Origin of the sequence: Hyphomonas sp. NPDC076881, from assembly GCF_050269995.1 — a bacterium.
GTDB lineage: Bacteria > Pseudomonadota > Alphaproteobacteria > Caulobacterales > Hyphomonadaceae > Hyphomonas.
The window spans coordinates 225548-334888 of the sequence record NZ_JBNNJJ010000001.1 but is presented as its reverse complement, the minus strand read 5'-3'; the positions used below and the strand labels follow the sequence as shown (position 1 = coordinate 334888).

The 109341-nt window shown below is 62.2% G+C and carries 113 protein-coding genes, 1 tRNA gene and 1 pseudogene (2 of these 115 only partly in view); 62 read left to right on the top strand and 53 right to left on the bottom strand.

Annotated features, from left to right (window positions below; all coding sequences use genetic code 11):
- Positions 1 to 755 carry the 5' portion of a DUF5694 domain-containing protein gene (locus ACQKI2_RS01615; RefSeq protein ID WP_427377982.1) on the bottom strand. The gene continues 136 nt to the left of window position 1, outside the view, so only the first 755 of its 891 coding nucleotides appear in the window; the start codon lies at positions 753 to 755; its stop codon lies off the left edge, out of view.
- Positions 756 to 915: 160 nt separating this feature from the next.
- Between ACQKI2_RS01615 and pyk the strand changes: the two genes are divergently transcribed.
- Positions 916 to 2340 (top strand): pyruvate kinase, encoded by a 1425-nt coding sequence (gene pyk / locus ACQKI2_RS01610; protein WP_427377981.1) that lies wholly within the window; start codon positions 916 to 918, stop codon positions 2338 to 2340.
- On the opposite strand, the gene ACQKI2_RS01605 is transcribed toward pyk, so the two are convergent.
- Both ACQKI2_RS01605 and ACQKI2_RS01600 read right to left on the bottom strand, forming a co-directional pair.
- Positions 2327 to 2818 carry a retropepsin-like aspartic protease family protein gene (locus tag ACQKI2_RS01605; protein WP_427377980.1) on the bottom strand — a complete coding sequence of 164 codons (492 nt, stop codon included), beginning with the start codon at positions 2816 to 2818 and terminating at the stop codon, positions 2327 to 2329. The genes pyk and ACQKI2_RS01605 overlap by 14 nt on opposite strands.
- A 56-nt stretch (positions 2819 to 2874) precedes the next feature.
- A complete protein-coding gene (locus ACQKI2_RS01600; protein ID WP_035602232.1) occupies positions 2875 to 3072 on the bottom strand; it encodes a DUF1289 domain-containing protein in 198 nt (65 codons plus the stop codon).
- A gap of 139 nt (positions 3073 to 3211) precedes the next feature.
- On the opposite strand from ACQKI2_RS01600, the gene ACQKI2_RS01595 reads away from it, so the two are divergent.
- The 4 genes from ACQKI2_RS01595 to ACQKI2_RS01580 all read left to right on the top strand — a co-directional run bounded on the left by ACQKI2_RS01595 (position 3212) and on the right by ACQKI2_RS01580 (position 7947).
- Entirely contained in the window at positions 3212 to 4213 is a 1002-nt protein-coding gene (locus tag ACQKI2_RS01595; protein WP_427377979.1) for a nicotinate-nucleotide--dimethylbenzimidazole phosphoribosyltransferase, read from the top strand.
- Between the two features lie 122 nt (positions 4214 to 4335).
- The gene (locus tag ACQKI2_RS01590; RefSeq protein ID WP_427377978.1) at positions 4336 to 5529 is read left to right on the top strand and encodes an acyl-CoA dehydrogenase family protein; all 1194 of its coding nucleotides are present in this window, start codon (positions 4336 to 4338) and stop codon (positions 5527 to 5529) included.
- A 29-nt stretch (positions 5530 to 5558) separates the two neighbouring features.
- Positions 5559 to 6713 carry an acyl-CoA dehydrogenase family protein gene (locus ACQKI2_RS01585; protein ID WP_427377977.1) on the top strand — a complete coding sequence of 385 codons (1155 nt, stop codon included), beginning with the start codon at positions 5559 to 5561 and terminating at the stop codon, positions 6711 to 6713.
- Positions 6714 to 6942: 229 nt separating this feature from the next.
- Positions 6943 to 7947, top strand: coding sequence for a glycosyltransferase (locus ACQKI2_RS01580; protein ID WP_427377976.1), 1005 nt, complete (start codon positions 6943 to 6945; stop codon positions 7945 to 7947).
- 4 nt (positions 7948 to 7951) lie between these two features.
- Here ACQKI2_RS01580 and rlmJ read toward each other — a convergent pair whose 3' ends face one another.
- Both rlmJ and ACQKI2_RS01570 read right to left on the bottom strand, forming a co-directional pair.
- Complete coding sequence (rlmJ, locus tag ACQKI2_RS01575; protein WP_427377975.1) at positions 7952 to 8737, bottom strand: 23S rRNA (adenine(2030)-N(6))-methyltransferase RlmJ; 786 nt, start codon at positions 8735 to 8737, stop codon at positions 7952 to 7954.
- Positions 8738 to 8780: 43 nt separating this feature from the next.
- Positions 8781 to 10517 carry a M28 family metallopeptidase gene (locus tag ACQKI2_RS01570; RefSeq protein ID WP_427377974.1) on the bottom strand — a complete coding sequence of 579 codons (1737 nt, stop codon included), beginning with the start codon at positions 10515 to 10517 and terminating at the stop codon, positions 8781 to 8783.
- Between the two features lie 259 nt (positions 10518 to 10776).
- On the opposite strand from ACQKI2_RS01570, the gene ACQKI2_RS01565 reads away from it, so the two are divergent.
- The 4 genes from ACQKI2_RS01565 (at position 10777) to clpX (ending at position 14835) form a co-directional block, all read left to right on the top strand.
- Positions 10777 to 11802: an alpha/beta fold hydrolase gene (locus ACQKI2_RS01565; RefSeq protein ID WP_427377973.1), complete on the top strand. Its 1026-nt coding sequence runs from the start codon at positions 10777 to 10779 to the stop codon at positions 11800 to 11802.
- A 9-nt stretch (positions 11803 to 11811) separates the two neighbouring features.
- Positions 11812 to 12705 carry an alpha/beta fold hydrolase gene (locus ACQKI2_RS01560; protein WP_427377972.1) on the top strand — a complete coding sequence of 298 codons (894 nt, stop codon included), beginning with the start codon at positions 11812 to 11814 and terminating at the stop codon, positions 12703 to 12705.
- 118 nt (positions 12706 to 12823) lie between these two features.
- Positions 12824 to 13447: an ATP-dependent Clp protease proteolytic subunit gene (locus ACQKI2_RS01555; protein ID WP_035602249.1), complete on the top strand. Its 624-nt coding sequence runs from the start codon at positions 12824 to 12826 to the stop codon at positions 13445 to 13447.
- Positions 13448 to 13572: 125 nt separating this feature from the next.
- On the top strand, positions 13573 to 14835 hold the full coding sequence (clpX, locus tag ACQKI2_RS01550; RefSeq protein WP_035602252.1) for an ATP-dependent Clp protease ATP-binding subunit ClpX: 1263 nt from the start codon (positions 13573 to 13575) through the stop codon (positions 14833 to 14835).
- Between the two features lie 65 nt (positions 14836 to 14900).
- Here the strand turns inward: clpX and ACQKI2_RS01545 are convergent, their stop codons facing one another.
- From ACQKI2_RS01545 to ACQKI2_RS01530, 4 genes are all read right to left on the bottom strand, one after another.
- On the bottom strand, positions 14901 to 15161 hold the full coding sequence (locus ACQKI2_RS01545) for a hypothetical protein (protein ID WP_427377971.1): 261 nt from the start codon (positions 15159 to 15161) through the stop codon (positions 14901 to 14903).
- A 55-nt stretch (positions 15162 to 15216) separates the two neighbouring features.
- Entirely contained in the window at positions 15217 to 16164 is a 948-nt protein-coding gene (locus ACQKI2_RS01540; RefSeq protein ID WP_427377970.1) for a metallophosphoesterase, read from the bottom strand.
- A gap of 89 nt (positions 16165 to 16253) precedes the next feature.
- Complete coding sequence (glnA, locus tag ACQKI2_RS01535) at positions 16254 to 17657, bottom strand: type I glutamate--ammonia ligase (protein ID WP_427377969.1); 1404 nt, start codon at positions 17655 to 17657, stop codon at positions 16254 to 16256.
- A gap of 81 nt (positions 17658 to 17738) precedes the next feature.
- Positions 17739 to 18077: a P-II family nitrogen regulator gene (locus tag ACQKI2_RS01530; RefSeq protein WP_011647079.1), complete on the bottom strand. Its 339-nt coding sequence runs from the start codon at positions 18075 to 18077 to the stop codon at positions 17739 to 17741.
- A 251-nt stretch (positions 18078 to 18328) separates the two neighbouring features.
- Between ACQKI2_RS01530 and ACQKI2_RS01525 the strand changes: the two genes are divergently transcribed.
- The 3 genes from ACQKI2_RS01525 to ACQKI2_RS01515 are packed head-to-tail and all read left to right on the top strand — an operon-like array spanning position 18329 to position 21125.
- Entirely contained in the window at positions 18329 to 19138 is an 810-nt protein-coding gene (locus ACQKI2_RS01525) for a Coq4 family protein (RefSeq protein ID WP_427377968.1), read from the top strand.
- Positions 19135 to 19674, top strand: coding sequence for a histidine phosphatase family protein (locus tag ACQKI2_RS01520; protein WP_427377967.1), 540 nt, complete (start codon positions 19135 to 19137; stop codon positions 19672 to 19674). Before ACQKI2_RS01525 ends, ACQKI2_RS01520 begins: the two co-directional genes overlap by 4 nt.
- 8 nt (positions 19675 to 19682) lie before the next feature.
- Positions 19683 to 21125 carry an NAD(P)H-hydrate dehydratase gene (locus tag ACQKI2_RS01515; protein ID WP_427377966.1) on the top strand — a complete coding sequence of 481 codons (1443 nt, stop codon included), beginning with the start codon at positions 19683 to 19685 and terminating at the stop codon, positions 21123 to 21125.
- A gap of 7 nt (positions 21126 to 21132) precedes the next feature.
- On the opposite strand, the gene ACQKI2_RS01510 is transcribed toward ACQKI2_RS01515, so the two are convergent.
- The 3 genes from ACQKI2_RS01510 to ACQKI2_RS01500 form a co-directional block, all read right to left on the bottom strand.
- On the bottom strand, positions 21133 to 21639 hold the full coding sequence (locus tag ACQKI2_RS01510; RefSeq protein WP_427377965.1) for a GNAT family N-acetyltransferase: 507 nt from the start codon (positions 21637 to 21639) through the stop codon (positions 21133 to 21135).
- Positions 21640 to 21736: 97 nt separating this feature from the next.
- Positions 21737 to 21821 (bottom strand) — tRNA-Leu (locus tag ACQKI2_RS01505).
- A gap of 146 nt (positions 21822 to 21967) precedes the next feature.
- Entirely contained in the window at positions 21968 to 23698 is a 1731-nt protein-coding gene (locus ACQKI2_RS01500) for a hypothetical protein (RefSeq protein WP_427377964.1), read from the bottom strand.
- Between the two features lie 375 nt (positions 23699 to 24073).
- Between ACQKI2_RS01500 and ACQKI2_RS01495 the strand changes: the two genes are divergently transcribed.
- On the top strand, positions 24074 to 25444 hold the full coding sequence (locus ACQKI2_RS01495; RefSeq protein WP_427377963.1) for a glycosyltransferase 87 family protein: 1371 nt from the start codon (positions 24074 to 24076) through the stop codon (positions 25442 to 25444).
- A gap of 91 nt (positions 25445 to 25535) precedes the next feature.
- Positions 25536 to 26825 (top strand): glycosyltransferase family 87 protein, encoded by a 1290-nt coding sequence (locus ACQKI2_RS01490; RefSeq protein WP_427377962.1) that lies wholly within the window; start codon positions 25536 to 25538, stop codon positions 26823 to 26825.
- On the opposite strand, the gene ACQKI2_RS01485 is transcribed toward ACQKI2_RS01490, so the two are convergent.
- The 7 genes from ACQKI2_RS01485 to ACQKI2_RS01455 all read right to left on the bottom strand — a co-directional run bounded on the left by ACQKI2_RS01485 (position 26826) and on the right by ACQKI2_RS01455 (position 33712).
- The gene (locus tag ACQKI2_RS01485) at positions 26826 to 27590 is read right to left on the bottom strand and encodes an SDR family NAD(P)-dependent oxidoreductase (protein ID WP_427377961.1); all 765 of its coding nucleotides are present in this window, start codon (positions 27588 to 27590) and stop codon (positions 26826 to 26828) included.
- A gap of 4 nt (positions 27591 to 27594) precedes the next feature.
- Complete coding sequence (locus ACQKI2_RS01480) at positions 27595 to 28893, bottom strand: class I adenylate-forming enzyme family protein (RefSeq protein ID WP_427377960.1); 1299 nt, start codon at positions 28891 to 28893, stop codon at positions 27595 to 27597.
- Positions 28890 to 29135 (bottom strand): acyl carrier protein, encoded by a 246-nt coding sequence (locus ACQKI2_RS01475; protein WP_035599293.1) that lies wholly within the window; start codon positions 29133 to 29135, stop codon positions 28890 to 28892. The genes ACQKI2_RS01480 and ACQKI2_RS01475 overlap by 4 nt, the downstream gene beginning before the upstream one ends.
- Positions 29132 to 30220 carry a hypothetical protein gene (locus tag ACQKI2_RS01470; RefSeq protein WP_427377959.1) on the bottom strand — a complete coding sequence of 363 codons (1089 nt, stop codon included), beginning with the start codon at positions 30218 to 30220 and terminating at the stop codon, positions 29132 to 29134. Before ACQKI2_RS01470 ends, ACQKI2_RS01475 begins: the two co-directional genes overlap by 4 nt.
- Before the next feature lies 1 nt (position 30221).
- Entirely contained in the window at positions 30222 to 31691 is a 1470-nt protein-coding gene (locus tag ACQKI2_RS01465) for an MBOAT family O-acyltransferase (protein WP_427377958.1), read from the bottom strand.
- 150 nt (positions 31692 to 31841) lie between these two features.
- Complete coding sequence (locus ACQKI2_RS01460) at positions 31842 to 32234, bottom strand: GtrA family protein (protein ID WP_427378039.1); 393 nt, start codon at positions 32232 to 32234, stop codon at positions 31842 to 31844.
- Between the two features lie 2 nt (positions 32235 to 32236).
- On the bottom strand, positions 32237 to 33712 hold the full coding sequence (locus tag ACQKI2_RS01455; protein WP_427377957.1) for a UbiA family prenyltransferase: 1476 nt from the start codon (positions 33710 to 33712) through the stop codon (positions 32237 to 32239).
- A gap of 533 nt (positions 33713 to 34245) precedes the next feature.
- Here ACQKI2_RS01455 and tig point away from each other — a divergent pair.
- Both tig and ACQKI2_RS01445 read left to right on the top strand, forming a co-directional pair.
- A complete protein-coding gene (tig, locus tag ACQKI2_RS01450; protein WP_427377956.1) occupies positions 34246 to 35583 on the top strand; it encodes a trigger factor in 1338 nt (445 codons plus the stop codon).
- A gap of 154 nt (positions 35584 to 35737) precedes the next feature.
- The gene (locus tag ACQKI2_RS01445; protein WP_427377955.1) at positions 35738 to 36901 is read left to right on the top strand and encodes a DUF2336 domain-containing protein; all 1164 of its coding nucleotides are present in this window, start codon (positions 35738 to 35740) and stop codon (positions 36899 to 36901) included.
- Here ACQKI2_RS01445 and ACQKI2_RS01440 read toward each other — a convergent pair.
- Positions 36898 to 37572: a hypothetical protein gene (locus ACQKI2_RS01440; RefSeq protein WP_427377954.1), complete on the bottom strand. Its 675-nt coding sequence runs from the start codon at positions 37570 to 37572 to the stop codon at positions 36898 to 36900. The genes ACQKI2_RS01445 and ACQKI2_RS01440 overlap by 4 nt on opposite strands.
- A 114-nt stretch (positions 37573 to 37686) precedes the next feature.
- On the opposite strand from ACQKI2_RS01440, the gene ACQKI2_RS01435 reads away from it, so the two are divergent.
- Positions 37687 to 38493: an NUDIX hydrolase gene (locus ACQKI2_RS01435; RefSeq protein WP_427377953.1), complete on the top strand. Its 807-nt coding sequence runs from the start codon at positions 37687 to 37689 to the stop codon at positions 38491 to 38493.
- Here the strand turns inward: ACQKI2_RS01435 and ACQKI2_RS01430 are convergent.
- Together ACQKI2_RS01430 and ACQKI2_RS01425 are read right to left on the bottom strand one after the other, a co-directional pair.
- On the bottom strand, positions 38490 to 39074 hold the full coding sequence (locus tag ACQKI2_RS01430) for an Hpt domain-containing protein (protein ID WP_427377952.1): 585 nt from the start codon (positions 39072 to 39074) through the stop codon (positions 38490 to 38492). The two genes, ACQKI2_RS01435 and ACQKI2_RS01430, sit on opposite strands and share 4 nt — an antisense overlap.
- 80 nt (positions 39075 to 39154) lie before the next feature.
- Positions 39155 to 39922: an NAD kinase gene (locus ACQKI2_RS01425; RefSeq protein WP_427377951.1), complete on the bottom strand. Its 768-nt coding sequence runs from the start codon at positions 39920 to 39922 to the stop codon at positions 39155 to 39157.
- Positions 39923 to 40121: 199 nt separating this feature from the next.
- On the opposite strand from ACQKI2_RS01425, the gene ACQKI2_RS01420 reads away from it, so the two are divergent.
- Both ACQKI2_RS01420 and hemA read left to right on the top strand, forming a co-directional pair.
- Entirely contained in the window at positions 40122 to 40913 is a 792-nt protein-coding gene (locus ACQKI2_RS01420) for a class II aldolase/adducin family protein (RefSeq protein ID WP_427377950.1), read from the top strand.
- A gap of 90 nt (positions 40914 to 41003) precedes the next feature.
- Complete coding sequence (hemA, locus tag ACQKI2_RS01415; protein WP_427377949.1) at positions 41004 to 42221, top strand: 5-aminolevulinate synthase; 1218 nt, start codon at positions 41004 to 41006, stop codon at positions 42219 to 42221.
- 106 nt (positions 42222 to 42327) lie between these two features.
- Here the strand turns inward: hemA and ACQKI2_RS01410 are convergent, their stop codons facing one another.
- Positions 42328 to 42726 (bottom strand): MucR family transcriptional regulator, encoded by a 399-nt coding sequence (locus ACQKI2_RS01410; RefSeq protein WP_427377948.1) that lies wholly within the window; start codon positions 42724 to 42726, stop codon positions 42328 to 42330.
- 221 nt (positions 42727 to 42947) lie between these two features.
- Here ACQKI2_RS01410 and glyA point away from each other — a divergent pair, with 221 nt between their 5' ends.
- The 7 genes from glyA to nusB are packed head-to-tail and all read left to right on the top strand — an operon-like array spanning position 42948 to position 48055.
- The gene (gene glyA / locus ACQKI2_RS01405) at positions 42948 to 44255 is read left to right on the top strand and encodes a serine hydroxymethyltransferase (RefSeq protein ID WP_427377947.1); all 1308 of its coding nucleotides are present in this window, start codon (positions 42948 to 42950) and stop codon (positions 44253 to 44255) included.
- A 6-nt stretch (positions 44256 to 44261) separates the two neighbouring features.
- The gene (nrdR, locus tag ACQKI2_RS01400) at positions 44262 to 44744 is read left to right on the top strand and encodes a transcriptional regulator NrdR (RefSeq protein ID WP_427377946.1); all 483 of its coding nucleotides are present in this window, start codon (positions 44262 to 44264) and stop codon (positions 44742 to 44744) included.
- Positions 44741 to 45394 carry a RibD family protein gene (locus tag ACQKI2_RS01395; RefSeq protein WP_427377945.1) on the top strand — a complete coding sequence of 218 codons (654 nt, stop codon included), beginning with the start codon at positions 44741 to 44743 and terminating at the stop codon, positions 45392 to 45394. The genes nrdR and ACQKI2_RS01395 overlap by 4 nt, the downstream gene beginning before the upstream one ends.
- A gap of 18 nt (positions 45395 to 45412) precedes the next feature.
- Positions 45413 to 46036 carry a riboflavin synthase gene (locus tag ACQKI2_RS01390; RefSeq protein ID WP_427377944.1) on the top strand — a complete coding sequence of 208 codons (624 nt, stop codon included), beginning with the start codon at positions 45413 to 45415 and terminating at the stop codon, positions 46034 to 46036.
- On the top strand, positions 46036 to 47163 hold the full coding sequence (ribB, locus tag ACQKI2_RS01385; RefSeq protein WP_427377943.1) for a 3,4-dihydroxy-2-butanone-4-phosphate synthase: 1128 nt from the start codon (positions 46036 to 46038) through the stop codon (positions 47161 to 47163). Before ACQKI2_RS01390 ends, ribB begins: the two co-directional genes overlap by 1 nt.
- A complete protein-coding gene (ribH, locus tag ACQKI2_RS01380; protein WP_035599332.1) occupies positions 47163 to 47591 on the top strand; it encodes a 6,7-dimethyl-8-ribityllumazine synthase in 429 nt (142 codons plus the stop codon). Before ribB ends, ribH begins: the two co-directional genes overlap by 1 nt.
- Complete coding sequence (gene nusB, locus ACQKI2_RS01375) at positions 47591 to 48055, top strand: transcription antitermination factor NusB (protein WP_427377942.1); 465 nt, start codon at positions 47591 to 47593, stop codon at positions 48053 to 48055. The genes ribH and nusB overlap by 1 nt, the downstream gene beginning before the upstream one ends.
- 241 nt (positions 48056 to 48296) lie before the next feature.
- On the opposite strand, the gene ACQKI2_RS01370 is transcribed toward nusB, so the two are convergent.
- Positions 48297 to 49460: an epoxide hydrolase family protein gene (locus ACQKI2_RS01370; RefSeq protein ID WP_427377941.1), complete on the bottom strand. Its 1164-nt coding sequence runs from the start codon at positions 49458 to 49460 to the stop codon at positions 48297 to 48299.
- A gap of 212 nt (positions 49461 to 49672) precedes the next feature.
- Positions 49673 to 50014 carry an iron-sulfur cluster insertion protein ErpA gene (gene erpA / locus ACQKI2_RS01365; RefSeq protein WP_427377940.1) on the bottom strand — a complete coding sequence of 114 codons (342 nt, stop codon included), beginning with the start codon at positions 50012 to 50014 and terminating at the stop codon, positions 49673 to 49675.
- 27 nt (positions 50015 to 50041) lie between these two features.
- On the opposite strand from erpA, the gene ACQKI2_RS01360 reads away from it, so the two are divergent.
- The 6 genes from ACQKI2_RS01360 to ACQKI2_RS01335 all read left to right on the top strand — a co-directional run bounded on the left by ACQKI2_RS01360 (position 50042) and on the right by ACQKI2_RS01335 (position 55740).
- Positions 50042 to 51214 (top strand): deoxyguanosinetriphosphate triphosphohydrolase, encoded by a 1173-nt coding sequence (locus ACQKI2_RS01360; RefSeq protein WP_427377939.1) that lies wholly within the window; start codon positions 50042 to 50044, stop codon positions 51212 to 51214.
- A 115-nt stretch (positions 51215 to 51329) separates the two neighbouring features.
- Positions 51330 to 52148, top strand: a complete 819-nt coding sequence (locus tag ACQKI2_RS01355; protein WP_427377938.1) for an SPOR domain-containing protein — start codon at positions 51330 to 51332, stop codon at positions 52146 to 52148.
- Positions 52149 to 52152: 4 nt separating this feature from the next.
- Positions 52153 to 53187 carry a beta-N-acetylhexosaminidase gene (gene nagZ, locus ACQKI2_RS01350; RefSeq protein ID WP_427377937.1) on the top strand — a complete coding sequence of 345 codons (1035 nt, stop codon included), beginning with the start codon at positions 52153 to 52155 and terminating at the stop codon, positions 53185 to 53187.
- A complete protein-coding gene (locus tag ACQKI2_RS01345) occupies positions 53184 to 54017 on the top strand; it encodes a segregation and condensation protein A (RefSeq protein WP_427377936.1) in 834 nt (277 codons plus the stop codon). Before nagZ ends, ACQKI2_RS01345 begins: the two co-directional genes overlap by 4 nt.
- Before the next feature lie 10 nt (positions 54018 to 54027).
- The gene (scpB, locus tag ACQKI2_RS01340; protein ID WP_427377935.1) at positions 54028 to 55011 is read left to right on the top strand and encodes an SMC-Scp complex subunit ScpB; all 984 of its coding nucleotides are present in this window, start codon (positions 54028 to 54030) and stop codon (positions 55009 to 55011) included.
- Positions 55012 to 55035: 24 nt separating this feature from the next.
- Positions 55036 to 55740 (top strand): 4'-phosphopantetheinyl transferase family protein, encoded by a 705-nt coding sequence (locus tag ACQKI2_RS01335; protein ID WP_427377934.1) that lies wholly within the window; start codon positions 55036 to 55038, stop codon positions 55738 to 55740.
- Between the two features lie 9 nt (positions 55741 to 55749).
- Here ACQKI2_RS01335 and ACQKI2_RS01330 read toward each other — a convergent pair whose 3' ends face one another.
- The 4 genes from ACQKI2_RS01330 to ACQKI2_RS01315 form a co-directional block, all read right to left on the bottom strand.
- Positions 55750 to 56358 (bottom strand): DUF1287 domain-containing protein, encoded by a 609-nt coding sequence (locus ACQKI2_RS01330; protein ID WP_427377933.1) that lies wholly within the window; start codon positions 56356 to 56358, stop codon positions 55750 to 55752.
- A 49-nt stretch (positions 56359 to 56407) separates the two neighbouring features.
- Positions 56408 to 57079 (bottom strand): nitroreductase, encoded by a 672-nt coding sequence (locus tag ACQKI2_RS01325; RefSeq protein ID WP_427377932.1) that lies wholly within the window; start codon positions 57077 to 57079, stop codon positions 56408 to 56410.
- Positions 57080 to 57141: 62 nt separating this feature from the next.
- On the bottom strand, positions 57142 to 58473 hold the full coding sequence (locus ACQKI2_RS01320) for a cytochrome P450 (protein ID WP_427377931.1): 1332 nt from the start codon (positions 58471 to 58473) through the stop codon (positions 57142 to 57144).
- 112 nt (positions 58474 to 58585) lie between these two features.
- Positions 58586 to 59047, bottom strand: coding sequence for a DUF2244 domain-containing protein (locus ACQKI2_RS01315; protein ID WP_427377930.1), 462 nt, complete (start codon positions 59045 to 59047; stop codon positions 58586 to 58588).
- A 72-nt stretch (positions 59048 to 59119) separates the two neighbouring features.
- Between ACQKI2_RS01315 and nth the strand changes: the two genes are divergently transcribed.
- The 3 genes from nth (at position 59120) to ACQKI2_RS01300 (ending at position 61985) form a co-directional block, all read left to right on the top strand.
- Positions 59120 to 59884, top strand: coding sequence for an endonuclease III (gene nth, locus ACQKI2_RS01310; protein ID WP_427377929.1), 765 nt, complete (start codon positions 59120 to 59122; stop codon positions 59882 to 59884).
- A 61-nt stretch (positions 59885 to 59945) separates the two neighbouring features.
- Entirely contained in the window at positions 59946 to 61619 is a 1674-nt protein-coding gene (locus tag ACQKI2_RS01305) for a S41 family peptidase (RefSeq protein WP_427377928.1), read from the top strand.
- A 12-nt stretch (positions 61620 to 61631) separates the two neighbouring features.
- Positions 61632 to 61985 (top strand): hypothetical protein, encoded by a 354-nt coding sequence (locus ACQKI2_RS01300; RefSeq protein WP_427377927.1) that lies wholly within the window; start codon positions 61632 to 61634, stop codon positions 61983 to 61985.
- Here the strand turns inward: ACQKI2_RS01300 and ACQKI2_RS01295 are convergent.
- Entirely contained in the window at positions 61982 to 62860 is an 879-nt protein-coding gene (locus ACQKI2_RS01295) for an ATP-grasp domain-containing protein (protein ID WP_427377926.1), read from the bottom strand. The two genes, ACQKI2_RS01300 and ACQKI2_RS01295, sit on opposite strands and share 4 nt — an antisense overlap.
- Before the next feature lie 146 nt (positions 62861 to 63006).
- Here ACQKI2_RS01295 and ACQKI2_RS01290 point away from each other — a divergent pair, with 146 nt between their 5' ends.
- Together ACQKI2_RS01290 and ACQKI2_RS01285 are read left to right on the top strand one after the other, a co-directional pair.
- Positions 63007 to 64005, top strand: a complete 999-nt coding sequence (locus tag ACQKI2_RS01290; RefSeq protein WP_427377925.1) for an adenosine kinase — start codon at positions 63007 to 63009, stop codon at positions 64003 to 64005.
- Between the two features lie 69 nt (positions 64006 to 64074).
- Positions 64075 to 64416, top strand: a complete 342-nt coding sequence (locus ACQKI2_RS01285) for a winged helix-turn-helix transcriptional regulator (RefSeq protein ID WP_427377924.1) — start codon at positions 64075 to 64077, stop codon at positions 64414 to 64416.
- A 6-nt stretch (positions 64417 to 64422) separates the two neighbouring features.
- Here the strand turns inward: ACQKI2_RS01285 and ACQKI2_RS01280 are convergent, their stop codons facing one another.
- The 3 genes from ACQKI2_RS01280 to hslV form a co-directional block, all read right to left on the bottom strand.
- Entirely contained in the window at positions 64423 to 65541 is a 1119-nt protein-coding gene (locus ACQKI2_RS01280) for a hypothetical protein (RefSeq protein ID WP_427377923.1), read from the bottom strand.
- An 86-nt stretch (positions 65542 to 65627) separates the two neighbouring features.
- Positions 65628 to 66932, bottom strand: coding sequence for an ATP-dependent protease ATPase subunit HslU (gene hslU, locus ACQKI2_RS01275; protein ID WP_427377922.1), 1305 nt, complete (start codon positions 66930 to 66932; stop codon positions 65628 to 65630).
- A 113-nt stretch (positions 66933 to 67045) separates the two neighbouring features.
- Positions 67046 to 67603 (bottom strand): ATP-dependent protease subunit HslV, encoded by a 558-nt coding sequence (hslV, locus tag ACQKI2_RS01270; protein WP_035599541.1) that lies wholly within the window; start codon positions 67601 to 67603, stop codon positions 67046 to 67048.
- Positions 67604 to 67734: 131 nt separating this feature from the next.
- On the opposite strand from hslV, the gene pstC reads away from it, so the two are divergent.
- Genes pstC through phoB form a run of 5 tightly spaced genes read left to right on the top strand, consistent with a single transcriptional unit; the run spans position 67735 to position 72966 of the window.
- Complete coding sequence (gene pstC, locus ACQKI2_RS01265) at positions 67735 to 69150, top strand: phosphate ABC transporter permease subunit PstC (protein WP_427377921.1); 1416 nt, start codon at positions 67735 to 67737, stop codon at positions 69148 to 69150.
- Positions 69143 to 70720 carry a phosphate ABC transporter permease PstA gene (gene pstA, locus ACQKI2_RS01260; protein WP_427377920.1) on the top strand — a complete coding sequence of 526 codons (1578 nt, stop codon included), beginning with the start codon at positions 69143 to 69145 and terminating at the stop codon, positions 70718 to 70720. Before pstC ends, pstA begins: the two co-directional genes overlap by 8 nt.
- Positions 70720 to 71547 (top strand): phosphate ABC transporter ATP-binding protein PstB, encoded by an 828-nt coding sequence (gene pstB, locus ACQKI2_RS01255; protein WP_427377919.1) that lies wholly within the window; start codon positions 70720 to 70722, stop codon positions 71545 to 71547. Before pstA ends, pstB begins: the two co-directional genes overlap by 1 nt.
- An 11-nt stretch (positions 71548 to 71558) precedes the next feature.
- Positions 71559 to 72245 (top strand): phosphate signaling complex protein PhoU, encoded by a 687-nt coding sequence (phoU, locus tag ACQKI2_RS01250; RefSeq protein ID WP_035599381.1) that lies wholly within the window; start codon positions 71559 to 71561, stop codon positions 72243 to 72245.
- 34 nt (positions 72246 to 72279) lie between these two features.
- Positions 72280 to 72966 carry a phosphate regulon transcriptional regulator PhoB gene (gene phoB / locus ACQKI2_RS01245; RefSeq protein ID WP_035599387.1) on the top strand — a complete coding sequence of 229 codons (687 nt, stop codon included), beginning with the start codon at positions 72280 to 72282 and terminating at the stop codon, positions 72964 to 72966.
- A gap of 77 nt (positions 72967 to 73043) precedes the next feature.
- Here the strand turns inward: phoB and ACQKI2_RS01240 are convergent, their stop codons facing one another.
- Positions 73044 to 75275, bottom strand: a complete 2232-nt coding sequence (locus ACQKI2_RS01240) for a TonB-dependent receptor family protein (protein WP_427377918.1) — start codon at positions 75273 to 75275, stop codon at positions 73044 to 73046.
- A 266-nt stretch (positions 75276 to 75541) separates the two neighbouring features.
- Here ACQKI2_RS01240 and hisD point away from each other — a divergent pair, with 266 nt between their 5' ends.
- Positions 75542 to 76840 carry a histidinol dehydrogenase gene (gene hisD / locus ACQKI2_RS01235; RefSeq protein WP_427377917.1) on the top strand — a complete coding sequence of 433 codons (1299 nt, stop codon included), beginning with the start codon at positions 75542 to 75544 and terminating at the stop codon, positions 76838 to 76840.
- Positions 76841 to 76843: 3 nt separating this feature from the next.
- A complete protein-coding gene (locus ACQKI2_RS01230; RefSeq protein WP_427377916.1) occupies positions 76844 to 77332 on the top strand; it encodes a UPF0262 family protein in 489 nt (162 codons plus the stop codon).
- Here ACQKI2_RS01230 and ACQKI2_RS01225 read toward each other — a convergent pair.
- On the bottom strand, positions 77299 to 78291 hold the full coding sequence (locus tag ACQKI2_RS01225) for an NAD-dependent epimerase/dehydratase family protein (RefSeq protein ID WP_427377915.1): 993 nt from the start codon (positions 78289 to 78291) through the stop codon (positions 77299 to 77301). The genes ACQKI2_RS01230 and ACQKI2_RS01225 overlap by 34 nt on opposite strands.
- 94 nt (positions 78292 to 78385) lie before the next feature.
- On the opposite strand from ACQKI2_RS01225, the gene ACQKI2_RS01220 reads away from it, so the two are divergent.
- Positions 78386 to 79294, top strand: coding sequence for a LysR family transcriptional regulator (locus tag ACQKI2_RS01220; protein WP_427377914.1), 909 nt, complete (start codon positions 78386 to 78388; stop codon positions 79292 to 79294).
- Between the two features lie 4 nt (positions 79295 to 79298).
- Here the strand turns inward: ACQKI2_RS01220 and ACQKI2_RS01215 are convergent, their stop codons facing one another.
- Positions 79299 to 80189 (bottom strand): LytTR family DNA-binding domain-containing protein, encoded by an 891-nt coding sequence (locus tag ACQKI2_RS01215; protein ID WP_427377913.1) that lies wholly within the window; start codon positions 80187 to 80189, stop codon positions 79299 to 79301.
- A gap of 112 nt (positions 80190 to 80301) precedes the next feature.
- Here ACQKI2_RS01215 and ACQKI2_RS01210 point away from each other — a divergent pair, with 112 nt between their 5' ends.
- The 4 genes from ACQKI2_RS01210 to ACQKI2_RS01195 all read left to right on the top strand — a co-directional run bounded on the left by ACQKI2_RS01210 (position 80302) and on the right by ACQKI2_RS01195 (position 83212).
- Positions 80302 to 81474: an acyltransferase family protein gene (locus ACQKI2_RS01210; RefSeq protein WP_427377912.1), complete on the top strand. Its 1173-nt coding sequence runs from the start codon at positions 80302 to 80304 to the stop codon at positions 81472 to 81474.
- 111 nt (positions 81475 to 81585) lie between these two features.
- Positions 81586 to 81804: a translation initiation factor IF-1 gene (gene infA, locus ACQKI2_RS01205; RefSeq protein WP_011646371.1), complete on the top strand. Its 219-nt coding sequence runs from the start codon at positions 81586 to 81588 to the stop codon at positions 81802 to 81804.
- 6 nt (positions 81805 to 81810) lie between these two features.
- Positions 81811 to 82386, top strand: coding sequence for a Maf family protein (locus ACQKI2_RS01200; protein ID WP_427377911.1), 576 nt, complete (start codon positions 81811 to 81813; stop codon positions 82384 to 82386).
- Positions 82387 to 82537: 151 nt separating this feature from the next.
- Positions 82538 to 83212, top strand: coding sequence for a hypothetical protein (locus ACQKI2_RS01195; RefSeq protein WP_427377910.1), 675 nt, complete (start codon positions 82538 to 82540; stop codon positions 83210 to 83212).
- Between the two features lie 73 nt (positions 83213 to 83285).
- Here ACQKI2_RS01195 and ACQKI2_RS01190 read toward each other — a convergent pair whose 3' ends face one another.
- From ACQKI2_RS01190 to ACQKI2_RS01180, 3 genes are read right to left on the bottom strand one after another with little or no spacing between them, the layout of a single operon-like run.
- A complete protein-coding gene (locus tag ACQKI2_RS01190; protein WP_427377909.1) occupies positions 83286 to 83633 on the bottom strand; it encodes a hypothetical protein in 348 nt (115 codons plus the stop codon).
- A 13-nt stretch (positions 83634 to 83646) separates the two neighbouring features.
- Positions 83647 to 84183, bottom strand: a complete 537-nt coding sequence (locus tag ACQKI2_RS01185) for an RNA polymerase sigma factor (RefSeq protein WP_427377908.1) — start codon at positions 84181 to 84183, stop codon at positions 83647 to 83649.
- 31 nt (positions 84184 to 84214) lie between these two features.
- Positions 84215 to 84595: a DUF6249 domain-containing protein gene (locus tag ACQKI2_RS01180; protein WP_427377907.1), complete on the bottom strand. Its 381-nt coding sequence runs from the start codon at positions 84593 to 84595 to the stop codon at positions 84215 to 84217.
- A 178-nt stretch (positions 84596 to 84773) separates the two neighbouring features.
- Here ACQKI2_RS01180 and ACQKI2_RS01175 point away from each other — a divergent pair, with 178 nt between their 5' ends.
- The 7 genes from ACQKI2_RS01175 (at position 84774) to ACQKI2_RS01145 (ending at position 91099) form a co-directional block, all read left to right on the top strand.
- The gene (locus ACQKI2_RS01175) at positions 84774 to 85487 is read left to right on the top strand and encodes a fused DSP-PTPase phosphatase/NAD kinase-like protein (RefSeq protein WP_427377906.1); all 714 of its coding nucleotides are present in this window, start codon (positions 84774 to 84776) and stop codon (positions 85485 to 85487) included.
- 64 nt (positions 85488 to 85551) lie between these two features.
- Positions 85552 to 85869 carry a hypothetical protein gene (locus tag ACQKI2_RS01170; RefSeq protein WP_427377905.1) on the top strand — a complete coding sequence of 106 codons (318 nt, stop codon included), beginning with the start codon at positions 85552 to 85554 and terminating at the stop codon, positions 85867 to 85869.
- Positions 85870 to 85991: 122 nt separating this feature from the next.
- On the top strand, positions 85992 to 86267 hold the full coding sequence (locus ACQKI2_RS01165; RefSeq protein ID WP_035599546.1) for a hypothetical protein: 276 nt from the start codon (positions 85992 to 85994) through the stop codon (positions 86265 to 86267).
- Between the two features lie 109 nt (positions 86268 to 86376).
- Positions 86377 to 86763: an MAPEG family protein gene (locus ACQKI2_RS01160; protein ID WP_427377904.1), complete on the top strand. Its 387-nt coding sequence runs from the start codon at positions 86377 to 86379 to the stop codon at positions 86761 to 86763.
- A 107-nt stretch (positions 86764 to 86870) separates the two neighbouring features.
- Positions 86871 to 88217, top strand: coding sequence for a TldD/PmbA family protein (locus tag ACQKI2_RS01155; protein WP_427377903.1), 1347 nt, complete (start codon positions 86871 to 86873; stop codon positions 88215 to 88217).
- Positions 88204 to 89322 (top strand): inositol monophosphatase family protein, encoded by a 1119-nt coding sequence (locus ACQKI2_RS01150; protein WP_427377902.1) that lies wholly within the window; start codon positions 88204 to 88206, stop codon positions 89320 to 89322. Before ACQKI2_RS01155 ends, ACQKI2_RS01150 begins: the two co-directional genes overlap by 14 nt.
- The gene (locus ACQKI2_RS01145) at positions 89303 to 91099 is read left to right on the top strand and encodes an ABC transporter ATP-binding protein (protein ID WP_427377901.1); all 1797 of its coding nucleotides are present in this window, start codon (positions 89303 to 89305) and stop codon (positions 91097 to 91099) included. Before ACQKI2_RS01150 ends, ACQKI2_RS01145 begins: the two co-directional genes overlap by 20 nt.
- Here ACQKI2_RS01145 and ACQKI2_RS01140 read toward each other — a convergent pair.
- From ACQKI2_RS01140 to ubiA, 3 genes are read right to left on the bottom strand one after another with little or no spacing between them, the layout of a single operon-like run.
- A complete protein-coding gene (locus ACQKI2_RS01140; protein ID WP_427377900.1) occupies positions 91096 to 91884 on the bottom strand; it encodes an enoyl-CoA hydratase/isomerase family protein in 789 nt (262 codons plus the stop codon). The genes ACQKI2_RS01145 and ACQKI2_RS01140 overlap by 4 nt on opposite strands.
- Positions 91885 to 91890: 6 nt before the next feature.
- Positions 91891 to 92556 carry a DsbA family oxidoreductase gene (locus ACQKI2_RS01135; protein ID WP_427377899.1) on the bottom strand — a complete coding sequence of 222 codons (666 nt, stop codon included), beginning with the start codon at positions 92554 to 92556 and terminating at the stop codon, positions 91891 to 91893.
- Between the two features lie 57 nt (positions 92557 to 92613).
- Positions 92614 to 93753 carry a 4-hydroxybenzoate octaprenyltransferase gene (ubiA, locus tag ACQKI2_RS01130; protein WP_427377898.1) on the bottom strand — a complete coding sequence of 380 codons (1140 nt, stop codon included), beginning with the start codon at positions 93751 to 93753 and terminating at the stop codon, positions 92614 to 92616.
- 117 nt (positions 93754 to 93870) lie between these two features.
- Between ubiA and ACQKI2_RS01125 the strand changes: the two genes are divergently transcribed.
- Entirely contained in the window at positions 93871 to 94641 is a 771-nt protein-coding gene (locus ACQKI2_RS01125; RefSeq protein WP_427377897.1) for a 16S rRNA (uracil(1498)-N(3))-methyltransferase, read from the top strand.
- Here the strand turns inward: ACQKI2_RS01125 and ACQKI2_RS01120 are convergent.
- The 4 genes and pseudogenes from ACQKI2_RS01120 to ACQKI2_RS01105 all read right to left on the bottom strand — a co-directional run.
- On the bottom strand, positions 94638 to 95168 hold the full coding sequence (locus ACQKI2_RS01120; RefSeq protein ID WP_427377896.1) for a dihydrofolate reductase family protein: 531 nt from the start codon (positions 95166 to 95168) through the stop codon (positions 94638 to 94640). The two genes, ACQKI2_RS01125 and ACQKI2_RS01120, sit on opposite strands and share 4 nt — an antisense overlap.
- A 69-nt stretch (positions 95169 to 95237) precedes the next feature.
- Entirely contained in the window at positions 95238 to 96461 is a 1224-nt protein-coding gene (locus ACQKI2_RS01115; RefSeq protein ID WP_427377895.1) for a DNA adenine methylase, read from the bottom strand.
- A complete protein-coding gene (locus ACQKI2_RS01110) occupies positions 96451 to 97251 on the bottom strand; it encodes a hypothetical protein (RefSeq protein WP_427377894.1) in 801 nt (266 codons plus the stop codon). Before ACQKI2_RS01110 ends, ACQKI2_RS01115 begins: the two co-directional genes overlap by 11 nt.
- Before the next feature lie 45 nt (positions 97252 to 97296).
- Positions 97297 to 97479 (bottom strand): annotated as a pseudogene (locus ACQKI2_RS01105) (DUF6891 domain-containing protein); the annotation flags it as partial.
- A 332-nt stretch (positions 97480 to 97811) separates the two neighbouring features.
- Here ACQKI2_RS01105 and ACQKI2_RS01100 point away from each other — a divergent pair.
- The 3 genes from ACQKI2_RS01100 (at position 97812) to ACQKI2_RS01090 (ending at position 102104) form a co-directional block, all read left to right on the top strand.
- The gene (locus tag ACQKI2_RS01100; protein WP_427377893.1) at positions 97812 to 99188 is read left to right on the top strand and encodes a glutamate--cysteine ligase; all 1377 of its coding nucleotides are present in this window, start codon (positions 97812 to 97814) and stop codon (positions 99186 to 99188) included.
- Positions 99189 to 99226: 38 nt separating this feature from the next.
- Positions 99227 to 99901 (top strand): SOS response-associated peptidase, encoded by a 675-nt coding sequence (locus ACQKI2_RS01095; protein WP_427377892.1) that lies wholly within the window; start codon positions 99227 to 99229, stop codon positions 99899 to 99901.
- Between the two features lie 178 nt (positions 99902 to 100079).
- The gene (locus ACQKI2_RS01090; protein WP_427378038.1) at positions 100080 to 102104 is read left to right on the top strand and encodes a peptide MFS transporter; all 2025 of its coding nucleotides are present in this window, start codon (positions 100080 to 100082) and stop codon (positions 102102 to 102104) included.
- A gap of 61 nt (positions 102105 to 102165) precedes the next feature.
- Here the strand turns inward: ACQKI2_RS01090 and ACQKI2_RS01085 are convergent, their stop codons facing one another.
- Both ACQKI2_RS01085 and ACQKI2_RS01080 read right to left on the bottom strand, forming a co-directional pair.
- Positions 102166 to 103452: a mechanosensitive ion channel family protein gene (locus tag ACQKI2_RS01085; RefSeq protein ID WP_427377891.1), complete on the bottom strand. Its 1287-nt coding sequence runs from the start codon at positions 103450 to 103452 to the stop codon at positions 102166 to 102168.
- Positions 103453 to 103555: 103 nt separating this feature from the next.
- On the bottom strand, positions 103556 to 104092 hold the full coding sequence (locus ACQKI2_RS01080; RefSeq protein ID WP_427377890.1) for a pseudouridine synthase: 537 nt from the start codon (positions 104090 to 104092) through the stop codon (positions 103556 to 103558).
- 202 nt (positions 104093 to 104294) lie between these two features.
- Here ACQKI2_RS01080 and panD point away from each other — a divergent pair, with 202 nt between their 5' ends.
- Complete coding sequence (panD, locus tag ACQKI2_RS01075; RefSeq protein WP_035599562.1) at positions 104295 to 104651, top strand: aspartate 1-decarboxylase; 357 nt, start codon at positions 104295 to 104297, stop codon at positions 104649 to 104651.
- A 13-nt stretch (positions 104652 to 104664) separates the two neighbouring features.
- On the opposite strand, the gene ACQKI2_RS01070 is transcribed toward panD, so the two are convergent.
- Positions 104665 to 105069: a MerR family transcriptional regulator gene (locus ACQKI2_RS01070; protein WP_427377889.1), complete on the bottom strand. Its 405-nt coding sequence runs from the start codon at positions 105067 to 105069 to the stop codon at positions 104665 to 104667.
- Positions 105070 to 105130: 61 nt separating this feature from the next.
- Here ACQKI2_RS01070 and ACQKI2_RS01065 point away from each other — a divergent pair, with 61 nt between their 5' ends.
- On the top strand, positions 105131 to 105925 hold the full coding sequence (locus ACQKI2_RS01065; RefSeq protein ID WP_427377888.1) for a MauE/DoxX family redox-associated membrane protein: 795 nt from the start codon (positions 105131 to 105133) through the stop codon (positions 105923 to 105925).
- Positions 105926 to 105934: 9 nt separating this feature from the next.
- On the opposite strand, the gene ACQKI2_RS01060 is transcribed toward ACQKI2_RS01065, so the two are convergent.
- From ACQKI2_RS01060 to lgt, 4 genes are all read right to left on the bottom strand, one after another.
- Positions 105935 to 106918 carry an LLM class flavin-dependent oxidoreductase gene (locus ACQKI2_RS01060; protein ID WP_427377887.1) on the bottom strand — a complete coding sequence of 328 codons (984 nt, stop codon included), beginning with the start codon at positions 106916 to 106918 and terminating at the stop codon, positions 105935 to 105937.
- Positions 106919 to 106987: 69 nt separating this feature from the next.
- Positions 106988 to 108034, bottom strand: coding sequence for a class I SAM-dependent methyltransferase (locus ACQKI2_RS01055; protein WP_427377886.1), 1047 nt, complete (start codon positions 108032 to 108034; stop codon positions 106988 to 106990).
- 25 nt (positions 108035 to 108059) lie between these two features.
- Complete coding sequence (locus tag ACQKI2_RS01050; protein ID WP_427377885.1) at positions 108060 to 108410, bottom strand: hypothetical protein; 351 nt, start codon at positions 108408 to 108410, stop codon at positions 108060 to 108062.
- Positions 108411 to 108480: 70 nt separating this feature from the next.
- Positions 108481 to 109341, bottom strand: partial view of a prolipoprotein diacylglyceryl transferase gene (gene lgt / locus ACQKI2_RS01045; RefSeq protein WP_427377884.1) — the 3' portion only. It continues 87 nt past the right edge of the window; 861 of the gene's 948 nt are visible here — the last part of the coding sequence; its start codon lies off the right edge, out of view; it ends in the stop codon at positions 108481 to 108483.

Genomic DNA, 109341 nt, shown 5'->3' with positions numbered 1-109341 from the left:
ATGCGGTCGCCCGGTTGGCTGCTCGCCGCGATGTTGGCAAAGATCATGGCGTTGCGGGCATACCAGCCATAGTTCAGCGCGGCGCCGGGCTGTTCCTCGGCATCGGCGAATTTCAGGAGGCCATAGTAGAAGTCCGAATGCATCCGCTGGGTGCGTTCGGCATCGTTTTCTTTGGCGAGCAATTCGTACATCGGAGTTGCCTCGCGATCACCTGCAATTGCCTCGACCTCTGCCTGAACCTGCGCGATCTTGCCGTTCACCAGATCCATTTGCCCGGTCTTTTCGGCAAAGCTCCGTATGCGATCAAATGGGAAGAATTCGATTTCCCCGTCCTGGGCGTCAACCGCATACACCCGGCCGATGCCTTGCTGGTGCGCGACGCGGTATCCGATCTGAACTATTTCGTTGCGGTCGGAGGTGAGGTCCGTCTCGGTAAAGCGTGCGAAGCCGGAATCGATCAGGCTGCCGCCGCGAGGGACTTTCTCGACGGCGATGGCTGTGGGCTGAAAGGCGCCGAGGCGTTCGGCAACGAGTTGCAGTTCGGTCTGGCGCCGTTCGGCCAGAACATCGTCAGCATCCACATTGACCAGATCGAGACCGGGATTGTCGAAGTGATAGGTGCCGAGCACCATCACCTGCACGGTGTCACCGGCAGGGGGCGGCGCGGCGGTTGCTTCGGGACTGGCGAGCGCGGGCGTTGCGCAGGCGGTCAAGGCAAAGGCGGCGGCGGCAGCGGCGAGGGACAATTTGATCATGCTTGAAAACTCCTTTCCTTGAGGATGCCATCATTTCTTCCAATGGATGCACGCTGACTGAAAAATGGTGCATTGATCTGCGATTGCTCGCGCTGGCAGCATGGCCCCGAGTCGCCTACAGAGATCATTCCGCAAGGGCAGAAGCCGGAGAGACACCAGAATGACCCCCCAGAAATTACAAGGCGAGAACGCCAAGATCATCGCCACGCTGGGGCCGGGCAGCCGCTCGCCGAAGGAGGTCCGCGCGCTGGCGCAGGCGGGCGTTGATGTTTTCCGGCTGAACTTCAGCCATGGTGAGCACGCAGCCCATCTGGAAGCGCTAAACGCTGTGCGCGCCGCAGAGGCCGCCGTCGGCTGGCCGCTGGCCACGCTGGCCGACCTTCAGGGGCCGAAAGTGCGGGTTGGCAAGTTTGAAGGCGGTTTTCTCAAGCTCGGTTTCCGGAAGGAATACCGCCTCGTCGTCGGCGAAACGGCCCCGGACGAGGAAACCATCCCCGTGCCTCATGCCGAAATTGTCGCCATCCTGGAGGAGGGCGACACGATCCTGGCCGATGACGGAAAGCTGATCTTCACGGTGGTCCAGGGCGGCGATCAGCCCCGCGTGCGCGCCGAGGTGCCCGGCAAGCTGGGCGACAAGAAGGGTTTCACCGTTCGCGGCAAGGCGCTGCCGGTGCGGGCCCTGACGGACAAGGACCGGGCTGACCTGATGTTCGCTCTGGAAATCGGCGTGGATATTGTTGCCCTCTCCTTCGTCCAGACGGTTGAGGACATTCAAGAGGTCAAGGACATCATCGCGGGCCGCGCGCCGCTGGTGGCGAAGCTGGAGAAGCCCGCTGCCATCACCCATCTCGACGCGATCGTCGAGGCGGCAGATGCCGTCATGGTCGCGCGCGGCGATCTGGGGGTGGAGTTTGCGCCAGAGGAAGTGCCGGTGATCCAGCGGCGGATCGTGCGCGCCGCCCGCGCCAGGGGGCGCCCGGTGATTGTCGCGACGCAGATGCTCGAATCGATGATCGAGAATTCCGCTCCCACCCGCGCGGAAGCCTCCGATGTGGCGACCGCCATCTATCAGGGCGCAGATGCCGTGATGCTGTCGGCAGAGACGGCCGTGGGCCGGCATCCTGCCACGGCGGTGGCGATCATGTCCCGCATCATCCGCGCGACGGAAGAGGCGGAGGATTACCGCCGCTCGCTCGACGAGTTCTGCGGCGAGGTTCAGGCGCCCAATGCGATCGATGTGGTGGCCCAGACGGCGCTGGCTATGGGGGCGGCGGAGGGGGCTGCCGCGCTGGCCCTGCGCACCGGTGCGTTCGAGCGGCTCGCGCGGTTTGCGCGGGTGCGGGGCAGCGTGCCGATTCTCTACGGCTCGCTGGACGATCAGCGCCTGCGGCAGGCCTGCCTGTTGTGGGGCGTGCACCCGCAGCGGCTGAATGCGGGCACCGAGAACTGGTACAGGGATCTGATGAAGGCGGTGGGCCTGGAAGGGCGTGTGGCCTATGCGCGCTGGGCGGGCGACGACCAGCGCTTTGCCTGGGAGATCGGTATCGGCCGCGGCGCGGACGGCAAGCCGATCACTGGCGTATGATCAGCTGGCCTTTGCGGAACTCGTAGGAGTTCAGCTCGCTGAGGAAGGTCATGCCCAGCAGCGACTGTTCGAGTTCGCTGCGCAGGATCACGGCGCTGACACGCTCCACTTCCACCCGGCCGATGCGGATGCTGTCGAGCGTGACAGGCGCGCCATAGGTCACGCCGCCGGCGGTGCGGATTTCCGAATCATAGTTGAGCGTTTCTGGCTGCAGGCCGAGGCGCTGCGCATCGCGGAAAGTCAGGGCAACAATGCTGGCCCCTGTATCCACCATGAATTTCACTTCGGTGCCCTGAACATCGGCGCGGGTCCAGTAATGGCCGTCGGCCTCCCGCTCAATGAAGGCGGCGCGGGTGTGGATCGAGGAGGCTGGCTCGGTGGCGGTGGCCACGACCGTCTTGGCTTCGCGCTGACGCTCCAGCGCGGCCTGATATTCGGCTTCGCGCAGCTTGGGCGCAAGATACAGGCTGATTACCATTGCGATCGCAACCGCAGTGGCTATCAGGGACAAGATCTTGCCTGCACTCATACCCGTCACCGCTTCCCGAGGGCTTTCAATCGTTCAATCCGTTCCGGCAGCTGGGCGATCACCGTGTCGCGCTGTTCATTGCTGAAACGTGTCCAGGCGCCGATCTCCGGCAGGGTCCGTCCGCAACCGAGGCAAAGCCCTGTCTGGCCATCAACAGCACAAACCTTGATGCACGGGCTCTTTATCGGCTCAATCTGTATCATTATACGAGTAACCCATACTGGTGGCGGGCTGCAGTGCAAGTTCTACAGGAGAGGATGAAATAATTCCTTGCCGGACGGCGTGTACGTTATCTGCCATAATTAAGATTGCCGGCTATTCCGGTAACAGGAGACCTTTCCCTTGAGCGAGCCCACCCGGAGCAAGTCACCCCTGGATGATGTCCGCGACCTGATCCTGAAACCGGTCGAGACCGACCCTGACGCCGGCCGGAAGGTCCATCAGGCGCTTCTCGGCATGGGCCGGGAAGGAGATTTCGGCCGCCTGGGGGAAGCCGCTGAATGGCTCGCCACCTGGCAGCGCCGCTTTCCGCCGCGGATCGAGAAGCCGACGCTGGCGATCTTTGCCGGATCTCACGGCCTGGTCGACTCCGGCGTGTCGCTGTCGTCCAATGACGATACCCGCGCCCATATCGAGGCACTGAAATCGGGCCGCGCGCCCCTTTCGGCGATCGCAGCGCAGGTGGGCGCCAATGTCCGCGTGTTTGAACTCGCCCTCGACAAGCCCACGCCCAGCATCGCCGAAACCGCCGCGATGACCGAGCGGGAATGTGCCGCAACCATAGCCTTCGGCTTTGAAGCGGTTGAAGATAATCCCGATCTTCTGGCCATTGCCGTTTCCGGCGCCGGCGTGGGCACGGTGGCGGCGGCTGTAGCCTGCGCGCTTTATGGCGGATCGCCCGAATATTGGGTGCGCCCCAGCGCCCAGACCCCGCCGGGCCTGTCCCGGAAGCGGGTGGATCTTGTCAGCGCCGCACTGAAAGTGCATCGCGGCCACCTGTCAGACCCCCTCGAATCCCTGCGCTGCCTCGGCGGGCGGGAGATTGCCGCCTGTGTCGGCGCCATCATCGCGGCCCGGCATCAGGGTATTCCGGTGCTGCTGGACGGTTTTGCGACAACGATCGCGGCCGGCATCATCCATGCCGTCTCCCCGCAGGCCGTCAGCCATTGCCTTGCCTCTCACATTACCCAGCGCCCGGCGCATGAGGCCGCGCTGGAACGCATCGGTCTCAAACCGCTCGTGCAGCTTGAGTTCCAGACCGGCAGCGGCCTGGGCTCGGCAACGGCTGTCGGGCTTCTCAAAACTGCCTGCGCGCCTTTCATCGCCAAACCCGCCGAAGGGTGACGCAGGGAAACGTGCGGCATTCTTTACGTTTACGTGCGCGTCACCTTGTCAGCGAATAGGAATGGCTGACATACAGAAATGAAGTGCCGGGACCAAACAGGCAGATCCAGGAGCGAACGTCCATGAACCTCGAATTTTCACCCGAAGAGATCGCCTTCCGTGATGAAGTGCGCTCGTTTATCCGCGACAACTACCCCACAGAGCTCGTCGGGCTCGGGAACCGGGAAGATCTGACGCGCGAGCAATTCCTTGCCTGGCACAAGATCCTCGGCAAGAAGGGCTGGTCTGCGCCTGCCTGGCCGAAGAAGTATGGCGGCACCGGCTGGACCTCCACCCAGCGCTATATCTGGTCGGAAGAGAATGCGCGCGTCGATGCGATGATGCCCCTTCCTTTCGGCGTCTCGATGGTCGGCCCGGTGATCTACACCTTCGGCAATGAAGAGCAGAAGGCCAAACACCTTCCCGGCATTCTCGCCGGGGATGTCTGGTGGGCTCAGGGCTATTCCGAGCCGGGCGCAGGGTCTGACCTTGCGAGCCTGAAAACCACCGCTGTCCGCGACGGCGACCATTACGTGCTCAATGGCCAGAAAACCTGGACGACCCTCGCTCAGCATGCTGACTGGGGCTTCTTCCTCTGCCGCACCGACCCGACGGCAAAAGCCCAGGAAGGCATCTCCTTCATCCTCGTCGATATGAAGACGCCCGGCATCGAAGTGCGCCCGATCAAGCTGATCGACGGCACGCATGAAGTGAACGAAACCTGGCTGACTGATGTTCGGGTTCCGGTCGAGAATCTCGTCGGCAAGGAAAACGAAGGCTGGACCTATGCGAAGTTCCTGCTGGCGCACGAGCGCTCCGGTATTGCGGGTGTTGCCCGCTCCAAGCGCGGCGTTGAGCGGCTGCGTTCCATCGCCTCGCAGGAAACGCTCGACGGCACGCCGCTGATCAAGACGGACGAATTTGCCCGCAAGATCAGCCAGCTTGAAATCGACCTCACCGCTCTGGAATTCACCGAGCTGCGCACGCTGGCGTCTGAAGCGGCCGGCAAGGGCCCTGGTCCGGAAAGCTCGATCCTCAAGATCAAGGGCACCGAAATCCAGCAGCGCCTGACAGAGCTGACGCTGGAAGCTGTTGGCAATTACGGCGCGCCTTACGCCCGCGGCATGGACCATTTCGGTTCGAACGAAATCGGTGTGGGTCCGGAATACTCCAACTTCAGCGCCGACGCTTACTTCAACATGCGCAAGACCTCGATCTATGGCGGATCGAACGAAATTCAGCGCAACATTATCAGCAAGATGATCCTCGGCCTCTAAGGCACCGGGGCAGGGAGGAGTTTACATCCATGGATTTCAATTTCACCGAAGAACAGACCATGATCCGCGACAGCCTCGCACGGCTGATCAAGGACCAGTATGATTTCGACACCCGCCGCAAGGTCGTCGCCTCGAAAGACGGCTGGCGTCCGGAAATGTGGGCTCAGTTTGCTGAACTCGGCCTGCTGGCTGCGCCCTTCTCGGAAGAGGATGGTGGCCTCGGCGGCGGCCCGATCGACTCGATGGTCGTGATGGAAGAGTTCGGCAAGGGCCTCGTCGTCGAGCCGTTCCTGCAGACGGTCGTGCTGGCAGGCGGTTTCCTCAAGGCAGGCACCTCTGCCCAGAAGGAAGACCATCTGGCGGCGCTGATCTCCGGCGAGCGCGTGTTCGCCTTTGCCTATGCCGAGCCCAAGGGCCGCTACAACCTGGCAGACCTTGAAACCACCGCCACGAAAGACGGTAGCGGCTGGAAGATCTCGGGTCACAAGGCCGTCGTGATCGGCGCGCCCTGGGCGTCTCACCTGATCGTCACGGCACGGACTTCTGGTGGCCGCCGCGATGCCAAGGGCGTTGGTGTGTTCATCATTCCGAAGGATGCCAAGGGCGTCACCACGCGCGACTATCCGACAGTTGATGGCCGCCGCGCTTCGGAAGTCTATTTCGAAAACGTGACGGTTGGCGCGGATGCCGTCATCGGCGATCCGTCCGACAGCCTGGGCCTTGTCGAAAAGGTGACGGATGAAGCCATCGCCGCCCTCTGCGCCGAGGCTTGCGGTGCCATGAAAGTGGCCAATGCCCAGACGGTGGAATACTCCAAGACCCGTAAGCAGTTCGGCACGCCGATCGGCAAGTTCCAGGTGCTTCAGCACCGCATGGCCGACATGTTCATTGAACATGAGCAGTCCGTTTCCATGACGTACATGGCCACGCTGAAGCTCGATGAAGATGAAGTGACCCGCAAGAAGGCCGCTTCGGCAGCCAAGGTGCGCATCGGCCAGGGCGGCCGGTTCATCGGCCAGCAGTCGATCCAGATCCATGGCGGTATGGGCATGACCGACGAGCTTGCCATCGGCCACTATTTCAAGCGCCTCACGATGATCGATTCCGAATTCGGCAATGTCGATCATCACCTGAAGCGCTACACGGAACTGTCGGCAGCGGAAGCTGCTGTGGCGGCCGAATAAGCCTTCCTGCGCCTCACTGCGGTAAAAAATCTCCAGCGGGGTGGTCCATTTTGGGCCACCCCGCTTTGCTTTCGGGGCGCCGGGCAGGCGGCCCGGAAGTTGCATCCCCAGCGGTCAACTCTGGCCGTTTATGCCTGCTCTTGCTGCTTTTGCGTCGCCGTCCCGCCTGGGATCGTGGTAAACGCAGTCACTGCAAGGTCCTGTCCGGCCCAGCCAATGGAGAGCAGCATTGACCCTTCGCAGCCCGTCCGAACGCAGGAAAATCCTGGTCGCGATCCCGACCTACCGGCGGAACGAAATGCTGGAGCGTCTGCTCGACAGCCTTAACAAGCTGGTTCCGCCCGAGAATGCTGATGTCTGCGTGGCGGTTATAGACAATGACAAGTCCGCAGGCGCCCGCCCGGTGGCCGATAAGTGGAAGGCCCGCTTCTCGATGCCGCTGCTCTACGAGATGGAGACCGCGCCAGGCGTGACCCATGTGCGTAATCATGCGCTCAAGATGGCGGCTGATTTCGATCTGTTGGCATTTATCGATGACGATGAGTTTGCTGCCCCCGAATGGCTGGCTGCGCTGGTGGCGCGATATGACGATACGAAGGCCGGGGCGGTCTTCGGCCCGGTCTGGTCGATCTATCCGGACTCGACACCGCAATGGATGAGGGAATGGAATGTCCATGCCATCAAGATCACCGAGACGCGCGACCGGACAGACCCCGGCGGCAGCGGCAACAGTCTGATGGACATGCATGTCGTGCGCAAGCTTGGCCTCTCCTTTGACGCGCGCCTGTCAAAGATGGGCGGTGAAGACACGCTGTTCTTTTACCAGATGCAGGATGAGGGTTATCGCCTCACCCAGACGAAAGATGCCTCCGTCTACGAACATGTGCCGGAAGATCGCGCCCGGGTCGGCTGGCTGTTCCGGCGCTGGTATCGCTACGGCATCACGGATGCCCTGATCATCTCCCGCCATAGTTCAATGCGGGTGGCGCGCCTCAAGGCAGCCTTGAATGGCGCGGCTCGCATCGCCGTGGGGGCGCTCCTGATAGCGGGCGCCACGGTTGCCACGCTTGGCCGCAACAAGCAGGCGATTTACAGCCAGTTCTTCACGCTATGCCGCGGCTTCGGCATGGTCACGTTTGCCTTCGGGGGCAGCTATGAAGAATACGGGAGCGCGCTTACCCGCCCCCAGTTCGACGCTGACATAGGCGCTGTGACCAGCAGTGCCCGGAGCTGACGGCTCAGCCCTGAGCCCAGTAATGCTCAAGGCTTGAGGCAATCGCTTCGCATTTAGCGCGTGCTTCTGCAGGGGCGCCATAAGCAACCATGGCGGATCCTTCGATCGAGCTTTCCGTGCCCGTCGCAACCGGCCAGCGCGCGCCCACGATCATCGCGTCCCCCAGCGTGGCCAGGTATTCGCCAAACTCCGCTTCACGGCCATCCCGGAAGAGGGGCAGCCAGAGGACCAGCAGGGCATCGGGCCAGCGCTTCAGCGCCTTGGGCGTCCACAACGCCAGCGCCTCGATATCCCGGTGGGTTTCATAGCTGGGGTCAACCAGAACCACCATCCGCTCGCCTGCGCGCGGCGCCAGTCTCAGCGCGCCGGAATAACCATCAGCCTTCTGTATACGGATACGGTCATCACCCTTCATGGCTTCATTCAGGGCGGCGTTTTCCTGCGGGTGCAGTTCGAACAGAACCATCCGCGCGGACTTGGGCAACAGGGTTTGCGCCAGCGAGGGGGAGCCGGGATAGTCCTTCACGCCGCGTGCATTTACCAGCTCCATCCACTGCGAAAGCGGCTTGGGCGCCTTGCCCTTCATCAAGGCGATCACGCCATCGTCGGACTCGCCCCGCTTGCGGGCCTGAGCGTTGGTAAGGTCATACCGTCCGCGTCCGGAATGGGTCTCCACATAGAAAATCGGGCGGGGCCCCGCTGCGGCAGTCCGCAGCAGGGTATCGTGTACGGCGTGCTTGAGCACATCCGCGCGATTTCCGGCATGAAAGCCATGCTGATAGGAAAGCATCTCGCCTCTTTTTGTTCCTGAGAGTGGGGCAGGGCCCGCCGGCTTATTCGCCGGCGAGACTTGCTTTGCGGGCTGTTTCGAACTCGTTGCCCGGATACCAGGTGGGCCAGGTGGCGGAGTTCGCGATGCGCAGGCCCACTTCATAAAGCGCCTGAACATCTTCCTGGAAGCCGGAAAGATCCCAGCTGTCGGAATATTCGTCCATCGGCTTGTGGTAGCGCTCGGCGGTGTAGGCGGCTGCGGCGGCCCGGCCCGCGGCCAATCCACCCTCGCGCTTGTCTTCGCCGCCATCGGCATACAGCATCGGCACGCCTTTCTTGGCGAGCGAGATATGGTCGGAGCGATAGAAATAGCCCGCTTCCGGGCGGCCATCCGGCGTAACGATGCGGTCCTGCGCGACGAGGACATCCTGAAGGATGTCCTCAAGCTCGGAGGCGCCATAGCCGATCACGGTCATGTCCCTGGTGCGGCCCATCGGCAGCGCGCCGTCGATGTTGACGCCTGCCACGACCTTGTTGAACGGCACCGTCGGGTTGTTGGCGAAATACTCCGACCCCAGAAGGCCGGACTCTTCAAGGGTCCAGAACAGGAACATGGTCGAGCGTTCTGTAGGCTGGGCCTTCATCGCTTCAGCGATTTCGAGAATGGCGGCAGCGCCCGTCGCATTGTCTACGGCGCCGTTATAAATCTGGTCGGCGTAGAAGTCCTCTCCCGGTGCGCCCTGCTTCATGCCCAGGTGATCCCAGTGCGCGGTATAGAGAACATATTCATCCGGGGCCCTGGTGCCCGGCATAATGCCGATCACGTTGCGGCTGCTGAGCTTGTCGATCGCCTGATGGATTTCGCCCCGTGCCTTCACGCCCTGCAGCGCAACAGGCTGAAACCCCCGTGTCTTGGCCGCCGTTTTCATGGCTTCAAAATCGAGGCCTGCCTTGGCGAACATTTCCACGGCCACATCGCGCTGGATCCAGCCTTCCATCATGGCCCTGTCTGCCCCGCCGTTCGGGCGTACCAGATCAGACTGCGCGCCGCTCCAGGAATTGGCGACCACATCCCAGCCATAAGCGGCCGGCTCTGTCTCGTGCACAATCAGCGCAGCGGTTGCCCCCTGGCGGGCAGCTTCCTCGAACTTGTAGGTCCAGCGGCCATAATAGGTCATCGCCTTGCCGTTGAAGAGGTCCGGATCGCCTGTAACAAAGCCCGGATCATTGACGAGGATCACAACCGTCTTGCCGGCATAATCCTGGCCCGCATAGTCATCCCACCCGTATTCCGGCGCAACGGCGCCGTAGCCGACAAACACCACATCGCTCGGCTCGAAGGAAATATGATCGGCATTCTGGCGCTTGGTCCAGACCACCGCCTGATCCTTCAGGGCGAGCGACAGTTCATCCTGATCCGGCCAGGTGAGAACGAGGCTGGAGGTGGCAGGGTCTACGGTCTGGTTCACCATGTCGACCTGCTGAAACCAGCTGCCACTGTCGCCGCCCGGCTGAAGGCCGATGCGGGTGAGTTCAGCGGCGATCCAGGCGGCGGAGGCTTCGCCGGAAGGTGTGCCGGGGCCACGGCCCTCGAACACATCATCGGCCAGCGTCTTCACGCGCACGGCAATGTCCGCGGCCGTGATTTCCGGCACGGTGCTCTCCGGCAGGGGCAGCAGCAATTCTTCGGCAGGCGGCTGGGGAGTTTCGGGCGCGGCTGCGGGGGCAGAAGGCGCCGATGGCGAACAGGCAGCCAGCGCAAGGACGGCGGCCGTGAAGCTGAGATGTTTCATTTTCATTTGAACGGTTCCCCGTCAGGATTCTTGGATGCCCCGGTCTCGCATGCCGGGCGCTGCTGGGCAACAACGCGCCCGGGCGCCCCGCCTGCTGCTGCCGTGCCGGTGCCCTGTTTGCAAAAATGCCCTATATCCCTCAGGCGCCGTTCATCGGCCGCTGCGATGATGGCGCCGAACCTGTTTGGAATAGACAATGACGATTGATGTTTTGCCTTCTGTCTTGCGCCCGCTGACCAGAGGCGTTCTCCGGCTCGCCGCTTTGATGATTGCTTCGCTCTCTGTGGCTGTTGCGGCTTGCGCGACGCCGGTCACGCAGGGCGCGCTCACCCCCTTGGGACAAGTGGCGCCTGCCTTCATTCCGGAAAGAAACCAGTTCATTGCCCAGGACGGCGCCCGACTCGGGCTCACCGTCTGGCCCGCAGAAGGCACCGATAATCCCGAATATGTCGTGGTCGGCGTCCATGGCATGAACGATTACGCCAACGCCTTCCACATGGCCGCGCCCTATTGGGCAAAACACGGCGTCACCACCTACGCCTACGACCAGCGCGGCTTTGGCCGCTCTCCCAATAAGGGCATCTGGCCGGAGGAGGAGTTGCTGCGGGAAGATCTGCGCACGGCAGTCGATGTCGCGCGGGCCCGCCATCCCGGCGCCATCATAACGGTTGTCGGCATCTCCATGGGAGGCTCGGTCACGCTGACAGCCTTCGGGTCTGACCGCCCGCCGAAAGCAGACCGGCTCATCGTCTCGGGGCCTGGCCTGCGCGGCTGGGGCGCCATCAACCCGCTCTACCGGGTCAGCCTGTGGGCCTCGGCCCATGCCAATCCTGACTGGCTCGTCGTTCCGCCTGTGGGCCTCGTGAAGATCGAGCCCTCGGACAACAACGCCATGCTCCGCCGCACCTGGTCTGACCCGCACATGACCTACCGGACGCGCATTGATCAGGTGTACGGCCTCGTCGCGCTGATGGAGAATGCAAACAATGCCGTCGCCCGCCTGAAGCCCAACGTGCCGACACTGATTTCCTACGGCGCAAAGGATATTGTCATTCCCGAGAATGGCGTGCGCCGCGCGGCAGGCATTCTCCCCTCCTTCGTGCGGACGGTCTATTATCCCAACGGATATCACATGCTGCTGCGGGATATTCAGGCCGAGCGGGTGCATGCCGATTATCTGGCCTTCATGAAAGACCCTGCGGCCGTGTTGCCAAGCGGGGAGGGAGAGTGGCCGTTCCGGCAAGGGTGCAAGCATTGGGCCGCTGCAGAGCGCCCGCCTGTGGCGTGCTGATCGGGGCTCATGGCAGCTTTCCTTGACGCTGAAGGGGCCATGATCGCGCAGGACGGCGCGCGTCTTGGCCTGACTGTCTGGAACGCGGAGGGGGCTGCGCCGCCGGCCCATGTCATCGTGGGTGTTCATGGCATGAACAATTACGCAGGCGAGTTCCGCCTCGCCGCGCCCGAATGGGCCGCGCAGGGCAGGGCGGTCTATGCGTATGACCAGCGCGGCTTTGGCCGGTCCGAAGGACGTGGCCACTGGGCAGATGAGGAGCTGATGCGGGAAGACCTGCGCACGGCCGTCAGTCTCGCCAGGGCTCGGCATCCGGACGTGCCGCTTACCGTCATTGGTATCTCCATGGGCGCGGCCGTTGCGATCACAGCCTTCGCTTCAGATCGCCCGCCGGCGGCAGACCGGCTCATCCTCTCCGGCCCCGGCCTGCGCGGGTGGGGCGCTCTGGATGCGGCCTCTGCGGGCGCATTGAGGCTGCTGACGGCTCTCCGCCCCGGCCTGATCGTCAGCCCACCTGCCTTCGTGAAGCCGAAAATGTCCGACAATGCCGCTTTCATTCGCCTTCAGGATGCCGATCCGCTGCACGCACGCATCAACCGAGTGGATCAGATCGCCGGCGCCGTGACATTGATGGAGCATGCCCATGGGGCCGCCGGCCTGTTGCCGGAAGGGTTGCCAGTACTCGCTTCCTATGGGGCGCATGACCGGGTTGTGCCCCCTGCCGGGCCGCGCAGGACGCTGAAACGCTTCCCGCCCACCGTCCGCACGGTTTATTATCCTGACGGATACCATGTCCTTCTGAGCGATAATCAGAGGGATAAAGTGATCGCCGACTATGCGGCATTCATGGACAATCCGGACGCTGATTTGCCCAGTGGTTGCGGCAGTTGGCCATTCCGTTAGGGATTGCAAGCTTTTCCACAGCAGGCGCGGCCTTGCGGTCGCCGGTGAATGGACAAATATAAGGGCATCTGCCAATCCTGCAGGTGGCGATTCAGCCCTGATCCACAAGGCCATTTTTATGTCGACATCTTATGAGACCGCTCTCAACCTTGTTCCAATGGTCGTCGAGCAGACGAGCCGGGGTGAGCGCGCGTTCGACATCTTCTCCCGGCTCCTCAAGGAGCGCATCATTTTCGTCACCGGGGGCATTGATGACGGTGTGGCCTCCCTGATCACGGCGCAGCTTCTGTTCCTCGAATCCGAGAACCCGAAACGCGAGATCGCCATGTATATTAACAGCCCTGGCGGCTATGTCTCGTCCGGCCTCGCGATCTACGACACCATGCAGTATGTCCGCTGCCCGATTTCCACCGTGTGTATCGGCCAGGCCGCCTCAATGGGCTCGCTCCTGCTTGCCGCCGGGGAAAATGGTATGCGGATCGCCCTGCCGAACGCCCGTGTGATGCTTCACCAGCCATCCGGCGGCTATTCGGGCGTTGCTACGGATATCGAGCGCCACGCTGAAGAGATCATCGAACTCAAGCGCCGGTTGAACGAGATTTACGTCAAACATACCGGCCAGAATTACGAAACTGTTGAAAGAAAGCTCGATCGCGACACCTTCCTGACGGCTCAGGAAGCCATGGAATTCGGGATCGTTGACAAGGTTTATGAACGCCGCACCGCCGAAGAAGAAAAATAACAGCGTTTCTTTCAAGGTGCGGCCCAGCCCTTGCAGGGCAGGCGAACGGCTTTATTGTCTAAAGAAAGACCATGCTTGGCTGGGCTTAAAGCCCACGTTAAACCTTGTGTGGCAGTGAGGACCGCATGACCAAACCAAACGGCTCCGGCGATTCGAAGAACACGCTGTACTGTTCCTTCTGCGGCAAGAGCCAGCACGAGGTTAAGAAACTCATTGCCGGACCGACCGTGTTCATCTGCGATGAGTGCGTCGAACTCTGCATGGACATCATCCGCGAGGAAAACAAAACCTCCGCGATCAAATCCCGCGACGGCGTGCCGACTCCGCAGGAAATCTGCGATGTTCTCGACGATTACGTGATCGGGCAGCGCTATGCCAAGCGCATCCTCTCCGTCGCCGTGCACAATCACTACAAGCGCCTCTCCCATTCGGGCAAATCCGACGGGGTGGAGCTGTCAAAATCCAACATCCTGCTGATCGGCCCCACCGGTTGCGGCAAGACCCTGCTCGCGCAGACGCTGGCCCGTATCCTTGACGTGCCTTTCACCATGGCCGACGCCACCACGCTTACCGAAGCAGGCTATGTCGGTGAGGATGTGGAAAACATCGTCCTGAAGCTGCTGCAGGCGGCGGATTATAACGTTGAGCGCGCTCAGCGCGGCATCGTCTATATCGACGAGATCGACAAGATCAGCCGCAAGTCGGACAACCCCTCGATCACGCGCGACGTGTCGGGCGAGGGCGTCCAGCAGGCGCTGCTGAAGATCATGGAAGGCACTGTGGCCGCCGTTCCGCCTCAGGGCGGCCGGAAACATCCGCAGCAGGAATTCCTGCAGGTCGATACCACGAACATTCTCTTCATCTGCGGCGGCGCGTTTGCTGGCCTCGAGAAGATCATCGCTGCGCGCGGTGAGAACGCCTCGATCGGCTTTGGCGCCACCATCAAGAGCGGCGAAGAGCGCGGCGTTGGCGCAACGCTCCGCGAAGTGGAGCCGGAAGATCTTCAGAAATTCGGCCTGATCCCGGAATTCATCGGCCGTCTGCCGGTTCTGGCAACGCTGGAAGATCTCGACGAGAAGGCCCTGATCCAGATCCTGACCCAGCCGAAGAACGCTCTGCTCAAGCAGTATCAGCGCCTCTTCGACATGGAGAATGTCCAGCTCACCTTCACCCCGGAGGCGCTTACGGCCGTTGCCCGCCGCGCCATCACCCGGAAAACCGGTGCGCGTGGTCTGCGCTCGATCATGGAATCGATCCTGCTCGACACGATGTTCGAACTGCCCAACCTGCGCGGCGTGGAAGAAGTCGTGATCAACGCTGAAGTCGTCGAAGGCAATGCCGAGCCGCTCTACGTGCACGCCTCCAAGAGCCAGACCGAAGCGGGCTAATCGCTCATCGACAGATATTCCTGATGCCCGCCCGGTCCTGCCGTGGCGGGCATTTCATTTCTGGCTCAACTATCATGCGCGCCGGTGCGGTGAAGGATTCGGGCAAAGGCGGGCGGCATGTATTTCTCGGATTTTTCCATCCACTGATCGAGGCGGGGATGCCGCGCCCTGCGGCGATGCAACCAGCTGCGCGCCGTGGCCGAATTGGCCACCAGCAGCGCCACACCCCCCAGAATGAGCACGGCGCCCACCGGCACCGGTGTCCAGAACAAAGGCAAGCCCAATAATATGAGCAGCACGCCGACAAGCCTGTAAAAAAGCGCCATCGCTGTCTCCGTAAACTGGCTGTATCCCAGCCCAACGGTTCACACACCGATGAGTTCAATCTGCGGAGGGGGTTTTATCAGCCTCTGGCAAACGCACGGTCAGGATGTCGATCCGCGGGGGCATCAGAAAGCGCATCGGAACGCCCACCATGCCGGTGCCCGTGGTCACGTAGACCAGGCGCTCTCCGGCCGGGCTCTGGAAATGGTGCAGTTCCCGGTCAAACGGGCCGCGCACAGGGATGAACTGTTTGTAGAGCCCAGGAAGCCGGACCTGCCCGCCATGGGTATGCCCGGCGAGCATCAGGTCATACCGGAATGTCTCGGGCACGGAGAGCGCCGTATCCGGATTGTGCGTGAGCAGAATGACGGGAACGCCCTCCGGAAGGCTTGCCTGAAAGCTGAAATCCTGCCGGCGTTCCCAGAGGTCTGACGCGCCGGCGACGATTACCCTATGACGGCCGATCTCCGTATCGAGCGCGCGGTTATGCGGAACCTGCGCCCCGGACGACTGCAGCGCGCGCATCAGGGGCTCGGTGAGATTGGTGCCGGGAAACCCGACATCGTGATTGCCAAGCACGGCAAACAGGGGCGCTTCCAGCCGGCCCAGCGCGGCGAAGTGCGCTGGGATATCATCCGCCTCCGGATGGTAGGAAAGGTCGCCCGCAAGGAATGTGGCGTCCACGCCTTCTGCATTGATGCGGTCGACGATCCGCCCGATGGGCATGGCATGGGGAAACATGCCGATATGCGTGTCCCCGAAGAGGGCGATGCGGATGGCGGGGGATGTCTCGCTGGCGCCGGGCAGAAGGATCGTTTCCTCATGCACCGTCAGCAGGCGAGGTTCCACAAAACGGGCCCAGGCGGGCGGCAGCGACAGGATAAGAACCAGCCCTGCCACAATCTGCGGCGCGCCGCGCCGGCGGAAGATCGCCCACAGGCAGATCAGGGCAAACGGCCAGAACAGGTGGGCGCCGTGCAGCAGCGCAAGTTTCAGGGAGGTCATAGGCAATGGCGTGCCATGCCTTTGCGGCAAGGAAAAGGCCGGCACCCGAAGATGCCGGCCTTCTGCCCCATGAACCAGAACCCCGCGTTCTAGTTCTTGTAGTACATGTCGAACTCAACCGGATGCGGATGGAGTTCGTAGCGCATGTTCTCTTCCATTTTCAGTTCGATGTAAGAATCGATCTGATCATCGTCGAACACGCCGCCTTTCTTGAGGAAGGCGCGGTCAGCATCGAGGGCGGCCAGGGCTTCACGCAGCGAGCCGCAGACCTGCGGGATCGATTTGGCTTCTGCCGGCGGCAGATCGTAAAGGTCCTTGTCCATGGCATCGCCAGGATGGATCTTGTTCTCGATGCCATCGAGACCAGCCATCAGCAGCGCTGCGAAAGCCAGGTAGGGGTTTGCCATCGGGTCAGGGAAGCGGGTTTCGATACGCTTCGCTTTCGGGTTTGAGCCGTAGGGGATACGGATCGAGGCCGAGCGGTTGCGTGCCGAATAGGCCAGCATGACCGGGGCTTCATAGCCCGGAACCAAGCGCTTGTAGGAGTTGGTCGATGGGTTGGTGATCGCGTTCAGCGCCTTGGCGTGCTTGATGATGCCGCCGATGTAATAGAGGCACATGTCGGACAGGTCAGCATACTTGTCGCCTGCGAACAGCGGCTTGCCGCCTTTCCAGATCGACTGGTGAACGTGCATGCCCGAGCCGTTGTCCTTGAACATCGGCTTCGGCATGAAGGTCGCCGTCTTGCCATACGATGCAGCCACCTGGTGGATGACGTATTTGTAGAGCTGCATCCGGTCAGCCATGACCGTCAGTGTCGAGAATTTCAGGCCGAGCTCATGCTGGGCCGGGGCCACTTCGTGGTGATGCTTCTCGGGCTGAAGGCCGATTTCGCCCATGATCGACAGCATTTCGCCGCGCATGTCCTGTTCGGAATCGATCGGGGGAACCGGGAAGTAACCACCCTTCGGGCCGGGGCGGTGGCCCATATTGCCCATCGGGTATTCACGGCCGGTGTTGGCCGGGAGTTCCGTCGAATCGAAGCTGTAGCCGGTCTTGTGCGGGTCGGTGGACCAGCGCACGTCATCGAAGATGAAGAATTCGGCTTCCGGGCCGAAGAACGCGGTGTCGCCCAGGCCGGAGGCGGCGAGATAGGCTTCAGCCTTCTTGGCCGTGGTGCGCGGATCGCGGTTGTAGGCCTGGCCCGAGATCGGGTCGAGGACATCGCAGAAAACCACGAGGGTGGTCTGCTGGAAGAACGGATCGATGAACGCGCCCGTCGCGTCCGGTTTCAGAAGCATGTCGGACTCGTTGATGGCTTTCCAGCCAGCAATCGAGGAGCCGTCAAACATCTGGCCGTCTTCGAAGAAGCTGTCGTCCACCATGTCCTTGTGGAAGGTAACGTGCTGCAGCTTGCCGCGCGGGTCGGTGAAGCGCAGGTCCACGTACTGGACGTCCTGGTCCTTCATCATCTTGAGGAGATCATCTGCCATTTTTTTTGCCTTCTAATGAGCGTTTCTTCGGTGCAGGTTTTGCCGGGCCGGCGGATCTTGCCGGCCCTGCTGGGTCGATAATCAGAGCGCCGAGTCGCCTGTTTCGCCGGTCCGGATGCGTACGGCATCGATCACGTCAGAGACGAAAATCTTGCCATCGCCAATCTTGTCAGTGTGGGCTGCCTTCTTGATGGCTTCCACCGCGCCCTCGACCGCGCTGTCAGGCAGCACGACTTCGATTTTCAGCTTCGGGAGGAAATCCACCACGTATTCGGCGCCGCGATAGAGTTCCGTGTGGCCGCGTTGGCGGCCGAAGCCTTTCGCTTCGATGACGGTCATGCCCTGCAGGCCGATTTCCTGCAGCGCTTCTTTCACATCGTCGAGTTTGAACGGTTTAATAATCGCTTCGATTTTTTTCATTGCGTGGTTTCTCCCCAGCCGTCGGGTTTAGAGTCCATCCGTGCGTATGAGGTGTTCCCGCCTTAAGCGATAGGGGGGTGCCCGCATTTTGGTTACCTTCGATCTGGCGATTAAGTTTTGAGCAGTGTCGATTAATGATTGGGCGGCCTGGTTTTCGCGAAAAAGCAGGAAAATGACGCCAGCGTCACTTTCTTGCGGCGCCAGATTGTGCTACGTTGCTGGTCGCTTTGATATCATGAGGAATGCTCAACATGGCTGTTCAGGACCTTGAGATCGTTGTCCATCCTGACCGGAAACGCTCGAAGTTCCGTCCGCTCAAGGCATGGCGCCACATGCAGAAGCTGATCCAGAACAAGGAAGATACCGAGCAGGTATTCCACATCATCGAGGCGCTGAATGGCCGCTCGTTCGAGAAGAACTTTGCTGCTTTTGTTGCCAGCCCGGAGGGGCACCGCCTCCTGAAGGAGCGCACTTATCTGCCGCCGATTCTGGATGATCATTCCTGGATCAAGAAACTTCCCGAAGGCACCGTTGGCCGTGCCTATGTCGAGTTCATGGAGCGCGAAGGGCTGACCGCCCAGGGCCTCGTCGAGGAAAGCGCGAAACACCGCGCTGGCGTGCCGGACTATGATGATGACTACCTCTGGTTCGGTAATCGCCTCCGCGACACGCACGACCTTTTCCATGTTCTCAGCGGCTATAACCGTGACGCCCTGGGGGAAGCCTCCCTTCTGGCCTTCACCTACAGCCAGAACCCCGGCAATGGCGTTCTGTTCATCGCCTTCATGGGCTGTCGCACGATTGCGAAAAACGCGCCCAAGGAAGCCCGAATCATGGATTGCTTCTGGGAGGGCAAGCGCCATGGCGCGGCTGCCCAGAAGATCATGCGTCAGGATATCGTGGCTCTCATGAAGGAACCGCTTGAGGAAGCCCGCGCCCGTCTGGGCATCCGGCCGCCCGTGGCCTACCAGCGCGCCCTCCAGGTGCTGACCGCCCATGGCTATACCGCCACCACCCAGCTTGAGGATGCCGGCAAGGTCCGCGAGCAGGCGGCCGCGTGATCTTCCTGATCCGTCACGGTGAAGCTGCCGCCAGCTGGGGCGACCATCCCGATCCGGGCCTGAGCGATCTTGGCAAGGGACAGGCCGAAGCAGCTGCCGAAATCCTGACACGGCTCGGCGCGACCCGTGCGATTTCCAGTCCCATGCAGCGCTGCCGGGAAACAGCGCGCCCCTTCGAGGCCCGTGCGGGGCTGACGGCGAAGGTCGTGCCGGAAGTCTCCGAAATCTCGACCCCGGCCGGCATTGAAGACCGCGTGGCATGGTTGCGCGGCCTGATGGCCGGCACCTGGACCGAGGCTGGCGCCGATCTGGTCGCCTGGCGGTCCAGAATGTCCGAAACTGTCGCCAGTTTGCCTGATGGCGTCGCGGTGTTTTCCCATTTTGTCGCCATCAATGCGCTGGTCGGCGCCCTTGAGGGCGATGACCGGGTCACCGTTTTCCGGCCCGGTCATTGTTCGGTCACCCGGCTTGAGCGGCGCGGCGGTGTCCTGCGCGTTGCAGAATACGGGAGCGAATCCGCAACCCGCGTGCTATGAGCCCTCCCATGGGAAGGCCAATACTGACACCGCAGGAGATGCTTGCCGCCGAGCAAGCCGTGATCAACGCAGGAACCGACCGGTTCACCCTGATGCAGAGGGCAGGCGAGGCGGTAGCCGAATTCGTCCATGCCCATTGGCCAGATGGCCGTATTCAGGTGCTCTGCGGGCCCGGCGGCAATGGCGGCGATGGGTTCATCGCGGCGGCAAAGCTCGCCAAATTCTGGCGCAGTGTAGACGTCTACTGCACCCACCCCGTCAGCGAGTTGACCGGCGATACCGCCAAGGCGGCCAGCCAGTGGGAGGGCCCTGTCCACACGCTCGAAGATGCGCTCAACACCGAGCCGGATCTGATTGTCGATGCGCTCTATGGCGCAGGCCTGACACGGCCTCTGGAGGGCCCCGCTGCCATGCTCGCCCTGCGCGGCGGCCGGGTCATCTCGGTAGACGTTCCTTCGGGGATTGACGGCTACACAGGCAAACCGCTCGGCCCGGCCTTCCAGGCAGAAGCCACTCTCACCTTCGCCGCCCTGCGCCCGGCGCATGTGCTGCTGCCTGGCTCTGCCTTTTCGGGCGTCGCCATGGTGGCGGATATTGGCGTACCCGTGCAGACAAACCTCGCAGAAAACAGCCCCGCGCTCTGGCACAGCCAGATGCCGCAGCCGGGCTTCGGGGTTCACAAATACCAGCGCGGCCATCTCAAAGTGGTCAGCGGCGGCCCCTGGAATACCGGCGCGGCGCGTCTCACCGCCAGGGCCGGCCTGCGCGCCGGGGCCGGTCTTGTCACGATGCTCTCCCCGCCCGAAGCGGCGGGCGTGCATGCGGCCCACCTCACCGCCATTATGCTCGCCCCGTTTCAGACAGCAGACGACCTTGCCGCCTATGCCGCGCGCTCCAGCGCCATGGTGATAGGCCCTGCTGCTGGGATCAACGATGCCACCCGTGCCAACGTAGAAGCCTTGCTGAAAACACCGGCCCGCATTCTGCTGGACGCTGATGCGCTCACCGTTTTCGGCGAGGATCCCGAGGCCCTGTTCAAGCAATTGCGGCCAACCGATATCCTCACCCCGCATGAGGGCGAGTTCTCCCGCTTGTTTGGCGATCTGCTCGCCACCAGCCACAACAAGGTAGAGGCCGCCCGCGCTGCCGCTGCCAAGGCTGGCTGCGTGATCCTGCTGAAGGGGGCTGACACGGTCATTGCCCAGCCCGATGGCAACGCGCTCGTCAACACGCATGCTACCCGCTGGCTGGCAACCGCCGGCTCGGGCGATGTGCTGGCCGGTATCATCGCCGGCTTCATGGCCCAGGGGGCAGACACCTTCGTTGCCGCCGCCATCGGTAGCTGGCTTCACGGCGAGGCTGGCCGCCGCGTGGGCGCGGGGTTGATTGCCGAAGACATCGAAAAGCAGCTGCCCATCATCCTCAGCGCCCTCCACGGGGAGCTGGGCTGAGGAGGGGTCAGATCGGCCGCGCCATCAAGCGCGCGCCGGGCCCATAGATATCGAGAATATAAGCGCGCTTGGTCTCGGTGACGTGCGCATTGGGCACAAACCCCACCCTGTCCCAGTAATTGCCTGATTGGCCGACCGCCACCAGGCTTGCCGCATCGAAGCCCAGCTTCAGCGCCGTTTGATAGGCGTCCTCCAGCAAGGCTCTGGCAACGCCGCTGCCACGCGCCTCCGGCAGAAGGGCAATGTCATGGATGAAGAAACAGTCTGGCTCAGGTAGCTCATCTGGAAATTTCTGATTGTTTACCGGCGCGTCACCAAACTTCCATGGGAAGGCGACCACATAGCCCACCATGCGTCCATTCAGGTAGGCGACCCGGAAAAATTCCCCAAAGCGCGCAATGCGGTTGGCAAACACCTCCGGTGTTTCCCGCAGGTCCGGCGTGAAGGCTTCGGCCTGAATCTGGACGACCTCGCTGATATGGGCCGCAATCATGGGGGCGATCTTGAGGGTCATTTGAACAGGCAGGCCGATTTCTGGGGAGGGTTGAGGTCCATATGGCGTATCAGGCCAAAGGTGCCAGAGGGGCTCAGCAGTCAGCCCAGCCAGACCATGGTGCGGATGAAAGGACTCGAACCTTCACACCTTGCGGCGCTGGAACCTAAATCCAGTGCGTCTACCAATTCCGCCACATCCGCGTGTGGCCGCTTCCTACGCTACGGCGGCGCTGGCTGCAACCGGCCTTCTGAAGTGCCGCAGGGGGAGCATAAAATGCCGGATTAAACCACCTATCCCCGGCTCCGGCTGCGAATAATATCAGCACAAGGAGTAACATTGCTCGCTCTTAATTCTGGCATGCACAGATGGCGCCGCCGTACCTGTCAGGGCCGTAGCCCGCGATCTCCTGCGGCTCGGTGCAGGCAATTGCCTCGGCAGGCTGATACCGGATGTCCAGCCCGGCTTCCCGCATCAGGTATATCCGCGATTGCACCATGTCCGGATAGACGCAGTAGGATTCCCCGGCGGCCACCATGGCGTTTATCTGGGCGTTGGCTTCGGCGCCGCGTTTGGCGGTCAGCCAGGAACCGGCCGCCCCCACGATCAGGCTGTTGAGCAGCATCAATGCCACGATCAGGCTGCCGAGGATCTGCGCCGCGCGGCTGTTTGCTGCCAGGGCCGCTGCTGCGATTCCCAACGGCACGAACCAGAATTGCGGCACATAGCGTGCCCACCAATTCTGCGGCATCACGATCACCGAGAACATCATCACGGCACTGATCGCCAGCAGCCAGAGCGTTGCCCCGCTGCGCCAGCGCGGGCGAACGATCAGGGCCACGGCGCCCGCAATCGACAGCAGGAAAATGCCTGAGAAAAAAGGCCCGAACCCGGAAAGGCGAACGTCCACGCCGCCCGCCGCGCGCAGTTCCTGCGGAGAGATGGAGAAGGGAAATTTCAGCTGCGGCGTTGTCGCATATCCAGAATGTGTTTCCGAGAAGAGAGAGTAGAAGAAACGTTCGGCTGCGGACATTCCCTCGAGAACTTCCGGCGTGTTGTCGAGCGCGGGCACGTCGCCGGTCATGATATCGACCGCGTTTGGCCCCATGATCGGGTGGAAGATGTGTCCGTAGTCGAGGAAGTTCTGCATATAGGGCGACCAGCCAAGTAACACGACGGCCACAAAGGCAGAAGCAAACAGCGCCGCCGCGAGGCCCGCCGCCGGCCGCAGGCCACGCCGGAAGAAGATCCCGGCGCAGGCAAACCCGCACAGGATGACGAACATCGGTATAGCGGAGAATTTCAGGTTCAGGGCGAGTACCATCGTGGCGAGCGCCGTTACCAGTGCCAGCTTGTCATCATATCGCGCCCACATCATGATGGACACGGTGAAGATCAGGATGCAGAGGCCCAGGAGGCCGTCATTCATCGCAGTAAAAAGCTGAGAGAGGATGATCGGGTTGAGCGCGGCCACCAAGGTCAGCAGGGCGGTGGCCAGCCATGAGAACCCCACGCGGAAAAGCGCGCCTGCCAGCACCGCAGCGCCGGCAAACAGAGCCAGCAGATTGAGTGCCTTGCCCATTGCCAGCGGAAGCCCCGCCGTCATCAGCAGCGCGGCGAAATCCCACCCGCCGCGCGGATAGTGGATGGCCCACAAGGTAATCGGATCGCCGATCACCGCTGGTTCTGAATTGCCATGCACAGGGTTCCAGCCCTGAGCGAGAGCATAGATCGCCTGAAAATGATAATGCTGGCCATCCATCGAAGTGTCGTGCACCAGCCCCGTCACAATCAGCGCGGTGATGACAAGGCCCACCGAGACAAGCGGCGCAAAGCGCCAGTGACCGGAAAGGAAAAGCCGGGGCAGGGAGAGCCCCCCGGCGAGCGAAGCGCCTAATATGACCCAGGCCACCGGCGCGGAGAGCGCGCCGCCTGCGGTTAACCACAAGGTCGTCAGGATGAATGCCAGTACCGGGAAGAACAGCAACGGCGTGCCGATTTCCCACAGAACGGCCGATTGCGCCGCTCTCGGATCGTCACTCGCATGACCAAATGGGCTGTGGAGTAAACGAGCGATCATGGCAGGGGCACACTGGATTGTTGAACCGGGTCAGGCTTCGCGGGCAGGCGCCGCTGCAGGCAGGGATGCAATTTGCGTGCAAGATCAGCAGACCGGCCGACGCAAATTTCCGCCAGTCCTGAATGATCAGCAAATGATGGCGTTCTCAAATCCGGCGCCCCCCAGCCCAAAATCTGGCACGCGGAAGGAAGCGGCGTCAATCAGCCTGTCCCTTCGTTGGGGATGTTCTGCCGGCCGGCAGATTTGGGCCAGATTATCCGGGGGAACTGCATATGCCCGCGCCGCGGCAGACACGAAAAAATGCCGCCGGAAGGGCATGTTCTGCTGGCATTCTGATTTCTTTGCGATATTTGGTTCAGGCTGGACGGGGAACAAATGTCGAATTTGCGCTCAAAGGCTGTTGCAGGCCGTTTGTCGGCTTTCGTGGCGGGTTCGCCAAGAACCGCCGCCGTGCTGGTCGTGTACGCACTTCTGGCTTGTGTCCTGCTGAGCCATATCGTGTTTGCCGTGACTGGCCAGCAGTCCGGCGCGTGGATTTTGCGCGGTATCGTGTCCGGTGAAACTCTGGAGGCGGCGGACTCGTGGAACGTCATGATCGTGGCGCTCGAATGGCTGGACGCGCATCCGGCTGCGGATGGCAATATCTATCGCGAAGTATTCTTCGAGCAGCAGCATAAATTCCAGTATGCGCCCACCAGCCTGGTGCCCCTCGATGCGCTGCGATGGATGGGGGTCGAGCTAACGCCGCTGCTCCTCAACAATTTGAACCGCCTGATACTGCTCGCATCGGCTCTGGGCGTGGGGGTGTTATGCTGGTTGTTGCCGGCGCGTCTGGTCAAAGGTCCGCTGGATGCCGACACGCGCCGCGCGCGGCTGCTTCTGACCGTGGCGGCGCCGGGCGCCGCGCTGCTCTTCTTTCCGTTGATCTATGGTTATCATATCGGCCAGCTGCAGGTGTGGATTAACGCGCTGTTCGTGGCCGCCTGCATCGCCTGGGTAAGTGGCCACCGCGCCACCACCGGCGTGCTCATCGGGCTCGTCTGCATGCTGAAGCCGCAGTTCGGCCTGTTCCTGATCTGGGGCGCGCTCCGGCGTGAGTGGCGTTTTACCGTGGCTCTGCTGGCCACCGGCACGTTTGGCCTTGCGCTGTCTGTCATGCTTTACGGCTTCGGCAACCATCTTGCCTATCTGGAGGTGCTCTCCTTCCTCTCCCGGCATGGCGAATCCTATTGGGCAAACCAGTCTGCCAACGGCCTGATGCAGCGCATCTTCCAGAACGGCGAAATCCATGATTTCGGCGGAGATGCGTTTCCCCCTTTCCACGCGGTCATTTATGCGGGCTCCATGCTCGTAACTGTGGCCTTCCTGGCTGGCATTTTCCGGTTACGCCGTGGGGAAGGGGAAGCCGTTCCCCTCTACGACTTCATGCTGGCGGCGCTGGTGTTCACGGCGGCCTCGCCCATCGCCTGGGAACACCATTACGGCATTCTGGCGCCGATATTCGCCGTCATGGCCTCCGTGTGGATGCTGGCGGCGCCGCGCAGCGGTCCTGGCTGGCTCGGTCTGGCGCTGTGCCTGGCATTCCTGATGGCGGCGCTTCCCCTCTGGGCTCTCCAATATGCCCCCGGCTTGCTGCATGTGCTGATGTCGCATCTCTATTTTGCGGCGCTGTTTGTGCTGGCCGCTCTTTGGGGGCTGGTAAAAGGCCGCTGGGGTGTGCTGCCGGCCGCCGGGGAGGCCGCGTGAAACTTTTATTCGCGCGCGCGTTCCTTGCAGCTTTGCGGGCACAACGGGGCCACGACCTGGCTGAACAGAAGGACTCGCAGGGGGCGCGCATATGCAATCGCTGATCATAAACGGGCTGCATCTTGCAGGCGCGATTGCTGGCTTTCTCGTGATTTACCGGCTCGCCGGCTCGGCCCAGCTGTCGCGTTTCCTGTGGCCATTCACGCTCCTGTGGGGCGCTGTGATGGCGGTCTTCATCTTTCTGGTCACGCAGCCGACACTGGCGTTCATCTTCTGGGACTTCCGGTACTGCTACTGGCTGGCCGGCAATCTCATCTGGCAGGGCCCGCCAGCGCTGATGAGCTCCTATGACGATGTGCTGTTCGTCAATATTCCGATCGTCGCCTATCTCTTCGCGCCGTTTGGATTGTTGCCGCCCATGGCGGCGTCGATTGTCTTTACACTGCTCGGTCTTGCCGCTGCCTGGGCCATCTGGCGGCTGCTGGTGCAGATGTTCGCGCTTGATCAGCGGGAAAGCGCGCTGCTCTGCTTTGCGCTCTGCGTCTACGGCCCGCTCATCTATGTGCTCAAGGTCGGCAACACATCGCATTTCATGCTGTTGCTGTTGCTCGGCGGTCTGATGATGGCCCGGTCGGGAAAGGATGTGTCCGCTGGCGTGTTGTTCGGGATCGCTGCGGTCATCAAGCCATCGCTGCTGCTGATCGGCGTGCTTTACTTCCTGCGGGGGCGTTGGCTGGTCGTCGCGGGCGGGGCAGCCGTTGTCGCCAGTTCCGTGGCTCTGTCCTTGCTGATCTTCGGATGGGACATGCACGTCCACTGGTATGAAACCACCATCCAGCCATTCACGTCCAATCCCGTGCTCGCCAGCGCCAATCAGGCAGTGGGCGGCATGGTCGCGCGGTTTGAAGCCGGCGGCGCGGACTGGCAGGATTTCAGCCCCTACATCCTGTCACCCGCCAGCAAGCTGATCGCGCAGGGCCTGACGCTGACGATCATTGCCGGCATGCTCTATGCGGTCTGGCGTTCGGGCCGGAGTTTCCGACTATCCAATCAGGATATGGAGTTGGAAGTCCTGATGATCCTCGCCCTCGGCCTGTCCGTGTCGGCGCTATCTTGGGCGTACTATCATATCTGGGCGCTGCCGGCGCTTGTTTTGCTTTGGGTCCGGTCGCGTCCGGGAGAAGCGCTCGCGCGGCTCCGCTGGCCGCTGATCGCGACTTATGCCCTGCTGGCGGGCGCCGTCTTTGTCAGCCATTCGATGACGTTGGGGCGGTTCGGGCCGGCTTCCAACTTTATCGTTTCACACTGGCTGTGGGGCGCGCTCGCCATGCTGGTCCTGCTCGCAATCGTCAGGGCGCAGCGAACGCCGCCTGCTGGCTGATCAGCAGGAAACGCCGCCGTCCACCAGGATTGTTTGCCCGGTAATCATGCGCGCGCCGTCCGACAGCAGGAAGCGCACCAGATTGGTCACGTCCTCGTCTTCGGCCAGCATGCCCAGCGGGGTGCGGTTGACGATCTGGTTCAGCTGAATCGGTGTGAGTACAGACGACATTTCCGTCAGCACATAACCCGGCGCTACCGAGTTTACGGTAATCTTGCGGCGGCCAAGTTCACGCGCCAGCGCGCGGGTGAGGCCGTCCATACCGGCCTTGGAAGCCGAATAGGCGCTCATGCCATTATAGCCGCGGCTACCGATGATGGAGGAGATGTTGATGATACGCCCACCCTTGTTGGCGCGCAGCATGTATTCTGACGCAGCGCGGGCCGCCTGAATGGCACCGAACAGGTTCACCTTGAGGATCTTTTCGGTCTCGCGGTTCGGGAAGGAGGCGAGAATGCCCGTCTGCGCCACGCCGGCATTATTGACAAGGCCCCACAGATTGTCCTTACCCGCCCATTCAACCGCTTCATTGACGAACGCATCCACCTGATCGGCTTCGCCCACTTCACAGCGGCTCCAGAAGAAGCGCGGCCCGTATTCCGGATGCGCTGCCAAGGCTTCGATGTTGGCAGACTTTGAGCGCGAGCAGGTCGAGATGCGATATCCGTCTGCCAGCAGGCTTTCGATCATTGCCGCGCCGAGACCCCGGCTACCGCCGGTCACGATCACATGGCGTGAATTGAGGGAGGGCGCGGAGCCAGTCATGTTCTTAGCCTTTCTTGCCGGATTCGCGCACGGCGATGGCATCCACCACCTTGAAGGCGCGCGGCACCTGATATTGAGCGAGGTTCTCGCGGCAGGCCGCCAGGATGGCGCTGCGTGTTTCGGCGGGGTCGAGCCCTGGTTCGATCACCACATCGGCAGCCACAAGCTGGCCGCTGATCGGGTTGGCCACGCCATAGACATGCGCCTCCGTCACACCCGGCTGCCTCAGAAGGAACTGCTCCACCATCAGCGGATAAACCTTGGAGCCCGCCACATTGATCGTGCTATCGTCCCGGCCAACGATAAAGGCGCGGTCGCCGCGGATCTCCACGCGGTCGGCTGTCGCCAGCCAGCCATCGTCCAGGCGCGGCTGGGCCGTGTCGGAAACATAGCCGCCCATGGCGTTGGGCGTGCGGATATGCAGGAAGCCGTCGCGCACGCGCATCGTCACGCCCTGCGTTTCGGTGTCCAGCCATTCGGCAGGGAAACCTTCGCGCCCGTCGTGTACGGAGAATACAACACCCGCCTCGGTCGAGGCATAAATATGCGTCACACGGGCGTCAGGGAAGGCCTTGCGGATCCGGTCGAGCGTCGACTGGTCTGCCGCCTCGCCGCCCAGGGTAATCTGGCGCAGACTGAGATCGCCGGGGCGCACCACCATGAGGAAGGCGCGCCAGAAGGTCGGCGTGGCTGAAATCTGGGTAACGCCATTGGCCTTCGCCGCTTCAAGAAAGCCCGCGGGCGTGCGTTCGTCGGGCGCCACAACCACGCCGCGCCCAACCACGGCAGTCAGCTGCACCTGCACGCCGGCAAAACCGGTCGGCTGATAGGTGAGCAGCCATTTGGCGCCGCGATTGCCCGGGTGCATGGCCGCTTTGGCGCGGCTCATCAGGGCGCTGAGGCTGTGGGAAGCGATCTTCGGCGCGCCGGTCGTGCCCGAGGTCATCATGAAGATGCGGGCGGTGGCCGCTTCAGCGGGCGTCTCACCGGTCAGTCTGTCTTCGGCAGACACGATCATCTGTACACCGAATTTCTTCACCACGGCATCGATATGTGCCTCGGGAAGGTTGGTGTGGGCGATGAAAAGGTCCGCGCCTGTGCGGCTGGCCGCATCGATGGCGCGGAGAATGTGGAACGGGTCGTCAGACCGCACCATCAGGCGCGAAACGTCCGCTTCGCTCATCGCGGCCACCAGGCTCTCCGCCGCGCGGGCGAGATCCCCGCGGCTCAGCGTGCCGCGGGCATTTGCGATCAGCGGGGCGGTGTCACTCGTATCGAGTCCGAAGGCGCCGGCAGCAATCATTTTGCGTAGAGCTTTGCAAGTTCGCCAACGGTGCGGAATTCGATGAAGCCTTCTGCGAAGGGATCATGGCCCACAACATCTTCCAGCTCGCGCACCAGCATGGCAAGGTCGAGCGAGTCGATGCTGATCGCGCCGCCCAGCAGTTCTGTCTCGGGCTCGATGGTTGCAGCCTTCACGCCTTTGTCTTCCAGCATGCGCTGAACGATCGAGGTGATGTGTTCGAGAACCTGTGCTTCGGTCATGGGTGTGTCTCCTTGGAAGATTGTGAGGATTGGCTGTCGCACATCGCGTCTTCGCCAAATTGGGTGAGAATGTCATCCGCCAGCATCCTGGAACGGATCGGGCGCCCGTTTTCGTTGAGGTGATAAACGGTGTCAAAATGCAGCTTCTTGTCGAACCGGAAGCCGCTGGCCGGGCGCGGGATCAGAAATTCCGGCACGGCAGCCATCTCCGCATTCAGCCGGTCGATCACCTTGCTGTGCCGATCATAGAAATCGTCCAGCAGGGGTGTCCAGGAAATCATCACGCGCACGCCGCGTGCATTCATGTCGCGAACGAATTGCTGCATCATCGGAATGACGTCCTGATCCATCGGGATGTTGGAAATGTCCATCGCATCAATCGGCTCATGCGGCCAGTTAACGCCCAGATGGCCGGCCAGGTCGCCATTGCGTGTGAAGTTGCGTGCGCTCTCGATATCGAGAATATCAACCTCAGTCCACGGCGTATCTGGTTCAGCGCCCAGCATGTAAGTGAAGTTGTCATAGCCCTCCCCCATTATGCGCAGCACCTTTTGCTGGGCAATGAAGGGAAACCGGCTGACCGCCGAGAGCTTCTGATAGGGCGTCAGGAATTTGAATACGCGCGGATTGGCCTTGGAAACCGTCAGCAGGTCAGTATTCGTTCCGTTCACAGACTTGTAGTAGCTGTCATACTCCCAGGCGATGACAACGAGATCGCCCGGCTTGAGATAGGGTTTCACCTCTTCCAGCATGAAGCGCACGCCGAAATAGCCGTTCATGCCCATATTGATCACCGGGCAGTGGGTGGCCTCTTCGATGATCGTGCTGTCGGTGCCGTAGGAAACGTTGGAGCCGCCCACCAGCACGATCTTCTTGGGAACATCCACCTCCAGCAGGTCGTGCTTCAGATTGGATGCCTGGGCATAGTCGCCATCATCGGGCACCAGAACCGCAATCGCCACAGTCGTTGCGAAGGCGGCGGCGAGCAGGAGAGCGGCCGGCAGAAAAAATCCGATCACGCCAAAGCGGCTGGGCTTCGGTTTGCCGGTTTCCGTCTGCTGAGGGGAGGGAGGGGCGGTATCCATATCAGAACCTGAAGTAGATGAAGGCAATTTGGGAACCATAGAAAGCGCCGAGCAGAACCACCGCAAGCGTGCCCACATAGTAGAGGCTCCAGCGCATCCAGACCGGGCGGCTGTCTATGGCCTCGCGCATGTTGATCCGCCCCTGCAGCACTTCGGCGCCCATCACCACGGCAATGCCGATCAGCACCAGGAAGAACTCGTTGCGGTTTGCGCCGACAACCGACAGCATATTGTCCTTGAACTGGCCCCAGCCGGTGCCGAGGCTGCCCACCATGTGCAGGGCGTCCTCCATCGTGGCCGCCCGGAAGAAGATGTAGGCAAAGCACACCAGCGAGAAGGTCACGGTAATCTTCAGTGCCCGGTAGAGGTTTGGCCGGTCATTCAGCTTCACGGCGCGGGCAAAATTGTTCCAGCGCTTCTGAAGCAGCAGGGACACCACGATATACCCGCCATGCAGCGCGCCCCAGACCACATAGGTCCATGCCGCGCCATGCCACAGCCCGCTCACCACGAAGGTGATGAACATGCCATAGAGCATCAAGGTGAAGAACTTGATCTTGAACGTCTTCTGGCGGGTGATTGGCGTGAAGATATAGTCGGTCAGCCACGAGGTCAGCGAGATGTGCCAGCGCTTCCAGAAGTCCTGGATGGAAGTGGCAAAATAGGGCCGGTTGAAGTTCTGCGTCAGCCGGTAGCCAAAGATCAGGGCGATGCCGAGGGCGATATCGGTATAGCCGGAGAAGTCGCAGTAAAGCTGGAAGGCATAAAGCCAGGTCGCAAAGGCAATCTGCACGCCATTGGCCGCGTCGGGATTGTCATAGATGGCGTTGACGAAGGGCGCGATCCGGTCGGCCACGAACACCTTCTTGAATACGCCCCACAGGATCAGCTGCAGGCCCAGCATGGCCTGCGTCCGGTCAAAGGCCGGATGCGCATGGATCTGTGGCAACAGGTTCTTCGCCCGCTCGATCGGGCCGGCCACAAGTTTGGGGAAGAAGGTCACATACAGCGCAAAGGCGCCGAACTCGCGCTCGGCCTTCTGCTGGCCGCGGAAGATATCGACCAGATAGGAGATGAGCTGGAACGTGTAGAAGGATATCCCGATCGGCAGCAGCCATTGCAACTCGGGAATGGGATACTCCACATGCGCCATGCCGAGGATAGAGCGCAGCGTCTCGTTGAGGAAAGGCGTGTATTTGAAAACAACCAGGTTCGCCGTCAGCAGCACGACGCCCAGCGCCATGATCTTCTGCTTGGCTTTCTTGTCGGGCGCCGCCTCAATCCGTTGGCCAAGCCAGAAGGAGAGGCCTGTCGCCGCCAGGATCTGCACCAGGAAAATGGGCTCGGCCACACCGTAGAAGAACAGGCTGGCCGCCAGCAGCCAGATCCATCGCGCCCGCACGGGCAGCAGGAAGTGAACAGCCGTCACCGCCACCAGGAAAATCACAAACTGCGTCGAAATGAACGCCACAGCGGCCCACCCTATTCTACAATCTTACGAAGGTAGCGCCGATGAGACGCCCCCCAAGGTCCCTTGCAAGTCCAGTGCCGCAAAAGCGGGGTACTGACAATCATATTCCAGCCCTTCCCGCCGTTACGGCAACCTCTGCCCAAATCCGTCTCAGCGGAAGGTGAACAGCTTGTGCCCGAAGAAATTAACCACGGCGCCGATGCCGATGCCCGCCATGTGCGACGCGCCGGGCGCATAATGGCGGTAAGCTTCCGGCCACCACGGTCCGCTGCTTAGCGCAAGCGCGGCCGCCACGGTCACCACGCCGGCAACAATGTTGACGCCGATAAAGTCGCGGATCTGCAGCCACAAAGGCCGGGTCGATCCCTGAAATACCAGGCTACGGTACAGGATAAAGCCCGCGACCATGCCGATCACCGTGGCTGCCGTCACGGCGGCGGCATAGGTCATGAACATCGACAAAGGAAACCTGACGATCCAGTTCAGCAGGGCGGCTGACCCGCCCGCCAGTAGAAACCGGACCCGTTCGTCCCGCAGCAACATGATCAAAGCGGCACTCCGAACCAGGCCAGGAAGAAACACACGCCCGCCAGCGCCGCATAGGCAAGGCACACCCTGTCCTTGACCACGAACACCACCGGATCGTCATCGAGATCACCGCGCTGGCACACGACCCAGATGCGGCTGGAGATAAGGAAGATCAGCGGCGGCAAGGCCCACAACCAGTCGCCCACCTTGATGAAGCTCTGCTGGTGCGCGTCCTCGATGATGTAGAGAACCATGATGACCACGGCAGCAATCGAGCTTGCGATGCCCGCCGCCAGCACCAGCGGCAGGTCGGATGCGCGATAGCCCCGTCCGCTCACCCAGTTGCCACCCTTTTCGATGACGCGGGCAATCTCGGTATGGCGTTTGGCAAAGGCCAGCGAGGTGAAGAAGAACATCGCGAAGACAAACAGCCAGGGCGAGGGCTCTGCAGCCACCGCCACCATGCCCACGACCAGCCGCAGCGTGAAAAGGCTGGCAAGAGTGAAGGCGTCATGGATCACCTTCCGCTTCAGCCAGAGAGAATAGGTGAGGGTGACGACGACATAGATCAGCACCCATTGCAGCACCGCCAGCCCTGCCATCAATGCCAGGGCCAGCCCGGCCACAAAGCAGATCAGCGCGCCGAAGATGCCGGCCGGCAGCGACAGGGTGCCGCTGGCAAACGGCCGGCGCCGTTTGGACCAGTGCTGCCGGTCGTCCTGCAGATCCCAGATGTCGTTGAACACATACGTCGCAGACGCGGTGAACGAGAGGGCGAAGAAGGCCAGAAACAGAGGAAGGATGGACGAAGGCTCGATGATCTTGCCCGAAAGCACTGCCGGCACGACCACCAGAATGTTCTTTGCCCACTGGTGCGGGCGCAGGCATTTGATGAAGGCTTTCAGCAAGGTGGGGCGCGGAATGACCTGAACAACATTCGCGCTCTTGCGCGCCTTGCTGACCGTGCCGCGCGAGGCGCCCACCAGAATAGCGTTACGGGCGCGCTTCCAGACTTCAAGATCCGCCCCGCTGTCGCCTGCATAATCGAAGCCTTCTGGAAACCGTTTCACCAGCGCTTCAGCTTTCGTCTTGCCCTTGAGGTTCACGCCGGCTTCGGTGGCCAGAACTTCTGAGATGAACGGAAACTTTTCCAAGAACAGCTTTGCCGTCTCGGCATGCGCGGCGGTTGCCAAAACAATCTTCCGGCCCTTGTCCGCCTCCTGCTGCGCCAGCGCGACAACCTCTTCATTGACCGGCAGGAAATCCGGGCTCACCGGCACTGCCGAAGCAAGCTGTTCCTTCAGCGTCACCCGGCCGGCTATCAACCAGCCAATCAGTTGAAAGATCGCAAAGGGATTGCGGCGTACGAAGGCCAGCATCTGCTCAATCAGGGAATCGGTGCGGATCAGTGTTCCATCCAGGTCCAGAACCAGCGGAACGGGGTCTGCCCCATCGGGGGTGGCGAGTGTCACGGAGGTGCCGTTATCGATCATGGCTCTGTTATCTTCCTGAGCGTGTATGTGCTGGCGCTGCAGCGGAGTGTGCCAATGCCGGACGGCTGGCCCCTAAGGTTGCATGAAACGCATAAAACAAGGTGAAGAGAGAGGAGTGTCTCGCGCAGATTGCGGCAGCGGCCCAAAAAGCCGCGAACCGTCCTCTGGTCGAGCGCGCAAGGCGCAGTCGCCGTTCTGAAAGCATTGTCCCACCTTGCGCCGGTATTCGCCCATCCTGTCCCTTGGTCCCCGCGGGCAACGGAAATTTCAGCCTTTCAGAGCAATTAGTGTGCCAGCCGGGGCAGGGGATTAAGCATTCGCCGCACAAATCCGCCTCCCCGTCCTCCAAACGTCCCTTTGCCGCCCTGCGGAGGCTTTCCGTAGCGTTACAATCAGGCACTGCATATCCCGTGAAGCTGGCGTGGACAGGGCCTTGTGCCTGTGACATAAGCCGCCGCTTCAGGCAGGATCAGCAGGCTCCGGGCGCGCATTCTGGCGTGCGCCGCGCCGCCCAATAGACGGAAGAATGTCCCATGGAAGTGACACAGACCAAGGCAGAAGGTCTTAGCCGCACCTTTGCGGTCAAGGTGCCGGTCAGCGAGCTGCAGGCGAAACTCGATGCCCGCATCGAGGAAGTGCGCCCGCAAATGCGCCTCAAGGGCTTCCGCCCTGGCAAGGTGCCCGCAGCACATGTGCGCAAGATGTATGGCCGCGACCTCATGGGCGAAGTGATCGACAAGCTGGTCAACGAAACCAACCAGAAGGCCCTCGAGGAAAACTCGCTGCGCCCGGCTGGCCAGCCCAACGTCCATATGGAAGCTGACATCGAGAAAGTCGTCAGCGGCCAGGCCGACCTGTCCTACCACATGCACGTTGACGTGATGCCGGAATTCACTCCGGTTGACGTCTCCACGCTCACCATCGAACGCCCGGTTGCCGAGATCGCCGACGAGCAGATCGAGGAAGCGCTGAAGCGCATCGCCGAGCAGAACATCAAGTATGAAGCCCGTGCCGAAGGCGAAGTCTCCCAGGATGGCGACGCCGTGATCGTGGATTTCGTCGGCAAGATCGACGGCGAAGCCTTCGAGGGCGGCACTGCCGAGCAGCAGGCCGTTGTCCTCGGCTCCAACCGCTTCATCCCCGGCTTCGAAGAGCAACTCTTCGGCGTCAAGGCTGGCGACGAGAAAGAGCTGAACGTCTCCTTCCCGGAAGACTACCCCGCGGCAGAACTCGCCGGCAAAGCAGCCATCTTCGAAACCAAGGTTCACGAAGTCCGCGCCCCGCAGACCCCGGAAATCAACGACGAGTTCGCCACTGGCCTCGGCCTTGAAAGCCTGGAGCAGTTGCGCGGCCTCGTGAAAGACCAGCTGCAGAACGAGCACAATGTGGCTTCGCGCTCCAAGGCCAAGCGCGACCTGCTCGACAAGCTCGACGCTGCCCATGATTTCGACCTGCCGCCCGGCATGGTGAACATGGAGTTCGAGCAGATCTGGCAACAGCTTCAGCGTGAAATGGACGCTGGCCGCGTCTCCGAAGAGGAGAAGGCGAAGCCGGAAGACGATTTGAAGGCCGAATACCGCAAGATTGCCGAGCGCCGCGTGCGCCTGGGTTTGGTGCTGGCCGAAGTCGGCCGTCTGGCAGACGTGCGCATTTCCGAGGCTGAAGTGAACCAGGCCCTCATCCGCGAAGCCCGTCAGTATCCGGGGCAGGAGCGGGAAGTCGTCCAGTTCTTCCAGAAGAATCCCGGCGCCATGGCCCAACTGCGCGCCCCGATCTATGAGGACAAGGTCGTCGACCACATCCTCGAGACTGCAAAAGTTGAGGATAAGACGGTCACCCGCGAGGAACTGTTCAAGGAAGACGAAGAGTAAGTTCTTTCCTTACAAGGCACTTTAAACCGGCCGGTCGAAAGACCGGCCGGTTTTGTTTTGCGCGGGGTTCTTTCCATCCGGTCATTTTGGTAAACGGCTGTTAACCGGCTTCGGAGAGGTTGCCGGTATATTTTGACCGGGATTCCGTTAACCTATGAGCGTCCAGAGCCTCCGCCCCCAACTCACCCAGCAGGACATCCACCGGCTGATGAAAGGCGAGTCGCCCGAGCAGCGTGCCTCGGTCGCCCACCGGCTGTGCCGCCGCATTGGCCTGGATGTGCTCAGCGATGCCGAGAAGCAGTACGCTCAGGAAATCATCAAGATACTGGCCGCTGATGCCGCAGACCTTGTCCGCCGCACTTTGGCCGTAACCCTGCGCTCCTCGCCCATCCTCCCGCGCGAGATCGCCCTGAAACTGGCGCGCGACATTGAAGCCGTCGCCATCCCGATCCTCGAAGAGTCGCCCGTCTTCACCGAGGAAGATCTCGTCGAACTCGTCCTGTCGGTCACCGCTGCCAAGCAGGCCGCCATTGCCGGGCGCGACGGGCTCTCGATCACCGTGTCCGAAGTCATCTCCGAACACGGCGCCGTCGAGGCGGTCCGTGCCCTTGCTGAAAATTCTACCGCCGAGTGGAGCGACAAGGCCTATACCGACGCGCTCTCCCGGTTCGGCTCCGACGAGATCGTCCAGGCCGGCCTCATCCGCCGCGACTTCATCCCCGTTCACATCGCCGAGAAGATGGTCTCGCTGGTCTCCGGCTCCCTGTTCGACATGCTGGTCAACCGGCATGAACTACCCGCGCAGCTTGCCATTGATCTGGCCGCCAGCGCGCGTGAACGTGCCACGATCGACCTGGTGGAGCAGGCGGGGCGCTCGCATGATCTGCCACGCTTCGTCTCTCAGTTGAACCTGAATGGCCGGCTCACCCATTCGCTGATCATGCGCGCCCTCTGCTGCGGTCAGATGCCGTTCGTGGAGCATGCCTTGTCAGAACTGTCCGGCGTGGCGCACCAGCGCGTCTGGCTGATGATCCATGATGCCGGGCCGCTGGGCCTGCAGGCTGTGTTCGATCATGCCGGCCTGCCGCGCAAGATGCTCCCGGCCTTTAAGGCGGCGGTCAACGTCTATCACGAAACCGAACATGACGGCGGCCCGAACGACCGCGCAAGGTTCCGTGCCCGGATGATCGAGCGCGTACTCACCCAGTTCCAGGCCATCCCCAAGGATGACCTTGACTACCTGCTGGACAAACTCGACTTCTATTCGGAAATGGCCGCCCGGGAAGAGGCTGGCGGCACAGGCACAGACGCCGCTTAAGCGTCCGCCCTCGGAGCAATGGCCCCGGCAACACCGGTGTCTTCCAGGAAATCGCCATCCCGCCAGTTGGCATTGTCAGCAACCACCAGGATGCCGCTTTCCTTGGCAATCATCACGACTTCCTGAAGATCGGCAGAGGTTTCCAGCGCATCTGCGTCTACACGGATGGTGTCGATCAACAGGCGCAGCCCCTCGCTGAGCCCGCAATGCCAGGAACGGCGCATGTCGATGCCAACGCGGAAGCCCGCTTTGCGCAGGCGCGCCACGCGGCTCGTGCTGTCGGCGGCATCAGCGGCAAAGGTGGCATCGGAAAACATCAGGCAGAATTCCTGCTGACACATCGTCGTGCGGCGCACGGCGGCGTCGCAGGCAACAGCGGTATTCACATTCGAGAGCGCCGCCATCGGGGCGGGCACCAGGATCGGCCGTGCCATCGCGCCATCGGCGCAGGCAGCAGAGGCCACACGCACCAGCCGGTCGGCCAACCATTTGGCCGGGTCAGTCTCAGCAGCCACCGTTGCCGGGCCAAAGCTCACGCGCTCCTCGAACTCCACCGCTTCTTCTGCCGCCATCCCCAGGCTGTCGCCGGCCAGCAGATGCACGACCGGCAGAAAGCGGACACGGCTCTGCTCAAGGCGGGGGGAAGCGGCATGGATATTGAGGGAAGTCACGCGGGCGTCTCCGAAACAGTTTCTTGGCTATTGCCTTCCCTAACGGAGCAAGCTGAACATCACGCGGAGGAGACCCGGTGAATTTGCCGGAAATTGCATATAAAGAGGCATCAAATGACCGCCCAAACCCCGCCGGACGCCCGCCTGTCAGCGACAATTCTTCTTTTGCGAGAAGGTATTAGCGCGCCGGAAGTGTTGATGGTGAAGCGTCATTACGAGATCGACTTTGCCGCCGGCGCATTGGTGTTTCCGGGCGGAAAAGCCGCTGCCAGCGACACCGATCCGGGCTGGGACGCTTATACAGACGGCGATTACGGCCCCATCCAGCAGGACGCCCGCATCGCCGCCATCCGTGAGGCGTATGAGGAATCCGGCATCCTCCTGGCGCGCCATCGCAAGGCGCGCGGGGAAGGGGCGCCGCTGGTGGGCGCCGACATCGCCGACACCCTCGCGCCGCACCGCGCCGCCGTGGACCGCGGCGAAATCCCCTTCCTTGATCTGGTGCGCGAACACGATCTCACCCTGGCGCTCGACCGTCTCATCCATTTCGGCCACTGGATCACGCCGGTGATGATGCCCAAACGCTTCGACACGCATTTCTATGTCGCCCCGGCGCCCAGCGGCCAGATCGCCGCCCATGATGGCCGCGAGACCACCGATGCCGTCTGGCTGTCGGCCTCAGATGCCCTGGCGCAGGAAATGGCCGGGCAGGCCACCATCATCTTCCCCACACGGATGAACTTGGTGAAGCTTTCCCGAGCAGCCTCGCTGGAAGATGCCCGTCAGCGGTTTGCAGCCGAGCCTGTGGTTACGGTCTTGCCGCGCCCCGGCAAGACGGAGACGGGCGATCCCTGTCTCTTCATTCCTGAAGAAGCCGGCTACGGCCAGACGGTTGAGCTGCTCTCGAAAGTGAAAGTCTAGCCTGCGTTTCCAACCTTGAGGGCAACGCGGCGCTCAAGGGCTTCGCACACGGCATCGGCAACCGATTCTGACCCCTCGCCCTGCGGGCCGGCCGCCACGGCGGCGCGGCAGGCTTCGATGTGCAGATTGATCAGCGCGCTGTTCTCGCCGGGGCGCGTGCCGCTCAGCAGGTCGCACAGCGAGCCGCAGAGGCGTGAGACGGCGGGGTAGCCATAGGAGGTTGCCGCCCCGCGGATATTGTGGGCGCAGGTATAGAGCGTGCGGTAGTCGTCGGCGGTGGCGTGCGGCTTCTGGGCAATGCGCCAGGCGTCGCGCATCTTTTCCAGATCGTTGCGCATCCAGCCTTCAAATTCTTCGGTCAGGGCGTCCAGAGCTTCTTCGGCCTGGGTGACCATCTCCTGCGGATCGGCCACAAAAACCGGTTCCGGCGGGGTGACGGCTGCGGGGACCATCTCTTCGTGCGCCGTCGTCGTGGCAGAGGCGGGCCGGATCACACGGGAAATATCGGGCGCGGCAACGGTCTGCGCCGGTTTGCGGTTAAACTTGGCGGTATCCAGTTTCTTGAGGAACTTGCCCAGCATCACTCCACCCCTCGCTTCTGAAGGATCGTGATTAACCAACAAAATTTAACATTCGCCTGACGCAAGGCGTTGAAATTGCCTCAGAAAGCAAACTGTTCCCGCAAAATGCGCTCGTCGAGTGCATGGCCGGGGTCAAACAGCACCTTCAGCGTCCTTGCCGGATCGGTTTCCACCGTCACCCGGGCAATGTTGCGCACTTCCTCATTGTCGGCCGAGGCAGAGACGGGGCGGCGGTCGGGATGGATCACCTCAATGTCCACCTTGGCCTCGGCCTTCAGCAGCGCCCCGCGCCAGCGCCGGGGCCGGAACGCGCTCACCGGCGTCAGCGCCAGCAGCTTCGCTCCGATCGGCAGGATCGGTCCATGGGCCGAAAGGTTGTAGGCGGTTGACCCGGCAGGCGTCGCCACCATCAACCCGTCACAGACGAGTTCTTCCATACGCACCCGCCCGTCGACGACGATCTTGAGGCGCGCCGATTGCGCCGTCTGGCGCAGCAGAGACACCTCATTGATCGCCATGGCCCGGTGAACCTTGCCATCCAGGTCGGTCGCCACCATCCGCAGCGGGGAAAGCGTGGCCCGCTCGGCCGCCTCGATCCGCTCGATCAGGCCCTCGGCGCGGTAGTCATTCATCAGGAAACCAACGGTGCCCAGATGCATCCCGTAGACGGCCTTGCCGTCATCAAACCGCCGGCGCAGCGTATCCAGCATCGCGCCATCTCCGCCGAGGGCGACGATCACCTCGGCTTCTTCCTCGGAATAATGGCCATATTTATCGCGCAGAAGCGGCAGCACCTGCTGCGCCTCTGGCCGTTTTGAAGCATAAAAAGCGATACGCAACGATGTCATGCGGCGGCATGTGGGAATGTTTTGCCCCACCCGTCAAGGCAGGCCGGATATGTCCGCGTAGGACTTCCCTTGCGGCAAAACGTGACGCCAGCGTCATCTGAATCTGGCGCTCAGGCTCAAACTCGTTTACTTTCGGCTCTGAAAACGCACACAACCGCCTATAAGAACGCAAAGACACGCATCCAGGGAGAAGACCACCATGGCCGATGGCGCAGGCAAGATTGATATCCGCAATTCCGTCAGTGAAGCCGAATGGAAGGCGCGCGTAGACCTCGCTGCGCTCTACCGTCTCACCGCGCTTTATGGCTGGGACGACATGATCTTCACCCACATTTCCCACCGCGTTCCCGGCCCGGAGCATCACTTCCTGATCAATCCCTACGGCTATTTCTTCGAGGAAATCACGGCCTCCTCGCTGGTGAAGGTCGATTTGGACGGCAACATCGTTCAGGAAACCGATGCGATGATCAATCCGGCCGGCTTCACCATCCACTCGGCCATCCATGCCGCTCGTGAAGATGCGCATGTCGTCATGCACGTCCATACCGATCAGGGCGTGGCCGTCTCGGCCCAGAAGGAAGGCCTCCTCCCGCTCAGCCAGACCGCCATGGTCGTGCGCGAAGATGTCGCTTATCATGATTATGAAGGCATCGCTCTTGATCTGGACGAGCGTGAGCGCCTGGTGCGCGACCTCGGCCCCAAGAAGCATTCGATGATCCTGCGCAATCACGGCACGCTGACCTGCGGCGCCACGGCGGCCATCACCTTCACCCGCATGTTCTTCCTGGAGCGCGCCTGCAACATGCAGATCATGGCGCTTTCGGCTGGCCGCAACGGCGTTCTGGAGTGCGATGGCGGCCTCCAGCAGAAGGTGGCCGGCCAGGGCGGTATGACCGAGCACAGCAACGGCATGTCCACCCTGACAGAAAAGCTCGTCTGGCCCGCGCTGCTGCGCAAGCTGGACCGGGATCTGCCCGGTTATGCCGCATAGGTATTTTTACGGGTTCGCCTAAATAGGTCACCGGACTAAGCCTCCGGTACCCCAATTAAGCATGGTCAGTCGCAGAGAGTTCAGAGCGCCATGAAGCATCTCAAAGCCTTCGAAGACGCCCTTGGCGCCATCCACGGTGAAGGACGCTACCGGGTCTTCATTGACCTGCACCGTCACAAGGGCCGTTTTCCCAAGGCCACCGCCAGGTTTGAAGCGGGCGAACGGGAAGTCACCATCTGGTGCTCGAACGACTATCTCGGCATGGGCCAGGATGATGATGTCATCAATTCCATGCACGAAGCCATCGACAGCTTCGGCGCCGGCTCGGGCGGCACCCGCAACATCTCCGGCACCACCCGTTTCCACGTCGATTTGGAACGCGAGCTGGCAGACCTGCACGGCAAGGAAGCGGCGCTGCTGTTCACCTCCGGCTATGTCTCGAACGACGCGACCCTGTCGACACTCGGCAAGATCCTGCCCAACCTGATCATTTATTCCGATCAGCTGAACCACGCTTCGATGATCGAGGGCATCCGCCGCTCGGGCGCAGAATACCGCGTCTTCCGGCACAATGATGTCGATCATCTGCGCGCCCTGATCGAGAATGACGATGCAGACCGCCCCAAGCTGATCGCCTTCGAAAGCGTCTATTCGATGGATGGGGATTTCGGCCGGATGCAGGAAATCTGCGACCTTGCCGAGGAATTCAACGCGCTGACCTATCTCGACGAAGTCCACGCCGTTGGCCTCTACGGCCAACAGGGCGCCGGTGTTGCCGAAATGCTCGGCCTTGGCGACCGGATCGACATCATCGAAGGCACGCTGGCCAAGGGCTATGGCGTCATGGGCGGCTATATTGCCAGCCACGCCACTGTGGTCGATGCCATTCGCTCCATGGCTTCCGGCTTCATTTTCAGCACGTCTACCTGCCCGGTCATGGCAGCCGGCGCTCTCGCCAGCATCCGCAAGCTGCGCACCGATGAAGGCCGCCGCCTGCGCGCCGTGCACCAGGCCAAGGCGCTTGAGCTGAAGCAGAAGTTCCGCGATGCCGGCCTGCCGGTCATGGACTCGCCCTCCCACATCGTCCCGCTGCTGGTCGGTGATCCGGAGCGTTGCAAGGCCCTGTCAGATACGCTGCTGTTCGATTTCGGCATCTACGTCCAGCCGATCAACTATCCCACCGTCCCGCGCGGTACGGAGCGCCTGCGCTTCACGCCCAGCCCGGTGCATGATGAGGTGATGATGGACGAGCTGGTCGCCGCCATCCTCGCGGTCTGGAAACAGCTGGGGCTCGACAAGGCCGCCTGAGGCCACAGCCTGTCCGGATTTGTCCGAAATTGTCCGGTTTTGCCCGCGCAATGACCGGAAAACGCATCAAGATGGCCCGGTTTTGACGGGCCATTTGCTTGTAAAGTCAGCGTTTTTTGCCCAGGCCGATCTGCTTGGCGTGTTTCGAACGAAGCTTGGCATAGTTGGGCGCCACCATCGGGTAATCGACGGGGAGGCCCCATTTGGCGCGGTATTCTTCCGGCGTCATGTCATAGCGCGTGCGCAGGTAGCGCTTCAGCATCTTCAGCTTCGCGCCATCTTCCAGGCAGACCAGATATTCTGCCGTCACCGACTTGTTGACCGGAACCGCCGGTTCCAGCTGTGCGACCGGGGCAGGGACTGCAGATGAAAGACTGGTAATCGTTGCGTGAATACTTCTGATCAGCTCCGGAAGTTGTGCCGACTGAAGGGAATTATTCGCCACATACGATGAGACAATCTCAACCGTCATTTCCAAAGCGTCTATATCTTCCGGATCAGTCATTTGCCCACCCCATCCATCCTGTAATCATTGCTGCGATTCTCGCAATTCTTAGCTTGTCTAAGTATAATCGCGATAGCCCGTAAAGTATCGAGCTAAATTTTTCATCGCAGCGGCGAGGTTTCTTCTGTTCTAGTTGAAACTCTGCAGAACTTCGAGTCGCAGTTGCCCCGGTCGGCTCCACGGCGTAAACAGCGCCCAGACCGTCATATAGGAGGCTCCCCATGGCAGATTCGGCGCATGTTCCTGAAACGCTGGCCGGCGGATTCTTCTCGGCCGGTCTGGCTGAGCGCGACCCCGAGCTGGCAGCGGCCATGGCGAAGGAAGCCACCCGCCAGCAGCATCAGATCGAGCTGATCGCTTCGGAGAACATCGTCTCTCGCGCCGTCCTTGAGGCGCAGGGCTCGATCCTCACCAACAAATATGCCGAAGGCTATCCCGGCAAGCGCTACTATGGCGGCTGCGAATTCGTGGACATTGCCGAAGAACTGGCGATTGAACGCGCCAAGAAGCTGTTCAATTGCGGCTTTGCTAACGTCCAGCCCAATTCCGGCAGCCAGGCCAATCAGGGCGTCTTCCAGGCGGTGCTGAAACCCGGCGACACCATCCTCGGCATGAGCCTCGCTGCCGGCGGCCACCTGACCCATGGCGCCAAGCCCAACCAGTCGGGTAAATGGTTCAATGCCGTTCAGTATGGCGTGCGTCCGGACGATCACCTGGTCGACTTTGAAGAGGTCGAGCGCCTTGCCCGCGCCCACCGCCCCCAGATGATCATCGCCGGCGGCTCGGCCTATCCGCGCCAGATCGATTTCAAGCGCTTCCGCGAGATTGCCGATGATGTCGGCGCCATCTTCCTCGTCGATATGGCCCACTTTGCCGGCCTCGTCGCCGGCGGGGTCCACCCCAATCCGCTCGACCATTGCCACATCGCCACCACCACCACGCACAAGACGCTGCGCGGCCCGCGCGGCGGCATGATCCTGACAAATGACGAAGCGCTGGCGAAGAAAATCAACTCCGCCATTTTCCCCGGCATCCAGGGCGGGCCGCTGATGCATGTCATCGCCGGCAAGGCGGTTGCCTTCGGTGAGGCGCTGATGCCGGAATTCCAAGCCTATGCCGAACAGGTCGTCTCCAATGCCCGCGCCATGGCTGCGGCCTGCCGCACGGCTGGCCTCGACGTCGTCTCCGGCGGCACCGATACCCACCTCGCCCTGATCGACCTGCGCCCCAAAGGCGTCACCGGGAAGGATGCCGAAGCAGCCCTGGAGCGCGCCTTCATCACCTGCAACAAGAACGGCATTCCGTTCGATCCCGCGCCGCCGACCGTCACCTCGGGCATCCGCGTTGGCTCGCCTGCGGGCACCACGCGCGGCTTCCGCGAGGCCGAGTTCATCCAGATCGGCACCTGGATCGGCGAAATCGTCGAAGCCCTCGCGGGCGGCAACAGCGAAGCTGTCGAAACGCGGGTCCGTGAAGAGGTGAAGGCGCTGACAGCGCGCTTCCCCATCTATGAGGGGCTGGGAGCCTGATCCGTCTTGCGGTGTCCATTCTGCGGTTCTGACAATACGTCCGTAAAAGACAGCCGAGCTGCTGAAGACGACACCGCTGTGCGCCGCCGCCGCGTCTGCGAAAGCTGCGGCGCGCGCTTCACCACCTTCGAGCGGGTGCAGTTGCGCGAGATCATGGTGGTCAAGCGTGACGGCAAGCGCGTGCCGTTTGACCGGGAGCGGCTGGCCCGCTCCATCACCATCGCCCTGCGCAAACGCCCGGTAGACCGCGAGCAGATTGACCAGATGGTTTCCGGCATCCTCCGCAAGCTGGAGAGTACCGGCGAGCAGGAAGTCACCTCCAACGATGTCGGCGAGCTGGCCATGGAATCGCTCAAGCGCGTTGATCCGGTCGGCTATGTCCGCTTCGCCTCCGTTTACCGGGATTTCAAAGATCCTAGCGACTTCGCCCAGTTCATCGACAAGGCCGCCCTTGAAGATGAAGACGAAGACGACGCGCCCGGAAAATGAAAAACCTCCGCATCACCCTGAAGATTGCGTCCTCTCTGGATGGGCGCATTGCGCTGGCCGATGGCACCAGCCAATGGATCACCTCCAGCGCGTCGCGCGCGCGGGGCCACCAGATGCGCGCCGAAAATGACGCCATCATGGTCGGCCTTGGCACCGTGCTGGCTGATGATCCGCTGCTGACAGCCCGCACGGTGCCGCTGCCAGCGCGCCAGCCGGTGCGCATCGTGGCAGACTCGCGCGGGCGCCTGCCGCCCGCCTCGCGCCTTGCCCAATCGCTCGACCTTGGCCGGGTGGTTGCCGTCACCAGCGGTCAGGCCACTGAAACCGCCATCCCTCCCGGCATCGACATCTGGCGCTGTGGCAATGGCGTGCGTGTGGACGTGGCCGAATTTGTCCGCCGCGCCGAGGCCGAAGGCCTTCGCACCCTCCTCATCGAAGGCGGCAGCACGCTGGCCGCCACCTTCATCCGCGCCGGGCTGGTCGACGAGATCGCCTGGTTCCGCGCGCCCATCCTCATCGGCGGGGAAGGCCTTCCCGCCCTTGGCGCCCTCGGTCTCACGGATCTCAAATCTGCGACCCGCTGGCGCCCTGTCGCAACGGAACGGATTGGGGATGACGTTCTCGACACTTATGTTCGCTCTGAGCAATAGGCCCCAGGATAAGAAATCATGTTTACTGGCCTCGTCACCGATGTCGGCACGGTCCGCAAAGCGGAACACCGCAACGGCCTCACCCGGTTTGAAGTCGAAAGCGGCTATCCCCTCGCGCAGATCGCCATGGGCGCTTCCATCCTGCATTCCGGCGTCTGCCTGACCGTGGTGGACAAGGGGGAGGGCGCGCGCGGCGCCTGGTTCGCGGTTGAGGCTGTGCCTGAAACCCTGTCGAAAACCATCCTCGGCGGCTGGCAGGAAGGCACGCGCGTCAACCTCGAACAGAGCCTGAAGCTGGGTGAGGAACTCGGCGGCCATTTCGTCTTCGGCCATGTCGATGGCGTCGGCGAGATCGTCTCGGTCGAGCCTGAGGGCCAGTCCTTCCGCGTCACCATCCGTCCGCCCGCCGCCATCGCGCGCTATTTCGCCACCAAGGGCTCCGCCGCGGTCGATGGCGTCTCGCTCACCGTGGCCGCTGCCCTGCCGAATGGCGATTTCCAGGTTGCCATCATCCCGCACTCCTGGGAAGTCACCACCCTCAGCGCCCTCCAGCCCGGCACGAAGGTAAATCTCGAAATTGATATGCTTGCGCGCTATGTGGCCCGCATGATCGGCGCGGATGCGCCAAAGGGAGCTGAATAATGAGCAGCGAGTTCACCGCCGCCATCTCCTCAATCGAGGAAATCATCGAAGACGCCCGCAACGGGCGCATGTTCATCCTGGTCGATGCCGAAGACCGCGAGAATGAGGGCGACCTCATCATCCCGGCCACCTTCGCCACGCCGGAAGCGGTCAACTTCATGGCCAAGCATGGCCGCGGCCTCATCTGCCTCGCCATGACGCAGGAGCGCGCCCACACGCTCGCGCTGGACATGATGACCCGCAACAACCGCGAAAGCATGGGAACGGCCTTCACCGTCTCCATCGAAGCGAAAGAGGGCGTCACCACCGGCATTTCGGCACATGACCGTGCCCGGACGATCGCCGTTGCCATTGATCCGACCAAGGATCATGACGACATCGTCACCCCCGGCCACGTCTTCCCGCTGATCGCCAAGGAAGGCGGCACGCTCGTCCGCGCCGGCCATACAGAAGCGGCCGTGGACATCTCCCGCATGGCCGGCCTCTTCCCGGCAGGCGTCATCTGCGAGATCATGAATGACGACGGCACCATGGCCCGCCTGCCGGAGCTGATTGCCTTCGCCCAGCTTCACAATCTCAAGATCGGCACCATCGCAGACCTGATTGCCTGGCGGCGCCAGAACGACCGCTTCCTGGAGCGCCGCATCGAGGCCCCGCTGGAATCCGATTATGGCAGCGGCTTCCGCACCGTCTGTTTCCGCAACACGATGGACAATTCCGAGCATATCGCCATCGTTCATGGCGACATCACGCCGGATGCCACCACCCTCGTCCGCGTCCACCGCACAGACATCCTGGCCGACATTCTCGGCGAGAAAGGCCCCCGCTCGGGTCTCGTCTCCCGCGCCATGCGCCTGATCGCGGCAGACCCCCAGCCGGGCGTCGTCGTCTTCGTCAACACTATGCAGCCGGGCTCTCTTGCAGAGCGTCTCGGCCTGAAATCCGCGGCCCCGCGTGATCCGTCCGCACCTCTCAGAGAGTACGGCATCGGGGCTCAGATCCTGCGCGAACTCGGCGTCCGACGCATGGTATACCTGTCCGATACACAGCCCACCCGCCTAGCAGGGCTTGACGGATACGGTCTGACAATAGAGGGCTGGCGCCGCCTGAACGAGGAGAACACCTGATGGCCGACCGCGTCCTCATCGCGATTTCGCGCTATTACAAGCATATCAGTGACGAGCTGGAAGCCGGCGCGATGGAAGTGCTCGAAGCTGCCGGCGCGAAGGTCACCGTCATGGAAGTGCCGGGCGCTTTTGAAATCCCCGGCCTGATCGCCATGTCGGCCGATTCTGGCCGGTTTGACGGCGCTGTGGCGCTGGGCTGCGTCATTCGCGGCGAAACCAGCCATTATGACTATGTCTGCGGCGAGAGCGCGCGCGGCCTGATGGACCTCATCGTCCAGCGCCGCCAGGCCATCGGCTATGGCATCCTCACCGTGGAAAATGAAGCGCAGGCCCTTGCCCGCGCAGATCGCAAGCGCAAGAACAAGGGCGCGGAAGCGGCCAATGCCTGCCTTGCCATGATCAAGTTCCGCAAAGAGCTGATCCGCTGATGACCCAGAAGATGCCCTTCGATGTCACACGCGCGCGCCGCGCCGGCGCGCGTCTTGCGGCTGTTCAGGCACTTTACGAAATGGAGCAGACGGAGAAATCCGCCCGCGCCACCATCCGGGACTTCATGGAAGACCGTCTGGGCATCGGCCCGGACGGCCTGCCCGTGGAGGAGGCGGACCCCGACCTTTTCAAATCCATCGTCAATGCCGTGGTCGAGCATCAGGCGAAGATCGACACCGCTATTCTGGCGCGTCTCGCTGAAGGCTGGAAACTCACCCGCCTCGACGCCACCATGCGCGCCCTCCTGCGCGCCGGCGCGGCCGAATTCATCGCCCACCCGGAACTCTCCGACGCGGTGATCCTCGACGAATACGTCTCCCTCGCGCACGATTTCTTCGAGGAAGGCGACGCGAAGTTTGCGAATGCCGTCCTCCAGAACATGGGCCGCGATTTGCGCGCTTAAACCCCTCTCCCGCTTGCGGGAGAGGAGGGGCCCATTGCGAAGCAATGGGAGGTGAGGGCTTCTATACCCCTCGGATCGTCACCCAAACCCCTCCGCACACGTCACCCTCGACGGGCAGAGCCCGTCAGAGGGCCCATCGCCAGCCCCCTCCGCAGGTCCAATCGGTGAAGTCAGAAGCTGGGCGCTCAGATGGCCTTCGGCCATCGAGCGTGACGAAGGAAAGGTATGCGAGAGAACAAGTTCACCCCACCTCCCGCGCCCAGGCCCGCACATCCTCCACAAAAACCTCCGGCGCTTCCATCGCGGCGAAATGCCCGCCGCGCGGCATGTCCGTCCACCGAACAATATTATACGCCCGGTCCGCCCAGCTTCGCGGCGGCGCCACGATGTAACGCTCGCCGGGATAGCTCGCAAACGCCGTTGGCGTTTCGCAGCGCTCGCCTTCGGGCAGGCCGTTGCCGCCTTCCTGGAAGAGGGCATTGTAATACCACACGCTCGTCGCAATCGCGTCATTGACGAGGTAGATCATCACATTCGTAAGCAGCTGATTGCGCGTGTAGACTTCGAAGAGGCCGCGCTGTGAAAGATCGCTCCAGCCATGGAACTTCTCCAGAATCCACGCCGCCGTGCCCATCGGCGAATCCATCAGCGCCATCGCCAGCGTCTGCGGCTTGGTCGCCTGCTGCATCAGATAGGCGCCCTCCATCTGCATCATCATTTGTGAGTGCTGCAGCCACTGGATTTCCTCCGCTGTCTGAGGAACTGCCGGCGTGGGGCGGAAGCCCATCATGTTGAGATGGATCGCCTTCGCCCCGCCTTTGCCATCATGCGCGCCGTGGTTCTTGCCGATCCAGGAGGTGACCATCGAGCCCCAATCCCCGCCCTGCGCCAGATAGGTGGAGTATCCCAGCACCTCCCGCATCAGCCTATCCCATAGCGCCGCCGTCGCTCGCTGGCCGATAGGGGAGGCAGGCCTGCCCGAGAAGCCATAGCCGGGCAGGGACGGGATGATCAGGTCAAACGCATCTTCCGCTTTCCCTCCGTGTTCGGATGGGTAGGCGAGCGGGCCAATCGCCTGCCAGAACTCATAGATGCTGCCCGGCCAGCCATGCGTGATCAGCAGCGGGCGTTTCCCCTTCGCCTCGCCCACCACATGCAGGAAATGGATGCTCAGCCCGTCCACCTCCGCCGTGAACTGCGGCCAACGGTTGAGCTCCGCCTCCGCTGCCCGCCAGTCATACTGGTCCAGCCAGTAGCGCTGGATGTCCTGCATCACCGGTGTCGACATCCCATAGGCGAAGCCCTGCTCATTGGCCGGGGCAGGGAACCACTTATAGCGCTCTACCCCCGCCCGGATTTCGGCGAGCTTCGCATCTGAAACATTGACCTTGAATGGCGTCGGCATGGCGCGTCCCTCCTCTGATTGGATCGAACCTAGCTCACTGGCGTGCACCAGCTAAGCCATCCCCCAGCGGCAAGACCCTCACCTCCCACCGCCAAAGGCGGTGGGAGGTGAGGGGGGCGACGTTACGTCTGGGCGCATACCAAAAAACTCCAACCGCGTTGGAGTTTTCCCACCCGCAATTGGAGTTTCCGTTGGAGTTTTTTAGAGCTTTTTTAGACCGAAAAACTGGTCCCGCAGCCGCAGGCGGCGGTCGCGTTCGGGTTCTTGATCTTGAACGCTGCGCCGATCAGCTCTGTGGAAAAGTCGATCTCCGAGCCGCGCAGAAACTCAAGGCTCATCTCGTCGATCAGCACCCTTGCTCCGTCGCGTTCGATCACCAGATCGTCCGCATTGGCCGCAGGGGCGAAGTCAAACTTGTAGGAGAAGCCGGAACATCCGCCCCCCTCCACAGAGACGCGCAGAAAGGCGGCGCCGTCCTGTTTGGCGAGAATCGCGTTAATCCGCTTCGCAGCTGAAGCAGTCAGGGTCACATCCGGGGCAGTGGTCTCGGTCATGGGCACAAGATAAGGACGAATTCCTTGATGGAAAAGAGAGCCCCTTACGCAACACGTCACGAAGACAGCCGGGGCCGCTTCTTCGAGGAGGCGCCATCGGCTACCCGCACGCCGTTCCAGCGGGATAGAGACCGGATTATCCACGCCACGGCCTTTCGCCGCCTGAAGCAGAAAACCCAGGTTTTCGTCGCCCATGAGGGCGATCATTTCCGCACGCGGCTGACGCACTCCCTTGAAGTTGCTCAGATTTCCAGAACGATTGCGCGCACGCTGGGCTTGGATGAAGACCTCGCCGAGACGCTGGCGCTGAGCCATGATCTCGGCCATCCCCCCTTCGGTCATGCGGGGGAAGACCAGCTCGACGCCTGCATGGCGCCCTATGAAGGCTTTGATCACAATGCGCAGTCGCTGCGCATCGTGACGCGGCTGGAGCGCCGCTATCCGCTGTTTAACGGGTTGAATTTGACCTGGGAGACCCTGGAAGGGCTCGTCAAGCATAATGGCCCCCTGACTGGGCCGGACACGCCCATCACGGCCCTGCCCATTGCGTTCAGGGACTTTGCCCACCTCGAAGACCTGGAACTCGACCAGTTCGCCGGCCCCGAAGCCCAGGTCGCCGCCCTGTCAGACGACATCGCCTACAATAACCACGACATAGATGACGGCATCGCGGCGGGCCTGTTCACTGTCGATGATCTGATGGACCTCCCTGTAGTTGGGGATGTTTTTCGCGGTGTCCGCATGGAATACCGTGATCTCGACGACCGGATGGTCACCTATGAAGCCGTCCGCCGCCTGATCGGCCTGTGGATTAACGACCTTGTGGACGAGACCCGCACCCGCGTGAAGCGGCTGAAGCCCCAGTCAGCCGCCGAAGTGCGGGCACTGGGCGAGCCGCTGATCGGTTTCTCCGAGGCCCTTGAAGGCCCTCAGCGCGCGCTGCGGACGTTCCTTTATTCCCGCATGTACAAGCACTACCGGGTCAACCGGATGCGCTCGAAGGCCAAGCGCGTGCTCGCTGACCTGTTCGAGGTGTTCCTGAACGAACCGCAAACCCTGCCGCCGCCCTGGAACGCCGCCGCCATCAGGGAAGAAGGCATCGGCAGGGCCCGCATCGTGTGTGATTACATGGCGGGAATGACCGATACCTATGCCCTGGAAGAGTATCGCCGGCTGTTTGATACAAGCGCGCTTACCTAGCGGAAAAGGGCAGCAGGAAATGGCATTTCCACCGGGTGAAGGGCCTCTCTTCAAGGCTCGTTAAGGAAGCTCCCTTAAAAATTAACCTACGTGAATGATTCCAAGGAGTTCTCCCATGAGCCGATCGGACATGGCAGGCCGTGAAAACCCGTTTGAAGACGACTATCGTGGCTTTGATGTGCGCGAGGATGAAGCCGCGCGCGGACCCCTTATCCTCACCCTTGCGATTGGCGTGCTGCTGATTTTCGGCGGCGTTGTCTGGAATACCTACCGGCAGGGCGTGCGCCCCGCCACCGATGGCCTGCCTAGCGTGATCGCTGAGGCCCAGCCCTTCAAACAGCTGCCCGCAGACCCCGGCGGCAATCCGGTGAAATACACTGACAAACAGTTCTACGATGCCATGGACGCTTCAGAGCGCTCCGAAGCCGATATGAAGCTCGCCTCTGCCACCACGCCTGCAGCTGGCGCCCTTGCGGGCGGCCCGCCGGCTGATCTGCGCCCGGTTCCATCCGAAACCCTGGCCGAAGAGACCGTCACCGCAGCGCCCGCGCCGCAGCCTCTGCCGGTAACGGATCTGCCTTTGCCCGGCTCGGAAGCCAAACAGCCGATTTCCGCCGTCTCGATCAAGCCGCCGGAGCCCATCGCGCCGCTCTCCTCGCAAGCGCGCTTCACCTTCACCGAATCCGGGACTTTCCTAGTCCAGATCGCCGCCCTGCGCTCGGAAGAAGCAGCAGAAACTGCATGGCGGCGCGTGACCTCTTCGGCCCCGGAGCTGTATCATGGCGCCTCGAAGCGCATTCAGCGGGCAGACCTCGGCTCTGAAGGCGTTTTCTACCGCCTCCGTGTTGGCGCCTTCGCCGAACGGTCGGAAGCTGTCGCTTTCTGCGAGGCGATCAAGGAAACCGGGGCGAACTGCATCGTGGTGACGGGATAAATTGGTGAAAGCCTGCATTCTCAGCGTATCGGGTCCGGAGTTGACCCCCGGCGAAGCTGCGCTCTTTGCAGCTGAGAACCCTTGGGGTGTCATCCTGATGGGCCGCTCCTGCGTGTCGCGGATGCAGGTGCGCAGGCTGGTGGCCGATATCTGGACCGCAACGGGTCGCGAAACGCTGATCTTCATCGACCAGGAAGGCGGCCGCGTTGCCCGCCTGAAGGCGCCTGAATGGCCGCTGTTTCCGCGCGGGGCTGACTATGCGGCGCTGTATCAGCAGGACAAGGCGCTCGGCCGGGAGGCCACCTGGCTCGGCCACCGCCTGATCGCATCCGAACTGGCTGCGCTTTCCATTCATGCCGATTGCTCCCCTGTGGTCGATCTGCCGGTGCCCGGCGCGCATGATGTGATCGGGGACCGCGCCTTCGGCACGGAGCCCGAGCAGGCCGCAGATCTTGCCCGCGCCGCCCTTGATGGCCTCACCGCTGGCGGCGTTGCGGGCGTCATCAAACACATTCCCGGTCATGGCCGGTCAATTTCGGACAGCCATCTGGAACTCCCCCGGGTCACCGCTGGTCAGAACGAACTCGCCAAGGATTTCGACGCCTTCGCCCGCTTGGCCGATGCGCCGATGGCGATGACGGCCCACATCGCCTATGAGGCCTATGATCCCGGCAAGGCCGCCACCGTCTCCCGCATCATGATTCAGGACATCATCCGGGGCCGAATCGGCTTTGATGGTCTCCTGATGACGGATGATCTGGGCATGAAGGCGTTGGGCGGCACATTGACGGAGCGCGCAGCCGCGTCGATCGCGGCGGGCTGCGATGTGCTGCTGCATTGTTCGGGCTTCCTGAAGGAGGCTGATGCCATCCTCGCCGAGATGACCGAGGTGGCCAAGGCTGCGCCGGACCTTTCCGGCAAGCCAGCCGTGCGCGCGGCCGCTGCGGACGCGGTTGCGAAGAAGGCTCAGCCTTTTGAGCCGGCGCCTGCCTGGAAGCGTTTTCACGACCTGATCCCACCGCCGGGAGCGATGGCATGAGCGGCGAAACGATCTCGATTGATGCCCTGTCTGCAGGGGCCGAAGACGCTGAAGGCGTCAACATCTTCAATGTAGAGATCGGCGGCTATGAAGGCCCGCTCCACCTGCTGCTGGAACTCGCCCGCCGCCAGAAGGTGAACCTGCTGCAGATTTCCATGCTGCGCCTGGCCGAGCAGTATCTCGCCTTTGTCGAGGATGCGCGCAGCAAGCGGGTCGATATCGCAGCAGACTATCTGCTGATGGCCTCCTGGCTCGCCTTCATGAAGTCGCGCCTGCTGCTGCCCAAGCCCGAAGCGCTTGAGGAAGACGAGCCGACGGGCGAGGAAATGGCTGCGCGCCTGTCTTTCCGCCTGAAGCGCCTCGAAGCGATGCGCCAGGCCGTCCGCGAACTGGAAGCGGGCCCTGTGCTGGACCGCGTTGTGTTCCTGCGCGGCGAGACCGAGCAGCCCAAGGTTGTGAAGCATACGGAATATACCGCCTCGCTCTATGATCTCTCCACGGCGCTCGGCACCATCCGGGACCGCCGCGAGAAAGAGCGTCCTCACCGGATTGAGCAGCAGCTGGTACTGCCGCTGGAACAGGCGCGCACGACGCTGCGCGGCCTGCGCGAGCAGCTCGACCAATGGGCAAGCCTGGCTGACATCCGAACCGCGATGACCGACATCAACCCCGAAGTGCCCGAACGCTCGGTAACCGCCAGCGTCTTCTCTGCTGCGCTGGAACTGACGCGCGACGGTGAGGTCGATCTGCGGCAGGACACGCATTTCGCGCCGATCTATATGCGCCGCGTCGCCGCCCGCCCGCCGGAGCTGGCCAAGGCAACAGCGTAAGGTGGGCGCCATGATTGACCACACCATGCAGGATCAAAATCCGGAAGATCCGCAGGCTGAGTTTCCTGGCCTGACAACGCCTGCCTTTGAAGGCACCCGTGAAGAGCTGCTTGCCGAAGGTGTGCGCCGGGCGGAAGCTGTCTTGTTTGCTGCCGGCCAGCCGCTCTCGGCCGAACAGGTGGCGCAGGTGCTGCCGCAGGGCATCGAAGCTGGCGAAGTACTGATGACGCTCCGCGGCATCTATGCAAAGCGCGGCGTGAACCTTGTTGAGGTGGCGGGAAAGTGGCGCTTCCAGACGGCGCAGGATCTTTCCTGGCTGTTCGTGGAAGAGCGTCAGGTTCAGAAAAAACTGGGCCAGGCCGCCATGGAAACGCTCGCCATTATTGCTTATGGCCAACCTGTAACGCGCGCAGAGATCGAGGCCGTGCGCGGTGTCGCCGTTGCCAAGACCGTGATCGATACGCTGCTGGAAACCGGCTGGGTGCGCACGCGCGGGCGCCGCAAGACGCCGGGCCTGCCGATCTGCTATGGCACGACCGACAAGTTCCTTGAGCATTTTGGCCTCGAAAGCCTGGATACGCTGCCCGGCAAAGCTGATCTTGAAGCTGAAGGTCTGCTCTCCGATGTGATTCCGGCAGGCTTCCAAATGCCCGATGAGGAAGCCCTGACCGAAGATGATGTGCTCATCAATGATCTGGGCGAACTGGCTGATACTGAATCTTTCGTCACGGATTTTGTGACGGAGGAAGAGGTGGCTGCCGAGGAAGGTCCGGTTGCGGAGGAAGTTTCGCCCTCTGCATCTGAGGCGGCCGATGAGGACGAGTTTGAAGAAGACGGGGCCGTCAGTGTGTTCGCTTATACCCGCGCGCCAGAGCGGACGCAGGAAGAGGTCGACGAGTTCGACGGCGCTGACATCAAGGCGGCTGTGATGCGCCTGCGCAAGGAAACGCGCGTGCCTCAGCAGCCCATGGATACCTGGCGCGACGACGAATAGTGCGGGCCTGAAAGGAACCTTTCTGTGACGGCTTCCGGTGACCTGCCTGTCGATGTGTGGACTTGGAGCCTTGATATTGACGAGGCTCTGGCAGCCAAGGTCTCCGATTGGCTGACCGCGGAGGAGCGCCAGCGCGCCGCGGCCTTCATAACGCCGCAGCTTCAGCGCCGCTGGATCGCTGCGCGGGCAGGGATGAGGGGTATTCTTGCATCGGTGCTCGGTGTTGGGCCGCAAGCGCCCGTCTTTATCCTTGGCCGTCATGGGCGCCCTGAACTGGCGGGCGGAGATTGTCCGTACTCGTTCAACCTCAGTCATAGCGAGTCCCTCGCTGCCTTTTCTGTCAGCAAGGCCGCCGTCGGGGTTGATGTGGAGCAGATCAAGGCATTGCCTGAAGGCGTGGCGGGGATGGTGTTCTCGAAGGCGGAGATCGCGGCGCTGGAGGCGGCGCCGGAAGACGCCCGCGCGGTGGCTTTCTATCGCTACTGGACGGCAAAGGAAGCGGTGCTAAAGGCGCTTGGTACCGGGCTTTCTGTCTCCGGGCGAAGCTTTACCATCGACATATCCCGCCCGGATGCGCCGCGCCTTGTTTCGGCGGACTGGACGGATCACGAAACCCAGGCTTGGCAACTCGCCGCCTTCCACCCCGCAGAGGGGTTTGCGGGCGCCGTTGCCGTCAGAACGCAGAGGCCGCTGCGCCTCACCCTTCAGTCCTGGTCTTTCGGGGAATAACGGCCTCGCTCAGGCATCGGACGGCGGGAACCGGAAACGCATCGGGCTGTCATAGTCTGTCCGGATTTCCTCCTCGCGCGTGCCCCCGCCGATATTGTGAATATACTGCGCCCGATCCGTAACCGGATCATATCCGGTAAAGATCGCGATATGGGGCAGGCGGCCGCCCAGGCGCATGGTGACAAGATCGCCTGCCTGCCAGTCCTCCCGCCGCCCCGGCGCTTCGCGCTTGAGGCCCTGCCGCGAAAAATATCGCTCCAAATTGGGCACGCGGCGATGGTCGATGTTCCGGTCAGCGCGGGTGAGCCCCCATGTTCCGGGATAGCTTGAGAAGTTCGCCTTCATGTCGGCATGGACCAGCTGTTGAAGGTCCACATCGAACGCATCCCGATAGGCGCGGATGATGACATCCGTACACACACCGGTTTCGCGGGGGACATCGCCGCCGGGGTAATCCAGCCTCACATAGGCCGGATCGTAACCGGTCGTCACGCCGATCTGCGTGCGGGCAGCGCGCAGCAGTTTGTCTGTCCAGTCTCGCGCCGGCTCGGCAAACCCCGCTGAGGGCAGCAGGGGGAGGGCAAGGCCTGTGGCAAGAAGGGCGCGGCGCGTGATCATGATACGGATCAAACCGCGCCCTTGCGGCAGGATTTAGGCGAAGGCGCGGCTAGAACCCGCGAAATTCGGCGACTTCTTCCAGTGGCGCGCGCTCGGCGCGCAGCGTGTTGGCCTTCTCGTTCGGGTCTGGCTTGCCCACGGCGACGCCGCACCAGACCATTTCCGTCGGCCCAAGGCCGAAATGTTCTTTCAGCGTGGGGCGCAGGATGCCCCAGCACTCCTGGAAACAGGTGCCCCAGCCGCGCTCTTCGGCCAGCAGGGCAAGCGTCTGCAGATACATGCCGGCATGGCCCCATTGGCCATGGCCCATTCGCTCGTCGATGACGAGGAACACCGCCACCGGCGCGCCGAAGAAGCGGAAATTGTTGGCAAACCAGCGCAGGCGCCCGGCCTTGTCCTCGCGTGGGATTTCGAGGGCTTCATACAGCATCTCGCCCACGCGGCGGCGGCGGGCTTCATGCGGTTCCCACAGGCCCTTGGGATAGATCGGGCGGTCGGTGGGTTCGCCGGCCGGATTGGCAGCAAGCTTGGCTTGCGCAATCTCGATCACCTTGTCCTTCTCCGCCCCGGTGACGACGATGACACGCCAGGGCTGGGTATTGCCGCCCGAAGGCGCGCGCTGGCCGGCCGTCAGCCAGGCTTTGATATCTTCTAGCGGCAGGGGATCGGGCAGGAACCCGCGCGTGGAAATCCGCTGCTCGACGGCTTGGGTAACATCCATGAAAAAACCTCCTGTCAGATCTGACAGGAGGTCTAATCAGGTGCCGTGGCGGTCGCCAAGCCTTACTTCGGGTGAAGCACGACCGGCATCCAGTTGTAGCCCTTCACGAAGGCGTTCTGGTTCAGCGACGGTTCGGCCAGCACTTCGATATGCTCGAAGCGTTCCATGATCTCTTCCCAGAGGATGCGCAGCTGCAGTTCGGCCAGGCGGTTGCCGACGCAGCGGTGAATGCCGAAGCCGAAGGAGATGTGGCGGCGGGCTTCCGGACGATCAACGATATACTCGTTCGGCTTGTCCCAGAACCGCTCGTCCCGGTTGGCCGAGGCATACCACATGGCAACCTGGTCGCCCTTCTTGATGGTCTTGCCGTGCATCTCGACATCTTCCAGCGCGGTGCGGCGCATATAGGCGAGCGGCGTCTGCCAGCGGATCGTCTCGGAAACCATGTTCGGAATGATCGACGGATCAGCCTTCAGCTTCTCATACTCTTTGGGGAACTTGTTGAGCGCATAGACCGAAGCGGTCATCGAGTTGCGGGTCGTGTCGTTGCCGCCCACGATCAGCAGGATGACGTTGCCCAGCAGTTCCATCGGCGTCATGTTCTTCGTCTTCTCGCCATGGGCAAGAAGGCTCATCAGGTCGGCTTTCTGCGGCTGTTGCTGGCGTTCCTGGAAAATGCCCATGAACGTCATCAGACAGTTCATCATCGTGGCTTTCCACTCTTCCTCACCGCCGGGGCAGATGTCGGGATTGTGCATGCCGGTGGCCACGTCAGACCAGTGGGTCAAGTCGCGGCGTTTCTCAAAGGGATAGTCGAACAGCGTGGCCAGCATCATCGTGGTCAGCTCGACGGAAACCTTGTCCACCCAGTCGAACGGCTCGTTGACGGGCAGGCTGTCGAGCAGACCCTGGGTGCGCGAGCGGATCAGCGGCTCGTAGACCTTCAGCATGTCCGGCGCGACGGCGGGCTGAACGGTCTTGCGCTGCTCGGAGTGGCGCGGCTCGTCCATGGCGATGAACATCGGCATTTCAAAGTCGCTGATCGGCGAGCCCAAGGTGATGCCGCCATATTCCCAGCTTGAGGAGAAGCGTTTGTGATCGGTGTCGATCGCCATCACGTCGTCATAGCGGGTGATCGACCAGAACGGGCCGGGGAAGCTGTCCGGGCAGTAATGCACCGGGTCTTCATTGCGCAGGCGCTCGAAGCGGTCCCAGTATTTGCCCTGGCGCCACAGCTCGCCATCGATCAGATCGAGAGTCGCCAGATCAATCTCCGAAGCGGGCGGAATCTCTGCCCCGAAGTGGTAATTGTGCGGATGGAGCGGTTCGCGCTCCGTCACCTTCGGGCGCTGCAGCGCCGGGTGATTGACGAAAGAAACGGTGTCGGCGGCCATATTCAATCCTCCAGGAATCCCACCCTCTTGGCGGGGCGTATCGCGTCGCTGGGGAAAGTTTTAACACAGGCTTTTTGAAAAAACCATGACGCTTGCGTCATTTTTTTGCGGCTCAGGCAGTATGGCGCTCGGCTCTGGCCGCCAGAAGGGCCTGGCGGAGGGCTTTGGCAAAGGAACTCCGCTCTGGTGGCGTCAGGAAACGGCCAATGATCCAGGCGGTTTTGCCATGCTCGATCCGCAGCCAGCTGGTCGGCCCGGCGGGCTCTTCCAGCTCCACCCGGGCAAAGGCAGAGGGCACTTCTGCGTGCTTTTCCCGGCCTTTGGCGTCCTTGTGATGCAGGCGGATGCTCCGCGCGGTCACGGTCACACGGGTTTCTTCCCGCTGCCGCTTGTAGGAGATGTGGAAAGCCAGCCAGATGGCGGCAATGTCCAACCCCATGAAGCCCAGGATTGGCCCGGCCCCCATCGACCAGAACATCAGCCCGGTCATGAAAAAGGTGAAGGCGATGGCGGCCATGGCGATGATAAAGCCCTGCCGGCTGAGCGACCGGTTGGGCGTCAGCACCGCGTCCATGTAAACCGTTTCTTCTGCGGGAAGCATAGGGACTAGAGATAACACGCCCTTGCGCCGGGAAAAGGGCGCTCTATGCCTCACATCATGCCAGACGCTGCCAAACCCGCCCAAAAGACCGCCCGCGCCACCCCGCGCTCGAAATTCACCCGTGCCAAGGCGGCCGAACTCTTCGCCGCGCTGGCCGCAGACCGGCCCGATCCACGCACCGAGCTGGAATTCGTCAACCCGTTTACATTGCTGGTGGCCGTTGCCCTCTCGGCGCAGGCAACAGACGTTGGCGTCAACAAGGCCACGCGCAAGCTGTTTGCCGTGGCGGATACGCCGGAGAAGATGCTCGCGCTGGGGGAGACGGGCGTTGCCGGCTACATCAAGACCATCGGTCTCTGGCGCAACAAGGCCAAGAACGTCATCGCGCTCAGCCAGAAGATCCTTGACGAGTTCGGGGGCGAGGTGCCGCGCACCCGGGATGCGCTGACCACCCTGCCGGGCGTCGGCCGCAAGACGGCGAATGTCGTGATGAACGAAGCCTTCGGCGAGCCGACGATTGCGGTCGATACCCACATCTTCCGCGTTTCCAACAGAACCGGCCTCGCGCCGGGCAAAACGCCCGACCATGTTGAAGCGGGCCTTGAGCGCATCACGCCGCCCGAATTCAAGAAAGGCGCTCATCATTGGCTGATCCTGCACGGGCGCTATGTCTGCAAGGCGCGCACACCCGAATGCTGGCACTGCGTGATCGCTGATCTCTGCGCCTTCAGGCCGAAGACGCCAGACCCCGCCGCCCGCGCGGCGCTGGGGCCGAAAAAACCTCGAAAACCACCTTCAGGCGCAATTTGAATTGACGTTAGCGTCCGGCTCGGCAAACCTTTTCCAAAGGGTGGCGAGAGGGAATAATGTCATGCGTAACAGGCTCACCAAGGCTGGTTCCATGAGGACAATGGCGCTCGCCTTGCTGACGCTTGCCATGCCCGTCTGGTTGTCGGCCTGCGGAGGCGGTGGGGGTGGCAGCAGTGGGGGCGGCGCCGTTTCCCCGCCTCCACCCCCGCCACCCCCGGCTGCCGGGCCTACCTGGACGCCGGGCGTCTACCAGCCCGCCAGCACATTCAAGAACCGCTGCGAGGTCCGCCGCGTCGGACAGGACATCGAAGGCAACACCTATCCCGATGTACAGGGCACCGCGCTGGAAGAGCGTTTCTGGCTGCGCTCATGGACCAACGAGACCTATCTCTGGAACACTGAAGTAACCGACCGGAATCCGGCGAACTTCACCAACCGGCTGGATTATTTTGCCGTCCTGCGCACCTTTGCCACCACGTCTTCGGGGAAAGAGAAAGACGATTTCCACTTTAGTGAGCCTACGGAGGAATATCTCGCCGCCCGCAATGCCGCGCCGACAGCGACCTACGGCGCCAGCTATATTGCGTTCTCGACAACACCCCCGCGTGATTTCCGGATCCGCTATACAGAGCCGAACTCGCCCGCTTCCGCAGAGGTGGGCGGCCAGCCGAATTTCGAGCGCGGCTCGCGCATCCTGCAGATCAACGGCATTGATCTGGTGAACACGAATTCGCAGTCTAACATCAACCAGCTGAATGCTGCCCTGTTTCCCTCCACGCCCGGCCTGACAAACAGCTTCACGGTTCAGGATCCAGACGGGGCTACGCGCACCGTGTCGCTCACATCGGTGAACCTGTCTTCCAAACCCGTCAACCGTACCCGGATCATCAGCACGCCCACCGGCGATGTCGGATATATCCTGTTCAACACGTTCAGCCCCTATGCCAGCGAGCGCGACATCTACGATGCCATGGCGGCAATGCAGACGGCGGGTGTCAGCGATCTAGTGCTGGATCTGCGTTACAATGGAGGCGGCCTGCTCGCCGTGGCGTCCCAGCTGAGCTACATGATTGCCGGCGAAACGCGCACGCGCAATCAGGTGTTTGAGCAGCTCCGCTTCAATGCCGCCGCAGGAAACCGCAACCCCGTAACCGGACAGATCAATAATCCGATCCCGTTCTATTCCACGGGTGTCGGGTTTTCCCTGTCGGACGGCACTCCGCTGCCATCGCTCAACCTGCCGCGCGTGTTTGTGCTGTCTACGGGGTCCACCTGCAGCGCCAGCGAGGCTGTGGTGAACGGCCTGCGCGGCATTGGCGTGGAAGTGATCCTCATCGGCAACACCACCTGCGGAAAGCCTTTCGGCTTCTACCCCACCGACAATTGCGGCGAGACCTATTACACCATCCAGTTTCAGGGCGTGAACGGGCAGGGGTTCGGAGACTATGCCGACGGTTTCATTCCGAACAATTCGGCCGCCTCCTACGGGGTGCGCCTTCCGGGCTGCCAGGTAAGCGACGACCTCACACGCGAGCTGGGGGATGAAAACGAGCGTCTGCTGGCGGCGGCGCTGAGCTATCGCGGGTCGCTGGCCTGCCCGGCGGTGTCGGCGCAAGCGACCACGGCTGTGGCGAGTGCGAATGGCAGCGCCGGCTCCGGGGGTATCCCCCTGCGGCCGCCATCGCCCTCCATGCTTGAAACGAACCGCGACATGACCATGCCCCATGGCAGATAGGAGTTAGGTGTCATGAAATACCGTATCCTGAGTGTTTCCATGCTGGCCGGGATTGCGGCCTGCCAGTCCTCGCCCCAACCTGCGACGCTGACAGACGCCTCTCCGGAAACCATCTCGGTTCTGACCGGCGTTCTCGCTGCCGCTGTCGACCGTGCCCAGATCCAGCTCGGTCCCGGAGACCTGACAAAGGAGTCGGTTGTTTCCGTCCTGCCGCCAAAACCCGGGCCCCTGGAAGGCAACAGCCCCGCCATGCCGACCATCTTCGACATCGTGTTGATGGACGGGGATTGCTATGTCCGCGAACGCCAGAGCGGCGAGATGTTCCCGCTGACTGGCATTGCCTGCACGCCGGCTGGGGCGAATTAGGCGGCGCCGATCCGTTTCGCCACTGCCGCCGCCATCCGCTCACCCAGGTCCGGCCCTTCCTTGGGATAAAGGTAGGGCTCGATCACTTCGAGTTCCATCAGCAGCAAGCCGCCATCTTCCCCGCGCAGCATGTCTACCCGGCCATAGAGCGGTGTCTCGTCCAGTGTGCTCAGAATGGCGCGCGCGGCGGCAAGATCTTCCGTAGACGGATGCAGCACTTCCTCCCGCCCGCCATAGCTTGACTGGATGCGATAGTCGCCCGGCTGCGCGCGCTTGATCAGGGCATGGCAGAATTCCCCGTCGATGAAGATGAAGGAAAGCTCGCCCTCCTTCTGGATCATCGGCAGGAAGGGCTGCGCCATCATCGCGTGTTTCATTTGCGGGATCGCCTCGCCCCGGCTCAGCTTGTGCTGGTCCTTGGCGCCCGCGCCCACCTGCCGTTTGAACACCAGCGTCTCGGCGCCCAGAGTGTCGAACGCTGCCTTCGCTTCGGCCTCCTCGCATGTATCGAGCCAGAGTGTCGGGATCAGCCTGGCACCCTTGGCTTCCAGATCGCGCAGATAGGTCTTGCGGGAATTCCAGCGCACGAGGTCTGCTGGATTATAGAGCCGCGTCTGTTTGCCGAGGGCGTCCAGCGCGGCGAGGAATTCTTCCAGCCTGTCCCAATAGTCCCAGGTTGTGCCAATGATGGCGGCCTCAAACTGGGTCCAGTCCACCTTCCGGTCGTCCCAGCACACATCCACCACTTCCAGGCCGCGCGCGCGGAAAGGGGCGCGCAGGGCGTCCATCATGAAGTCATGCTCAAACGCATCCGTCCGGCGGATCATGGAGCCTGGAATGGTAACGCGGCTGGCGAGATAGGCGACTTTTTTCATGGGATGGACAGATCGTTTTCGCTGGAGAAAGGGGCAGGCCCCGGGCTGCGCTGCGCTCTAGCGGCCTGCGGGTCTTGTGTCCACGCGCTGTGTCTGGCAAGGCGCTGAACGCCTGAGTTTTAATGAATTTCGAGGAGCCGCCCCCAGTGACCGCAGCAAAATTCGACGTCGTCGGCCTCGGCAATGCCATCGTAGATGTTCTTGCCCGCGCAGACGATGCGTTCCTCACCCGCCATGGCATCCACAAGGACGTCATGCAGCTGATCGAGGAACCGCGCGCCGAAGAGCTGACGGGGCTGGCAAAAGATGCGGTGATCACCTCGGGCGGCTCCGGCGCCAACACGATTGCCGGCCTCTCCAGCTTCGGCGGCAAGGCGGCCTATATCGGCAAGATCTCGAATGATGAGCTCGGCCACCAGTTCATGCGCGAGATGATGAAGGCTGGCGTGCCATTCCACACGCGCCCTCTGGAAGAAGGCCCGGCAACGGCCCGCTCGATCATCTTCGTCACCGATGACGGCCACCGCTCCATGAACACCTTCCTCGGCGCCTCGGTCCTCTTCTCGAAGGAGGATGTGGATGCAGATCTCGTGCGCAGCGGGCAAATCCTTTACCTTGAAGGCTATCTGTTTGACCGCGACGAGGCCAAGGAAGCCTTCGTTCACGCCGCCGAGATCGCCAAGGCGGCCGGCCGCAAGGTCGCCGTTACCCTGTCCGACAAGTTCTGTGTCGACCGTCACCGGGCGAGCTTCCGCCACCTCGTGAAAGGCTTTGCCGACATCGTGTTCGCCAATGAAGCTGAGCTTCTCTCACTTTATGAAACCGACGATTTCGATGCCGCCCTGAAGGCGCTGCACGCCGATTGTGCCGTCGCGGCGGTTACCCGCAGCGAGAAAGGCTCCATCGTGTTCGGCGATGGCGACCCGATCGTGATCCCGGCCGAACCTGTTGACGCTGTGGTCGATACCACCGGCGCGGGCGATCAGTATGCCGCTGGTTTCCTCTTTGGTGTGGCCCGCGGCCTGCCGCTCGCCACTTGCGCGCGCCTTGGCCATATCGCGGCGGCAGAAGTGATCGGTCATATCGGCCCGCGCCCGGCCGTCTCCTATAGCGATCTGGCCGAAGCCGCCGGAATTCGTGTCTAGGGTACCGAATATTCCCGAGACGTAGCGTTTCTTTCTGGAACTTTCGTTTATCTGCGGTACACTTGCCGTATGAAATGGTCAGAACTGAACGATAACTGGTGCCCGGTGGCGCGGACCCTGTCCGTCGTTGGAGATCGTTGGACGCTGCTGATCCTGCGGGATTGTTTTCTCGGCAAAACCAAGTTCGAGGAGTTCGCGGCATCAGGCGGCATGACCCGGCATATCTTGGCAGACCGGCTCAAACGCCTGGTTGAAGTGGGTATCCTGGAGCGCCGCGCCTATTCCACCTCGCCGAAGCGCTACGATTATGTGCTGACCGCCAAGGGCGAGGAGCTTCGCCCCGCCCTGGCGATCATGAAGGAATGGGGCAAGAAACATCTGCCCATCCGCCGCGCCGCCCTGGAAGGCTGACCGCCATCAAACCGGATAGCGCAGGATAGCGCCCACCGAGCGCCCGCCGGGAACTTCGCCGGCGCGCACGGCAAACACCTTGCCGCCATTCACGATCACCCGGCGCGCCACTTCATCCAACAGCGGGTAGTTGTCTGCTGTGTCCGCCTTGGCGAAGGTCACATGGCCCTTGTCGTCAATCAGGCCGGCGCGGGTGTCGTTCATATCTGCAAACAGCGTGTCCACCGCCCCGTAGGTCGCGGCGCGGGCCACATCGGTCAGGTCGGTCGCCGTCCGCCCGGCTGAGGAATGCTGCTCGAACACCTGCGCCGCCTTGGAGAGGTCTTCAGCATACACACCATCCAGAACCGGTACGGAGAGGCGTGCCAGTTCATTATCCTTCACGGCGTCCGGGCTGATGCGGATCTGGTCATGCGCCATCCGGTGATAGGTGTTCACATGCGGGTAGAGATGCGCCAGCGGGTCAACAGCGGCCACGATCAGCGGCGTGTCCCGCCCCGCCAGAATAGGCCGCAGGGCCGCATCAATCGCCCGCAGGTATGAGAGGTGGCGGATCCGCTGTCCTTCCTCGCCATGAATACGGGTGAAGGAAGATTTGTCGTTGATCGTGGTCTTGCCCGCATGGCTCGCCGCATCCTTCGGCAAACCCGGCACCTTCACCTTCTTTGCGGGCATGTCGGAAAACACTTGCACCAGCCGCACGCCATTCTCAGAAAGCGCCAGAACAAACGCTTCATGCGGAAAGGTCACCGCGCGCATCAGCGGCAGTAGGTGAAACCGGTCGGCCACCTCCGTTGAGGGCGCCAGTTTGTTGGCCAGCCGGAAGCTGGTTACGCCTGAAGGCCTGGCGAATACAGCCAGGCTGTTTGCCTGCACGCGCCAGAAATGGTCGTCCTCGGCAAGGTCCAGCAGGGCGATCTCGGCCAGGCCGACTTCCCGTTTGTCATGGCCCGCCGCGCGCGCCTGATCGGCCGCTTCACTGATCAGATGACGGAATTTCAGCCGCGCTTCGCCAATGCGTTGGGTCAGCGGGGTCGTCGGCACATAGATGGAGATGCACACACCCCCGCGCGCGGCATTCAGCCGGGCAATATCCTGAGGGGTTGGGGTATCCACATACAGCATGACAAGGCCTCCCGTTGATCTGCTTCAACGTGAGAACAGTTCATTCCGAAGGGAACGACCCTCAATAAGGGAAACTACGGATCAGCCTACAGAATGAACTTCGAAAGGTCCGCATTCCCGGCCAGACCGCTGACCTTTTCGTCCACATAGCTTGCCGTGATCACAAAGGTCTCGCCGGCCTTGTCCGGGGCGTCGAAGCTGATTTCGTCCAGCAGGCGCTCCAGGATCGTCTGCAGGCGGCGGGCACCGATATTCTCGATGGTCTTGTTCACCGCTTCGGCAAGGTCCGCGATCCGGTCGATGGCGGTGTCCTCGAAGGTCAGAGTCACGTTTTCGGCCGCCATCAGCGCTTCATACTGGCGGATGAGGCTCGCCTGCGGTTCCACCAAAATACGGCGCAGGTCGTCCCGCGTCAGCGGCTCCAGTTCCACCCGGATCGGCAACCGCCCCTGCAGTTCGGGCAGCAGGTCGGATGGTTTGGAAACGTGAAACGCGCCCGAAGCGATAAACAGGATATGATCGGTCTTCACCGCGCCGCGCTTGGTCGACACGGTGGTGCCCTCGATCAGGGGCAAGAGGTCGCGCTGCACGCCTTCGCGGCTTACATCCGCCCCGCCCCGGTCCTTGCGCGCGGCGATCTTGTCGATCTCGTCCAGGAACACGATCCCGTCTTCCTCCACGGCGGAAACCGCTTCGCGCACGATCTGGTCTTCATCCACCAGCTTGTCGGCTTCCTCGGTCACCAGCGGTTTTGCCGCCTCGCGCACGGTCGTCCGCACACGGCGCGTGCGCCCGCCCATCGCCTTGCCCAGCATGTCGCCCAGATTGATCATGCTCATGGAACCGCCCTGTCCGGGGATGTCCAGCATCTGCATGGGATTGTTCGTGTCGGCAAAGTCGATGTCGACTTCCTTGTCGTCCAGTTCTCCCGCGCGCAGCTTGCGGCGGAACACTTCGCGAGTGGAGGCCTGCGCTTCGGCGCCGACGAGGGCGTCCAGCAGGCGTTCCTCGGCCTTGTCACGCGCAGCCTGTTCCACACCGGCCCGCTTCTGCTCGCGGATCATGGAAACGGCTGCCTCCACCAGATCCCGCACGATCTGCTCCACATCCCGGCCCACATAGCCCACCTCGGTGAACTTGGTCGCTTCCACCTTCAGGAAAGGTGCATTGGCGAGGCGCGCGAGGCGGCGGGAAACCTCGGTCTTGCCCACGCCCGTCGGCCCGATCATGAGGATGTTCTTGGGCGTGATCTCGCCGCGCAGGTTTTCCGGCGCCTGCTTGCGCCGCCACCGGTTGCGCAGGGCGATGGCCACAGCGCGCTTGGCGGCGTTCTGGCCAACGATGTGGCGGTCAAGTTCGGCAACGATTTCTCGGGGCGTCAGGTGTTTCATGAAGTCCGTTTCGTCTGTCTCTGCCTAGCGCCTCTGAGGGCGGCGCCGAGGGAGGTTCATTGAAGAAAGAGGCGGTCTCGTTGGAGAAACCGTTGGAGTTTTCTGGCCGGCGCCTAGACGTCCAGCGTTTCCACACTGAAATGGCTGTTGGTGTAGACGCAGATATCGGCAGCAATCTGCATCGCCTTGCGGCCGATCACTTCGGCGTCATTCTCGTAGTCATAGAGGCCGCGGGCCGCCGCCAGCGCATAATTGCCGCCTGAGCCAATGGACACCACCGGATGTTCCGGCTCCAGCACATCGCCCGCCCCGGTAATCACCAGCGTGCTGTGCTTGTCCGCCACGATCAGCAGGGCTTCAAGTTTCTGGAGGTATTTCTCCGTCCGCCAGTCCTTGGCCAGCTCTACAGCGGCCCGTTGCAACTGGTCGGGGAAGCGTTCCAGCTTCGCCTCCAACCGTTCGAACAGGGTGAACGCATCGGCGGTCGCCCCGGCAAAACCGGCGAGAATCGCCCCGCCGGCAATCCGGCGCACCTTGCGGGCATTGCCCTTCATTATGGTCTGGCCCATCGACACCTGGCCGTCGCTGAGCATCACGAGTTTGCCATTCTTGCGCACGGCGAGCACCGTCGTTCCGTGCCAGATGGCCTTTGAATCCTGAGGGTTAGTCATCCAGAACACATGGCGTCTTTGAGGGGCGCGCGCAATAGAGGCTGACTGCGGCAGGAAATACAGAAGATTGTCACATAACTGTCGCGGCCTTCTTCTATTTGGGGCACCGGATCACCCCCGGAAGGAAGTTCATGCTTCAGCAGCTCGGTCACTTGCCCATGGGCTGGCTACTGATCGCTCTGATTGCGGTCTTTGCGTCTGTAGCGTTCTTTGTTGGCCGCATCGGTGCCGAGCGTATTCTGCTTTCCGGCGCGCCAGCGCTGCATTCCCGGCCCAACTATCATGGCTATTTCGTTGCCATGTGGGCCGTCGTTCCGGCGGTTCTGGTGGCGCTGGCCTATGCAATGGGCGCCGAGCCCTTCGCCCGCGGCCAGCTGACGAGCGAGCTGCCGCCAGCGTTTGACCTGCTCTCCGGCCCGGAACTGCAAACCTATCTCGACTCGGTGTCTCTGGCCGCCCGTTCTTCTGATTATGCCGGAACCGATCTTGTCTTCACGGCGGTCACCAACCGCTATCTGGAGATCATCGGCGGTCTCAACATTGGCGCGCTGGTCCTGATGGGCATCAGTGCCATGCTGGGCCTGCTGTTCGCCCGCCGCCGCCTTGCCGCCAGCTTCCGGGCTCGCTCGCTGGTCGAGCGGGGTATGGAAGGCGTGCTGTTCCTCTGCGCGGTCGTCGCCATCGCCACTACGGCCGGCATTGTCATCTCGCTCCTCTATGAGAGCATCCAGTTCTTCAGCGTCATTCCGATCTGGGATTTCCTTTTCGGCACCCGCTGGAACGCGCAGACCGAAGCGGAGTTCGGCGCCCTGCCGCTGTTCTTCGGCACGTTCATGATCGCCCTGATCGCCATGTTCGTGGCCGCGCCCATCGGTCTTTTCTCCGCGATCTACCTCTCCGAATATGCCGGGCCCAAAGCGCGCGCCTGGATCAAGCCGATCCTCGAAATCCTCGCCGGTATCCCGACGGTGGTGTACGGCTTCTTCGCGCTGCTGGTCGTGGCGCCGGCCGTGCGGTCCGTCGCGCTGTGGATCAACGAGACGCTGATCAATATCGGCCTCACCAGCGAGCCGCTGCTGGCCGCCCAGCCCACCAGCGCGCTCGCAGCCGGTCTGGTCATGGGCATCATGGTCATTCCGTTTGTCTCATCGCTGTCGGATGACGTGATCAACGCCGTGCCGCAAACCCTCCGCGATGGCGCTTATGCCCTGGGCGCCACCAAGTCCGAAACTGTCCGCAATGTGGTCGTGCCTGCAGCGCTTCCCGGCATCATCGCCGCGCTGTTGCTGGCGGTCTCCCGCGCCATTGGCGAAACGATGATCGTCGTGATGGCGGCCGGCAAGAGCGCCCGCATTTCGATGGACCCGACCTCTGACCTCACCACCATCACCGTCCAGATCGTCTCCCTGATGACCGGCGAAACCGGCTTTGACGATCCCAAGACACTCTCCGCCTTTGCGCTCGGCCTCGTTCTCTTCGCCGTAACGCTGCTCTTCAACGTGATCGCCCTGCGCGTCGTCCAGAAATACCGGGAAAAGTATGACTGATCCGGCCGCCTCCGCTTTCTCCACGCCTGAAGCGCTCAAGCGCCTCAAGCGCCGCCGCGCCGCCGATGTGCGCTTCCGTTATTACGGGCTCGGCGCCATCTTCCTGGCTTTGGGCGCGCTGTTGCTGCTGGTCCTGTCCATCGGTTCGCAGGCCGTCTCTGCGGCGACCTACCATGTCGTGCGCTACGACATCACGCTGGATCCGGCCGTCATCACACCGCCAGGCGAAACATCGCCCGAGGACATCGCCCGCAATGTGGATGGCTTCTGGGAGCTGGCCCGCGACAACCTCCTGGCAACCTTCCCCGAGGCGGACCGTGACCGCACCAGCCGCACCGCCGTTTCCGAATTCATCACCCGCCTGGCCGTCTTGCCGACGGCGCGGAAAGTCGCTTCCCGGCCCGAGATGGTGGGCAACGCCATCACGCTCACCGCGCCGCTCAATGACGACCTCGACCTCTACCTGAAAGGCCAGGCCTTTCCGGAACGCCGCCTTCGCACCGGAAGCATTACGGCCGTCACCGCTCAGGAAGACGGTTTCGCAATGCTCGAAGGGCAGGGCGCTTTCACTCCGGTCCTCACGGCGCTGACAACGCTTCAGTCCGATGGTGTCAGCATGGATGAGGGCTCGGTCCTGCTCACCGCTGGCGGGGCCACTGGCCGCCTGCGCGACATTCAGGCCGGCACCGCCCGCCTCGAACTCCTCACCGGCACGCTCGACGCCTTCCAGAGCGGCCCGGCGACCGCCCGCCTCATCGCACTGCCCGAAGCCCAGCGTGTGGTATCCGACCAGCAGATTGCCTGGACGCTCGCCCTGAAAGAGATGGGCCGCATCTCCCGCGTGCCGCGCTGGAGCCTGCTGACCAACTCGGACTCCACCTATCCCGAACTCGCCGGCGGCCTTGCGGCGCTCGTCGGTTCGCTGTTCACGATGCTGGTTACTGCGCTCGTCGCCATTCCGATCGGTATTCTGGCTGCCGTCTATCTGGAAGAGTTCGCCCCGAAGAACCGCCTGACCGATTTCATCGAGGTCAACATCAACAACCTGGCCGCTGTGCCGTCCATCGTGTTCGGCCTGCTGGGCGCGGCGGTTTATATCAACTTCCTGGGCATGCCGCGCTCGGCCCCGCTGGTTGGCGGTCTCGTGCTGGCACTGATGACGTTCCCGGTGGTGATCATCGCCTCGCGCGCGGCGCTGAAGGCTGTGCCGCCTTCGGTGCGCTCGGGCGCGTTGGCCATCGGCGCGTCGCAGATGCAGACGGTGTTCCACCATGTTGTGCCTCTGGCGGCGCCCGGCATTCTTACCGGTGCCATCCTCGGCATGGCGCGTGCGCTGGGGGAAACTGCCCCGCTGCTGCTGATCGGCATGGTCGCCTTTGTCGGCGATGTGCCCACCGGCCCCACCGACGAATCCACCGTCATGCCGGTGCTGATCTTCACCTGGGCCAACAATGCAGAACGTGCCTGGGAACCGATGACCTCGGCGATGATTGTTGTCCTCCTCGCCGTTCTTTTGCTGATGAACGGGTTGGTGGTATTCTTGAGACGAAAGTACGAGCGGAGATGGTAATGGATACCGATCACACACCGCAGGCCGCCGGTTCCGTGCTGGCCCCCGCTGCCGATGCGCCCCCGGCCGCCGCCCCGCGGATCGATTGCCGGGATATCAAGGTGTTCTATGGCGCCACCCAGGCCATCCATGGCGTATCCATGTCCTTTCCGGACCGGGCCGTCACCGCGCTGATCGGGCCGTCAGGCTGCGGGAAATCCACTTTCCTGCGCTGCCTCAACCGCATGAACGACACTATCGAGAACTGCCGCGTTGAAGGGCAGATCCTGATGGATGGGCAGGACATCAACGATCCCTCGATTGATGCCGTGCTGCTGCGCTCGCGTGTCGGCATGGTGTTCCAGAAGCCGAACCCCTTTCCGAAATCGATTTACGACAACATCGCCTACGGCCCCCGCATCCATGGTCTCGCCACCAGTCGCGAAGATCTGGACGCCATCGTCGAGAAATCCCTCCGCCGCGCCGGCCTGTGGGATGAGGTGAAAGACCGCCTCCAGGCGCCCGGCACCAGCCTGTCGGGTGGCCAGCAGCAGCGTCTCTGCATCGCACGCGCCATTGCCGTGCGCCCGGAAGTCATCTTGATGGACGAGCCTTGCTCGGCGCTTGATCCCGTGGCCACCGCCCGCATCGAGGAACTGATCGACGAGCTGCGCAAGCGCTACTGCATCGTCATCGTCACCCACTCCATGCAGCAGGCCGCCCGCGTCAGCCAGCGCACGGCCTTCTTCCACCTCGGCAACCTGGTGGAAATGGGCGAGACAGAACAGATCTTCACAAATCCCCGCGAAAAGCGCACCGAAGACTACATCACCGGCCGGTTCGGCTGAGGGAGGAACATATGTCGGATCATATCGTCTCTGCCTATTCGGATGAGCTCGACAAGCTCTCCTCGGACATCATGCGCATGGGCGGCATCGTGGAGACGATGATCACCGACTCCTGCCGGGCGCTCAGCGCCAATGATCCCGTGCTCGCCAAGGAGGTGATCGCCCGCGACCCGCAGGTCGATGCCATCGAAGCTGAGGTGGAAAAACAGATTGTCAGCCTTATCGCGCGCCGCCAGCCGATGGGGCATGACCTGCGGATGATCCTCTCGGCACTGAAGATTTCCAACGAGCTGGAGCGGATCGGCGACCTGTCGAAGAATATCGCCAAGCGCGCCCTGCGCCTTGACGATCATGTCAGCATGGAGATGCGCAACGCCATCCTGCGCATGTCGCGCCCGGTGGCCCGCCAACTCAACGAAGTGCTCGACGCTTATGCCTCTGGCAATGCCGTCCTGGCCAAGAATGTCTGGTCCAGCGATGACGATATCGACCAGCACTATAATGCGGTGTTCCGTGAAATGGTCACCTATCTTATCGAAGATCCCCGCCGCATCAGTGCCGGGGCACACATGCTCTTTATAGCGAAGAACCTGGAACGGATCGGCGACCACTGCACCAATGTGGCCGAATTCGTCTACTACCAGGCCGTGGGGGAATACCTGTCAGCCATGGACCGGCCGAAGCTGGACCAGGTTTGACGAATTTCGCTCAAACAGATTACGGAGCCAAAAGATGAAACCCTACGTGCTTGTCGCAGAAGACGAAAGTGCCGTCTCCGAGCTGCTGCTCTACAACCTCAAGCGCGAAGATTATGAAGTCGCCATCGCCGCCGATGGTGAAGAAGCGCTGATGATGATTGATGAGCGGGCACCCGACCTGCTGCTGCTGGACTGGATGCTGCCCAAGGTGAGCGGCATCGAAATCTGCCGCCGTGTTCGCGCCACGGGCGTCAATCCGAACCTGCCGATCATCATGCTCACCGCCCGCGGCGAGGAGAGTGATCGCATCCGGGGGCTTGATACGGGGGCGGACGATTACGTCACCAAGCCCTTCTCCACGACAGAGCTGATGGCCCGCGTCCGCGCCGTGCTCCGCCGCATCCGGCCCGGCCTCAAGGAAGACCGTATCACCGTCGGTGATATCGAGATCGACCGGGTGGCCCATCGCGTCTCCCGCAATGGCGAGGATATACATCTCGGCCCGACGGAATTCCGCCTGCTCGATTATTTCATGCAGCATCCTGGCCGCGTCTTCTCGCGCGAACAGCTTCTCGATACCGTCTGGGGCTCGGATGTTTATGTCGAGGCGCGCACGGTGGATGTGCACGTCGGCCGTCTGCGCAAGGCTCTCCGTCAGGCCGGGGGAGACGACCCCATCCGGACGGTCCGCTCCGCCGGCTACGCCCTCCGCGCGGACTGATCCGCTGTAAGACCGGCCACAAAAGAAGCGGGGCGTCTCCGCCCCGCTTTTTTGATTCCAGCCGTGTATCCGAGCTCTCAAAAGTTCAGGCGGATGCCGATGCCTACATAACGGCCCGGATTGCCACGGGCGCCGTCTGCGCCGCGGTGCATGATGGCCCGCTCGTCGAACACATTGTCCACCTTGGTGTAAACTTCCACCACATCGCTGATGTCATAGGAGGCGGAAAGGTCCACCGTGAACAGACTTTCTGTGCGCAGATAGGTGTCATCGATGCCGATGCGGTCGCAGGTCGTCGTCGTGCAGGTCTCGTCGGTATAGTTCAGCGCCGCATAGACATCCCAGCCGCCCTGATGCTCGATGCCGAATTGCAGCACGCCGGTATGCGGCGGGGTATAGTCCAGCGTATCGCCCGCCAGAACGCCGCCTGCCGTGTCGGCGGCCCGTGTGTATTCGCCATCGGTATAGGTGTAGGAGAGGCGTGCCGGGATGGAGAAGCTTTCGTTCTGGAGCAGCGTGGCAAACGCGCCCAGCTCCAGGCCGTAAACTTCCTTCGCGCCGCTTTGCAGCGTTGATCCGTCCACGATGCCGCCGGGGCAGGGGTTGGCCACAAGGCAAAGGCGCAGCGCGTTATCATAGTCGCTGAGGAAGGCGATCGCATCGACGCCAACGGTGCCATTGCGGTAGCGCACACCGGCTTCGTAGTTGACGCTCTCTTCGCCTTTGGAGCCTTCAGTTGCGCTCGATCCGGGCGGGGCAAAGCCTTCATAGGCGCCCGCCAGAACCGTCCAGTTCTCATTCACGGCATAGTTCACGCCGAGGCCAACCGAAGTTTTCGTCAGGCTGTTGCGCGGTGCCGGGTTCAGCACATTGCCAACCGTCTTGATGTCTTCATACCGGATGACCGGCAGGAAGCTCCAATTGCCATACGAGATCCGGTCGCCGAGCCAGACAGACCAGGCTTCCGCCTCGCCCTTGTTGATGTTCGGCGTGCCGAGGCCCTGGAACACCAGCGCGCCATTGACCTGCTGGTAGAACTCATTGTTGGCATTGGCCACGTTGCGGGTTTCGTCTTCGTGGCGGCGCACGCCGAAGGTCAGGTTGTGGCTGAACGCGCCGGTCTGGAATTCGCCTTCAAGCTGGGTCTGGATACCCTGCGAGGTGAACTCCTGGAAGTTGTTGCCATAACGCACGCCATTGGGATGGGTGGTGTTTGCCGTGCCATCGAGGATCGCCTGCAGCAGCGCCGCGTTCGCGCCGCCGTTATTGATCGTGTCGGTCACGCTGCCGATATTCACACCGTTGATCTGGTTGAGGCGGCGATAGTGGCGCTCCGTATCGGTCCAGTAGGCGGTGGATTTCAGCGCCCATGCGTCGGTGAGGTCAAACTCGTGATGCAGGCTGAAGCCAGTGCGGCCCCGGTTCATCTGCTCCAGTTCGGAGAGGCCATAGCGGCGGTCCGGATTGGCTTTGAAGTCGGCGTCCGTCAGGCCCAGATACGACACGTCATGGGTTTCGTCATTGTACTGGCCCTTGAACTCCAGCCGCTGGCGTTCGCCTTCCCAGCTCAGCCTCAGAACATAGTCTTCGATCTCGTTACCGGCTGAGCGGGCCGAGCGGTCGATCTTCTGGAAGCCGTCCGTCGTGCCTTGGAAGGTTTCCACCAGAAAGCCGAACTGGCCGATCGTGTCGCCATACCAGGCATGCATGCGGCCGGTGTTGTTCTCGCCAAACTCGGCGCGCACAAAGCCCGCGCGGTCTTCTGGAATCGCTGTGGCCAGGAGGTTCACCACACCGGTCACCGTCTGCGGGCCATAGAGCAGGGTCTCCGGGCCTTTCAGCACTTCCACGCTACGCATCCGCGAGATGTTGGGGAAATAGTAAGCCGAGGTGTTGGCATAAGGCGCCATCGCGGCGGGCACGCCGTCTTCCAGCACCAGGATCCGGTCGCTGCGGCCGGAAGAGGAGGCGCGGATACCGATCCGCGGGAAAGCGCCCAGCCCGTCTTCATCACGCACATAAACGCCCGGAACTGCGCGCAGCACGGAATTGACGTTGCTTGATTCGAACTTCTCCAGCTCCCGCTCGGTAAGCGTATAGGCAGAGCCATAGGTCGATTGCGGATCTTCGATATTGCCGATCACGGTGACCGTATCGAGCACCCTTACTGCGCGCTCAGCTTCGCTCTCCTCTACAGCTTCAGCGGCGGCCGGCAGGGCCAGCCCCAGTGCCATCAGCGCTGCGCCCGTCAGCAGGCGCGCGCGGCGGAATATGTGGTCGGTCGGTCGGTTCTCGTCGGCAAATTGCACTGGCGGGGCTCCCTCTGGCCGGAATGTTGGCTGCTCCTAACCGCGAATGATTGTGCAAATCAATCGCATTTGTGTCGCGCTGTCACAATTTGCCGCCAGACTGATGCCCCCGCGCATCGCTTCGAAAGCGCTCCTGGCGGGCCGGGCGGCTCGGCCCCTGCCGCGCACGGCTTCTTGCTGCGCGCAGGCGCCTTTCGCCGTCTTGCCAGCAGGAACCGCACGGTCCATGTAGCGGGGCTGAAAAAAATGCCGTGGAACCCCCCGATATGGCCCGTCATCTGAACGCATCTGAGCCCGGTTTCGAGGAGGCCCTGCGCCGTTTCCTCGACGAAGACCGTGGCCAGGGCGAAGACGTCGCCGGCATCGTTGCCGCCATCATCAAGGATGTGCGCCAGCGGGGCGGGGCGGCAGTTGCCGACTACACTGCAAAGTTTGACCGTCTACAGCTCGACCCCTCGACCCTGCAGTCGGACAATGTAAACCTCGACCTCATCGCCGCCGAATGCCCGGCAGACCTGCGCAACGCCATCGATTTCGCGCATGACCGCATCGCCGCTTACCACACGGCCCAGCGCCCGGCTGACCACCGCTTCACCGACAGCGCCGGCGTCGAGCTTGGCTGGCGCTGGACGGCGCTGGACTCGGTCGGCGTCTATGTCCCCGGCGGCCGCGCCAGCTATCCCTCATCCGTGCTGATGAATATCGTGCCCGCCCGCATCGCAGGCGTGGAGCGCATCGTCATGGTCGCCCCGGCGCCCGATGGCGAACTCGCCCCGGCCGTCGCCTATGCCGCGCTGAAGGCCGGCGCCACCGAATTCTATCCCGTCGGCGGGGCGCAGGCCGTCGCCGCGCTCGCCTATGGCGCCGGGCCGATTGCGTCTGTGGACAAGATCGTCGGACCCGGCAACGCCTTCGTTGCTGAGGCCAAGCGCCAGGTGTTCGGCAAGGTCGGCATCGACACCATCGCCGGCCCTTCCGAAATCCTCGTTATTGCGGACGCCACCGCGAATGCGGACTGGGTTGCCGCTGATCTCTTGAGTCAGGCCGAGCATGATCCCTCCAGCCAGTCGATCCTCATCACGCTGGACGCCGCCCTCGGCGCGGCTGTTGAGAAGGCTGTGGATAACCAGTTGAATTCCCTCGCCACCGGCGCCCGCGCCCGCGAGTCCTGGACCACCCATGGCGCCATCATCTCTGCCCCGGACGCCGCCACCGCCGCCCGCGCGGCCAACATCATCGCCGCAGAGCATGTCGAGCTCTGCATCGAGGATCCTGACGCGATGCTGCCCCTGATCCGCCATGCCGGCGCAGTCTTCCTTGGCCATCACACGCCCGAAGCGCTGGGGGATTATGTCACCGGCTCCAACCACGTCCTGCCGACCAGCCGCGCTGCGCGCTTTTCCTCCGGCCTCGGACTGTATGACTTTGTGAAGCGCATGAGCATCCAGCGCGCCGGGCCGCAGGGGCTGGCCGCGCTGGCGCCGGCCGCGCTGCGCCTGGCAGAGGCCGAGCGCCTGCCGGCCCATGGCCGGTCGGTCTCCATACGCACGAACCAGGGCAGCTGACAGATGGGCGCAAACCGGCTCGTCGCCGTCCATATTGACGAAGACACGCTCGGCGCCTCCGGCCCGGACGCAGAGCATGAGCGCCGCGTCGCCATCTTTGATCTGATCGAGGAGAACACCTTCGGCGTCATCGGTGAGGATCGCGGGCCCTACGTCCTTGCCCTCAGCCAGCATGAGCGCCGCCTCGTCTTCGCCATCAAAACCGAGCCGGGCGAGGAAGTGCACACCTTCATCCTCTCCCTCTCGCCGTTTCGCGGCGTGATCCGGGATTATTTCACCATCTGCGACAGCTATTACGAAGCGATCCGCACCTCCACGCCCCACCAGATCGAAGCCATCGACATGGCCCGGCGCGGCATTCACAATGAAGGTTCGGAGCTTCTGAAAGAGCGCCTGGAAGGCAAGGTCGATATCGACTTCCAGACCGCCCGCCGCCTCTTCACCCTCATCTGCGCCCTTCACGCCGGCCAGGGCCGCGCGCCGGGGGCGTGATCGGCCGCCTCCGGAAAGCAACCCATCGCGGCCAGCGTCCAGCTGAGTGCGTCCATGATGTCCGTATGCGGCTCATGTCCGAGAAATGAAACGAGCCTGGTATTGTCGAGTTCCGCCGTCTCCTCCCACAGATAGCGCATCTCGGCGAGCTCCCGGAAGATACGCACAAAAGGCGACAGCAGGACCAGGGCAGGCCAGGGCATCGGGGCGATCTTTCCCTTTCCGCCACTGGCCGCGCGCACAGCTTCGGCAAAGGCTACGCCGCGCGCAAAATAATGGCCGCGGAAATGAAACTGTTCGAAGGCGGCTAGTTCGGTCTCACGGTCCAGCAGCGCTGCAGCCGTCGCGCCATAGTCGGGCAGATAAGCCCAGGCATGGCCTGCGTCCCGCTTGCCCGGATAGGTGATCTTCGTCACCGGCCTGCCCGGCGTCACCATGCCTTGCGAAAACCAGGAATTTCCGGCGGAAGGGCCGAAGAAATCTCCCGCGCGCAGGATCAGCGTCCGCACGCCTTCCTGCGCGGCCGCCTCCAGCCGCTGTTCCATCTGCACACGGATACGCCCCTTGCGGGTATGCGGCCGCTGAGGCGCGTCTTCCGTCAGCAGGGGCAGGGCATCCCGGCCATAATTATAGATCGTACCCGGAAGGAAAATGCGGGCGCCGGAAATTCTTGCCGCAGCCACCGTGTTTTCCAGCATGGGCAGCACCAGCTTTGCCCAGTCCTTGTAACCCGGCGGGTTCACGCCATGCACGATCACATCGGCGCCGATTGCGGCGGCGGCAACATCCGCCGCATTCAGCGCGTCGCCCGCCACCCATTCGGCTTGCGGCAGGCGGGCCGGGACGGGGCTGCGCGCCATGGCCCGCACCTGCCAGCCGCGCTGGATCAGCGCCCGCGCGATCTCGTATCCAGCCCCGCCGGTCACCCCGAGTACCAGCGCCCGCTTTTCGTCCTTCATGGTCCCATCTCCTTGCTCTTGGGTGAGGCAAAGGTGGCGCAGGGTAGAGATAACCGAAATTGCGATAATAAATGGATCAGATATACGTATATATATGAACTCGTCTGCGGCACCCTGGGATCATATCCGTTCTTTCCTCGCCGTTCTGGAGGAGGGCAGCCTTTCGCGTGCCGCTCGCCATCTGTCTCTCACTCAGCCGACGCTCTCCCGGCACATCGATCAGCTTGAGGCCTCGCTGGGAGGTCCGCTGTTTACCCGTTCTCCGCGCGGTCTCATCCCGACAGACAAAGCGCGGATGATTGAGCCCTATGCGCGCACGATTGCGGCCTCTGCCGCCGCCATGGTCCGGGCCGCCTCGGGTCCCTTGAGTGAGATGACAGGCGCGGTGCGTATTTCGGCCAGCGAGGTGGTCGGTATAGAATTGCTGCCGGGAATGCTGGCGCCGCTGCGCGACGCCCATCCCGGCCTCAGCTTTGAAATCATTGCCACCAACCAGTCGAGCGACCTGCTCCGCCGCGACGCAGACATCGCCATCCGGATGGTACGGCCCCAGCAGGCCGCGCTGCTGGCGCGAAAGGTGGGCAATGTGGAACTCGGCCTCTTCGCGCACCGGGATTATCTGGCCCGTCATGGAACTCCTAACCGCCTGGACGATATGGCCGGCCATGCCCTGATCGGCTTTGATCATGAAACGGTCAGTGTGCAGGCCCTGCGCGCCATGGGGCTGACGCTGGAGCGCCCGGATTTTGCCTGGCGCTCTGACAGTGATCTGGTCCAACTCAAGCTGGCGCTGGCGGGCGTAGGCATCGGCGTCTGTCAGGCCGGTCTCGCCCGGCGCGCCGGCAGCATGGTGCGTGTCGTCCCGGAAGAGTTTTCCTTCGGGCTGGAAACCTGGGTTACCATGCATGAGGAACTCAAAGGCGTGGCCCGCATGAAGGCCACCTTTGATCATCTCGTTGAGGCGATGAGCCTCTATATCCGGGATCAGGAATGCCCAGACTGAACGCTCACCCAAGCGCGCTGCGGAACCTCCGGCTGCCGGCCAGCACGGCGCCATTGGAGAGGGTCAGTTCGAAATCGCCCGAACTCGTCGTGCGCGTTTCGCGGATGTGGTGGCGGTTGACGATGCGGGACCGGTGGATGCGCACAAAGTCCGGTTTTGCGTCCGGGCTTGTCACGATCTGTCCGGAAATGTCCGGATTTGTCCTCACGCTGTCACAGGCTGACAGGCGTTTTTCCCAGTCTGCCAGCGTTGCGCGCAGCAGATGGCTGCCCCCCGCCGTGTGCAGCGTTACATAGTTTCCCGCCGCTTCCAGCCACAGGATCTCGCCTGGCAGGAGGAACAGCGTGCGCCCGCCCACCTTCACTTCGATACGCTCCGGCCCGCGGGAGGCATCGGGGGCAGGGGCCGCCTCGCGCGCCGCCCACCAGGCATAGCCGCTATAAACGGCGGCAAAAATTCCATAAGTTATAAGGTCTTTGCGCCACTCATAGAGTAGCGTCACCCAAATTCCGCCGCCGAAAAAGTCGTATGGCCAGCCCAGCACCGCATAGGCCGCCTCCCGCGCGGGCACCATGGCGCCCACATGCGCCAGCGAAAAAGGCACGCTCAGCCCCGCATGGATCAGCAGCGCCAGCGGCAGCCCTGGCCCCCGCAGTGGCCAACGCTTCACCGCCCACCCCACCAGCGGCGCCATCAGCACCAGCACCGCCGCGCTGGTGATCTCCCAGATGAACGGCTCCACCATGTGAACCGCCAAGCCAGAGCGCTGCATCTCGATCAGGTCAGACGTGGCATTCACCAGCACGACCGGCACGGTCAGCAGGGCGATGGCTGCCCACGGCCCCAGCCGAAAGGTGGCTCTGCCGCTTGTCCCGGATTGCCTGCCATTGGTCACAGTTGCCTCTCCGCTCGTCCCACCGGAGCGCCCTTTCACGGCATTGGCGTAGCGCCGGGGCAGGGGCGGCGCAAGAAGGCGCTCAGTTCAGATCCTTCACGGAGCCACCGGCATGACCCAGCGCCGATACGACCTTGACTGGCTGCGCATCGCGGCCTTCGCCATCCTCATCCTTTACCATTGCGGCATGTTCTATGTGAGCTGGGGCTGGCATGTGAAATCCAGCCATGCAGGGCCGTTGATCGAGCCGCTGATGCAGCTCGCCAATCCCTGGCGGCTGACGCTCCTCTTCCTCATCTCCGGCGCCGCCACCCGCTTCATGGCTGACAAGATGGCTGCCGGCAGCTTCCTGAAGGCCCGCATGGGCCGGCTCTGGCCGCCGCTGATCCTGGCCGTGCTGATCATCGTGCCGCCGCAGACCTACTATGAAGTGCTTGAACACGTTCAGGAGAACGGTCTGCCGAAGGATGTCTGGCTAGGCGACTTCTACCGGCGCTACATCACCGCCTCGGGCAATTGGTGCGACGCCGAGGGCTGCCTCCTCACGCCCACCTATAATCACATGTGGTTCGTGGCCTATCTCATCCTCTACACGCTGGCCCTGATCCCGCTCCTGCCGCTGCTGCGCCGCATTCCGGCAAGGGCGGTTACCTGGCTGATCGCCGGGCCAGGCATCTTCTTCGCGCCCTGGGCCTTCCTGTTCGCCACCCGCGTTTTCCTCTTCCCCCACTTCGGGGAAAGCCATGATTTCCGCGAGGACTGGTATCTCCACACGCTCTATTTTGGCGTTTTCCTGCTCGGCTTCGGCATTGCCAAGCATCAGCCGTTCTTTGACGCCGCCGTGCGCCTGCGCTGGCCCATGCTGGCGCTCGCCCTGGCGGCCTGGGCCGGGCTTCAGCTCTATTACCGCACCTATGCGGCCAGCGATGCCCCGCCGCCCGAAGCCCTGCGCATTCTCTCCCGCGGCATCCGCGAGACGCAAGCCTGGGCCGCCATCCTCAGCGTCATCGGCTTCTTCCACCATCACTTCCGGACGCGGGATACGCCGCTGCGGCGCGTGCTCTCGCAGGCGATCTTTCCCTTCTACCTGATCCATCAGACGGTCACCGTGGTGACGGGCCATTATCTGGATGAACTCGGCCTTCCGGTATGGGTGGAAGCACCGCTTCTCATAGGCGCCACCGCGCTCGGATGCTGGCTGTTCTATGATCTTGGCCGCCGCATTCCGCCACTGCGCATCTGGATCGGCCTGCCCAGCGGAAAAGGGGCCTCGGGGGCGGCCTGAGGCCCCCATGCCCTCTGTGCTTGCTGGAATCTGCTGAAAGCTGTATGGCGCGCGGCTAGTGATGCGTGGAAAAAGCGGCGCGATCGCCGCCGCCTCAGATCTGGATAGAGAATGTCAAAAGAAGAACTGATTGAATTTGAAGGCACGGTCGTCGAACTGCTGCCTAACGCCACGTTCCGGGTGAAGCTCGAGAACGACCATGAGATCATCGCCCACACCGCCGGCAAGATGCGCAAGAACCGCATCCGTGTCCTCACCGGTGACAAGGTGATGGTGGAAATGACCCCCTACGACCTGACCAAGGGCCGTATCACCTACCGCTTCAAGTAAGCCGCCATGCCGGGCAGCGCGCCGCTCATTCTCGCCAGCGCGAGCCCGCGGCGTCTCGAACTTCTGGCCCAGATCGGCATCGTGCCGGATCGGGTCTCCCCCACTGACATCGACGAGACGCGCCGCAAGGACGAATCTCCGCGCGAACTGGCCCTGCGCCTCGCGCGGGAGAAGGCGGCGGCGTGTCCGGGCGAGGGCGCCTATGTGCTCGCCGCCGATACGGTCGTCGCCCTCGGCCAGCGCAATCTGGAAAAGGCGGCTGACGAGGCAGAGGCCGCCGCCTTCCTGCGCCTCCTCTCCGGCCGCGCGCACCAGTGCATCACCGGCGTTGCCGTGCGGGCCCCCGATGGCCGGATAGCCTCGCGCGCGGTCCTCGCCCGTGTAAAGATGAAACGCCTCACGCAAGCGGAGATCGCGGCCTACGTGGCCAGCGGGGACTGGAAGGGCAAGGCAGGCGGTTATGGCATCCAGGGCGCTGCCGGCGCCTTCGTCACATCCATCAATGGTAGCTATACTGCCATTGTTGGCCTTCCCCTTTATGAAACAAAATCGCTTCTGGAGGGGCTCGGCTACCGCGCCTGATCCTGTAGCCGCCGCGCCGGAAGGCATCTTCCGCCCCGTTTTCGCCACAAGCCTGACATCGGATTAATCCCACTTTCGCGGAACCATTCTCGCCAAACGGGCTTTCTTTTTCATCTGATGAGCAATCCCGCTCTTGTCGATGGAGCCCGTGATGAAAAAACTTCTCGCCAGCTGCGCCGCCGTCGCCCTTATGGCTTCGCCGGTCTTCGCCCAGTCCACCATTGATCCGCAGGTTCCGGATTCTATCCCGGCAGACCCGACGATGCCTGAAGCATCCGACCCGATGTTGGAGTTCGAGCCGCAGACGGAAGCGCTGCCGGAAGAACTTCCGCCCGAGCCGGATATGGCTGAAGAAGTGCCGCCCGTAATGCCGGACGCTGAGCCGGCGATGCAGGCAGATGTTCCGCAGGAAGACGAAACCTATGCCGACTTCGAAAGCGAGCCGGTGGTGACGGCTGAAATCGCCGATGCAGATGTTTCTCTGGAAGCTTCGGTGGATGAAGCGGAGCTCCCGGAAGAATATTCGACCGACGATCTCAACTCGGTCATGCTTGCCAAGGTCAACGAAGTGAGCACCGAAATCGAGGCTCTGGATGCAGAAGCCGATGTTTGGGTGACAGCTGATGGTTCCGCCGTTGATCCGGCCTACGCTCCGGAAGGCCAGGGCGACATGGACTATCCGGCTGAAGACAGCTACGTGACGCCGGAAGCCGACACCTCGCTGGAAACGGAAATCTACGAGTCCGAAACCTACATGACCCCGGAAAACGACGTGATGATGGAAGATGAAACCTCCATCGAAGATCCGGCTTCTGCCGACTACTGATAGTCATCGAAGTTGGATCGAAGAAAGGCCGGCTCATTGGAGCCGGCCTTTTTTGTTTGCAGCCTCTGAGGGTTCAGGCCCGCTCGGTCATCGACACTGCCGCCATGGACAGGGCTGCCCCGAGAATGACCGCCAGCCACATGGGATTGCTGGCGGCCGCCTGGCTGATCTCGGTCCGGGCAAGGGCCAGGGCGGAGGTCACCGTATGATCCACCCCCACAAAGGCCGAGAGCAGTTCGGGCAGTTGCAGCAGGGCAATCACGGCGCCCACAAAACCGAACGCGCCAACAGTCAGCCGGCGGATTATCGCCTGGCGGCGGATGCCCTTCATCACACCGGCAGTAAACGGCTCTGCTTCCAGCTGCGCATCTTCGGCAGCAAACAGGCGGGTCAGGTCGCCATAGTTTTCTTCGTCACGCATCGTCATCACTCCATTATGCCACATCGGCACTGGCAAGGCACGTCCGCAATTGGGCAACGCCTCGCAATACATGGGACTTCACGGTGCCAAGCGGCCAACCGGTGGCTTCGGCCGCTTCGCGATGGGAAAGCCCGGCGGCCACACACAGCACCACGCACACTCTCTGGGCTTCGGTCAGGCTTTCGAGGGCGCGGGCAAGGTCCATCCGGTTTTCCGCTTCATTGGCAGACCGGTCGAACGGCCGGTCAAACGGGATGATCTCGGCGGTCTCGTCAAACTCGATCTCGATCTTCTGGCGGCGGCGCCATTGCAGGAATTCCCGCCAGCAGATGGTGCAGATCCAGGCGCTGAACGTGCCACCGGCATAGCTGCCGATTTTCTGCCAGGCAGCCAGGAAGGTCATCTGGGCAATGTCGTCGCCCTGCGCTTCCGATCCTGTCAGGCGGCGGGCCATGCCGCGCACCCTGGCCTGATGGCGGCGGACAAGTTCGGCGAAAGCCGCTTCGCTGCCCTTGGCCGCCGCATGGGCGAGATCGGGGTCTGATCGCATATCCCGTCCTCCGGACGCCACCAGCCTGAGATTACTCGGCCGGGGTCTTGTCACGGCCAAATGCCCAGAGGCCAATGTAAGCGATACCGATGAAGATGGGGAAGCAGGCAACCCCCAGCATCGGGGTAAGGGCGTCAGCTTCCTCAGAGCCGATCAGACCGGCCAGAACCGCAAAGGCCGCCCCGAACGCCAGGAACAGAACGCCCCGGCGAAGGTCAGCGCGCACCGGGTCGGTCAGCAGGGACATCTTGTCCATCATCTCAGGCGACAGGGCCTGGCCCTTTTCGATAGCAAGGCGCAGCGTTTCATGAACGGTATTGCGCTTGCGGGCGTTGAAGTGGCTGACGATCCACACAATCAACGCGGGTGAAAGAAAGAGAACTACCGGGACGATGACGTCTTCCATATCCATTTCCTGATGCTCCGGAGAGGCTTTTCTGTTGCGGCGCCAGCGTGATTACCGGCGTATCTGCCCGTAAGATGCTGCCACTGCGGATTTCAGATGCAGGGCCTGTGAAAAAAACTTCAGGCTGTGGAGAATGCCCCCATCTCTTGCCCCAAAGGCCGGTGCAGCCTAAGCGCGGGATGAGATGGTCAAGATTACCCCAAAAAGCCTGCGCAAGTCTCATATTGCGCCAGACCTCGCCACCCGCGAAGGCCGCGCCCGTGCGGGGCGGGAGCTGTATCTGGGCGATCATGGCTTCCTGCGGGTGTGGTTTTCAAACCTTCACCAGGTATCGCCGGAGATGTGGCGGGCCAACCAACCCTCTCCCAAACAGGTGATCGCCCACGCGCAGGAACGGGACATCAAGACGATCCTGAACCTGCGCGGCCCCACCACCAAGGGATTTTACCTTCTGGAGAAAGAAGCCTGCGAGCAGGCGGGCATCGACCTCATCGACTTCCAGATGTTCTCGCGGGAGCCGCCCACGGTGGAGAAGGTCTTCGCGGCACGAGACCTCTTCGAGCGCATCCGCTATCCGGCCCTGATGCACTGCAAATCCGGCGCAGACCGGGCCGGTATCATGGCCGTTCTCTACAAGCTGCTGCGCGAGAAGGTACCCTACGAGGAGGCGATGGAGCAGCTTTCCGGGCGCTATCTACACATCCGCCATGGTAAGACAGGCGTGCTGGACGCCTTCTTCGAGGCCTATGCCGCGTTCAATGCCGGCCGGCCGCGCGACGACTGGAAACCCTTTCTCGACTGGGTGGCGGAGGATTACGACCGGGCGGCGGTCAAGGCGGAATTCCTTCAGAAACTGGGCAAGGGACCAAAGCTCGACGAGATCCTCCGCCGGGAATAGCGCTTTCCAGCGCCCCGGATTCATGCCAGCACATCGCGCTGAGGGATCGAGGGAGTCTTCCGACATGAAAGCGGGAATCGTTGCCGCCATTGCAGCGCTGGCGCTTACCGGCTGCGGCCTTGCGGGGCCGAGCGATCACAAGGTTTTGGTAGATGCCTGCGTGGCGGACGGAGAGTCCGAGGCGACCTGCGGCTGTATCACCACCGCGATGGAAAAGAATCTGTCGCCAGAACTCTTTAAGAAGACGGCGCAGGCCGTGGGCCGGGACAAGAAGGACATGATGACCTTCGTGGGGGAGCTGACCGTTCAGGAACAGCTGTCTTTCTCGGCGGTTCTCGGCGACATGTTTGCCTGTTCCCTGACCGGGGAGCCGGCTGAATAAGGGCATTGCTGCGTGTCCGGCTTGCGTCCCCTGACGGAGCAGCCGAGTGTGGCAGGCGCTGGTTAAGGTGACGCGACGGCGCGTTCAGCCTAGAATGGGACTGAAACAGGAAGGGGATGTCCATGAAGTTCATTATTATCAACAGCTTCCGAACGATGGTGTATGTCGCTTACATCTCCATCATCATCGGAGGCATTGCCCTTGGTATTTACCAGAAGGGCGAGTTCACGAACGAATTGCTGGGCCTGTCGGGTGGCCTCGCCCAGCTGGCAGACTTTGCGGTCTTCGCCTTTGGCGGCTGGGTTGCGGCCAGCCTTATCTGCGGCCTGATCGTCACGCTGCTGGACATCCGCGACGACATCAACGACCGCCTGCCGGACGCCCGCCGCGATATGTAACGACAGGTCTGGTCACAACTGGCCAGACTCAGGATCATATGCCGTCAGGTGTCGCCACCTGGCGGCATTTTCATAACAATCGATACACCAACCGGGAGGAATACGGGTCATGACCCCCATTGCTGCGGCTGCCATCTATACCGGCGTCAACATTCTCATTCTTTTGTTCCTGTCCTTCCGGGTGGTTGGCCGCCGCCGGTCGGCCCAGGTCTCCCTCGGTACGGGCGGGGATGCTGACCTTGAGGCCCGCGTCCGGGCGCACGGCAATGCCGCCGAATACATTCCGGCCACCATGCTCGGCCTGTTCATCGCCGCCAGTCTCGGCGCGCCGCTCTGGGCCGTTCATGCCATTGGCGGGGTTTTCACCTTCGGCCGGGTGCTTCACGGCATCGGTCTGTCGGGCAACATCCTGGCCCCGCGCGCGCTCGGCATGGTGCTTACCTGGCTGGGCATGCTGGCGTCCGGTGTGGCCGTGATCTGGCTCGGGCTGTCCTGATTTTGTCCGGAACTGTCCGGATTTGTCCATGAGGTGACCGGGCCTGACCGCCCCGCGTCCGCATCGGGCCTGTTGCACCCAGGCCCGGTGCGGTCCATTTACGCAAGATGCCTGATTCCGAAATTTCTCCCGAAAAAACCCTCTCCGACCTGCTCGACCAGTGCCGCAAGGCCGGGGCTGATGCTGCCGATGCCCGCCTCGGAATCGCTGATGGCGTCAGTGTTTCCGTGCGTGACGGCAAGCTTGAAAGCATCGAACGCGAAGAAAGTGCCAGCATCGCCCTGCGCTGCTTCTTCGGCAAGCGCCAGGCCAGCGTCTCAGGCGCAGATCTTAGCCGCGACGGCCTCAAAGCCCTCGCCGAACGCTGCGTTGCCATGGCCAGAGCCGTTCCCGAAGACAAATTCTGTGGCCTTGCCACCCCCGAAGAACTGATCACCGGCACCGCTGATCTGGACCTTTCGGGCGAGCCTGAAATCTCTGCAGAAGCGCTCGAACGTGAAGCAATCACTGCAGAAGCCGCCGCCCTCGCCGTTCCCGGTGTGAAGACCGTGGCCGGCTGCGGCGCCTCATGGAACCGCTCCGCCCGCTGGGTGGCCGCCACCAACGGCTTCCGCGCTTACAAGACCGGCACCTCCACCAGCCTCGGCCTCTCCGCCGTTGCCGAAAAGAACGGCCAGATGGAGCGGGACTATGACAGCTGGTCCGTTCGCTTCACCAAAGACCGCCCCAGCGCGGAAGAGGTCGGCAAGACAGCCGGCGAGCGCACCATCGCCCGCCTCGGCGCCCGCAAGATCGAGACACAGAAAGCTGCCGTCATCTTTGACCGCCGCGTGTCTGACAGCCTGGTTGGAGCCCTCCTGGGCGCCATTTCCGGCCCTTCCATTGCCCGTGGGGTCAGCTTCCTGAAAAACCGCCTCGGCGATCAGGTATTTGCCAAGGGTATCTACATCACGGACGACCCGTTCCGCCCCCTCGGCATGGGCAGCCGGGTGCATGATGGCGAAGGCCTTCCCGTCGCCGAAACGCATCTAATCGAAGATGGCAAGCTGACGACCTGGCTGCTGAACCTGCCGTCCGCGCGCCAGCTTGGCCTCAAGTCCAACGGCTTTGCCTCGCTCGGCTTCGGCGATCCGCCCGGCGTGGCGACCTCCAACGTGTATCTGCGCCCCGGCAAGGACAGCCCCGGCGCCTTGGCCAAGCAGATCGGCAAGGGCCTCCTGGTGACCGACATGTTCGGCCCCTCGATCAACCCCAATACCGGGGACTATTCGGTGGGCGTGGCCGGTTTCTGGATTGAGGGCGGCGAGATTGCCTGGCCTGTCTCCGAAGTGACCGTGGCCGGCGACCTGCCGTCGATATTTGCCCGGATGATCCCGGCGAATGACCTGGAACTGCGCTCGACGCGCGACGCTCCGTCGATCCTCATCGAGGACATGAACCTTGCAGGCAGCTGAGCGGACCCTCACGCAGGATCTCGAACTGATGTTGGCGCTGGCCAAGGAGGCGGGCGACCTGGCCCTCTCCTACACGCTGAAAGGCGGCGCAGAAGCCTGGAATAAGACCGGCGGCAAAGGCCCAGTCACGGAAGCAGACCTTGCCGTGAACCGGCTCTGCCTGAAGCAGTTGCAGACGGCCCGGCCCGAATATGGCTGGCTTTCCGAAGAGACTCTGGACGATCCGGCGGCGCGGGCACGGTCTCGCGTCTGGGTGGTCGATCCGATCGATGGCACCCGCGCCTATATCAATGGCGATCCGCACTGGTGCATTGCGCTGGCCATCGTGGAGGAGGGCGAGGCGGTCGCGAGCGTTCTCTACGCGCCGGCGCTGGGCCAGATGTATTCGGCCCGCAAGGGCGCAGGCGCTTTCCGCAATGGCCGCGTCCTGCGCGCCTCTCAACGCAAGCAGGAGGAGGGCCTGCGCCTGATTGCCAATGACGGCGTGGTGACCCATCCTTCCTGGCCCGAGCCCTGGCCTGAAGTGGAACTTGCCCGGCCCAAGCCGAATGCCACCCTGCTGCGCATGGCCTTTGTGGCCGCCGGAGACTGGGACGCGGCCCTGGTTCTGGGCGAGAAGGCAGACTGGGACGTGGCCGCCGGCGCCGTGCTCGTCACCGAGGCAGGCGGGCGGGCAACCACGCATCTGGGCGAGCCGCTGGTGTTCAATCAGGCCGTACCCGCGCAGCGCAGTGTCGTGGCCTCTGGAAACGCGCTGCATCCTTTGTTAGTGCGCCGCGCAGAAGTGGTAAAAATCCCAGACCCTCAGGCGCGAGCCGCCCAACCCCTGCCTGTCCCTACGGAGCCAAAACGGATGAATAGCGCGAAAACCGGCAAACAATTGCTGCATATCGTCTTCGGCGGTGAGCTGAAGGATGTGACTGATGTTGAATTCGAAGATCTTTCCCAGATCGACTTCATCGGTGCGTTCCCCAACTATCAGGAAGCCTACGACGCCTGGAAAGCAGCGGCGCAGCGCACGGTAGACCAGGCCGAGATGCGTTACTTCATCCTGCACGCCCACAAGCTGCTGGACCCCGCCACGGGTGACCATCATCACGTCTGATACGCCTCCTGCGCCAAAGGCTGCCCGGCAACGTTCGCTGACGCGGCTGTTCACGGCGCATTTCTGGCCGCAGCGGGGCTGGTTTATCGCAGGCACGTTGCTAGCCGTGGTCTCCGCGGTTTGCAGCATCGGTTATGTGGCCGTGCTGGACTATGTCGGCAACGGCCTGCAGGCGGGGATCGAGCGGCAGGCCGCCGGCCAAGCCGCGCCGCTGGCCTGGATATGGGCAGGCATTCTCGCCATTGTGCTGCTGACAATTGCGCGCGCCCTGTCCATGTATGGCATGACCTTGCTCAACAATACCGGCGTTCAGCGCGGCCTCGTGGGTGTGCAGAGCATTCAATATGATGCGCTCACCGATGGAGACTTTGCCCGTGTGGCGGGCGATGCGTCGGGCGGCTTCGTCTCGCGCTTCATCAATGATGTGGTGGCCATCCGCGAAGCGGCGCTGCGCTTTGCCAACAATTTCGCCAAGAGCCTGACAACCGTTATCGGCGTTCTGGTCTGGCTGTTCTGGAAGGACTGGCAACTCGCCCTGATCATCGCCGTGGTTTACCCCCTGGCGCTGGGGCCGGTTGTCTCGCTCGGAAACTCCGTGCGCAAACGGTCCAAACGGGCGCAGGAGCAGACAGGCGAGATAACCTCTCTGCTGACGGAGGGGTTGCAGTCTGCCCGCGTGGTGAAGGCTTACGGCCTTGAGGACTGGCAGAAGGCGCGGGCCAACAAGGGCTTTGCCGAACGCTCCAGCCTTTTCCTGAAGGTTCTGTCCAAGCGGGCAGGGGTTGATCCCGTGCTGGAAGTGTTCGGCGGCTTTGCGCTCGCCGCGCTGCTTGGCTTCGTGGCCTGGCGGATTTCAGAAGGGCAGAGCACGCTGGGCGATCTGCTGGGCTTCATCGGGGCGATTGCGATTGCCGCGCCCGAAGTGCGCGCGCTGGGCAGTATCAGCGCCGTGGCGCAGGAAGGCGCCGCCGCCGCTGACCGCGTGTTTGAGATTGTGGACGAAGCGCCGAAGGTGGCCGATCGCGCCGGGGCCAGATCGCTGAGCGGTGTTCGCGGGGAAATAGCGTTCAGGGATGTGCGCTTTGCCTATCCGGACGGGACGGTCGCGCTGAAGGGGCTGAGCTTTGCGGCCCAGCCCGGAGAAACGGTGGCGATTGTCGGCGCCTCGGGGGCCGGCAAGTCCACCGTCTTCAACTTGCTCATGCGGCTCTACGATACCTCGGCGGGCAGCGTGGTGATCGATGGCGTGGATGTGCGCGATGTGACGGGCGCCAGCCTGCGCGCGCAGATGGGGCTTGTGGCGCAGGACTCCGCGCTGTTTGATGACAGCATCGCCAACAACATAGCGCTTGGCCGCATTGGCGCTTCGCGCGCCGAAGTCGAAGCGGCGGCGCGCGCGGCCAATGCGCATGACTTCATCAGTACGTTGCCGGGTGGGTATGATGCGCCAGCGGGCGAAATGGGGCGCAATCTCTCGGGTGGCCAGCGCCAGCGCGTGGCGCTCGCCCGCGCCATCCTGCGCGGGGCGCTCATCCTGTTGCTGGATGAGGCGACCTCAGCGCTGGACGCCGAAAGCGAAGCGAAGGTGCAGGCTGCCCTGGCGGAATTCAGCAAGGGACGCACCGTGCTGATCATTGCCCACCGCCTCTCTACCGTGCGCGCGGCAGACCGTATTGTGGTGATGGAAGATGGCCGCGCGGTGGAAGAGGGCACACATGACGCGCTGATGGCGGCCGGCGGCGCGTATCGCCGGCTGGTGGAGCTGCAGCTCAGCTAGTCGCCGGTAAAGTCCGGATCGCGCTTTTCGAAGAAAGCTTTGACGCCTTCGCGGAAATCATCCGTCTGCTGCATGAGAGCAAAGGCCTCCAGATCACGATGTGCGGTGGCCTGGGCAAGGGCGAGGGCGGCCACGTTCACGTCCTGCTTCACCATCTTCAGCGCTGTTGGCGGCAGTTTTGCGGCTGAGGCCGCAATTTCCTTTGCTTTGGCCAAGGCGCTTCCAGGCGGGGCGAGATGATCATAGAGGCCCCAGGACAGGGCTGTCTCAGCGCCAATCTTTTCGCAGAGACCCGCGATGCGCTTCGTCCGCGCCGGGCCGGCCAGCGCGACGAAGCGCGGGATGGAACCCCAGCTCATGTTCATGCCGCGCTCGACCTCGGGAACGTAAAAAGTGGCCTCTGAAGAGGCAACGCGCAGGTCGCAGAAGGCCGCCAGCGCCGCGCCGCCGCCGACGCACCAGCCTTCGATGGCGCAGATTGTCAGCGCGTCCACCTGTTCCCAGGCGGCGCACATATCTGGCCCATTGCGCAGGCGAATGCGGCGTTCCGAATAGCCGAGCTTGCGGACATCCACACCTTCGGGATCTTTCAGATCAGCGCCAAGCGTGAAGTTATCCGCGCGGCCAGTGAGGATGACGGCAGAAATGGCCGGGTCGCCGTGAAAGAGTTTTGCGGCTTCCGTCAGCTCACGCATCAGTTTCTGGCTGAGGGCGTTTGCTTTTGAGCCAGTGTCGAACGACACGGTGGCGACGCGGCCTTCTGTTTCAATTCGCACAAGGTCCATGGCGTATCAACCCGCGGGGCGTTCTTGGGGCAACTGGCTGGCAGCGTGCCGGATGAAGCGTTCCAGCTTCTCCGCGCTTTCGGCGCCCTGCACGGCGACGCGGAGGTTGGCGATATAGGTGGGCACGCCGGAAATTCCCATCTCGCGGAACATGTCTGCTTCCTGACGGGTCGCCTCGACGTCCGCTCCGGATTTCAGCAGATCGGCGACAATATCCGGGTCCAGATCAATCGAGCGGGCGACATCTACGAGGACATCATGGCTGCCAATATCCCGCGCCTCGTTGAAATAGGCGCGGAAGAGGGCCTCCTTCGCGGCGGCGCCCTTGCCCTGGCCCTGCGCCCAGCGGACGAGGCGGTGGGCATCAAAGCTGTTGGGGCGATGGGCGATGGCGTCGAACCGGTAGGGGATGTCCTCGGCATTGCCATAATCCACCAGCGCCTGGCGCATCATCGCCATCCGCTCCTTGCCTTCCGGCGAGGTGACGCGGCTGCCCATGTATTCCTTGTAGTTGACGCCTTCTGCCGGAATGGTCGGGTCCAGTTCATAGGGCCGGAAAAGCAGCTGCACCTTGATGTCCGGTGTGCGCGCGATGGCGGCCTCAATGCGGCGCAGGCCCAGCCAGCACCAGGGGCAGACAAGGTCTGATACCATTTCGATGGCGACGGTCATGGGCAGTGTCCTCCTGGCAGCGGGCTCGAAAGGACTATAGCGCAGGATATGGCCGCGTCACTGCTCGGGTGAGGGCGCGCTAGGGTTTCCGCGTTTCTCCGCCTCTGCAGCCAGGGCTTTCTCCAGATCACTGGCAAACCAGGTGTAGGGATGGCGCGGCGCGGAAGGCTGCGCCGGCTTAAGGCCGAAGGGCATGTCAACGGCTGGCGGAACGGTTTCATGGTCCGCAAAGACACGGCTGCCGGAGCTTTGCGGCACCAGGGCGGCGATCAGGAAACCGGCGGCCACGATGCTGCCGGCCTGAACATTGGCCTTGAACATGGCGAGGGCTTTTTCCTCGCCCCTAGTTTTCAGCGTGATGGCCTGCCAGGCGCCATGGGCGAGGAAGGCGAGCGCTGTCACCGCGCCTAGGCGGCCGGCGCCCTGCGCGTAGGCGGCCAGCGCGATCAGGGCGGCGGCGCCAAGATGAAACCCAAAGGAAATCAGCACGGCCTGCCTGCCAAAGAGGCGCGCCGTGGAGCGCACGCCGATCAGGGCGTCGTCTTCGCGGTCCTGCAGGGCGTAGATCGTGTCATAGGCAATCGTCCACAGGACGAGGCCGAAATAGAGGATGTAGGTGGGCGGGGTGATGACGCTGGCGGTGGCCGCGCCGACGAGGACGCCCCAGTTGAAGGTGAGGCCGAGCCAGGCCTGCGGCCACCAGGTAACGCGCTTGGTGTAGGGGTAGATAGCCACCAGCGGCAGGGCGAGCAGGGCAGTGATCTTCGCGTCCCAGGGCAGGGCGAGCCAGACGAGGAACCCGATGCCAAGCTGCGCCAGCAGGAAGAGGTAAGCCTGCTTGACTGAGACCGCGCCCGACGGGATCGGCCGGGCTGCCGTGCGGGCAACCTTGGCGTCGAACTCCTTGTCGGTGATGTCGTTCCAGGTGCAGCCGGCCCCGCGCATGACAATGGCGCCGATCAGGAAGAGGACAATCCACAGCGCGTCGATGGGGTGCAGCCCCGTGCCGAAGCGGGCAAAGCCGAGACCCATGACGCAGGGCAGGAACAGGAGCCACACGCCCACCGGCCGGTCCAGCCGCGCCAGCATGGCGTAAGGCTGCCAGGCTTTCGGCAGGCTTCCGAGCCACCCCGGCAGGGCAGAATCGGCGGGAACAGCGAAATTCCCGGGGTTTTCAGGTGTTTGCGGCGTGCTCATCAGGGTGAGATATAGAGCATTTGAAAAGCACTCGCACGGGTTGTGATTTCAAAACCACAGGAAGTTGCGCAAAGGCCACACCTTAACAGGGGCGCAGGCGCAGCTTATAGCACGGGGATGGCTACGATCCCCCGTCTTTATGTTGATGCGCCGCTGGTGGCATCTGGTGTGATTGCGCTGGATGACGAGCAGTCGAACTATCTGTTGCGTGTTCTGCGGCTGGAGGATGACGCGCCGGTGCGCCTGTTCAACGGGCGCGACGGGGAGTGGACAGCGGCGGTCAGAAAGGCATCCGGCAAGCGCGCGGAAGTGACACCCAGCGGACAAATCCGGACACAAGATGGACAAATCCGGACAGATCTGACCCTGCTTTTTGCCCCGGTGAAGAAGGACCAGACCGACCTCATCATTGAGAAGGCGACCGAGCTCGGCGCCGCGCGGATGGTGCCCGTGCTGACCGAGCGGACCCAGACGCGGACGGTGCGCACCGACCGGTTCCGCAAGATCGCGCTGGAGGCCGCCGAGCAGACCGAGCGGCTGGACCTGCCGGAGATCCTCGAAGCAGCCACGCTCGACGCGGCGCTGGGCGCCCTGCCGGAGGGCATGGCGGTGATCTTCTGTGACGAGGCGGGCGACGAGGCCGAGGCCCCCTGGGGCGGAGAAGCGGGGCGCGCGCGGCCGATGCTGGAAGTGGTGGCGGGGCTCAAAGGGCGCCCTGCCGCGATCCTCACCGGGCCGGAGGGCGGGTTCACCCCGGCCGAGCGGGCGTTCCTGCGCGGGCGGGCGGAGACCCATCCGGTGAGCCTTGGCCCGCGCATCCTGCGGGCGGAGACGGCGGCGATCTCTGCGATGACGCTGTGGCAAGCGGTGTGCGGGGATTGGGGTTAAGCCGGCACGTAAGTGAGGCGGATCACGTCTGCGCCGATGCGGTCAGTCGCTGTGAGGCGGAGGCGGGGGCGCGGGCCGGCGAAGTAGGGGGCGCCTTTGCCGAGCACGACGGGGTGGAGGTAGATGCGGTATTCGTCGATCAGGCCGAGCTGCGTGAGGCTGTTGGCGAGCTGCGGGCCGGAGACTTCCATATAGCCCTCAAGGCGGGATTTGAGATCGCGCACCGTGGCTTCCAGATTATCTGAAACCAGCGCGGCGTTTGGGCCGACCGATTTCAATGATCCGGACACGACCCATTTTGGCTGTTTGCGCCATACCTCTGCATATTCACGTTCAGCCTCTTCCCAGCCGGGCTGTTCCTCATCCCAATAGCGCATCACCTCATACATGTTGCGGCCGTAGATCGTGCCCGCCGAGGCGCGGACATCTTCGATGAAGTGCCGGAAAAGCTCCGCATCCGGCGCAAATTCCATGTGATCAACATAGCCGTCGAGGGATTGGTTGAGCGCGTAGATGAGTTTGGCCATGCGGGATGCTTTTTGGGGGCTTGGGATAGTGGGTATCGCTTCGCTCAACCCACACTACGGCTTGCTGCGCTACTTGTTCCAAGTTGCACTGACGTCAAATTCGATAAGCTCTTTTTTGGAGTTCCGCTTTCTGATCGCCGTGACTTTTACATCCGAGAACCCTACCTCTTTCATGAAGTCGGCGTATATTTCTTCTGCACTAACTAGCGTTCCGTAGAATGTGGAATTTCCAACGATGTAGTGAACTCTGCCCCCTGGCCGCATTACCGTCGAAAGGGCAATAAAATGCTGACGCATGTCTACAAAATACTTTTCAACGTAAGTTGCTAGAAGCTTCGCATGCTTGTTTTCTGCGGTCGCGATTGACCGTGTGGCCAGTTCAACAGTGCAATTGGTGTTCGGGGTGTCAGCCTTCCAATCACTCAAGCGACTTGTTGCGATACCCCAAGTTCCCCCAATAGCTTGCCAATCTAGCTCACCAGCATCGCGAGCTTCGTTCAGGTAACCTAGCCAATACATGTAAGGCCGTAGCTCGCGAATGTATGACATACGGTTCACGTAAGGCGGAGAAGTTACGACCAAATCGAATGTTCCGACCTTATCCGGCGTCAATGTGCGAGCATCCTGCAACAGGACATCACAGCTAGCTGTCACTGGTTCTGGGGCGGAGTGCAATACAGCTTCGACGTCATTCAAAAATACTGACGCATAGTTTACCCCTAACTCTAGTTCGGGCGCTGGTGCTTTGAAAGACATTGACTGATGGTTGAAGGCTGCATTTGATAACTTTATCAGTGTGCGGCAGAAGGCAATCAACAAAAGATTCTGCTCAGGACTATTTAGCTCTGACAAGTCTTCAATGCGTTTCCGCGTGGCCAACAAGAAATCAACAGTCGGTTGTGACCACCAGCGTTCAATGTTGTGGATTGGGGGAGGCAAAAGGTCTGACTGTTGCCTCCCTGAAACCACTTTCGAGGCGAGCTTTTTTGTTCGGTCCAAATCTACTTTGGAGTATGATGCCACTTTCGCTTGTGCCAACCATACTAGAAACGGATTGATGTCAGCGGTTGCTGAATCGAAACCATTTGTGACTGCAGTCAAAGCAGTTGTGCCGGTCCCGCAAAATGGGTCTAGCACACGCGATTTGCTGGCTTCGGCCCTGATAATTTCTTCAACTACACGGACGGAGTATGCGGGTGTCAGTCGAAGCCAACCATGCCGGCCCGATCCTACGTTAAATTTGTGTGTATAGTCAGCCCTCTGACGTAGTGCTTGTGACATATCAATTGGCATCCAAAAGCTGCTTCAGCACCAAGTCGATTTCCATCTTTAAGGCATCCGAATTTCGTGAGAAAAAACTCGCGAGGTCGTATCCAACGACTTTCTTCATAAAAGCATAGGTTGATCGCATCTCATCATCGGACAAAGAGCCGATTATGATAGACCATTTCTCGCCGCGATACCTCGACAATATGTCGCCATCAATCTGTGTTGAGAGAATTACAGCACACGGAAGGTATGTGTTCACATAAGCCGTGGCGGCATTTGCAATGTCGGCATTTTGACGCTTACTGTCTTTGCTCTTGTAGCCTTGCCGCACTTCAAAAACTGCCCCGGTCAAGGCGGCAGCGACCGCTGAATTGACCCCCAGATCAGCAGCCGATTTCTGGACCCATGCCTCGACACGCTTTCTGGCTGCAGCATCCTTAACAGCGTCAAATTGAATACGCCCGTCAAGATGCAACGTCCGAGTTTTTCCGCCAGCAATAGGTATCGAATAAGACCAATTTGCCTCGTCGGCAGAGAGGCCTAATTGATCGATCAAGATTTGACGGAATAGTCTTTCACATCCTATTCCGACCTGACGATAAATGCTGGTCATTCCCCCGGCTGCTTTGTGAGCGGCGTACATGAGAGGATTGTCCAAGCCGAACCAACCGTAAAGAGGGTCAGCCTGATATAGACTCTGAAAAGTCAGAAGGTCGTAACCTTTTTCACGACCGTTACCCATTTTGGGGCGGTAACTTGCGCACACGCGAATTGGATCGACTAGTATCTTCAAGTACTCAGCGTCATTCTTCATGTCGTTGTATCCTGCCATCTTCTGTCTTAGGCAGCCAAAAAGTAGTTACCAGCGCAGCGCTCTAGTTTGATTCTGTAAAAACCAACGCTTGATCGGCTTCGGTGTCTGGCCTTCCCAGCGGCGTTGCCAGGTCAGCGAGACGGCGACGCGGTGGTCTATGGAGCCGTCCCAGTCCGGGGTGAGGCCGACGGCTGTCAGAGCGTAGAGCAGGCGCTGGCCGATGGCGAGGGATTTCTCTTCCGTCTAGTCTGGTGAGGCGGTGCCATAGCTGAAGTCTAGGCCGTGGATGGCGTTATTGGTGTCCAGCTGGAGGTATTCACGTTCTTTTGCGCGTATTCGGGCGCTCCTGAGGCAGGCGGTAGCGGGGACACGATACCCCCGCTTGGGGCAGGTTGGAACGGGGACATTCTGGAGATTTCCACAGGGAAGGGCGCCGCAGATACGCGGCTTCCGCTGGAAATAATGACGCCTCCGTTCAAGATTTTGCATTCCCCCGTTGGCGTTGCCTCATTTCAGCCTTATGTCCCGCTCCGGACAAACTGTTTCAGGAGCGCGCCGCGATGACCACGCCAACGAGCGACATCGACGAAGCCTCGCCGCGAATCTCGGGCAAGTACGAGTTGGTCGAGTATCTGGAAGGCGGCTCCAAACCGCGCAGCGACTGGGCAATCGGCACCGAACACGAGAAATTCGGCTTCATCTGGGATGGCCTCAAACCGCTGCCCTATGAGGGGCCTGCGTCCATTCTGGCGATGCTGGAAGGGCTGCGCGACCGGTTCGGCTGGGAGCCCATCCTGGAGGGCGGATACCTGATCGGCCTGAAGAAGGACGGCGCCAGTGTCAGCCTTGAGCCGGGCGGGCAGTTCGAGCTGTCCGGCGCGCCGCTGAAATCCATCCATGAGACCTGCGTGGAAGTGGGCCGGCACCTGACCGAGGTGCGCGAGATTGCCGAGCCGCTGGGCATCGGCTTCATTGGCCTCGGCGCCAGCCCGATCTGGAGTATGGCGGAAACGCCGGTGATGCCCAAGGGCCGCTACAAGATCATGACCGCCTATATGGACAAGGTGGGGCGTCTTGGCCGGCAGATGATGTTCCGCACGTCTACCGTGCAGGCGAACCTCGATTTCGGCTCCGAAGCGGATATGGCGCAGAAATTCCGCGTGTCGCTGGCGCTGCAGCCGCTGGGCACGGCGCTGTTTGCCAACTCGCCCTTCCTGGAAGGCCGCACGAACGGCTTCCTTTCTTATCGCTCGCATATCTGGACCGATCTGGACCCCGACCGCACGGGCATGCTGCCCTTCGTGTTCGAGGATGGGTTCGGGTTTGAGCGCTATGTGGATTACGCGCTGGATGTGCCGATGTATTTCGTGCGCCGGGGGGGCAAATATCTGGATGCCTCCGGCCTCAGTTTCCGTGACTTTCTCGAGGGCAAGCTGCCGATCCTGCCGGGCGAGAAGCCGGCGATGGACGATTTTGCCGATCACCTCTCGACCATCTTTCCCGAAGTGCGCCTGAAGCGCTTCCTCGAGATGCGCGGCTCTGATTCCGGGCCATGGGACAGGCTGTGCGCCTTCTCGGCCTTCTGGACGGGGCTGTTCTATTCGCAATCCTCGCTGGATGCGGCGTGGGACCTGGTGAAGGGCTGGAGCGCGGCAGAGCGCGAGGCGATGCGCCAGTCTGTGCGCACGCTGGGCCTGAAGACGCCGGTTCCCGGCGGGCGGACAATGCAGGATCTGGCCAAGGACGTGCTGGCGATCAGCCGGGCGGGCCTCAAAGGGCGGGCGCTGTCTGCGGCGGGCGACGACGAGACGGGTTTCCTCACCGGGCTGGACGAGATTGCCGCCTCGGGTGTGACACCGGCAGAGCACCTGCTGCAACGCTATCACGGGCCATGGAACCGCGATGTGCGCAAGGTGTTTGCCGAAGAGGCCTATTGAGACTGGCGCGCGCCGGAGGCGCCCGGTAGCCTGAACCCATGTGTGGCCGGTATTTTCGCGAAGAGGTGAGTTGGGAGGAGTTTTTCCCCTGGGTGGGTGTGTTGCCCATTCCCGGCGTGGAGCCCCCTGAGGCGAACTGGAACATCGCGCCGACGGCCATTCAGCCGATTGTGCGCCTCAATTACGATGGATCGGCCCGCGAGATGGCGCCCATGCGCTGGGGGCTGGTGCCGAGCTGGTGGAGCAAGCCGCTGAAAGAGTGGCGGGCGATCAGCTTCAATGCGCGGGCTGAAGAGGTGGCGGAGAAGCCAACATTTCGCGGCGCCTTCCGGCACAAGCGCTGCCTGGTGCCGGTGTCGGGCTATTATGAATGGTCGGTGCAGGGAAAGACGAAGACGCCGTTTGCCTTCCGCCTGCGCAATCGCCGCAATTTCTGTCTGGCGGGATTGTGGGACGCCGCCCTGATCGATGGCTCGGAATTGCAGAGTTTCACGATCCTGACGACCAAACCCAATGACTTCACCGCCGGTATCCATGACCGGATGCCGGTGATCCTGCGGCCGGAGGATTATGACCGCTGGCTGGACCCGCGTTCGGGCGATCCGTCCGGCTTGTTCGAGCCCTTCCCGAACGAGGATATGGATGCCTGGCCCATCGGCCTGGCGGTTGGCAAGGTGAGCAATAATTACCCCGGATTGCTGGACGAGGCATGAGACGTTACCGGCTTTGAAGCTGCACGGGGCATGAGCACGCGCGGGCGCTGCCTGTCCTAATGGCAGAAACTCCCTTGAGCGCCTGCCCGGCCCGTGGTCAAACCTTCGACACAATTCGGCCCGCCATGGCGCGCCGGCATAGAGTTTCAGTGCGCTGGGGAGCCTATACGTGACAGATATGACTGTGCCGCCTTCGGAAAAGAGCTTTCTGGGCCATCCGAGGGGACTGGTAATCTGCTTTCTCACCGAGATGTGGGAACGCTTTTCCTATTACGGGATGCGCGGCCTGCTGCTGCTGTACCTGACGCAGCATTTCCTGTTTTCGGATGAGCGATCGAACGTGATCTACGGCGCCTATATCGCGCTGGTCTATATCATGTCGATTGTCGGCGGGGTCTTGTCGGACAAGTATCTCGGGCAGCGCAAGGCGGTGACGTTCGGGGCAATCCTGCTGGTGCTTGGCCATTTCGGGATGGCATTTGAGGGCAGCGGTTCACGCGAGACACTGATTACCTCAGCGGGCAATTTCGAAGTTCAGGCAGAAGGCCGGGATAACCGCCGCCAGCTGTTCCTGGATTATGAGGGCGAAACACGCCGGGTGGTTTTCGACTCCACGCAATTTGCGACGCTCGGCGATGAGCGCATCCTGCCTGTCAATGATGCCGGTGTGGGGGATTACGAAATCCAGCGCCGCACCCGTGGCTTCATCGAGAACATCTGCGCGCTGGTAAACCTTGGCTGCGCCGGTCCTGAGCCGGAGACTGTCCTTGTCCTGAACGGCGAGCGCTTCCACGTTGAAGAAACCGATGAGGGCATGATGGTCGAGCGCCTTGGCCAGATGGTGCCTCTGGTCGAGCGGAGCGAAACCGACATCCTCGTGCTGGCCGATGCAACGACAGCGGGCCAGCCGGACATTTCCGCACCCGTTGCCGTGTTTGAGCACGGATCTTACTCCACAGAGGTTGTGCAGCAGTCGCTGTATGTGAACATTCTCTATATCTCCCTGGCGCTGATCATTGCCGGTGTCGGCTTCCTGAAGCCGAACATTTCCACAATCGTTGGTGATCTTTACCCGGAAGGGGACCCGCGGCGCGATGGCGGGTTCACCCTTTTCTATATGGGGATCAACCTCGGTTCGTTCCTTGCGACCTGGACCTGCGGCATCCTCGGCATCGTCTATGGCTGGGCATGGGGTTTTGGCGCCGCAGGGCTGGGCATGCTGTTCGGCCTGATCGTGTTCCAGTGGGGGCAGCCCTGGCTGGACGGGAAGGCCGAACCTCCCGCGCCCGAAAAGCTACGCGAGAAGGTGCTTGGTGTGATTACCGTCGAGACGGCGTGCTATACGTCAGCCCTGCTGATCGTGGCGGTGTCTGTCGCGCTGCTGATGAATGCCGGGATCGTCAATACGCTGGCGATGATCACGGGCATCGGCATGTTCGTGGCCCTGATCGGTTACTCGATCCTGCGCCTCAAAGGCGCGGCGCGCACCCGGATGTGGGCGGCGGTGTACTTTGCCATCGCGCAGATCCCGTTCTGGTCGCTGTTTGAGCAGGCGGGGTCTTCGCTGACGCTGGTGACGAGCCGTCTGGTCGATACCAATATCTTCGGGTGGAATGTGCCGACGCCGGTGTTCCAGTCGCTGAACGCGGGCTTCATTTTCCTATTTGCGCCGCTGGTGGCCTGGCTGTGGGTGTGGCTGGCGCGGCGCGGCTGGGAGCCGTCAACGCCGGTGAAATTTGCCATTGGCGTGTTCGGTGCGGGGCTGGGTTATCTCGTGCTGGTTGGCGGTATGTCGAGCGTGGGAGCAGCAGCGTTGACGCCCGTGTTCTTTATCTTCGCCATTTACTGGATCCATACGATGGCCGAACTGATGCTTTCGCCCGTCGGCCTTTCGGCAATGACGAAGCTGGCGCCGGCCTCACTGGTTGGCCTGTTCATGGCGGCGTGGTTTGTCTATTCGGGCCTGGGCAACGCCATGTCCGGCGTGATCGCGGCAGCAGCGGGCGCAGAAACTGTTGGTGGACAGATTATCGACGTGGCAGGCGCCAAATCGAATTACATCCAGGTGTTCTCGTCCATCGGATACATCGGCATGGTTATCGGTTTCCTGATGTTGCTGATGGCTCCCATCGTGAAGCGCTGGATGGCCGAAACGCAGATCGAGGAGCGGGCGCTCAGCACGGACTCTGTCGGGCATAACTGAACGCAGCGATGGCTGCCGGAAAAGAAACGGGGCGCTCCGATGGGGCGCCCCGTTTTGCGTTTCAGCTGTTGTCTTCGCCGAGTTCGCTGTCTGACGATGCCTCTGCGCTGGTGGAGCCCTGCGCGCCGGATTTGCCGCCGGCTGGCGGCGGCAGACGCCCGGCGGGGCTTCTGCCTTCCGGCGGCGCCATGATTTCCGGCGGGTCGGGCTGGTTCAGATAAATCGTCTGGCTCGGGAACGCGAAGGCGGCGTCATTGCGCTCGATGATGTCCATCACCGCATAGGCGAAATCTTCCTTCACCTTCAGCCACTCACCCCAATTGGTGGTTCGCGTGAAGGTGTAGATGAGGAAATCGATGGAGCTGGCGTTAAACTTGTCAACGCGGACGAAAAGGGAAACCTCCGGCGGCTTGGCGATGCGGTCATCGTTCATCAGCCAGTCTTCGATTTCCTGGCGGATCGCCTTGAGCTGATCCACGGTGGTGGAATATTCGACACCCACAGCCCAGGTGATGCGCCGATGCGTCATGCGGGTGAAGTTGGTGACGGCGGCATCGGCCAGCTTCGAGTTGGGCACATAGACCGGGCTCTGATCAAACCGGCGCACCAGGGTGGAGCGGAAATTGATCTGCACCACCGTGCCTTCGACCACGCCATCAACAAGGATCCATTCGCCGGGTACGAAGCGCTTCTCGCCAATGATCAGGAGGCCGGAAATCAGGTTGCGGAAAAGATCCTGCGCGCCGAGGCCAACGGCAATGCCGAAGACGCCAAGACCGGCCAGCAGCGGCGCAACGGCGATGCCCCATTGCTGGGCCACGGCGCCAAGGCCGAGCGCCACAAGAATGAACTGCAATGCCTTGATCATCCAGTCCACAGCCGGGCCAGAGAGGGATTGTTTCACATCCCCCAGCACATATTCGAGCACCCGTGCGGCACGCGAGAGCGACCAGAAGATCGTCAGTGTAACGATCGACTGGATAATGCGGCTGGCATAGAGTTCAACGGTGGGATCGACGTCCAGAACCTGGATCGAGGCATAGATGCCGGCGACAATCGGGATAATCTTCAGCGGGGTGGAAATCGCCTTGACGAGCGCGTCGTCGATTCTCGTGGTCGAGCCAGCAGCCCAGTTGGTGATCCAGACAACCAGCGTGCGCGCAAACAGGCCCCGCACAATGATTACAAAGCCCATGATCAGGAATACGGTGATGATCTGACCGAAGGTCAGCCCATAGGCGCCTTCATTCCAGATGCCGCCGATATAGTCGGTCGCATCGGTTGCCCAGCCGGGAGCGTTGCGGTCCCACCAGTTGCCAAGTTCATTCACCACGGGTGGAGCCGTCATTATCAGTCCCCTTGCCTGGATTCAGTTTCCTGCGCTGGCACCTAGGCCCTGAAGATGACAATGTTAACCGCCGGGGCTGTATTTTTTCGGTTTTTCCGGTGTTTTACGCTCGGCGCCACTCGCCGGGCGCGAGCGTTCCGAGTTCCCATTCTCCAATCCGTGTGCGGATGAGGCGTAGAGTCGGGTGGCCCACGCCGGCCGTCATCCGCCGCACTTGCCGGTTGCGTCCCTCAGTAATCGTCAGTTCGATCCAGGTGTCCGGCACCGACTTGCGGTAGCGGATGGGCGGATCGCGCGGCCAGAGGTTTTCCGGCGCCGCGATGATCTGCGCGCGCGCGGGGCGGGTGCGGCCATCCTTCAGGTCAACGCCGCGGCGCAGCGCCTCCAGCGCACTTTCGGCAGGGCTACCCTCGACCTGGGCAAGGTAGGTTTTCGGCATCTTGTGTTTCGGGTCGGCGATCCGGGCCTGCTCGCGCCCGTCATCCGTGAGGATAAGAAGGCCCTCACTGTCAAAGTCCAGCCGGCCGGCGGGGTAGACCCCGGGAAGGGGGATGAACGCCTTCAGCGTCGGCTTGCCGCTGCCCTCATCGGTGAACTGGCTGAGGACGCCATAGGGCTTGTTAAGCAGGATAAGGGTCATGGCCGCCCGTTTGCCTTGGGATATACCCCTCCGTAAAGGCCCTGTGCCAATGCATTGCCTGCTGAAAAGGTAATGCATCTGTTTACATACCGCGGCTTTACGGCCCGCATATTGCAATGCAATAAGCCCTTGCTCCGCGATGGGGCGACCCCATATTCTCGTTATGAGCAAAAGAGCTCATGATGTTCTGGAGGCCCGGATCTTGATCCTCAGCATGCTCAAAGCAAAGCTCCACGGCGCAACTGTCACCCAGTGTGACCTGCACTATGAGGGCTCGGTGTCCATCGATCAGGACCTGCTCGATGCGTCCGGCATTCTGCCGCATGAGAAGGTGGATATCTGGAACGTGACCAACGGCGCGCGCATTCAGACCTATGCGCTGGAGGCCCCCCGCGGGTCACGCACCATCGGCGTCAATGGCGCGGCAGCCCGCCACTTCGCTGTGGGCGATACGGTGATCATCGCAGCCTTCTGCGGCGTCGAGGCCGAAAAAGCCCGCCAGCATGCCCCGACAGTGGTGCTGCTGGGCGAAGGCAATGAGATCAAGCGGGCCCAGTAAGCAGGCGCCCGGCCTAAACCTCAAACGCTGCCAGGATCGGGCAAACTTCCGATTTTCCTGAAGCACATTGGCTGGCCAGTCTTTCCAAGCTTTGCCGGGCCTGTTGCAGGTTCGCGATCTGCTGGTCAAGCTTGGCCATCCGCTGCTCGGCCATTTGGCGGGCGCGCGCGTGGTCCTGGCCGGAGTCCAGCGCGATCAGCTCGCGTATCTCTTCCAGCGTGAAACCGGCCTGCTGTGCCTTGCGGATAAAGCGCAGGCGGCGGACGTCTTCGGCGCCATAGCGGCGCACGCCGTCCTGGCGTGAAGGCGTGCCGAGAAGGTGCCGGCGCTGATAGAAGCGGATGGTTTCGACCCCCACGCCGCCCGCCTGCGCAAGCTTTCTGATCGTCAGCATTTTTCCCTCTTGATTCTGTACCATGGTACGGAACTTATATGTGTGTCTGGCCGCTCCATAACAAGATCGGGAAGGAGACCCAGATATGCCTGCCCAGTCCCCAAGCGTCAGAGAGGCGAGGCGGGCCCGCCTCCACCGGATGGTGATGCCGGGCCACACATGCCCCTACGGCCTCAAGGCAAAGGATCTACTCAAACGGTCGGGCTTTAAGGTGGAGGATCACCATCTGGAGACGCGGCCCCAGGTCGATGCGTTTAAGGCCGAGCATGACGTGGCCACCACGCCCCAGATATTCATCGGGCACGAACGTATCGGCGGCTATGACGATCTGCGCCGCTTTCTGGGCAAGCCCGTGGCCGATCCCAAGGCGCCGAGCTACCGGCCCGTGATTGCACTGTTCAGCATGACGTTTCTGATGGCGCTGGCGGCGAGTTTCGCCGTATACGGAACACCCTTCACGGTTCGCGCCGCCGAATGGTTCATTGCCTTCAGCATGGCGGTGCTGGCGCTGCTTAAGCTCCAGAACATCGAAACCTTCGCCACGATGTTCCTGAACTATGATCTGCTGGCCAAACGGTGGGTGCGATATTCCTACATCTATCCCTTTGCCGAAGGGCTGGCCGGTATCCTCATGATTGCCGGGGCGCTGACATGGCTGTCAGTTCCCGTTGCGTTATTCATCGGTACGGTGGGCGCGGTCTCGGTGTTCAAGGCGGTCTATATTGACCGGCGCGAGCTGAAATGCGCCTGCGTTGGCGGGAGCAGCAATGTGCCCCTCGGTTTCATCTCGCTGACCGAGAACCTGATGATGATTGCCATGGCCGTCTGGATGGCGCTCGGCGCGCTGGGCGCTCTGCCGGCCTGGGCGCACGGGATGTAGACCGGGCGCCTACTTGCCCATGACCTCAGCAATGATCTCGACCGAGCGGCGGCGCTTTTCGGGATCATACATGTCTGACACGATCATCAGCTCGTCAGCCTGCGTACGTTCCAGCAGGGCGTCTATGCCTTTGCGGACGGTATCGCGGGCGCCGATGATGCTGAAGTTCAGCATGGCGGAGGCCTGGGCGCGTTCCTGCGGGGTCCAGTAGGTGTCGATGTCGTCAATCGGCGGCTGGGTCAGCTTGCGCTGGCCGCGCACCAGGTTGGCAAAGGACATCTGCTGCGAGGTGGCAAGGTAACGCGCCTCTTCATCGGTCTCTGCGGCGATGATGTTCACGCCGATCAGCGCATAGGGCTTGGCCATCTTCTCGTTCGGTTTGAAGCGCGAACGGTAGGTGGCGAGGGCCTGATCGAGCGCCTGCGGGGCGAAGTGGGAGGCAAAGCCATAGGGCAGGCCAAGCTCTGCGCCGAGCTGGGCGCCAAACAGACTGGAGCCCAGGATCCAGAGCGGGACATTGGAGTTGGAGCCGGGCACAGCCTCGATCCGCTGCCCCTCCTGCACGGGGCCGAGCCACATCTGCAGCTCCACGACATCCTGCGGGAAGCGCTCGGCTTCTTCCGGATGCACGCGCAGAGCGCGCAGGGTCAGCTGGTCGGTGCCGGGCGCGCGGCCAAGGCCAAGGTCAATCCGGCCGGGATAGAGCGCTTCGAGCGTGCCAAACTGTTCCGCGATGATGTAGGGCGCATGGTTGGGCAGCATGATACCGCCGGCCCCGACGCGGATGGTCTTGGTACCTGCCGCGATATGGCTGATGACGAGAGATGTGGCCGCCGTGGTAACGGCCGCCATGTTGTGATGCTCCGCCACCCAGAAGCGCTTGTAGCCGCAGGCTTCGGCATGCTGGGCCAGGCGGCGGGCGTCGTGCAGGGCATCGGCGCGGGTGAAGCCTTCGCGCACACGGCCAAGTTCGAGCAGGGAGATTTCAGCCAAGACGGGCTCCTTCAGGATAGCCCGGACTAGATAGGCATTCGGGCGCCGATACCAAAGGCTGTCGCGGCGTCAGAACCCCGCCGGCTTCAGCAGGCCCGGTGAGGACAGGCAGATGGCCTTGAAACGTTCGCCCATTTCCTTGGGGTCAATCAGGCGCTGGGCCGCCGTGTAGATCGCTTCAGCTTCGTCCTGATTGGCCTTGATCAGCTGGTTGAGGCGCGCCTGCGCGCCAAGGCCCAGCAGGAACATGCCCTGCGGGGTGGGGCCGCTGACATCCAGATTGGCGGAGGCCGCGAGGCGCGCGAAGCGGCCAAAGTCCACATCCGCCGTCAGGTCGCAGAGGCCGGGCGCTTCAAGCGGAGAAACCTGGCGGCCTTCCCGGTAGGCGCGCAGCGTATCGGCGGGCGCGCGGTCTGCCGGGCCGTAGTCTATGAACAGCGCGCGGAAGGGCCCAGCGCGTGTGGCAAGGTCGGCGATGATCAGGTCCAGGCCGGACTGCACTTCCACGACATTGCCGGCGAGCGCCGTGCCCATCGGCGGGCGGGGCTCGTCTGCGGCCAGGCCCATCACGAGGCGGCTTTCAGCGGACAGGCCGACAACACATTCCCGCCAGTGCTCGCCATCCCTATGGAACTGGCGCACGGGCAGGCAGTCGAGATATTCGTTTGCCACCAGCAGCATCGGCCCAGCGAGCACGCCGGAAAGCTGGCTGACAAATTGCGGAGCAAAGCGCTGCAGGCGTTCCGTCTGGACAAGGCGCAGGGCTGGGCTGGGTTCGATCAGGGTCAGCTGCAGGGCGTCCAGGAAAGCCTCTCCCCCCGCGAGCGCTGCCATCTTCAGCGCATCATGCAGCAGCAGCGCGCGGCCGGGGCCGATCTCCACCAAATGGAAGCGCGACGGCTCGCCCAGGGCACGCCACTCATGCACGATCCAGAGGCCGATCAGCTCGCCGAATATCTGGCTGGTTTCCGGCGCGGTGGTGAAGTCGCGGCCAAGACCGGGGCGGACGGCGTAATACCCATCCTGGGGATCATGCAGGGCAATCTGCATATAGGCCGACAGCGGGATCGGGCCGTCGGTTTCGATCAGGCGGATCAGCCTTTCTTCAAGGGTCATGGTATTCCTGAAGCGTCTGCGGCGCCTAGCGCGCCTTCTGCGGCACCAGATAGGCTGCTCCGAACACGCCCGCCAGCAGGATCAGCACCCATGAGAATACAGATGCCGCAGAATGAACCGGATCGTGCCGGCAAAGCCAGTGCAGGCCCACATGCAGCACCGCAAACACGCAGAGGCCCGCGCGGATCAGGGCGCTGCGGGTAACCTCGGCGACAATGAGCATGCCCAGTACGATAGCGACATGCGTACACAGCATAGCCTGATCCAGCGGCGTTGCCGTGCCAAGGAGTATGCCCGTCTTCCGAAGAAGAAGGAGTTCCAGCTCATGCGTGATCAGGCATGCCGCTGTGAGCCTGTAGAGGCTTTGAGTACCCATATCGCCAACCCTCCCGAACTGCTCAGGAGCCCGGACGTGATCTATGTCCGCCGATTAACTCTTTGTAAACTCAGATTTTTCGGGGACGAAGCGCATTCCAGACCAGCCATGCGCCGCCGAGCCACATCGGAGTGGAGAGCAGCATGCCCATGGTCAGCCAACCGGGCAGGCCGCTGACGAAGGAATCCGGCTCTCGGAAGTTCTCGGCAATCGACCGGCCGAAGCCGTAAAATAGCAGAAAAAGGCCGGCCACCAGGCCGGGGCGTTTCAGGGCGCCGAACTTCCAGATGAGGATCGAGAGCACCAGCAGCGGCAGCCAGCCTTCCAGCACCGATTCATAGAGTTGGCTGGGATGGCGGGCGAGTTCGTCGCCGCGATAGATCCAGTCACCGGTTTCCCAGTTATAGGCCGGCGGGGTGGAGCCGGGCACATAGCCTTCGGGGAATATCATGCCGACAGGCGCATCGGTGGGGCGGCCATAAAGTTCGGCATTGGTGAAGTTGGCGATGCGGACGAGCCCGATGCCGATAGGGGCAGTCACCCCGGCAATGTCGCCCACAGAGAGAAGGTTTACCCCGCGCTTGATGGCAAACCAGGCCAGAACCACCACAACCCCTGCAATGCCGCCATGGAAGGCCATGCCGCCATCCCAGATGCGGAGGATCGCCATTGGGTCTGCCGTCAGCACCTCCATCTGATAGGGCACCATGTAGAACAGGATGTAGCCAAGCCGCCCGCCCAGGATGATGCCGATGATGATCCAGAACATCAGGTCATCAAGGCCGTCCTTCGTCAGCGGCGCGGTGCCGCCGAAAAGCTCCGGCCGCTTCAGCAGCTGGCTACCATACCACCAGGCAAGGCCGATGCCGGCGATGTAACCGAGCGCATACCAGCGCAGATGGAACGTGCCGAGACCGAGGAAACTGAAGTC

What these genes read in the sequence shown, in the direction of transcription:
- pyk (WP_427377981.1), top strand. Translation starts at nt 916, where the DNA reads ATGACCCCCCAGAAATTACAAGGCGAGAACGCCAAGATCATCGCCACG.
- ACQKI2_RS01605 (WP_427377980.1), bottom strand. Translation starts at nt 2,818, where the DNA reads ATGGTAATCAGCCTGTATCTTGCGCCCAAGCTGCGCGAAGCCGAATAT.
- ACQKI2_RS01600 (WP_035602232.1), bottom strand. Translation starts at nt 3,072, where the DNA reads ATGATACAGATTGAGCCGATAAAGAGCCCGTGCATCAAGGTTTGTGCT.
- ACQKI2_RS01590 (WP_427377978.1), top strand. Translation starts at nt 4,336, where the DNA reads ATGAACCTCGAATTTTCACCCGAAGAGATCGCCTTCCGTGATGAAGTG.
- ACQKI2_RS01585 (WP_427377977.1), top strand. Translation starts at nt 5,559, where the DNA reads ATGGATTTCAATTTCACCGAAGAACAGACCATGATCCGCGACAGCCTC.
- rlmJ (WP_427377975.1), bottom strand. Translation starts at nt 8,737, where the DNA reads ATGCTTTCCTATCAGCATGGCTTTCATGCCGGAAATCGCGCGGATGTG.
- ACQKI2_RS01570 (WP_427377974.1), bottom strand. Translation starts at nt 10,517, where the DNA reads ATGAAAATGAAACATCTCAGCTTCACGGCCGCCGTCCTTGCGCTGGCT.
- ACQKI2_RS01565 (WP_427377973.1), top strand. Translation starts at nt 10,777, where the DNA reads ATGATTGCTTCGCTCTCTGTGGCTGTTGCGGCTTGCGCGACGCCGGTC.
- ACQKI2_RS01560 (WP_427377972.1), top strand. Translation starts at nt 11,812, where the DNA reads ATGGCAGCTTTCCTTGACGCTGAAGGGGCCATGATCGCGCAGGACGGC.
- ACQKI2_RS01555 (WP_035602249.1), top strand. Translation starts at nt 12,824, where the DNA reads ATGTCGACATCTTATGAGACCGCTCTCAACCTTGTTCCAATGGTCGTC.
- clpX (WP_035602252.1), top strand. Translation starts at nt 13,573, where the DNA reads ATGACCAAACCAAACGGCTCCGGCGATTCGAAGAACACGCTGTACTGT.
- ACQKI2_RS01545 (WP_427377971.1), bottom strand. Translation starts at nt 15,161, where the DNA reads ATGGCGCTTTTTTACAGGCTTGTCGGCGTGCTGCTCATATTATTGGGC.
- ACQKI2_RS01540 (WP_427377970.1), bottom strand. Translation starts at nt 16,164, where the DNA reads ATGACCTCCCTGAAACTTGCGCTGCTGCACGGCGCCCACCTGTTCTGG.
- glnA (WP_427377969.1), bottom strand. Translation starts at nt 17,657, where the DNA reads ATGGCAGATGATCTCCTCAAGATGATGAAGGACCAGGACGTCCAGTAC.
- ACQKI2_RS01530 (WP_011647079.1), bottom strand. Translation starts at nt 18,077, where the DNA reads ATGAAAAAAATCGAAGCGATTATTAAACCGTTCAAACTCGACGATGTG.
- ACQKI2_RS01525 (WP_427377968.1), top strand. Translation starts at nt 18,329, where the DNA reads ATGGCTGTTCAGGACCTTGAGATCGTTGTCCATCCTGACCGGAAACGC.
- ACQKI2_RS01515 (WP_427377966.1), top strand. Translation starts at nt 19,683, where the DNA reads ATGGGAAGGCCAATACTGACACCGCAGGAGATGCTTGCCGCCGAGCAA.
- ACQKI2_RS01510 (WP_427377965.1), bottom strand. Translation starts at nt 21,639, where the DNA reads ATGACCCTCAAGATCGCCCCCATGATTGCGGCCCATATCAGCGAGGTC.
- ACQKI2_RS01500 (WP_427377964.1), bottom strand. Translation starts at nt 23,698, where the DNA reads ATGATCGCTCGTTTACTCCACAGCCCATTTGGTCATGCGAGTGACGAT.
- ACQKI2_RS01495 (WP_427377963.1), top strand. Translation starts at nt 24,074, where the DNA reads ATGTCGAATTTGCGCTCAAAGGCTGTTGCAGGCCGTTTGTCGGCTTTC.
- ACQKI2_RS01490 (WP_427377962.1), top strand. Translation starts at nt 25,536, where the DNA reads ATGCAATCGCTGATCATAAACGGGCTGCATCTTGCAGGCGCGATTGCT.
- ACQKI2_RS01485 (WP_427377961.1), bottom strand. Translation starts at nt 27,590, where the DNA reads ATGACTGGCTCCGCGCCCTCCCTCAATTCACGCCATGTGATCGTGACC.
- ACQKI2_RS01480 (WP_427377960.1), bottom strand. Translation starts at nt 28,893, where the DNA reads ATGATTGCTGCCGGCGCCTTCGGACTCGATACGAGTGACACCGCCCCG.
- ACQKI2_RS01475 (WP_035599293.1), bottom strand. Translation starts at nt 29,135, where the DNA reads ATGACCGAAGCACAGGTTCTCGAACACATCACCTCGATCGTTCAGCGC.
- ACQKI2_RS01470 (WP_427377959.1), bottom strand. Translation starts at nt 30,220, where the DNA reads ATGGATACCGCCCCTCCCTCCCCTCAGCAGACGGAAACCGGCAAACCG.
- ACQKI2_RS01460 (WP_427378039.1), bottom strand. Translation starts at nt 32,234, where the DNA reads ATGTTGCTGCGGGACGAACGGGTCCGGTTTCTACTGGCGGGCGGGTCA.
- ACQKI2_RS01455 (WP_427377957.1), bottom strand. Translation starts at nt 33,712, where the DNA reads ATGATCGATAACGGCACCTCCGTGACACTCGCCACCCCCGATGGGGCA.
- tig (WP_427377956.1), top strand. Translation starts at nt 34,246, where the DNA reads ATGGAAGTGACACAGACCAAGGCAGAAGGTCTTAGCCGCACCTTTGCG.
- ACQKI2_RS01445 (WP_427377955.1), top strand. Translation starts at nt 35,738, where the DNA reads ATGAGCGTCCAGAGCCTCCGCCCCCAACTCACCCAGCAGGACATCCAC.
- ACQKI2_RS01435 (WP_427377953.1), top strand. Translation starts at nt 37,687, where the DNA reads ATGACCGCCCAAACCCCGCCGGACGCCCGCCTGTCAGCGACAATTCTT.
- ACQKI2_RS01430 (WP_427377952.1), bottom strand. Translation starts at nt 39,074, where the DNA reads ATGCTGGGCAAGTTCCTCAAGAAACTGGATACCGCCAAGTTTAACCGC.
- ACQKI2_RS01425 (WP_427377951.1), bottom strand. Translation starts at nt 39,922, where the DNA reads ATGACATCGTTGCGTATCGCTTTTTATGCTTCAAAACGGCCAGAGGCG.
- ACQKI2_RS01420 (WP_427377950.1), top strand. Translation starts at nt 40,122, where the DNA reads ATGGCCGATGGCGCAGGCAAGATTGATATCCGCAATTCCGTCAGTGAA.
- hemA (WP_427377949.1), top strand. Translation starts at nt 41,004, where the DNA reads ATGAAGCATCTCAAAGCCTTCGAAGACGCCCTTGGCGCCATCCACGGT.
- ACQKI2_RS01410 (WP_427377948.1), bottom strand. Translation starts at nt 42,726, where the DNA reads ATGACTGATCCGGAAGATATAGACGCTTTGGAAATGACGGTTGAGATT.
- glyA (WP_427377947.1), top strand. Translation starts at nt 42,948, where the DNA reads ATGGCAGATTCGGCGCATGTTCCTGAAACGCTGGCCGGCGGATTCTTC.
- ACQKI2_RS01395 (WP_427377945.1), top strand. Translation starts at nt 44,741, where the DNA reads ATGAAAAACCTCCGCATCACCCTGAAGATTGCGTCCTCTCTGGATGGG.
- ACQKI2_RS01390 (WP_427377944.1), top strand. Translation starts at nt 45,413, where the DNA reads ATGTTTACTGGCCTCGTCACCGATGTCGGCACGGTCCGCAAAGCGGAA.
- ribB (WP_427377943.1), top strand. Translation starts at nt 46,036, where the DNA reads ATGAGCAGCGAGTTCACCGCCGCCATCTCCTCAATCGAGGAAATCATC.
- ribH (WP_035599332.1), top strand. Translation starts at nt 47,163, where the DNA reads ATGGCCGACCGCGTCCTCATCGCGATTTCGCGCTATTACAAGCATATC.
- nusB (WP_427377942.1), top strand. Translation starts at nt 47,591, where the DNA reads ATGACCCAGAAGATGCCCTTCGATGTCACACGCGCGCGCCGCGCCGGC.
- ACQKI2_RS01370 (WP_427377941.1), bottom strand. Translation starts at nt 49,460, where the DNA reads ATGCCGACGCCATTCAAGGTCAATGTTTCAGATGCGAAGCTCGCCGAA.
- erpA (WP_427377940.1), bottom strand. Translation starts at nt 50,014, where the DNA reads ATGACCGAGACCACTGCCCCGGATGTGACCCTGACTGCTTCAGCTGCG.
- ACQKI2_RS01360 (WP_427377939.1), top strand. Translation starts at nt 50,042, where the DNA reads ATGGAAAAGAGAGCCCCTTACGCAACACGTCACGAAGACAGCCGGGGC.
- ACQKI2_RS01355 (WP_427377938.1), top strand. Translation starts at nt 51,330, where the DNA reads ATGAGCCGATCGGACATGGCAGGCCGTGAAAACCCGTTTGAAGACGAC.
- ACQKI2_RS01345 (WP_427377936.1), top strand. Translation starts at nt 53,184, where the DNA reads ATGAGCGGCGAAACGATCTCGATTGATGCCCTGTCTGCAGGGGCCGAA.
- scpB (WP_427377935.1), top strand. Translation starts at nt 54,028, where the DNA reads ATGATTGACCACACCATGCAGGATCAAAATCCGGAAGATCCGCAGGCT.
- ACQKI2_RS01330 (WP_427377933.1), bottom strand. Translation starts at nt 56,358, where the DNA reads ATGATCACGCGCCGCGCCCTTCTTGCCACAGGCCTTGCCCTCCCCCTG.
- ACQKI2_RS01325 (WP_427377932.1), bottom strand. Translation starts at nt 57,079, where the DNA reads ATGGATGTTACCCAAGCCGTCGAGCAGCGGATTTCCACGCGCGGGTTC.
- ACQKI2_RS01320 (WP_427377931.1), bottom strand. Translation starts at nt 58,473, where the DNA reads ATGGCCGCCGACACCGTTTCTTTCGTCAATCACCCGGCGCTGCAGCGC.
- ACQKI2_RS01315 (WP_427377930.1), bottom strand. Translation starts at nt 59,047, where the DNA reads ATGGACGCGGTGCTGACGCCCAACCGGTCGCTCAGCCGGCAGGGCTTT.
- nth (WP_427377929.1), top strand. Translation starts at nt 59,120, where the DNA reads ATGCCTCACATCATGCCAGACGCTGCCAAACCCGCCCAAAAGACCGCC.
- ACQKI2_RS01305 (WP_427377928.1), top strand. Translation starts at nt 59,946, where the DNA reads ATGCGTAACAGGCTCACCAAGGCTGGTTCCATGAGGACAATGGCGCTC.
- ACQKI2_RS01300 (WP_427377927.1), top strand. Translation starts at nt 61,632, where the DNA reads ATGAAATACCGTATCCTGAGTGTTTCCATGCTGGCCGGGATTGCGGCC.
- ACQKI2_RS01295 (WP_427377926.1), bottom strand. Translation starts at nt 62,860, where the DNA reads ATGAAAAAAGTCGCCTATCTCGCCAGCCGCGTTACCATTCCAGGCTCC.
- ACQKI2_RS01285 (WP_427377924.1), top strand. Translation starts at nt 64,075, where the DNA reads ATGAAATGGTCAGAACTGAACGATAACTGGTGCCCGGTGGCGCGGACC.
- ACQKI2_RS01280 (WP_427377923.1), bottom strand. Translation starts at nt 65,541, where the DNA reads ATGCTGTATGTGGATACCCCAACCCCTCAGGATATTGCCCGGCTGAAT.
- hslU (WP_427377922.1), bottom strand. Translation starts at nt 66,932, where the DNA reads ATGAAACACCTGACGCCCCGAGAAATCGTTGCCGAACTTGACCGCCAC.
- hslV (WP_035599541.1), bottom strand. Translation starts at nt 67,603, where the DNA reads ATGACTAACCCTCAGGATTCAAAGGCCATCTGGCACGGAACGACGGTG.
- pstC (WP_427377921.1), top strand. Translation starts at nt 67,735, where the DNA reads ATGCTTCAGCAGCTCGGTCACTTGCCCATGGGCTGGCTACTGATCGCT.
- pstA (WP_427377920.1), top strand. Translation starts at nt 69,143, where the DNA reads ATGACTGATCCGGCCGCCTCCGCTTTCTCCACGCCTGAAGCGCTCAAG.
- pstB (WP_427377919.1), top strand. Translation starts at nt 70,720, where the DNA reads ATGGATACCGATCACACACCGCAGGCCGCCGGTTCCGTGCTGGCCCCC.
- phoU (WP_035599381.1), top strand. Translation starts at nt 71,559, where the DNA reads ATGTCGGATCATATCGTCTCTGCCTATTCGGATGAGCTCGACAAGCTC.
- phoB (WP_035599387.1), top strand. Translation starts at nt 72,280, where the DNA reads ATGAAACCCTACGTGCTTGTCGCAGAAGACGAAAGTGCCGTCTCCGAG.
- hisD (WP_427377917.1), top strand. Translation starts at nt 75,542, where the DNA reads ATGGCCCGTCATCTGAACGCATCTGAGCCCGGTTTCGAGGAGGCCCTG.
- ACQKI2_RS01230 (WP_427377916.1), top strand. Translation starts at nt 76,844, where the DNA reads ATGGGCGCAAACCGGCTCGTCGCCGTCCATATTGACGAAGACACGCTC.
- ACQKI2_RS01225 (WP_427377915.1), bottom strand. Translation starts at nt 78,291, where the DNA reads ATGAAGGACGAAAAGCGGGCGCTGGTACTCGGGGTGACCGGCGGGGCT.
- ACQKI2_RS01220 (WP_427377914.1), top strand. Translation starts at nt 78,386, where the DNA reads ATGAACTCGTCTGCGGCACCCTGGGATCATATCCGTTCTTTCCTCGCC.
- ACQKI2_RS01210 (WP_427377912.1), top strand. Translation starts at nt 80,302, where the DNA reads ATGACCCAGCGCCGATACGACCTTGACTGGCTGCGCATCGCGGCCTTC.
- infA (WP_011646371.1), top strand. Translation starts at nt 81,586, where the DNA reads ATGTCAAAAGAAGAACTGATTGAATTTGAAGGCACGGTCGTCGAACTG.
- ACQKI2_RS01200 (WP_427377911.1), top strand. Translation starts at nt 81,811, where the DNA reads ATGCCGGGCAGCGCGCCGCTCATTCTCGCCAGCGCGAGCCCGCGGCGT.
- ACQKI2_RS01195 (WP_427377910.1), top strand. Translation starts at nt 82,538, where the DNA reads ATGAAAAAACTTCTCGCCAGCTGCGCCGCCGTCGCCCTTATGGCTTCG.
- ACQKI2_RS01190 (WP_427377909.1), bottom strand. Translation starts at nt 83,633, where the DNA reads ATGCGTGACGAAGAAAACTATGGCGACCTGACCCGCCTGTTTGCTGCC.
- ACQKI2_RS01185 (WP_427377908.1), bottom strand. Translation starts at nt 84,183, where the DNA reads ATGCGATCAGACCCCGATCTCGCCCATGCGGCGGCCAAGGGCAGCGAA.
- ACQKI2_RS01180 (WP_427377907.1), bottom strand. Translation starts at nt 84,595, where the DNA reads ATGGATATGGAAGACGTCATCGTCCCGGTAGTTCTCTTTCTTTCACCC.
- ACQKI2_RS01175 (WP_427377906.1), top strand. Translation starts at nt 84,774, where the DNA reads ATGGTCAAGATTACCCCAAAAAGCCTGCGCAAGTCTCATATTGCGCCA.
- ACQKI2_RS01170 (WP_427377905.1), top strand. Translation starts at nt 85,552, where the DNA reads ATGAAAGCGGGAATCGTTGCCGCCATTGCAGCGCTGGCGCTTACCGGC.
- ACQKI2_RS01165 (WP_035599546.1), top strand. Translation starts at nt 85,992, where the DNA reads ATGAAGTTCATTATTATCAACAGCTTCCGAACGATGGTGTATGTCGCT.
- ACQKI2_RS01160 (WP_427377904.1), top strand. Translation starts at nt 86,377, where the DNA reads ATGACCCCCATTGCTGCGGCTGCCATCTATACCGGCGTCAACATTCTC.
- ACQKI2_RS01155 (WP_427377903.1), top strand. Translation starts at nt 86,871, where the DNA reads ATGCCTGATTCCGAAATTTCTCCCGAAAAAACCCTCTCCGACCTGCTC.
- ACQKI2_RS01140 (WP_427377900.1), bottom strand. Translation starts at nt 91,884, where the DNA reads ATGGACCTTGTGCGAATTGAAACAGAAGGCCGCGTCGCCACCGTGTCG.
- ACQKI2_RS01135 (WP_427377899.1), bottom strand. Translation starts at nt 92,556, where the DNA reads ATGACCGTCGCCATCGAAATGGTATCAGACCTTGTCTGCCCCTGGTGC.
- ubiA (WP_427377898.1), bottom strand. Translation starts at nt 93,753, where the DNA reads ATGAGCACGCCGCAAACACCTGAAAACCCCGGGAATTTCGCTGTTCCC.
- ACQKI2_RS01125 (WP_427377897.1), top strand. Translation starts at nt 93,871, where the DNA reads ATGGCTACGATCCCCCGTCTTTATGTTGATGCGCCGCTGGTGGCATCT.
- ACQKI2_RS01120 (WP_427377896.1), bottom strand. Translation starts at nt 95,168, where the DNA reads ATGGCCAAACTCATCTACGCGCTCAACCAATCCCTCGACGGCTATGTT.
- ACQKI2_RS01115 (WP_427377895.1), bottom strand. Translation starts at nt 96,461, where the DNA reads ATGCCAATTGATATGTCACAAGCACTACGTCAGAGGGCTGACTATACA.
- ACQKI2_RS01110 (WP_427377894.1), bottom strand. Translation starts at nt 97,251, where the DNA reads ATGAAGAATGACGCTGAGTACTTGAAGATACTAGTCGATCCAATTCGC.
- ACQKI2_RS01100 (WP_427377893.1), top strand. Translation starts at nt 97,812, where the DNA reads ATGACCACGCCAACGAGCGACATCGACGAAGCCTCGCCGCGAATCTCG.
- ACQKI2_RS01095 (WP_427377892.1), top strand. Translation starts at nt 99,227, where the DNA reads ATGTGTGGCCGGTATTTTCGCGAAGAGGTGAGTTGGGAGGAGTTTTTC.
- ACQKI2_RS01090 (WP_427378038.1), top strand. Translation starts at nt 100,080, where the DNA reads ATGACTGTGCCGCCTTCGGAAAAGAGCTTTCTGGGCCATCCGAGGGGA.
- ACQKI2_RS01085 (WP_427377891.1), bottom strand. Translation starts at nt 103,452, where the DNA reads ATGACGGCTCCACCCGTGGTGAATGAACTTGGCAACTGGTGGGACCGC.
- ACQKI2_RS01080 (WP_427377890.1), bottom strand. Translation starts at nt 104,092, where the DNA reads ATGACCCTTATCCTGCTTAACAAGCCCTATGGCGTCCTCAGCCAGTTC.
- ACQKI2_RS01070 (WP_427377889.1), bottom strand. Translation starts at nt 105,069, where the DNA reads ATGGTACAGAATCAAGAGGGAAAAATGCTGACGATCAGAAAGCTTGCG.
- ACQKI2_RS01065 (WP_427377888.1), top strand. Translation starts at nt 105,131, where the DNA reads ATGCCTGCCCAGTCCCCAAGCGTCAGAGAGGCGAGGCGGGCCCGCCTC.
- ACQKI2_RS01055 (WP_427377886.1), bottom strand. Translation starts at nt 108,034, where the DNA reads ATGACCCTTGAAGAAAGGCTGATCCGCCTGATCGAAACCGACGGCCCG.
- ACQKI2_RS01050 (WP_427377885.1), bottom strand. Translation starts at nt 108,410, where the DNA reads ATGGGTACTCAAAGCCTCTACAGGCTCACAGCGGCATGCCTGATCACG.